Source organism: Arthrobacter sp. Bi83 (assembly GCF_918698095.1).
GTDB lineage: Bacteria > Actinomycetota > Actinomycetes > Actinomycetales > Micrococcaceae > Arthrobacter.
Window position 1 is genome coordinate 1 of the sequence record NZ_CAKKLY010000013.1, and the last position, 91,425, is coordinate 91,425.

At 63.5% G+C, this 91,425-nt stretch carries 92 protein-coding genes, 1 tRNA gene and 1 pseudogene; 64 read left to right on the plus strand and 30 right to left on the minus strand.

Annotated features, from left to right (window positions below):
• Positions 1-187 precede the first annotated feature (187 nt).
• From LQ144_RS08200 to LQ144_RS08215, 4 genes are all read right to left on the minus strand, one after another.
• Entirely contained in the window at positions 188-1,213 is a 1,026-nt protein-coding gene (locus LQ144_RS08200) for an ATP-dependent 6-phosphofructokinase (RefSeq protein ID WP_230118086.1), read from the minus strand.
• A 248-nt stretch (positions 1,214-1,461) separates the two neighbouring features.
• Positions 1,462-1,716, minus strand: a complete 255-nt coding sequence (locus LQ144_RS08205) for a PspC domain-containing protein (protein WP_230118087.1) — start codon at positions 1,714-1,716, stop codon at positions 1,462-1,464.
• Between the two features lie 3 nt (positions 1,717-1,719).
• A complete protein-coding gene (locus LQ144_RS08210; RefSeq protein WP_230118088.1) occupies positions 1,720-2,040 on the minus strand; it encodes a hypothetical protein in 321 nt (106 codons plus the stop codon).
• Position 2,041: 1 nt separating this feature from the next.
• Positions 2,042-3,631 (minus strand): PspC domain-containing protein, encoded by a 1,590-nt coding sequence (locus LQ144_RS08215; RefSeq protein ID WP_230118089.1) that lies wholly within the window; start codon positions 3,629-3,631, stop codon positions 2,042-2,044.
• 125 nt (positions 3,632-3,756) lie between these two features.
• On the opposite strand from LQ144_RS08215, the gene LQ144_RS08220 reads away from it, so the two are divergent.
• Positions 3,757-5,268, plus strand: a complete 1,512-nt coding sequence (locus LQ144_RS08220) for an ATP-binding protein (protein ID WP_230118090.1) — start codon at positions 3,757-3,759, stop codon at positions 5,266-5,268.
• Positions 5,265-5,954 carry a response regulator transcription factor gene (locus LQ144_RS08225; RefSeq protein ID WP_230118091.1) on the plus strand — a complete coding sequence of 230 codons (690 nt, stop codon included), beginning with the start codon at positions 5,265-5,267 and terminating at the stop codon, positions 5,952-5,954. Before LQ144_RS08220 ends, LQ144_RS08225 begins: the two co-directional genes overlap by 4 nt.
• 198 nt (positions 5,955-6,152) lie before the next feature.
• Here LQ144_RS08225 and LQ144_RS08230 read toward each other — a convergent pair whose 3' ends face one another.
• Positions 6,153-7,370: a pyridoxal phosphate-dependent aminotransferase gene (locus LQ144_RS08230; RefSeq protein WP_230118092.1), complete on the minus strand. Its 1,218-nt coding sequence runs from the start codon at positions 7,368-7,370 to the stop codon at positions 6,153-6,155.
• A 294-nt stretch (positions 7,371-7,664) separates the two neighbouring features.
• Here LQ144_RS08230 and LQ144_RS08235 point away from each other — a divergent pair.
• The 9 genes from LQ144_RS08235 (at position 7,665) to rplL (ending at position 14,315) form a co-directional block, all read left to right on the plus strand.
• Positions 7,665-7,737, plus strand: a tRNA-Trp gene (locus tag LQ144_RS08235).
• 81 nt (positions 7,738-7,818) lie between these two features.
• Positions 7,819-8,103 (plus strand): preprotein translocase subunit SecE, encoded by a 285-nt coding sequence (gene secE, locus LQ144_RS08240; protein ID WP_230118093.1) that lies wholly within the window; start codon positions 7,819-7,821, stop codon positions 8,101-8,103.
• Positions 8,104-8,217: 114 nt separating this feature from the next.
• Entirely contained in the window at positions 8,218-9,069 is an 852-nt protein-coding gene (nusG, locus tag LQ144_RS08245) for a transcription termination/antitermination protein NusG (RefSeq protein WP_230118094.1), read from the plus strand.
• 131 nt (positions 9,070-9,200) lie between these two features.
• Complete coding sequence (rplK, locus tag LQ144_RS08250) at positions 9,201-9,632, plus strand: 50S ribosomal protein L11 (protein ID WP_003803853.1); 432 nt, start codon at positions 9,201-9,203, stop codon at positions 9,630-9,632.
• Positions 9,633-9,808: 176 nt separating this feature from the next.
• Entirely contained in the window at positions 9,809-10,516 is a 708-nt protein-coding gene (gene rplA / locus LQ144_RS08255; RefSeq protein ID WP_230118095.1) for a 50S ribosomal protein L1, read from the plus strand.
• Positions 10,517-10,650: 134 nt separating this feature from the next.
• The gene (locus LQ144_RS08260; protein WP_230118096.1) at positions 10,651-11,742 is read left to right on the plus strand and encodes a GNAT family N-acetyltransferase; all 1,092 of its coding nucleotides are present in this window, start codon (positions 10,651-10,653) and stop codon (positions 11,740-11,742) included.
• Positions 11,743-11,831: 89 nt separating this feature from the next.
• A complete protein-coding gene (locus LQ144_RS08265; RefSeq protein ID WP_230118097.1) occupies positions 11,832-12,947 on the plus strand; it encodes a GNAT family N-acetyltransferase in 1,116 nt (371 codons plus the stop codon).
• A gap of 324 nt (positions 12,948-13,271) precedes the next feature.
• Complete coding sequence (gene rplJ / locus LQ144_RS08270) at positions 13,272-13,862, plus strand: 50S ribosomal protein L10 (protein WP_230118098.1); 591 nt, start codon at positions 13,272-13,274, stop codon at positions 13,860-13,862.
• A 78-nt stretch (positions 13,863-13,940) separates the two neighbouring features.
• Positions 13,941-14,315, plus strand: a complete 375-nt coding sequence (rplL, locus tag LQ144_RS08275; RefSeq protein WP_230118099.1) for a 50S ribosomal protein L7/L12 — start codon at positions 13,941-13,943, stop codon at positions 14,313-14,315.
• Between the two features lie 73 nt (positions 14,316-14,388).
• Here the strand turns inward: rplL and LQ144_RS08280 are convergent, their stop codons facing one another.
• Entirely contained in the window at positions 14,389-14,886 is a 498-nt protein-coding gene (locus LQ144_RS08280) for a YbaK/EbsC family protein (RefSeq protein WP_230118100.1), read from the minus strand.
• Positions 14,886-16,085: an acetyl-CoA C-acetyltransferase gene (locus LQ144_RS08285; protein WP_230118101.1), complete on the minus strand. Its 1,200-nt coding sequence runs from the start codon at positions 16,083-16,085 to the stop codon at positions 14,886-14,888. Before LQ144_RS08285 ends, LQ144_RS08280 begins: the two co-directional genes overlap by 1 nt.
• A gap of 409 nt (positions 16,086-16,494) precedes the next feature.
• On the opposite strand from LQ144_RS08285, the gene rpoB reads away from it, so the two are divergent.
• The 8 genes from rpoB to LQ144_RS22955 all read left to right on the plus strand — a co-directional run bounded on the left by rpoB (position 16,495) and on the right by LQ144_RS22955 (position 33,405).
• A complete protein-coding gene (rpoB, locus tag LQ144_RS08290) occupies positions 16,495-20,001 on the plus strand; it encodes a DNA-directed RNA polymerase subunit beta (protein WP_230118102.1) in 3,507 nt (1,168 codons plus the stop codon).
• A gap of 102 nt (positions 20,002-20,103) precedes the next feature.
• Positions 20,104-24,003: a DNA-directed RNA polymerase subunit beta' gene (locus LQ144_RS08295; RefSeq protein ID WP_230118103.1), complete on the plus strand. Its 3,900-nt coding sequence runs from the start codon at positions 20,104-20,106 to the stop codon at positions 24,001-24,003.
• Positions 24,004-24,420: 417 nt separating this feature from the next.
• Positions 24,421-24,795: a 30S ribosomal protein S12 gene (gene rpsL, locus LQ144_RS08300; protein WP_018773658.1), complete on the plus strand. Its 375-nt coding sequence runs from the start codon at positions 24,421-24,423 to the stop codon at positions 24,793-24,795.
• Position 24,796: 1 nt separating this feature from the next.
• Positions 24,797-25,267, plus strand: coding sequence for a 30S ribosomal protein S7 (gene rpsG / locus LQ144_RS08305; RefSeq protein WP_026531948.1), 471 nt, complete (start codon positions 24,797-24,799; stop codon positions 25,265-25,267).
• A 69-nt stretch (positions 25,268-25,336) separates the two neighbouring features.
• The gene (fusA, locus tag LQ144_RS08310; protein WP_230118104.1) at positions 25,337-27,451 is read left to right on the plus strand and encodes an elongation factor G; all 2,115 of its coding nucleotides are present in this window, start codon (positions 25,337-25,339) and stop codon (positions 27,449-27,451) included.
• Between the two features lie 246 nt (positions 27,452-27,697).
• The gene (gene tuf, locus LQ144_RS08315; RefSeq protein WP_108600234.1) at positions 27,698-28,888 is read left to right on the plus strand and encodes an elongation factor Tu; all 1,191 of its coding nucleotides are present in this window, start codon (positions 27,698-27,700) and stop codon (positions 28,886-28,888) included.
• A gap of 163 nt (positions 28,889-29,051) precedes the next feature.
• Entirely contained in the window at positions 29,052-33,215 is a 4,164-nt protein-coding gene (locus tag LQ144_RS08320) for a hypothetical protein (RefSeq protein WP_230118105.1), read from the plus strand.
• A 64-nt stretch (positions 33,216-33,279) separates the two neighbouring features.
• Positions 33,280-33,405 (plus strand): hypothetical protein, encoded by a 126-nt coding sequence (locus LQ144_RS22955; RefSeq protein ID WP_290369732.1) that lies wholly within the window; start codon positions 33,280-33,282, stop codon positions 33,403-33,405.
• Positions 33,406-33,419: 14 nt separating this feature from the next.
• Here the strand turns inward: LQ144_RS22955 and LQ144_RS08325 are convergent, their stop codons facing one another.
• Complete coding sequence (locus LQ144_RS08325) at positions 33,420-34,868, minus strand: GH1 family beta-glucosidase (RefSeq protein ID WP_230118106.1); 1,449 nt, start codon at positions 34,866-34,868, stop codon at positions 33,420-33,422.
• 418 nt (positions 34,869-35,286) lie between these two features.
• On the opposite strand from LQ144_RS08325, the gene rpsJ reads away from it, so the two are divergent.
• The 33 genes from rpsJ to LQ144_RS08490 all read left to right on the plus strand — a co-directional run bounded on the left by rpsJ (position 35,287) and on the right by LQ144_RS08490 (position 55,259).
• Positions 35,287-35,595, plus strand: coding sequence for a 30S ribosomal protein S10 (gene rpsJ / locus LQ144_RS08330; RefSeq protein WP_038464699.1), 309 nt, complete (start codon positions 35,287-35,289; stop codon positions 35,593-35,595).
• Positions 35,596-35,612: 17 nt separating this feature from the next.
• Positions 35,613-36,263, plus strand: a complete 651-nt coding sequence (gene rplC / locus LQ144_RS08335; RefSeq protein WP_056626643.1) for a 50S ribosomal protein L3 — start codon at positions 35,613-35,615, stop codon at positions 36,261-36,263.
• Between the two features lie 4 nt (positions 36,264-36,267).
• A complete protein-coding gene (gene rplD / locus LQ144_RS08340) occupies positions 36,268-36,888 on the plus strand; it encodes a 50S ribosomal protein L4 (protein WP_230118107.1) in 621 nt (206 codons plus the stop codon).
• Positions 36,885-37,190, plus strand: a complete 306-nt coding sequence (gene rplW / locus LQ144_RS08345; RefSeq protein WP_230118108.1) for a 50S ribosomal protein L23 — start codon at positions 36,885-36,887, stop codon at positions 37,188-37,190. Before rplD ends, rplW begins: the two co-directional genes overlap by 4 nt.
• A gap of 29 nt (positions 37,191-37,219) precedes the next feature.
• Positions 37,220-38,059: a 50S ribosomal protein L2 gene (rplB, locus tag LQ144_RS08350; RefSeq protein WP_078027238.1), complete on the plus strand. Its 840-nt coding sequence runs from the start codon at positions 37,220-37,222 to the stop codon at positions 38,057-38,059.
• Between the two features lie 12 nt (positions 38,060-38,071).
• Positions 38,072-38,353 carry a 30S ribosomal protein S19 gene (gene rpsS, locus LQ144_RS08355; protein ID WP_011692805.1) on the plus strand — a complete coding sequence of 94 codons (282 nt, stop codon included), beginning with the start codon at positions 38,072-38,074 and terminating at the stop codon, positions 38,351-38,353.
• A gap of 38 nt (positions 38,354-38,391) precedes the next feature.
• On the plus strand, positions 38,392-38,757 hold the full coding sequence (rplV, locus tag LQ144_RS08360; protein WP_003803798.1) for a 50S ribosomal protein L22: 366 nt from the start codon (positions 38,392-38,394) through the stop codon (positions 38,755-38,757).
• Complete coding sequence (rpsC, locus tag LQ144_RS08365) at positions 38,758-39,603, plus strand: 30S ribosomal protein S3 (protein WP_230118109.1); 846 nt, start codon at positions 38,758-38,760, stop codon at positions 39,601-39,603.
• A complete protein-coding gene (gene rplP, locus LQ144_RS08370; protein WP_013601829.1) occupies positions 39,604-40,020 on the plus strand; it encodes a 50S ribosomal protein L16 in 417 nt (138 codons plus the stop codon).
• 2 nt (positions 40,021-40,022) lie between these two features.
• Positions 40,023-40,352: a 50S ribosomal protein L29 gene (gene rpmC / locus LQ144_RS22960; RefSeq protein ID WP_290369733.1), complete on the plus strand. Its 330-nt coding sequence runs from the start codon at positions 40,023-40,025 to the stop codon at positions 40,350-40,352.
• Positions 40,349-40,657, plus strand: a complete 309-nt coding sequence (rpsQ, locus tag LQ144_RS08380; protein WP_230118110.1) for a 30S ribosomal protein S17 — start codon at positions 40,349-40,351, stop codon at positions 40,655-40,657. The genes rpmC and rpsQ overlap by 4 nt, the downstream gene beginning before the upstream one ends.
• Before the next feature lie 434 nt (positions 40,658-41,091).
• Positions 41,092-41,460: a 50S ribosomal protein L14 gene (gene rplN, locus LQ144_RS08385; protein ID WP_024366126.1), complete on the plus strand. Its 369-nt coding sequence runs from the start codon at positions 41,092-41,094 to the stop codon at positions 41,458-41,460.
• Between the two features lie 3 nt (positions 41,461-41,463).
• A complete protein-coding gene (gene rplX, locus LQ144_RS08390; RefSeq protein WP_230118111.1) occupies positions 41,464-41,823 on the plus strand; it encodes a 50S ribosomal protein L24 in 360 nt (119 codons plus the stop codon).
• Complete coding sequence (gene rplE / locus LQ144_RS08395; protein ID WP_230118112.1) at positions 41,823-42,404, plus strand: 50S ribosomal protein L5; 582 nt, start codon at positions 41,823-41,825, stop codon at positions 42,402-42,404. The genes rplX and rplE overlap by 1 nt, the downstream gene beginning before the upstream one ends.
• Before the next feature lie 82 nt (positions 42,405-42,486).
• A complete protein-coding gene (gene rpsH, locus LQ144_RS08400) occupies positions 42,487-42,885 on the plus strand; it encodes a 30S ribosomal protein S8 (protein ID WP_230118113.1) in 399 nt (132 codons plus the stop codon).
• Positions 42,886-42,903: 18 nt separating this feature from the next.
• Positions 42,904-43,440: a 50S ribosomal protein L6 gene (gene rplF / locus LQ144_RS08405; RefSeq protein ID WP_230118114.1), complete on the plus strand. Its 537-nt coding sequence runs from the start codon at positions 42,904-42,906 to the stop codon at positions 43,438-43,440.
• 2 nt (positions 43,441-43,442) lie between these two features.
• Entirely contained in the window at positions 43,443-43,826 is a 384-nt protein-coding gene (rplR, locus tag LQ144_RS08410; RefSeq protein WP_011692796.1) for a 50S ribosomal protein L18, read from the plus strand.
• Complete coding sequence (gene rpsE / locus LQ144_RS08415; protein WP_214968822.1) at positions 43,823-44,551, plus strand: 30S ribosomal protein S5; 729 nt, start codon at positions 43,823-43,825, stop codon at positions 44,549-44,551. Before rplR ends, rpsE begins: the two co-directional genes overlap by 4 nt.
• 3 nt (positions 44,552-44,554) lie before the next feature.
• Entirely contained in the window at positions 44,555-44,761 is a 207-nt protein-coding gene (gene rpmD, locus LQ144_RS08420) for a 50S ribosomal protein L30 (RefSeq protein WP_056626615.1), read from the plus strand.
• Entirely contained in the window at positions 44,762-45,259 is a 498-nt protein-coding gene (rplO, locus tag LQ144_RS08425) for a 50S ribosomal protein L15 (protein WP_230118115.1), read from the plus strand. It abuts the gene before it with no gap.
• 196 nt (positions 45,260-45,455) lie between these two features.
• Entirely contained in the window at positions 45,456-46,766 is a 1,311-nt protein-coding gene (secY, locus tag LQ144_RS08430; protein ID WP_230118116.1) for a preprotein translocase subunit SecY, read from the plus strand.
• A 5-nt stretch (positions 46,767-46,771) separates the two neighbouring features.
• Positions 46,772-47,341, plus strand: coding sequence for an adenylate kinase (locus LQ144_RS08435; protein ID WP_230118152.1), 570 nt, complete (start codon positions 46,772-46,774; stop codon positions 47,339-47,341).
• Between the two features lie 124 nt (positions 47,342-47,465).
• Positions 47,466-48,293, plus strand: a complete 828-nt coding sequence (map, locus tag LQ144_RS08440) for a type I methionyl aminopeptidase (protein ID WP_230118117.1) — start codon at positions 47,466-47,468, stop codon at positions 48,291-48,293.
• Positions 48,294-48,429: 136 nt separating this feature from the next.
• The gene (locus LQ144_RS08445; RefSeq protein ID WP_230118118.1) at positions 48,430-49,407 is read left to right on the plus strand and encodes a P1 family peptidase; all 978 of its coding nucleotides are present in this window, start codon (positions 48,430-48,432) and stop codon (positions 49,405-49,407) included.
• A 170-nt stretch (positions 49,408-49,577) separates the two neighbouring features.
• Positions 49,578-49,799 carry a translation initiation factor IF-1 gene (infA, locus tag LQ144_RS08450; protein ID WP_011775571.1) on the plus strand — a complete coding sequence of 74 codons (222 nt, stop codon included), beginning with the start codon at positions 49,578-49,580 and terminating at the stop codon, positions 49,797-49,799.
• Positions 49,800-49,869: 70 nt separating this feature from the next.
• Positions 49,870-49,983 carry a 50S ribosomal protein L36 gene (rpmJ, locus tag LQ144_RS08455; protein ID WP_009358722.1) on the plus strand — a complete coding sequence of 38 codons (114 nt, stop codon included), beginning with the start codon at positions 49,870-49,872 and terminating at the stop codon, positions 49,981-49,983.
• Positions 49,984-50,166: 183 nt separating this feature from the next.
• Positions 50,167-50,541, plus strand: a complete 375-nt coding sequence (rpsM, locus tag LQ144_RS08460) for a 30S ribosomal protein S13 (protein ID WP_230118119.1) — start codon at positions 50,167-50,169, stop codon at positions 50,539-50,541.
• 52 nt (positions 50,542-50,593) lie between these two features.
• Positions 50,594-50,995, plus strand: a complete 402-nt coding sequence (rpsK, locus tag LQ144_RS08465) for a 30S ribosomal protein S11 (RefSeq protein ID WP_011692779.1) — start codon at positions 50,594-50,596, stop codon at positions 50,993-50,995.
• A gap of 131 nt (positions 50,996-51,126) precedes the next feature.
• Complete coding sequence (locus tag LQ144_RS08470) at positions 51,127-52,137, plus strand: DNA-directed RNA polymerase subunit alpha (RefSeq protein WP_230118120.1); 1,011 nt, start codon at positions 51,127-51,129, stop codon at positions 52,135-52,137.
• A gap of 77 nt (positions 52,138-52,214) precedes the next feature.
• Positions 52,215-52,820 (plus strand): 50S ribosomal protein L17, encoded by a 606-nt coding sequence (rplQ, locus tag LQ144_RS08475; RefSeq protein WP_230118121.1) that lies wholly within the window; start codon positions 52,215-52,217, stop codon positions 52,818-52,820.
• A gap of 31 nt (positions 52,821-52,851) precedes the next feature.
• Positions 52,852-53,742, plus strand: coding sequence for a tRNA pseudouridine(38-40) synthase TruA (gene truA, locus LQ144_RS08480; RefSeq protein WP_230118122.1), 891 nt, complete (start codon positions 52,852-52,854; stop codon positions 53,740-53,742).
• A 105-nt stretch (positions 53,743-53,847) separates the two neighbouring features.
• The gene (locus tag LQ144_RS08485) at positions 53,848-54,678 is read left to right on the plus strand and encodes a response regulator transcription factor (protein ID WP_230118123.1); all 831 of its coding nucleotides are present in this window, start codon (positions 53,848-53,850) and stop codon (positions 54,676-54,678) included.
• Positions 54,679-54,776: 98 nt separating this feature from the next.
• Positions 54,777-55,259 carry an ATP-binding protein gene (locus LQ144_RS08490; RefSeq protein ID WP_230118124.1) on the plus strand — a complete coding sequence of 161 codons (483 nt, stop codon included), beginning with the start codon at positions 54,777-54,779 and terminating at the stop codon, positions 55,257-55,259.
• Between the two features lie 23 nt (positions 55,260-55,282).
• On the opposite strand, the gene LQ144_RS08495 is transcribed toward LQ144_RS08490, so the two are convergent.
• Positions 55,283-56,938 (minus strand): PAS domain-containing sensor histidine kinase, encoded by a 1,656-nt coding sequence (locus tag LQ144_RS08495; protein ID WP_230118153.1) that lies wholly within the window; start codon positions 56,936-56,938, stop codon positions 55,283-55,285.
• Positions 56,939-57,201: 263 nt separating this feature from the next.
• Here LQ144_RS08495 and LQ144_RS08500 point away from each other — a divergent pair, with 263 nt between their 5' ends.
• A complete protein-coding gene (locus tag LQ144_RS08500) occupies positions 57,202-57,975 on the plus strand; it encodes a response regulator transcription factor (RefSeq protein ID WP_230118125.1) in 774 nt (257 codons plus the stop codon).
• Between the two features lie 48 nt (positions 57,976-58,023).
• Here LQ144_RS08500 and LQ144_RS08505 read toward each other — a convergent pair whose 3' ends face one another.
• The 18 genes from LQ144_RS08505 to LQ144_RS08590 all read right to left on the minus strand — a co-directional run bounded on the left by LQ144_RS08505 (position 58,024) and on the right by LQ144_RS08590 (position 73,967).
• Positions 58,024-58,479, minus strand: a complete 456-nt coding sequence (locus LQ144_RS08505; protein WP_230118126.1) for an Hpt domain-containing protein — start codon at positions 58,477-58,479, stop codon at positions 58,024-58,026.
• Between the two features lie 106 nt (positions 58,480-58,585).
• Positions 58,586-59,473 carry a type II secretion system F family protein gene (locus tag LQ144_RS08510; RefSeq protein WP_230118127.1) on the minus strand — a complete coding sequence of 296 codons (888 nt, stop codon included), beginning with the start codon at positions 59,471-59,473 and terminating at the stop codon, positions 58,586-58,588.
• Between the two features lie 6 nt (positions 59,474-59,479).
• Positions 59,480-60,412, minus strand: coding sequence for a type II secretion system F family protein (locus LQ144_RS08515; protein ID WP_230118128.1), 933 nt, complete (start codon positions 60,410-60,412; stop codon positions 59,480-59,482).
• 9 nt (positions 60,413-60,421) lie between these two features.
• Positions 60,422-61,729 (minus strand): CpaF family protein, encoded by a 1,308-nt coding sequence (locus LQ144_RS08520; RefSeq protein WP_230118154.1) that lies wholly within the window; start codon positions 61,727-61,729, stop codon positions 60,422-60,424.
• A gap of 182 nt (positions 61,730-61,911) precedes the next feature.
• The gene (locus tag LQ144_RS08525) at positions 61,912-63,111 is read right to left on the minus strand and encodes an AAA family ATPase (protein WP_230118129.1); all 1,200 of its coding nucleotides are present in this window, start codon (positions 63,109-63,111) and stop codon (positions 61,912-61,914) included.
• Positions 63,108-63,863, minus strand: a complete 756-nt coding sequence (locus LQ144_RS08530) for an RcpC/CpaB family pilus assembly protein (RefSeq protein ID WP_230118130.1) — start codon at positions 63,861-63,863, stop codon at positions 63,108-63,110. The genes LQ144_RS08525 and LQ144_RS08530 overlap by 4 nt, the downstream gene beginning before the upstream one ends.
• 9 nt (positions 63,864-63,872) lie before the next feature.
• Positions 63,873-64,940 (minus strand): pilus assembly protein TadG-related protein, encoded by a 1,068-nt coding sequence (locus LQ144_RS08535; RefSeq protein WP_230118131.1) that lies wholly within the window; start codon positions 64,938-64,940, stop codon positions 63,873-63,875.
• Positions 64,928-65,317 (minus strand): TadE family protein, encoded by a 390-nt coding sequence (locus tag LQ144_RS08540; RefSeq protein WP_230118132.1) that lies wholly within the window; start codon positions 65,315-65,317, stop codon positions 64,928-64,930. Before LQ144_RS08540 ends, LQ144_RS08535 begins: the two co-directional genes overlap by 13 nt.
• Positions 65,318-65,438: 121 nt before the next feature.
• Positions 65,439-65,660: a Flp family type IVb pilin gene (locus LQ144_RS08545; protein ID WP_230118133.1), complete on the minus strand. Its 222-nt coding sequence runs from the start codon at positions 65,658-65,660 to the stop codon at positions 65,439-65,441.
• Positions 65,661-65,956: 296 nt separating this feature from the next.
• Complete coding sequence (locus LQ144_RS08550; protein WP_230118134.1) at positions 65,957-66,835, minus strand: type II secretion system F family protein; 879 nt, start codon at positions 66,833-66,835, stop codon at positions 65,957-65,959.
• A gap of 15 nt (positions 66,836-66,850) precedes the next feature.
• The gene (locus LQ144_RS08555; RefSeq protein ID WP_230118135.1) at positions 66,851-67,795 is read right to left on the minus strand and encodes a type II secretion system F family protein; all 945 of its coding nucleotides are present in this window, start codon (positions 67,793-67,795) and stop codon (positions 66,851-66,853) included.
• Positions 67,796-67,797: 2 nt separating this feature from the next.
• Positions 67,798-69,141 carry a CpaF family protein gene (locus tag LQ144_RS08560; RefSeq protein ID WP_230118155.1) on the minus strand — a complete coding sequence of 448 codons (1,344 nt, stop codon included), beginning with the start codon at positions 69,139-69,141 and terminating at the stop codon, positions 67,798-67,800.
• Positions 69,142-69,299: 158 nt separating this feature from the next.
• Positions 69,300-70,505, minus strand: coding sequence for an AAA family ATPase (locus LQ144_RS08565; RefSeq protein ID WP_230118136.1), 1,206 nt, complete (start codon positions 70,503-70,505; stop codon positions 69,300-69,302).
• Positions 70,502-71,269 (minus strand): RcpC/CpaB family pilus assembly protein, encoded by a 768-nt coding sequence (locus LQ144_RS08570; protein WP_230118137.1) that lies wholly within the window; start codon positions 71,267-71,269, stop codon positions 70,502-70,504. The genes LQ144_RS08565 and LQ144_RS08570 overlap by 4 nt, the downstream gene beginning before the upstream one ends.
• Positions 71,270-71,314: 45 nt before the next feature.
• On the minus strand, positions 71,315-72,337 hold the full coding sequence (locus LQ144_RS08575) for a TadE/TadG family type IV pilus assembly protein (protein ID WP_230118138.1): 1,023 nt from the start codon (positions 72,335-72,337) through the stop codon (positions 71,315-71,317).
• Complete coding sequence (locus LQ144_RS08580; RefSeq protein WP_230118139.1) at positions 72,325-72,714, minus strand: TadE family protein; 390 nt, start codon at positions 72,712-72,714, stop codon at positions 72,325-72,327. Before LQ144_RS08580 ends, LQ144_RS08575 begins: the two co-directional genes overlap by 13 nt.
• 99 nt (positions 72,715-72,813) lie before the next feature.
• On the minus strand, positions 72,814-73,029 hold the full coding sequence (locus LQ144_RS08585; RefSeq protein ID WP_230118140.1) for a Flp family type IVb pilin: 216 nt from the start codon (positions 73,027-73,029) through the stop codon (positions 72,814-72,816).
• Between the two features lie 272 nt (positions 73,030-73,301).
• Complete coding sequence (locus tag LQ144_RS08590) at positions 73,302-73,967, minus strand: A24 family peptidase (protein ID WP_230118141.1); 666 nt, start codon at positions 73,965-73,967, stop codon at positions 73,302-73,304.
• 306 nt (positions 73,968-74,273) lie between these two features.
• On the opposite strand from LQ144_RS08590, the gene rplM reads away from it, so the two are divergent.
• From rplM to glmM, 3 genes are all read left to right on the plus strand, one after another.
• The gene (rplM, locus tag LQ144_RS08595) at positions 74,274-74,717 is read left to right on the plus strand and encodes a 50S ribosomal protein L13 (protein ID WP_015937805.1); all 444 of its coding nucleotides are present in this window, start codon (positions 74,274-74,276) and stop codon (positions 74,715-74,717) included.
• Positions 74,718-74,755: 38 nt separating this feature from the next.
• Complete coding sequence (rpsI, locus tag LQ144_RS08600; RefSeq protein WP_230118142.1) at positions 74,756-75,262, plus strand: 30S ribosomal protein S9; 507 nt, start codon at positions 74,756-74,758, stop codon at positions 75,260-75,262.
• Positions 75,263-75,454: 192 nt separating this feature from the next.
• Entirely contained in the window at positions 75,455-76,828 is a 1,374-nt protein-coding gene (gene glmM / locus LQ144_RS08605) for a phosphoglucosamine mutase (protein ID WP_230118143.1), read from the plus strand.
• Between the two features lie 94 nt (positions 76,829-76,922).
• Here glmM and mscL read toward each other — a convergent pair whose 3' ends face one another.
• The 3 genes from mscL to coaA form a co-directional block, all read right to left on the minus strand.
• Positions 76,923-77,318, minus strand: a complete 396-nt coding sequence (gene mscL / locus LQ144_RS08610) for a large conductance mechanosensitive channel protein MscL (RefSeq protein WP_230118144.1) — start codon at positions 77,316-77,318, stop codon at positions 76,923-76,925.
• An 85-nt stretch (positions 77,319-77,403) separates the two neighbouring features.
• On the minus strand, positions 77,404-78,306 hold the full coding sequence (locus LQ144_RS08615; protein WP_354962135.1) for a M15 family metallopeptidase: 903 nt from the start codon (positions 78,304-78,306) through the stop codon (positions 77,404-77,406).
• A gap of 101 nt (positions 78,307-78,407) precedes the next feature.
• Complete coding sequence (coaA, locus tag LQ144_RS08620; protein ID WP_230118145.1) at positions 78,408-79,373, minus strand: type I pantothenate kinase; 966 nt, start codon at positions 79,371-79,373, stop codon at positions 78,408-78,410.
• Positions 79,374-79,553: 180 nt separating this feature from the next.
• On the opposite strand from coaA, the gene glmS reads away from it, so the two are divergent.
• The 8 genes and pseudogenes from glmS to LQ144_RS08660 all read left to right on the plus strand — a co-directional run.
• Positions 79,554-81,446 (plus strand): glutamine--fructose-6-phosphate transaminase (isomerizing), encoded by a 1,893-nt coding sequence (gene glmS, locus LQ144_RS08625; RefSeq protein ID WP_230118146.1) that lies wholly within the window; start codon positions 79,554-79,556, stop codon positions 81,444-81,446.
• A gap of 4 nt (positions 81,447-81,450) precedes the next feature.
• Positions 81,451-81,798: a holo-ACP synthase gene (locus LQ144_RS08630; protein WP_018776647.1), complete on the plus strand. Its 348-nt coding sequence runs from the start codon at positions 81,451-81,453 to the stop codon at positions 81,796-81,798.
• Positions 81,799-81,818: 20 nt separating this feature from the next.
• Positions 81,819-83,390, plus strand: a complete 1,572-nt coding sequence (locus LQ144_RS08635; protein WP_230118147.1) for an NAD(P)H-hydrate epimerase — start codon at positions 81,819-81,821, stop codon at positions 83,388-83,390.
• A 72-nt stretch (positions 83,391-83,462) separates the two neighbouring features.
• Positions 83,463-85,865 carry a glycogen debranching protein GlgX gene (gene glgX, locus LQ144_RS08640; protein WP_230118148.1) on the plus strand — a complete coding sequence of 801 codons (2,403 nt, stop codon included), beginning with the start codon at positions 83,463-83,465 and terminating at the stop codon, positions 85,863-85,865.
• Positions 85,862-88,195, plus strand: a complete 2,334-nt coding sequence (gene treY / locus LQ144_RS08645) for a malto-oligosyltrehalose synthase (protein ID WP_230118149.1) — start codon at positions 85,862-85,864, stop codon at positions 88,193-88,195. Before glgX ends, treY begins: the two co-directional genes overlap by 4 nt.
• On the plus strand, positions 88,192-90,000 hold the full coding sequence (gene treZ, locus LQ144_RS08650) for a malto-oligosyltrehalose trehalohydrolase (RefSeq protein WP_230118150.1): 1,809 nt from the start codon (positions 88,192-88,194) through the stop codon (positions 89,998-90,000). The genes treY and treZ overlap by 4 nt, the downstream gene beginning before the upstream one ends.
• Positions 90,001-90,103: 103 nt before the next feature.
• On the plus strand, positions 90,104-91,144 hold the full coding sequence (mgrA, locus tag LQ144_RS08655; protein ID WP_230118151.1) for an L-glyceraldehyde 3-phosphate reductase: 1,041 nt from the start codon (positions 90,104-90,106) through the stop codon (positions 91,142-91,144).
• An 85-nt stretch (positions 91,145-91,229) separates the two neighbouring features.
• Positions 91,230-91,425 (plus strand): annotated as a pseudogene (locus tag LQ144_RS08660) (inositol-3-phosphate synthase); the annotation flags it as partial.

Here is a 91,425-nt window from a genome sequence, read left to right on the forward strand (position 1 = left end):
TGTATAAGAGACAGCCCCAAGCCCGGCGCGAGCGGACAGTTAAGCCCCCGCCGAAAAGCGCGAACGGACACTTACGCCCCGAAAATCGCGAACGGACAGATGAGGCCCTGAATCGCCCAAGGATCCAGGGCCTCAAGTGTTCGTTCGCGTCCGGCTTCCGCAGCGTGAGGGCGGGGCGCCGGGCGGTTTAGCCGAAGAGGACCGCGGCTTCGTCGTAGCGGTGCTGCGGGACGGTCTTGAGCTTGCCGAGGGCCGCTTCGAAGCCCACGTGGTCAATGTCGGTGCCGTTCAGCGACACCATGGTGCCCCATCGGCCTTCGACCACCGAGTCGATGGCGGCCATGCCCAGGCGGGTGGCCAGCACACGGTCGAAGGCCGAGGGCACGCCGCCGCGCTGGATGTGGCCGAGGATGGTGGCGCGGGTCTCGATGCCGGTCCGGGCTTCGATTTCGGGAGCGAGCTGGTCGGCGATGCCGCCGAGCCGGGGCCGGCCGAAGGTGTCCAGGCCGCGCTCGGAGTGCGGGGATTCCATGTGGCCCGGAACGAAGCCTTCGGCGACGACGATGAGGGGAGCGCGGCCGCGGTCGTGGGCTTCGTTCACCCATTCGACGATCTGCTCGATGCTGACCTTCTGTTCCGGAATGAGGATGGCGTGGGCACCGGCGGCCATGCCGGCGTGAAGTGCGATCCAGCCGACATGGCGGCCCATGACTTCGGCGATCATGCAGCGGTGGTGCGACTCGCCGGTGGTGCGCAGTCGGTCGATGGCCTCGGTGGCGATCTGGACGGCGGTATCGAAGCCGAAGGTGTAGTCCGTGGCGTCGAGGTCGTTGTCCACGGTCTTGGGGACGCCGACGATTTTCAGTCCGGCGTCCGTGAGGCGCTTGGCGGCCGCGAGAGTGCCTTCGCCACCGATGGCGATGATGGCGTCAATGCCGAGCCGGTCCATGTGGGCCTTGATAACGTCCGGACCGCCGCCGTTCTCGAACGGGTTGGTGCGGGACGTGCCCAGGATGGTGCCGCCCTGCTTGGCAATGCCTCGGACCAGTGTGCGGGGAATGGGAATGATGTCTCCCTCCACCACTCCGCGCCAGCCATCCAGGAACCCCACGAATTCGTGGCCGTGGATGGCAATGCCCTTCAGGACAGCGCCGCGGATCACGGCATTCAGTCCGGGGCAGTCTCCGCCGCTGGTGAGGATTCCAATTTTCATTATCTAGGCTCAAATCCTGGTTCGAAGGGTATACAGGCAGAGCGCCACGCTGAGCTCACAAGAGAGTCTAGTGGCCAGTGTGGGGAAGGACACAAACGGTTACATGGGGCCCCGGTCCGGCACCGTGCCGGCGTGGGAAAGGCGGCAGCCGGGCGGCTTGAGTGAGCGTCTTGCGCAGGTGTGCCCCTGCTCCGGAGAGCAGGGGCACATGAACCCGTTGGTGCTGCGGGCGGTTATCCGCCGCCCGGTCAGTAGCGGTTGCCGCGCTTCGCGAGGAAGGATTCAAGGGCAATGCCGTTGTTCTGGTCCGGGAGGACCAGCCACGCGGCGAGGTAGAACACCACGGCCGGCCCCGGCAGGAGGCAGAAGAGGAGGAAACCGATCCGGACGAACGCGACATCCACGTTCAGCTTTTCGGCAATCCCACCGCAGACTCCGCCGAGCCAGCGCTGCGGACCACGCTTCAGGCCGAGGCCCCTGACAATGCTGTAGAACTTTTCCATGGTTCAAGACTTCCCGGTTGTGGGGCTGTTGTCACGTCGGCGGGCCGAGAGCAGTCCGCCGATCACCAATGCGGCGCCGGCGCCGATCATGAGGCCGATCAGTACGTAAGTCCCGTTCAGGGCCACGATCCCCAGCTGGGAGATGATGATGAGGACGGCCAGTGCGAGGACCACGAGGCCCCAGACGATGGTGCCGACGCGGGCCGATGCAGGAGCGGGCTCGCCATTATCCGTTACGGGCCGCCGCGGAAACCCGGAGGCTTCCGGCGCCCGGGACGTTTCCGGCCCCCGCGGCGTTTCCGGTGATGGGTCAAAGTTGCTCATGTCAGTTTCCTTCCTGGATGGTGACATTGCTGACGGTTCCGTCGATCTGCAGGATCAGCCGGGCGCCGGGCTTGTCCGTGTTGTAGCTGCTCTGGCGGGACGTGATGCCGCTGCGGCTGGCGGAGCCCTCGTTCAGGTTGCCCAGCGTCATGTCAGCCCTGACGTCCACCGGCACGGTGCTGGGGATGACGACCGTGACGTTGCTGGCAGTCACATCCATGGGGATGACGACGTCGGCGGGCAGCGGTGCGGTCAGGCTCAGCCCGGTCAGGTCAACAGTTCCCTTGCCTCCGGTGATCTGGAAGCCCTCGCGGGCCTGTTGGATGCTGGTGGGGTTCCAGTCCGCGTCCTGGAAGCGGAAGCGGTCACCGTTCGGCACCGCGTTGAAGATGCCGCCAATGATCAGTGCGACCACCGCGAAGAAGCCGAGGATGCCCGAGGTCCGGCCGCGGAAGCCCGCCAGCAGGATGCCTAGGCCCAGGACGGCGGCGCCGCTTGCCCAGACCACAGCGTTGGCGGAATTGCCCAGCTCAATCACGTTGCCGGCGTCGAGCGCCTTGAGGGTGCCACCCACCAGCAGGGCCAGGCCCGCGGTGATGGCCACCGCAGGGGCGCCGGGTCCGCCCGGCTTCGATTTCGGTGCCGGAACGGGGGCGGGCACCGGAGCCGCTCCGCGGGGCGGAGCGCTGCCGTAGCCGCCGCCGTAGGAGGCGGGAATGTGTGCCGGCCCGGCCCCGCCGTACGGCGGGTTGGGTGAGTACGGCAGGTTGGGGTCCGACGTCGGACCGGTCCCGTACGGCGTTGGGTCCGCCTGCGTGCCGGCTGCGAAAGTGGCCGTGGCGCCAGATGCCGGGCCGCCAGTCGGGGCGGCGTATCTGTAAGCGGGCTGGCTGCCCGCCGGAGTGTTGTTCATGGCTGTTCCAATGCGATTTTTGTTGCGCTGGGTGAGGAAGTAGACAAGGTAAATGAAGCCGCCAATCCAGAACAGGGTCCAGAAGAAGCCGAAGCCGTCGTGCCCCCAGCCCCAGAAACCGCCGCCCATTCCCGTGAGGCCGAGGACGGTGGTGATCAACGCGCCTGTCATGCCGCTGGTCCAGCGGCCGGCACCTGCCTCCTGGGTATGGATCCGTCCGTCCGGCTCCGGGAGGAGCGCCCAGCCGATGCCGTAGAGCAAGACGCCGATGCCGGCGAACAGGGTGAGGACGATGAAGATGCCGCGGACGATAAGCGGATCGATGCCCATCCGCTCGGCGATGCCGCTCGAAACGCCGCCGATCCAGCGGTCGCGGCCGCGGTGGATGCCGTGGCCGCGGATCCAATCGAAGAAGTTCTGTTGCTGCGGCGGCCGGCCGTAGCCGGTTCCGAAGGCAGGGGCGCCTGGCGCGCCGTGGCCGCCCGGCAGATCATGGGAGTTATGGAGCGGCGGAGGGAGCAGCGGCTCGGTCTGTGGCTCGGGAGTGGCCGCGGTCGGCGGCTCCTCCGGACGGTCTGCCTGGGGCTGCGGCTGCTGTTCTTCCCGCGAGCTGGGCTGGTCGTCGGACGTGTTGGCGGGCTGTTGCCCTTCAGAGGGATTGGGGTTCTGCGAGTTCATACTTCGATACTGCCGTTCGGAGGGTCTCCGGCTCTATTGGGGAGTACCCTGAGTGGTCCCTGACTTACCCCTGGTCCAGGCCTGAAAGCGGTCTCCGAAACCCTGATCCGTGTTTGGATTGATGCATGACCACCGCTCCTGTCCGCCCGCCGCTGGTCCGCAGCAGCGACCGCATGATCGCCGGAGTCTGTGCGGGCCTCGCTGCGCACCTGGGCTGGCCGGTGCGCATGGTGCGGATCGGCATGGCAGTGGCCGCCCTTGCCGGCGGTGCGGGCTTCGCGTTCTATGCCTGGCTCTGGATCATGGTTCCCACCGCGGACGAAGCCGCCCGGCGGAACGCCAGGCGGCCGGCGTCGCCCATCGCCCCCGCGGTGAGCACCCCGCCCGCGGGCTCCCTGCACGAGCCGGGGTCCGCCGTCGACCCGCCGTTTTCCGCTGGAACGTACCCTCCCGCCTACCCGCTCAGGGGCTACGGGCCGGGCTCCATTTCGCCGGGAGCTTACGCCCCCGCTGCCGGCCCCGCTCCGTCCGCAATGTACGACGCCGGGACCCCCTTCCAGACTCCGGCAGCTGGCGCCGTTCCCGGCACCGTCGGCGCGGGCACCGCTGTTCCGGTCAGCGGTGTCCCGGGGACCGGAGCCTGGTTCCGCGTCCGCAGCATGCGCTACGGCAAAGAGATCCTGCTCGGTTCCGGGCTGCTGCTCGTGGCCGGGATCCTGATCGCCCGGCTGCTCGGCGCCGAGGTCCCGCTGGGTACCCTGATCCCGGCCGCTGCCATCCTGGGCGGTGCCGCCATTGCCTGGATGCAGCTCGATGAAACGCGCCGCGCCGGCTTGGTGGACAAAACCAAGGCGGACCAGGCGGGCGGGTGGGCACGACTTGCCGCCGGGCTGGCGCTCGTGGTGGCCGGTGTGCTCGTGATGGTGTCCGGTTCCGGCTCCTGGGAGCAGACGTGGCTGGCGCTGCTGGCGTCGGTGGCGGTGCTCGGCGGCGTGGCGCTGGTGCTCCTTCCCTGGGGCCTGAAGTTCTGGCGTGACCTCGAGACCGAGCGGGCCGGCCGCGTACGCGAGACCGAGAGGGCGGAGATCGCCGCCCATCTCCATGACTCGGTGCTGCAGACCCTTGCCCTGATCCAGCGGCGCGCAGCCAGCGAGAACGATGTGGTGCGGCTGGCCCGGGCGCAGGAGCGCGAACTGCGCGGCTGGCTCTTCAAGGACCCGGCCAAGGACGCGGGCCAGCTCTCGGGCCGGATCAAGGCGGCCGCGGCCGAAGTCGAGGACGGACTCGGCAACGCGGTCGACGTCGTGAGCGTGGGAGACACGGCCATGACCGACCGGCACGAGGCGCTGGTCCAGGCCAGCCGCGAGGCCATGCTGAACGCTTCCCGCCACGGCGGCGGGCCCGTCTCCGTGTACCTTGAGGTGTCCGACGGCGGAGTGGACGTCTTCGTCAAGGACCGCGGCTCCGGATTCGATCTTCGCGGCGTTCCGGAGGACAGGCTCGGCGTCCGGGAATCCATCATCGGCCGCATGAAGCGCCACGGCGGAACCGCCGAGATTATCAGCAGTCCGGACGGCACGGAGGTTCGGCTCAAGCTGCCTGCCGCCGTCGCGGAGAACGGGGAAGGGAAGCCATGAGCACTCCGGCATTGGACGGAACAGCAGCAGGAAACCAGCGGGAAACGGTCAGGGTGGTGATCGTTGACGACCACGCCATCTTCCGTTCGGGCCTCAAGGCTGACCTCGATCCGAGGGTAACGGTCGTGGGGGAGGCCGGCACGGTGGAGCAGGCCATCGAGGTGATTGCCCGGACCAGGCCCGGCGTGGTGCTGCTCGATGTGCACCTGCCCGGCGGTCTGGGCGGAGGAGGGCGGGAGGTCATCGCCGGCTCGGCTGCGTTGCTGGGCACAACCAAGTTCCTGGCACTCAGCGTGTCGGACGCCGCCGAAGATGTGGTGGCCGTGATCCGCGCCGGGGCCCGAGGCTACGTGACCAAGACGATTTCCGGGGCCGAGATCACTGACGCGGTCTTCCGTGTTGCGGGCGGCGACGCCGTGTTTTCGCCGCGGCTCGCAGGGTTCGTTCTGGACGCTTTCGGCACGGCCCCCGCCGACATCGCCGACGACGAACTGGACAGGCTCTCAGCCCGGGAACTCGAGGTCATGAGGCTTATTGCGCGCGGCTACAGCTACAAGGAAGTGGCCAAAGAGCTGTTCATCTCCATCAAGACCGTGGAAACGCACGTGTCGGCGGTCCTGCGGAAGCTGCAGCTCTCCAGCCGCCACGAGCTGACCAAATGGGCCGCGGAACGCCGGCTCCTCTAGCCAACCCAAACGCTCTCTCACTTCCTGTCGCTTAAACCGGGACGCTCTCTCACTTCCTGTCGCTTAAACCGGGACGCTCTCTCATCAGGTGAGAGAACGTCCCGGTTTTTCCTGCGGGAGGTGAGAGAGCGTTGGGGGTTTTCCTGCGGGAGGTGAGAGAGCGTTGGGGGTTTTCCTGCGGGAGGTGAGAGAGCGCGCCTACTTCGCCTTGCCCAGGAAATCCTGCAGCCGTCCCACGCCGGTGGCGAGGTCGTCATCGCCCAGGGCGTAGGACAGCCGCAGGTAGCCCGACGGGCCGAAAGCCTCGCCCGGAACCACGGCAACTTCCACCTCGTCCAGGATCATCGCCGCCAGTTCGGCGGACGTTCCGGGACGAACCGGACCGTTCGCCGTCGGGAATTCCTTCCCGAGCAGACCGCGGACGTCGGCGTAGACGTAAAAGGCGCCCTTCGGCGTCGGGCATTCAACGCCCTCAATGGCATTGAGCCCGGCGACGATAGCCTTGCGGCGGCGGTCGAAGGCCACCTTCATCTCGTCGACGGCGGTCAGCGGGCCGGAGACGGCGGCAAGGGCTGCCACCTGCGGGATGTTGGACACGTTGGACGTGGCATGGGACTGGAGGTTCGTGGCGGCCTTGATGACATCGGCCGGCCCGATCATCCAGCCCACACGCCAGCCGGTCATCGCGTAAGTCTTGGCCACGCCGTTGAGGATCACCACTTTGTCGCCGAGCTCCGGAACGGCCGTGGCGATCGAGGTGAACGGGACGTCGTCGTACGTCAGGTGCTCGTAGATCTCATCGGTGACCACCCACAAGCCCTTGGCCGCGGCCCACTGCCCGATTTCCGCGACCTGTTCGGCGGAGTAGACGGAGCCTGTCGGGTTGGACGGCGACACGAAGAGCAGGATCTTGGTGCGGTCAGTGACGGCCGCCTCCAGCTGCTCCACAGTCACCAGGTAGTCCTGCTCGGGTCCGGCGAAGACCTCGACGGGCACGCCGCCGGCCAGCCGGATCGCTTCCGGGTAGGTGGTCCAGAACGGGGTGGGCACAATCACTTCGTCGCCCGGGTCAACCAGTGTGGCGAACGTGTTGTAGACGGCCTGCTTGCCGCCGTTGGTAACCAGCACCTGGGAAGGGTCCGCTTTGTAGCCGGAGTCGCGGAACGTCTTCTCGGCGATGGCCTTCTTCAGCTCCGGCAGGCCTCCGGCGGGGGAGTAGCGGTGGTACTTCGGCTGGCTGGCGGCCTCGATGGCCGCCTTGACGATGTAGTCCGGGGTGGGGAAGTCCGGCTCGCCCGCACCGAAACCGATCACTGGCCGGCCGGCTGCTTTCAGCGCCTTGGCCTTGGCGTCGACAGCCAGGGTGGCAGATTCGGCAATGGCGGAAATGCGTTTGGAAACGCGGGCGGCAGACATGGCGGGTCCGTTCTTCGCTTGCAGCTGGGTAGCTGAATGGTGGAATTCGACGGAATCTACTCTATGCTGTTCACCGGATCGTTCGAGGTGGGACGCGGCAATGTGACTGCAGCCTGGTCAGGTTTTGCACAGCCACCAAGACGGTCCGAAATGAGGCTGGTTCGACGTACGCGAAGTTGTTGCGTAGACTAGTTCTCCGGTGTTGAAAACACGATGATGACGTGCGCCTCAGGGAAGTCTGGGTCAAGCATGGCCTCGATCAGTTTTCAACCCACAGGATCAGTTTTGATCCATAGGGTAGTGGCGCAATTGGTAGCGCAGCGGTCTCCAAAACCGCAGGTTGCAGGTTCGAGTCCTGTCTGCCCTGCGCAAGCTGTCCCGGTGAAAAACCGGGGCAAGCGCAGCAACCATGGTTCAGTTCAGAGCCGGGTAATCCGACATTGCGAGGATGAGTGAGGACCAGGTGACCGAAACAGCTGCAAGCAGCTCCAAGGGCCGCCCCGCAAAGAAAGCCGCCAAGGCAGGCTTCTTCGCTCGAATTGCACTCTTCGTCCGCCAGGTCATCGGCGAGCTGAAGAAGGTCGTCGCACCCACCCGCAAGGAACTGATCAACTACACGCTCGTGGTGCTGGTATTCGTGGTCATCATGATGGTCATCGTCACCGTGCTGGACCTGGGCTTCGGGACCGCGGTGGGCTGGGTCTTCGGCGGTACAGGCGCCAAGGACCGCTAAGGCGATAGGTCCGCAGACTGCGCGGGCTCCTACGATTATCGGAGGGAGCTGCGGAGTGTGCGGAATTGAGCCATTTAAATAGGCATGTTAAGCAATGAGGAAGCAGGAGACCAAGTGTCTGAGCAGGAGCTCGAGGTAACTGAGGCTGAGCTGGATGGCCCCGCGGACAGCACGGCCGACGCCGCGGCTGAAGCCGTTGAAGGGTCTGAGGCTGATTCTGCTGCACCCGATTCCGAAGGCGACGCCGATGAGGCAGAGGCCGAAACTGACGTAGTCGACGAAGCAGACGCTGAAGACGACGCCGACGCATCCGAAGGCGATGACGAAGACGCAGACGCCCTGGCAGCTGCGGCAGCCAAGGCCGACGTCGACCCCGCAGAAGAGTTCAAGGGCAAACTGCGCCGCCAGGAGGGTGACTGGTACGTCATCCACTCCTACGCAGGTTACGAAAACCGCGTCAAGGCCAACCTTGAGACCCGCATCCAGACCTTGGACATGGAAGATTACATCTTCGAAATCCAGGTTCCCATGGAAGAAGTCGTTGAGATCAAGAACGCTCAGCGCAAGGTCATCAACCGCGTCCGGATCCCCGGCTACGTTCTCGTCCGCATGGACCTGACGGATGCCTCGTGGGGCGCCGTCCGCCACACCCCGGGCGTCACCGGCTTCGTGGGCAACGCCCACAACCCAGTGCCGCTGCGCCTCGACGAGGTCTTCTCCATGCTCGCTCCGGTCTTCGAGGAAGAGCAAGCCGAGAAGGGCAAGCCCGTCAAGCACGCCGCCGCCCCGGTGGACGTCGACTTCGAGGTTGGCGAATCGGTCATCGTCAAGGAAGGTCCCTTCGAGACCCTCCCCGCCACGATCTCCGAGATCAAGATTGATTCCCAGACCCTCGTGGTGCTGGTTTCCATCTTCGAGCGCGAAACGCCGGTCACCCTGGCATTCAACCAGGTCACCAAGATCTAGCAATACCCACAGAATTCGCTCCGGGGCTGCCCGCTTAGCAGCCACGAAGCGGCCGACCGCCTCGCCATGGCGGTCAACCACCTGAGGCACGCTCCTGTGTCCCAGGACGCATTTGAGAGAAGGACCCTACATTGGCTCCCAAGAAGAAGGTCACCGGCCTCATCAAGCTGCAGATCCAGGCAGGTGCCGCTAACCCGGCTCCGCCGATCGGTCCTGCGCTTGGCCAGCACGGTGTCAACATCATGGAATTCTGCAAGGCGTACAACGCTGCGACGGAAGCCCAGCGCGGCAACGTTATTCCTGTTGAAATCACGGTCTACGAGGACCGCTCGTTCACGTTCATCACCAAGACCCCGCCGGCTGCAGAGCTCATCAAAAAGGCTGCAGGCGTCGCCAAGGGTTCCGCTACCCCGCACACCGTCAAGGTTGCCAAGCTGACCCAGGCCCAGGTCAACGAGATCGCTTCCACCAAGATGGAAGACCTCAACGCCACGAGCCTCGAAGGCGCAGCGAAGATCATCGCCGGCACCGCCCGCTCCATGGGTATCACCGTCGAGGGTTAATTCCCTCACCGCTGAAGCGGCGCGGCTTCGGGAAACCGACGACGACGCCGGACAGCACCGCCGGGAAACCGGCACCACTGAAACATTGAAATGTTGGAGATCCACGCCGGATCCGCCAACTGTGGCAGGGCCCAGCGCGGTCCGCAGACCACAACTGCACAAGGAGAATAAGCAGCATGGCAAAGCGCAGCAAAGCATATGAGGCAGCCGCCGCCAAGATCGACGCGGAGAAGTTCTACGCGCCGTTCGAGGCAGTGACGCTCGCCAAGGACACCAACCCGTCCAAGTTCGACGCCACCGTTGAGGTCGCTTTCCGCCTGGGCGTTGACCCCCGTAAGGCTGACCAGATGGTCCGCGGCACCGTCAACCTGCCCCACGGCACCGGTAAGACTGCCCGCGTTCTCGTCTTCGCCACGGGCGACAAGGCCGAAGCAGCCATCGCTGCAGGCGCCGACTTCGTTGGTTCCGATGACCTGATCGAAAAGATCGCCGGCGGCTGGACCGACTTCGACGCAGCCGTTGCCACCCCTGACCTCATGGGCAAGGTTGGCCGCCTCGGTAAGGTCCTGGGTCCGCGTAACCTGATGCCGAACCCGAAGACCGGCACCGTGACCGCTGACGTCACCAAGGCTGTCAACGACATCAAGGGCGGCAAGATCGACTTCCGCGTCGACAAGCACTCCAACCTGCACTTCATCATCGGTAAGGTTTCGTTCGACGTCATCAAGCTGGCCGAGAACTACGCAGCCGCTCTCGAAGAGGTACTTCGTCTGAAGCCGTCCGCTTCAAAGGGCCGCTACATCCAGAAGGCTACGGTTGCCACGACCTTCGGTCCCGGCATCTCCGTAGACCCGAACGTCACCAAGGTGCTGACCGAGGTCTAATCCTCGCGAACCACCCGCCGGTCATCCGGCGGGCAACAAGGGCCGCCCGGCATTGCGCCGGGCGGTCCTTTGTTCTTGCTGCCGGCCTCTGCCGGCCCCTGGAGCGCGCAAGGCTGTGCGGCTAGGCTGATGCCGTGACGACGCCGGCTTACCCCATAGAACCTCTGGTCCTGCCTTCCTCCATCGATTCCCCGGATGCCTCAGACTTTCTGGAGTTCAGCGATCTCAGTGACGCGCTGGTGCTGGAAACGTGGGGGAACCTTGACCGTGCCACCCCGAGGGAGGCCCGCCTCGAGGCTTGGCGCGACGATGACTATAAGCAGCTCCGGATCTTCTTCGTCCGTCTGGACGGGCGCATGGTCGCCAAATCCTGGATCAGATTGCCGCTGCAGGAGAACCTCCAGGACGCGATGGTGAGGGTGGACGTCCTGAACGAATTCACCGGAAGGGGAATCGGGCAGGCGCTGCTGCGGCATGGCGAGGAGCTGGCCGCCAGCCACGGCCGCAGCACCCTGCAGAGCTTCACGGAACACGCGGCGGTCTTTGATCCGGACGGGCCCGGCGTCCTGAAGCCGGGAACAGGCACGGGAGGGGTCCCCGCAGACTCGCGAGCGGCCAGGTTCGCCGCAGCCGGCGGCTACACTCTGGAGCAGGTCACCCGGTTCAGCGCACTGGACATGCCGGTAGCGGATGGCACTCTCGACGCCCTGGACAGGGAGGCAAGCTCCATTGCCGGGGACAGCTACGAACTCCTCAGTTGGACCGACCGCTGCCCTGACGAATATATTGACCAGCTGGCTGTGCTCATGTCCCGAATGAGCACTGACAGCCCGGCCGGCGCCCTCCACTACGATGCCGAAGTGTGGGACGCCAAACGCGTCCGGCACGTTGAGGATGAGTGGCAGCAGACCGGCCAGGAGGCTCTGTTTGCTGTGGCGCGGCACAAGGCGAGCGGTGAGCTGGCCGCCTACTCGGTCCTGCAGTATTCCGGGTCAAAACCCTGGGTCGCGGAGCAGGACGACACCCTTGTCATCAAGGCACACCGTGGAAACCGCCTGGGCATGCTCGTGAAAATTCTGAATCTTCGGCGGATGGTGGCGGAGCATCCCTCGGTTGAACGGATCCTCACGTTTAACGCCGCGGAGAACGACCACATGCTCGCGATCAACATCGCCCTGGGCTTCCGCCCGGCGGGGTACGACGGCGAGTGGCAGCGACGCCGCTAACCGTCATATGCTGGCGACGGATACTCCGCGTGGACTCAAGCCCGTAGCCTGACAGGGTGAGCGGCAGAACGGCTGGGAAGATGCCCCCTATGGCAAGTGAAGTGCGGATCGAGCAGTTGTTCATCCCGGAGTCCGTCGACGCGCCCGACGCAGCGGACTTCCTGGCCGCAGTGGAAGTGGGCCGTAAGGTCCGGATGCAGACGTGGGGGAGCGATGACCTCGCATACGCCCCGCTTGAGAAGCTCCTCGAACTGGACGATCCCTATGAGCGCCAGGTCATCCTGGTGGCCAAGGTGGACGGCAGGATCGTGGGTACCGTGGACATCGCACTGCCCCTCACCGACAATCTTGACCTGGCGGAGTTCACGCTGGACATCCTGCCCGAATACCAGCGTCAGGGGGTGGGCCGGCAGCTGTTGGATGCCGCGGAACGGTTCGCCCGCGACGAGGGTAGGTCCATGATCCTGATCGACACCAACCATCCCGGGTCTTCGCTCCATGAGTTCGAATCCGAGCAGCTGGTGCCCGGATCCGGGCAGGGCTTCGTGCCGCTGGGCAGCCGGGAAGTGGAGTTCGCCCGGCGCACCGGCTACACGCTGCAGCACATCGAGCAGTTCAGCTCCTGCGCCCTGCCGCTCGACACCAAGCTCGTGGCGGAGCTCGAGGCCGAGGCGGAAGAAGCAAACAACGGCCGCTACCGGCTGCACCATTGGACCGACCGGTGCCCGGAGCGGTGGCTGGAATCCGTGGCCGCCCTAGAGAACCAGGCCGGCGGGGATACCATGCCCGCCGGCGGAAGCGAGGAGGACGGCATGGTGTTCGATGCCCGCATCCTGCGGGAAGCCGAGGACGTGACCATAGCGCAGGGGCGGCGCACGGTGGTGACCGCCGTCGAGCACGTTGCCTCTGAAACCCTGGTGGGACTGACCACCATCAGCGTCCTGGCGCAGCGCCAGGATGTCGTCTTCCAGGACGACACGGTGGTGCTGCAGGAGCACCGCGGCAACAAGCTGGGGCTGCTGATCAAGGTGGCCAACATGGAGCGGCTGACGGAGCAGTTCCCCGATGCACGCGTGATCTACACCTGGAACGCCCCGGAAAACCGGTACCTTCTGACCGTAAACCGCCAGTTGGGATTTACGACGGCGGGTGTCACCGGCATCTGGCAGAAGGAACTGCCGGATATGGGGCCCAGTACCAGTTGACCTGTGCCGGCTGGATGCCATCAGCTGGACGCCGATTTGGCGGTCCGGCGCGGCGTCCCGTAAGCTTGGAGGACCAAAGACCGTCGGTTGTTGGAAATCCACTCTTTCGAGCTCAGCTCAACTCTGTAGTTGTGCGCGGAGGAGCCAGTGGGTTTCCGGACGAAGGACCCTGAACATAGGGCGGCCAGCGCAGGTGAACGAAGCAAAGCTCCGCGGTTCTGAACTGCGTTGAGCCAAGCCCCGTGCATCTGCGCGGGGCGTTTTTAGTTTTAGCTCACCTGAGCGGGGACCCGGAATACCGGCACTATCCCCGGAAGGAGGGTTATGGCAACGCCTACCAAGGTTTCAGCAGTAGCTGAGATCACTAACGATTTCAAGGAATCGAACGCCGCTGTCCTGACCGAATACCGTGGGCTCACCGTTGCACAGCTCAAGCAGCTGCGTGTTTCTCTCGGCCAGGACACCAAGTTCTCGGTCGTCAAGAACACCCTGACCGCCATTGCAGCCAAGGAAGCTGGTGTCGAAGCATTCGACGGCCAGCTCGCCGGCCCCACTGCAATCGCGTTCATCAAGGGTGACGCAGTTGCAGCTGCCAAGAGCCTGACGGATTTTGCCAAGACCAACAAGCAGCTGGTTATCAAGACCGGTTACTTCGAGGGTAAGGCACTGAACGCCAGCGAAGTTGCTGCCCTGGCAGCACTCGAGTCCCGCGAGCTGCAGCTCGCCAAGGTTGCAGGCATCCTCAAGGCTCCTGCTGCCGCTGCTGCACGCATCATTGACGCCCTGCGCCTCAAGCTTGAAGAAGAGAACGGTGCTCCGGCTGAAGCCGAAGCGCCCGCCGCTGAAGAAGCCCCGGCCGCAGAAGCAGCAGAGACCGAAGCTCCGGCCGAAGCCGCAGCCCCCGAAGAGAACTAACTCTCTTTCAAACCAGACTCCGGTGTGAAGGCAACGGCTCAGGCCGCCAAGCACCACCTATAGGAAGGACGCCACACCATGGCGAAGCTCAGCAACGAAGAGCTCATTGAAGCTTTCAAGGAACTGACCATCATCGAGCTCTCCGAGTTCGTCAAGCTCTTCGAAGAGACCTTCGAAGTTACGGCTGCTGCTGTCGCCGTTGCTGGCCCCGCTGCCGGCGCTGCTGAAGAAGCCGAAGAGAAGACCGAATTCGACGTCGTTCTCGAAGCTGCTGGCGACAAGAAGATCGCAGTGATCAAGGAAGTCCGCGCCATCACCTCCCTCGGCCTCAAGGAAGCCAAGGACTTGGTTGACAGCGCTCCGAAGGCTGTTCTCGAAGGCGTTACGAAGGAAGCTGCAGAGAAGGCTATTGCTCAGCTCGAAGAAGCCGGCGCACGCGTTACCCTCAAGTAACACACGCTTTGCTCTTGGAAGCCCCGTCCACTCCGGTGGGCGGGGTTTCCTGCGTTTTAAACCACAGCTGCGTCTAATTGGGGTCGCTGATATCAGCCACCACCGCACCGAGCGCCGCTGTCAGGGCGTCGGCGTCCACGAAGGCGCTGTAGCCGTGCTGGCCCGCGCCCATGGAGATGCGGCGGCCGGCAATGGTCTGGTCTGCATATACGGGCCAGGCCGTGGTGCTGCCCAGCGGGGTGATGGTCCCGCGTTCGTAGCCAGTGGCCTCCAGGGCCACGTCCGCCGCGGGCATCGAGAGTTTGTTGACGCCCACCAGGCTCCGAAGCTTGGGCCAGGAGATCTGGCGGTCGCCCGGAATGAGGGCGAACAGGAAGCTGCCGTCCTTGTGCTTCACGACGAGGGACTTCACAATATCGGCCGGCGTGATGCCGAGGATCTGCGCAGCCTCCTCGAGGCTGTGCGCCGCAAGCCGCTCCACGAGTTCGACGTCGAGGCCGCGGGCGGCGGCGTCGGCAAGGAAGCGCTCCCTGCCAGAGCCGTCCGCGCCTCCGGCCGATAGGGCTTTCATCAGTCCCGGTACAGCAGGAGGGCTTCGCCCTGCCCGCCGCCGCCGCACAGGGAGACCGCAGCCTTGCCTTGGCCGCGCCGTTTCAGTTCATGTGCCGCGTGCAGCGCCAGCCGGGCGCCGGAGGCGCCAATCGGATGGCCGACGGCGATGGCGCCGCCGTGGATGTTGCACTGCTCCAGCGGGTAGTCCAGGTCCTTGAGCGACTGCACGGCCACAGAACCGAAAGCCTCATTAATTTCAATGAAGTCCAGATCGGCAGTGGTCCAGCCCGCCCGGTCCAGGGCATTCCGGATCGCGTTGGAGGGCTGGGAGTGGAGTGAGTTGTCCGGCCCGGCCACCTGGCCGGGCCTGCCGACAACCGCCAGGAATTCCAGCCCGTTGTCCTCGGCAAACTTGCGGGACGTCAGCACCAGGGCCGAGGCGCCGTCGGACAGGGGAGAGGAGTTGCCGGCGGTGATGGTCCCGTCCGTGACGAACGCGGCGCGAAGCCCTGCCAGCGATTCGACGGACGTGTCCGGACGGATCCCTTCGTCCGTGGCCACGACCACCGGATCGCCCTTGCGCTGCTTGACGCTGATCGGTGCGATTTCGCCGTCGAAGACCCCGTTCTTGGCGGCGATGGCCGCGCGCTGGTGAGACTGGGCCGCCACGTTGTCCTGCGACGCCCGGTCGATGCCCAGGACCAGGTTCTTGGTCTCGGTGGAGAGTCCCATGGACTGCCCGTCGAAGGCGTCCGTCAGGCCGTCGTGCGCGGCCACGTCGAGCGCCTGGACAGCGCCGTACGCCCAGCCCTGGCGCGAGCCCGGAAGAACATGCGGTGCCCGGGTCATGGATTCCTGGCCACCCGCGACAACGACGGCGGCATCGCCGCTGCGGATCATCCTCGCCGCGTCGATCACGGCGGTCAGCCCTGAAAGGCAGACCTTGTTGATGGTCACCGTAGGCACGTTCCAGCCGATGCCGGCGCCGATCGCGCTCTGCCGGGCCGGGTTCTGGCCGGCCCCGGCCTGAAGCACCTGGCCCATGATGACCGCGTCCACCTGGTCGGCGCGAAGCCCGCTGGCGGCGATGGCCGCCTTGATGGCGTGCGCGCCGAGTTCGACGGCGGTGAAGCTCGCCAGCTGTCCGTTGAGACGGCCCTGCGGCGTCCGGGCGCCGGACAGGATGACAACGTCATTGTTGTCTGCGGAGTTGGTCATGGTTATCTCTTCCGATCTGAATGAATGTAGGCCTAGGCTACCGTGAGCCCCGTCACCTATCCATTCAAACGCTGCGGCGGGTGCCGGAATTCCACTGCGGCACTGTGCCGCGCCAACTAGGTGCCTACGGCAACGGTGCTTGCAATAAGCTTCGAAGTGGGGTAGACACGCGTTAAGTTTTGCCGTATCGTAGATATTTGCGTCTTCCCTGTTTACCTTCAGCCTTCATATAGCGGTGGGCTTCTCCTGGCAGCTGCTCCATCAATGTGCCGTATACAACGTCACCAGCATGGGCAGACCAGGTCCCGGGTCATATAGCGGAACCGGATGGTAGCACTGCGGAGTCACTCTGCAGGGTACATAGCGGGGGAGATCTGAAAACGCCTGAAGGTCTGTGGAAGGATCCCTCTTGGTCGCCTCGAGCACCTCTAATAACGAAACCGCTAATACGGCAAGCACCGATGGTGCCACTCGCCGGCTCTCATTCGCAAAGATTCACGAACCTCTTGACGTTCCGAATCTCCTTGCCCTGCAGACGGACAGCTTCGACTGGCTGGTCGGAAACGAACGCTGGCAGGCGCGCGTAGCGAAGGCCGTCGAAGAAGGCGACCTCAGCGTCGCCACCACCTCCGGTCTTTCCGACATCTTCGAAGAGATCTCCCCGATTGAGGATTTCCAGGGCACCATGTCCCTGAGCTTCTCCGATCCGGAGTTCGCTGATCCGAAGTACACCATGGCTGAATGCAAGGACCGGGACGCAACGTACTCGGCACCGCTGTACGTCAAGGCCGAATTCATGAACAACAACACGGGCGAAATCAAGCAGCAGACCGTGTTCATGGGTGACTTCCCGCTGATGACCGAGAAGGGCACCTTCGTCGTCAACGGCACCGAACGTGTCGTCGTCTCCCAGCTGGTCCGCTCACCGGGCGCCTACTTCGAGCGCACCGCTGACAAGACCAGCGACAAGGACATCTTCACCGCAAAGATCATCCCGTCCCGCGGTGCATGGTTCGAGCTTGAGATCGACAAGCGCGACCAGGTCGGCGTGCGCCTCGACCGCAAGCGCAAGCAGTCCGTCACCGTGCTGCTGAAGGCCCTCGGCTGGACCGAAGGCCAGATCCTCGAGGAGTTCGGCCAGTACGACTCCATGCGCGCCACGCTGGAGAAGGACGCCACCGAAACCCGCGAAGACGCCCTGCTGGACATCTACCGCAAGCTGCGACCGGGCGAGCCGCCCACCGTCGAGGCTGCCCAGTCCCTGCTGGACAACCTGTACTTCAACTCCAAGCGCTACGATCTGGCCAAGGTTGGCCGTTACAAGATCAACCGCAAGCTTGGCATCGACCGCTCCCTTGGCGACAAGGAAGCTTCGGTCCTGCACGTTGAAGACATCGTCGCCATGATCAAGTTCCTGGTTGCGCTGCACGCCGGTGAGAAGACCCTCACGGGCAAGCGCGATGGCCAGGACCACGAGCTGCGCGTCGAGATCGACGACATCGACCACTTCGGCAACCGCCGCATCCGCGCCGTTGGCGAGCTCATCGAGAACCAGGTCCGCACCGGCCTGTCCCGCATGGAGCGCGTCGTCCGCGAGCGTATGACCACCCAGGACGTCGAAGCGATCACGCCGCAGACCCTGATCAACATCCGCCCGGTTGTGGCAGCGATCAAGGAGTTCTTCGGAACGTCCCAGCTGTCGCAGTTCATGGACCAGAACAACCCGCTCTCGGGTCTCACCCACAAGCGCCGTCTGTCTGCGCTTGGCCCCGGTGGTCTGTCCCGTGACCGTGCAGGCATGGAAGTCCGAGACGTTCACCCGTCCCACTACGGACGTATGTGCCCCATCGAAACCCCTGAAGGCCCGAACATTGGTCTGATCGGTTCGCTGGCTTCCTACGGCCGCATCAACCCGTTCGGTTTCATCGAGACTCCTTACCGTCTCGTCGCCGAAGGCGTCGTGTCCGACGAGGTCCAGTACCTGACGGCCGACGACGAAGCAGAGGTCCTGATCGCTCAGGCCAACGCTCCGCTGGACGAGAACAAGAAGTTCGCCGAAGAGACCGTCCTGGTCCGCGCCCGTGGTGGTGGAGGCGAGCCTGTGCTGGTTCCCGCCGGCGAGGTCGAGTTCATGGACGTTTCCCCGCGCCAGATGGTGTCCGTGGCTACTGCCTTGATCCCGTTCCTCGAGCATGACGATGCTAACCGCGCACTCATGGGTGCCAACATGCAGCGCCAGGCCGTGCCGCTGGTCCGTTCCGAGGCGCCGTTCGTCGGTACCGGCATGGAGCGCGCCGCTGCAGTCGACGCCGGCGACGTCACCATCGCGAAAAAGGCCGGTGTGGTCACCGAGGTGTCCGCCGAGCTCGTCATCATGCTCAACGACGACGGTACGGAAACCAACTACCGCATCAACAAGTTCGCCCGCTCCAACCAGGGCAACTGCTACAACAACCGCGTTCTGGTGAGCGAAGGCCAGCGCCTGGAGGTCGGCGGCATCATCGCTGACGGCCCGGCAACGGACCAGGGCGAACTGGCCCTCGGTAAGAACCTGCTCGTGGCATTCATGTCATGGGAAGGCCACAACTTCGAGGACGCCATCATCCTCTCGCAGCGCATTGTTGCCGAGGACGTTCTTTCCTCCATCCACATCGAGGAGCACGAGATCGATGCCCGCGACACCAAGCTTGGTGCCGAGGAAATCACCCGTGACATCCCCAACGTGTCCGAGGAAGTCCTGGCGGGCCTGGACGAGCGCGGCATCATCCACATCGGTGCAGAGGTTGAAGCCGGCGACATCCTGGTCGGAAAGGTCACCCCGAAGGGTGAAACCGAGCTGACCCCGGAGGAGCGCCTGCTGCGCGCCATCTTCGGCGAGAAATCCCGCGAAGTCCGCGATACTTCCCTGAAGGTGCCCCACGGCGAGTCCGGCACCGTCATCGGCGTCCGCGTCTTCGACCGCGACAACGACGACGAGCTGCCCCCGGGCGTGAACCAGCTGGTCCGCGTCTACGTGGCCGCCAAGCGCAAGATCACCGACGGCGACAAGCTCGCCGGCCGCCACGGCAACAAGGGTGTTATCTCCAAGATCCTCCCGATCGAGGACATGCCCTTCCTTGCCGACGGTACCCCCGTTGATATCGTCCTGAACCCGCTGGGTGTCCCGGGCCGTATGAACGTCGGTCAGGTGCTGGAAACGCACCTCGGCTGGGTTGCCAAGACCGGCTGGAAGATCGAAGGCGAGCCCGAGTGGGCCAAGCAGCTGCCGAACCTGCCGCGCGAGAGTGGCCAGACCACTGTTGCAACGCCGGTCTTCGACGGTGCCCGCGAAGAGGAAATCACGGGCCTGCTGGACTCCACCAACGTGACCCGCGATGGTGAGCGCCTGATCAACTCCTCGGGCAAGACCCGCCTGTTTGACGGCCGCTCCGGCGAGCCGTTCCCGGATCCGATCTCGGTCGGCTACATGTACATCCTGAAGCTCCACCACCTGGTGGACGACAAGATCCACGCGCGCTCCACCGGCCCGTACTCCATGATCACGCAGCAGCCGCTGGGTGGTAAGGCACAGTTCGGTGGCCAGCGCTTCGGTGAAATGGAAGTGTGGGCGCTCGAAGCTTACGGCGCCGCCTACACGCTCCAGGAGCTCCTCACGATCAAGTCGGATGATATCCACGGTCGTGTGAAGGTCTACGAAGCCATCGTCAAGGGCGAGAACATCCCGGAGCCGGGCGTTCCTGAGTCCTTCAAGGTCTTGATCAAGGAAATGCAGTCGCTGTGCCTGAACGTGGAAGTGCTTTCCACAGACGGAACCACGATTGAAATGCGTGACTCTGATGACGCAGTCTTCACGGCTGCGGAAGAACTGGGCATCGATCTGTCTCGTGCAGAGCCCAGTTCCGTAGAAGAGGTTTAGGTGAGGTCCGACGGCGGGTGACCACCCGCCGTCGGCTCCTCCCTCCCTTTTCCCGTAACCCAAGACTTCAGAATTTAGAGAACAAGAGAGAACAGGGACCATATGTCCAGCGAATCCTCCTTCGGCCTCATGCAGATCGGCCTCGCCACCGCGGAAGACATCCGTGGCTGGTCGTACGGCGAGGTTAAGAAGCCGGAAACCATCAACTACCGCACGCTCAAGCCCGAGAAGGACGGCCTCTTCTGCGAGAAGATCTTCGGCCCCTCCCGTGACTGGGAATGCTACTGCGGCAAGTACAAGCGCGTGCGCTTCAAGGGCATCATCTGTGAGCGGTGTGGCGTTGAGGTCACCCGTGCCAAGGTGCGCCGTGAGCGCATGGGCCACATCGAACTGGCTGCGCCCGTAACCCACATCTGGTACTTCAAGGGCGTTCCCTCCCGTCTGGGCTACCTCCTTGACCTGGCACCGAAGGACCTCGAAAAGGTCATCTACTTCGCTGCCTACATGATCACGAGCGTCGACGCCGACAGCCGCCACGAAGAACTGCCCAACCTGCAGGTTGAGCACGACATCGAGAAGAAGCAGCTGATCGACAACCGCGACTCCGACATCGCCACGATCGCCCGCGACCTCGAGAACGAGCTTGCCCGCCTCGAAGGCGAAGGCGCCAAGGCTGCCGACAAGAAGAAGGCCCGCGACTCCGCCGACCGCCAGATGGCGAACGTGCGCAAGCGTGCCGACGCCGAGATCGAGCGCCTCGAGCAGGTCTGGGACCGCTTCAAGAACCTGAAGGTCGCTGACCTCGAAGGCGACGAAGGCCTCTACCGCGAGCTGCGCGACCGCTACGGCATGTACTTCGAAGGCTCCATGGGTGCCGAAGCCATCAAGAAGCGTCTTGAGAACTTCGACATGCAGGCCGAGTCTGACCAGCTGCGCGACATCATCGCCAACGGCAAGGGCCAGCGCAAGACCCGTGCCCTCAAGCGCCTGAAGGTTGTCAACGCGTTCCTGACCACCAACAACAGCCCCCTGGGCATGGTGCTGGACGCCGTCCCGGTGATCCCGCCGGAACTGCGCCCGATGGTCCAGCTGGACGGTGGCCGCTTCGCGACCTCCGACCTCAACGACCTCTACCGCCGCGTGATCAACCGCAACAACCGTCTCAAGCGACTGCTTGACCTGGGTGCCCCGGAGATCATCGTCAACAACGAGAAGCGCATGCTTCAGGAAGCCGTTGACAGCCTCTTCGACAACGGCCGCCGTGGCCGTCCGGTCACCGGACCGGGCAACCGTCCGCTGAAGTCCCTGAGCGACATGCTCAAGGGCAAGCAGGGACGTTTCCGCCAGAACCTCCTCGGCAAGCGCGTTGACTACTCCGGCCGTTCGGTCATCGTCGTCGGCCCGCAGCTGAAGCTGCACCAGTGTGGCCTGCCCAAGCAGATGGCCCTGGAGCTCTTCAAGCCGTTCGTGATGAAGCGCCTGGTTGACCTCAACCACGCGCAGAATATCAAGTCAGCCAAGCGCATGGTTGAGCGTTACCGTCCGCAGGTCTGGGACGTCCTCGAAGAGATCATCACCGAACACCCGGTGCTGCTGAACCGTGCACCTACCCTGCACCGCCTCGGCATCCAGGCGTTCGAGCCGCAGCTCGTTGAAGGCAAGGCCATCCAGCTTCACCCGCTGGTCTGTGGCGCCTTCAACGCCGACTTCGACGGCGACCAGATGGCAGTCCACCTGCCGCTGAGCCCCGAAGCGCAGGCTGAGGCACGCATCCTGATGCTCTCCTCGAACAACATCCTGAAGCCGTCCGACGGCCGTCCGGTCACCCTGCCTTCGCAGGATATGATCATCGGCCTCTACCACCTGACCACCAAGCGTGTCGGTTCAGCTGGCGAAGGCCGGATCTTCGCTTCGGTGTCGGAAGCCATCATGGCCTACGACCTGCACGAGCTGCACCTGAACTCCAAGGTCAAAATCCGGCTTGAGGGCTTTGTCCCTTACGCCGGCTGGGAAGCTCCGGAAGACTGGGAGCAGGGTCAGACCGCGCTGGTTGAGACTTCGCTCGGCCAGGTTCTCTTCAACGAGACCCTGCCCGAGGACTACCCGTGGGTTGAGGATGTTGCAGACAAGGGCGAACTGTCCCGGATCGTCAACGACCTTGCCGAGCGCTACCCGAAGGTGGTCACAGCCGCAACGCTGGACAACCTGAAGGATGCCGGATTCTACTGGGCAACCCGTTCAGGCGTGACCGTGGCTATCTCCGACATTGAGGTACCCAAGGACAAACCGGTGATCCTCGCCGGATACGAGACCATGGCTGCCAAGATCCAGGGCCAGTACGACAAGGGCCTGATCGACGACGACGAGCGTCGCCAGGAACTGATCGAGATCTGGAACAAGGCGACCAACGAGATTGCCCAGGCAATGCGCGACAGCCTGTCGCCGATGAACACCATCAACCGCATGGTGTCCTCCGGTGCACGTGGTAACTGGATGCAGGTCCGTCAGATCGCGGGTATCCGTGGCCTGGTGGCCAACCCGAAGGGTGAAATCATCCCGCGTCCGATCAAGTCCTCGTACCGCGAGGGCCTGTCGGTGCTGGAATACTTCATCGCCACGCACGGTGCCCGTAAGGGTCTGGCTGACACCGCCCTGCGTACCGCCAACTCGGGTTACCTGACCCGTCGTCTGGTGGACGTTTCGCAGGACGTCATCGTCCGCGAAGAGGACTGCGGGACCGAGCGCGGCCTCGTGACCCCGATCGCCGTCGTCGATGCCAACGGTGAACTCGTCCTGGACGAGAACGTCGAGAACAGCGCCTACGCCCGTACGCTGGCCGTGGACGTCGTTGACTCCAAGGGCAACATCCTGGCAGCCGGCGGCACCGACTGCGGTGACGTCGTGATCGCCGAGCTGTTCGCAGCCGGCATCACCGAGGTCAAGGTCCGCTCTGTACTCACCTGTGAGTCCAGCGTCGGCACCTGCGCGCTGTGCTACGGCCGTTCGCTGGCCACGGGCAAGACCGTCGACATCGGCGAGGCTGTTGGCATCATCGCCGCGCAGTCCATCGGTGAGCCGGGCACCCAGCTGACCATGCGTACGTTCCACACCGGTGGTGCTGTTTCCGCCAGCGGTGGAGACGACATCACCCAGGGTCTGCCCCGTATCCAGGAGCTCTTCGAAGCCCGTACTCCGAAGGGTGTGGCACCGATTGCGGAAGCAGCCGGACGCATCACCATCGAAGAGTCCGAGCGCCAGATGCGTCTGGTCATCACTCCGGACGACGGTTCCGAAGAGATCGCGTACCCGGTACTGCGCCGTTCACGTCTCCTGATCGAAGACGGCCAGCACGTCACGGTGGGCCAGAAGCTCATCAACGGTCCGGTCGACCCGAAGCAGGTCCTGCGCATCATGGGCCCGCGTGCCGCACAGAAGTTCCTCGTGGACGAAGTGCAGGGCGTGTACCGCAGCCAGGGCATCGGCATCCACGACAAGCACGTGGAGGTCATCGTCCGCCAGATGCTGCGCCGCGTCACGGTCATCGAATCCGGCGAATCGGACCTGCTCCCCGGTGAGCTGGCCGAGCGCAGCCGCTTCGAGGATGCCAACCGCCGCGTTGTGTCCGAGGGCAAGACTCCGGCTTCCGGACGTCCTGAGCTCATGGGCATCACCAAGGCCTCCCTGGCCACCGAGTCCTGGCTGTCCGCAGCTTCCTTCCAGGAGACCACCCGCGTCCTGACGCAGGCGGCCATGGAAGGCAAGAGCGATCCGCTGCTCGGCCTCAAGGAGAACGTCATCATCGGTAAGCTGATCCCGGCCGGCACGGGTCTCCCGCGCTACACCGAGGTCACGGTGGAACCGACTGAAGAAGCAAAGGCCAACCTGTTCACCGGCCCCAGCGCGTTCAGCGACTTCTCCTACGACACCCTGGGCGGCGACGGAGCTCCCGAGTTCCACGCCATCCCGCTGGATGACTACGACCTCGGCAACGACTTCCGGTAGCCGTTCTTGACAACGCGGGGTCACTTACGGCCCAATCCGCACCGTGGATTGGGCTCAGAGTGACCCCGCGTTGTTGTTTAAGGGCAGGGATCCCCTCCGATTAAGGCCTGGTGGGAGTCCGTGTTAGACTTGTGACCAATTGTTATTGTGGCAGTGGATGAGTGCGCCGGTACAGCCGAAAGGCTGAACCAGAGCGACGTTTCCGGTTTGCAGGGTTCTTGTGCAACGTATGCCACATTTTTGCATGCCTAGGGGACTTTTGAAGACGAAAGTCACGTCATTCCCCATGTGTGCGATCCGACTATTAAAGGCTTCGCCTCAGCTGCTCTGGAGACTTCTTCAAAGCTCGGGCGGCGGGGCAAAGCAACAGGAGAGCGGCTGTCAGAGGCCGCTCCGGATAAAACGGAGAACACGAAAGTGCCTACGATTAACCAGCTGGTCCGCAAGGGCCGCACGCCGAAGGTCAAAAAGACCAAGGCTCCCGCGCTTAACGGCAGCCCGATGCGCCGCGGTGTCTGCACCCGCGTGTACACCACGACCCCGAAGAAGCCGAACTCGGCTCTGCGTAAGGTTGCACGTGTGCGCCTTAACGGTGGCATTGAAGTAACCGCCTACATCCCCGGTGTGGGCCACAACCTCCAGGAGCACTCCATTGTGCTCGTTCGTGGTGGTCGTGTGAAGGACCTTCCCGGTGTCCGCTACAAGATCGTCCGCGGCGCCCTCGATACCCAGGGTGTCAAGAACCGTAAGCAGGCCCGCAGCCGCTACGGCGCAAAGATGGAGAAGAAGTAATATGCCTCGCAAGGGTCCGGCCCCCAAGCGGCCGCTCGTACTAGATCCCGTTTACGGCTCCCCGCTGGTCACTCAGCTGATCAACAAGGTCCTGGTTGACGGCAAGAAGTCCACCGCAGAGCGCATCGTCTACGGCGCCCTCGAAGGTGCACGCGCCAAGTCCGGTGGCGACCCCGTTGCCGCCCTCAAGAAGGCCATGGACAACGTCAAGCCTTCCCTCGAGGTCCGCTCCCGCCGTGTCGGTGGCGCAACCTACCAGGTTCCGGTTGAGGTCAAGCCGGGCCGCTCCACCGCCCTCGCCCTCCGCTGGCTGGTCGGCTACTCGAAGGCCCGCCGCGAAAAGACGATGACCGAGCGTCTCCAGAACGAAATCCTGGATGCCTCCAATGGTCTCGGTGCCGCTGTGAAGCGTCGCGAAGACACCCACAAGATGGCCGAGTCGAACAAGGCCTTCGCACACTACCGCTGGTAAAACTTCCCGTACGCCGCCGGCTCAGATGAGCCGGCGGCGAACGCGTAGTCCATCCGAAAGGGAGACACCGTGGCACAGGACGTGCTTACAGACCTTAGTAAGGTCCGCAACATCGGCATCATGGCCCACATTGATGCCGGCAAGACCACCACCACCGAGCGCATTCTGTTCTACACAGGTGTGAACCACAAGATCGGCGAAACGCACGACGGCGCGTCGACCACCGACTGGATGGAACAGGAAAAGGAACGCGGCATCACCATCACGTCTGCCGCCGTGACCTGCTTCTGGGAAAACAACCAGATCAACATCATTGACACCCCGGGCCACGTGGACTTCACGGTTGAGGTTGAGCGCTCCCTGCGCGTCCTCGACGGTGCAGTTGCCGTGTTCGACGGCAAGGAAGGCGTTGAGCCGCAGTCCGAGACCGTTTGGCGTCAGGCTGACAAGTACAACGTTCCGCGTATCTGCTTCGTCAACAAGATGGACAAGCTCGGTGCTGACTTCTACTTCACCGTAGACACGATCATCAGCCGTCTTGGCGCCAAGCCGCTGGTCATGCAGCTGCCCATCGGTGCAGAGAACGACTTCGTTGGCGTCGTCGACCTGCTCTACATGCGCGCACTCGTATGGCCCGGCGATGCCAAGGGCGATGTGACCATGGGCGCCAAGTACGAGGTCCAGGAGATCCCGGCTGACCTCAAGGAAAAGGCCGAGGAGTACCGCGCAGCGCTTGTCGAGGCCGTCGCCGAGTCCTCTGAAGAACTCATGGAAAAGTACCTCGAAGGTGAAGAAATCACCGTCGATGAGCTCAAGGCCGGCATCCGCAAGATGACGATCAACTCTGAGCTGTACCCGGTCTTCTGTGGTTCCGCCTTCAAGAACCGCGGCGTCCAGCCGATGCTTGATGCAGTGGTGGACTACCTGCCGAACCCGCTCGACGTCCCGCCGATGATCGGTCACGATCCTCGCGACGAAGAGAAGGAACTGACGCGCGCGCCGTCTTCCGAGGAGCCGTTCTCGGCTCTGGCCTTCAAGATTGCTGCCCACCCGTTCTTCGGTCAGCTCACCTTCATCCGCGTGTACTCCGGTCACGTCGAGGCAGGTGCCCAGGTGGTCAACTCCACCAAGGGCAAGAAGGAGCGCATCGGCAAGCTGTTCCAGATGCACGCCAACAAGGAAATGCCCGTCGAGGGCGCTACCGCCGGCCACATCTACGCAGCGATCGGGCTGAAGGACACCACCACGGGCGACACCCTGTGCGACTCCAGCAACCAGATCGTCCTCGAGTCCATGAGCTTCCCGGAGCCCGTGATCTCTGTGGCGATCGAGCCGAACACCAAGGGTGACCAGGAGAAGCTCTCCACGGCCATCCAGAAGCTCTCCGCTGAGGACCCGACCTTCCAGGTCTCCCTCAACGAAGACACCGGCCAGACCATCATCGCCGGCATGGGCGAGCTCCACCTGGACATCCTGGTGGACCGCATGCGCCGCGAGTTCAAGGTCGAGGCGAACGTTGGCAAGCCGCAGGTTGCTTACCGCGAAACCATCAAGCGTGGTGTAGAGCGTCACGACTACACGCACAAGAAGCAGACCGGTGGTTCGGGCCAGTTCGCGAAGATCCAGATCGCGATCGCGCCGTTGGACACGTCCGAAGGCGAGCTGTACGAGTTCGAGAACAAGGTCACTGGTGGCCGTATCCCGCGCGAGTACATCCCGTCCGTTGACGCCGGTATCCAGGATGCACTGAACGACGGCGTCCTGGCCGGCTACCCGGTTGTTGGCATCAAGGCGACGCTGATTGACGGCGCGTACCACGATGTTGACTCCTCGGAAATGGCGTTCAAGATCGCCGGCCGTATGGCTTTCAAGGAAGCCGCACGCAAGGCGAACCCCATCCTGCTCGAACCGCTGATGGATGTCGAGGTCCGCACCCCTGAGGAATACATGGGTGAAGTTATTGGTGACCTCAACTCCCGCCGTGGCCAGATGCAGTCCATGGAGGATGCCCAGGGCGTCAAGGTTATCCGTGCGCACGTCCCGCTGTCCGGCATGTTCGGCTACATCGGCGACCTGCGTTCAAAGACCCAGGGCCGCGCTGTGTACTCCATGACGTTCCACAGCTACGCGGAGGTCCCGAAGGCATTTGCCGACGAGATCATCCAGAAGAACCGCGGCGAATAGTCTTCCGACTGTCCTCGCGAGCAACTTGGGTGTGATTCCGGAAACGGAACCTCGCCCGGCGCAGACGGCCGGCCCCGGTCCTGATCGGATCCTGCCGTCTGCGCAAACAGGCTCTAGGCACTAGTATTAGTTCCTGAATCTGCAAATTTCACCAATCCAAAGCCCCCCAAGTAGACTTGCTGAAGTTTCTGCCGCGACAAGCGCGGTCGAAGGGTAAGTCATTTGAAAACGTTCTAGGAGGAACCTGTGGCAAAGGCAAAGTTCGAGCGGACTAAGCCGCACGTTAACATCGGTACCATTGGTCACGTTGACCACGGTAAGACGACGTTGACGGCCGCCATTTCCAAGGTGCTGTACGACAAGTACCCGACTCTCAACGAGCAGCGCGACTTCGCGTCTATTGACTCTGCTCCCGAAGAGCGTCAGCGCGGCATTACCATCAACATTTCCCACGTTGAGTACCAGACCGAGAAGCGCCACTACGCACACGTAGACGCTCCGGGTCACGCTGACTACATCAAGAACATGATCACCGGTGCTGCACAGATGGACGGTGCAATCCTCGTGGTTGCCGCCACTGACGGCCCGATGGCTCAGACCCGCGAGCACGTTCTGCTCGCCCGCCAGGTTGGTGTTCCCTACCTGCTGGTCGCGCTGAACAAGTCCGACATGGTCGATGACGAAGAGCTCCTCGACCTCGTCGAAATGGAAGTTCGTGAGCTGCTTTCGGCTCAGGGCTTCGATGGCGATGAGGCTCCGGTTGTTCGCGTTTCCGGCCTTAAGGCACTCGAAGGCGACCCGGTTTGGGTTAAGTCCGTCGAGGACCTCATGGAAGCTGTCGACAACTCCGTTCCGGACCCGGTACGTGACCGTGACAAGCCGTTCCTGATGCCGATCGAAGACGTCTTCACCATCACCGGCCGTGGCACCGTTGTAACGGGCCGCGCCGAGCGTGGAACCCTCGCCATCAACTCCGAGGTCGAGATCGTCGGTATCCGCCCGGTCCAGAAGACCACGGTTACCGGTATCGAGATGTTCCACAAGCAGCTCGACGAAGCATGGGCGGGCGAGAACTGTGGCCTCCTGCTCCGCGGTCTGAAGCGCGATGACGTAGAGCGTGGCCAGGTTGTCGTCAAGCCGGGTTCCATCACCCCGCACACCGACTTCGAGGCTAACGTCTACATCCTCTCCAAGGACGAAGGCGGACGTCACAACCCGTTCTACTCCAACTACCGCCCGCAGTTCTACTTCCGCACCACGGACGTAACCGGCGTTATCACCCTGCCGGAAGGCACGGAAATGGTTATGCCTGGCGACAACACTGAGATGACCGTTGCGCTCATCCAGCCCATCGCCATGGAAGAGGGCCTCGGCTTCGCTATCCGCGAAGGCGGCCGCACCGTTGGTTCGGGACGCGTCACCAAGATCATCAAGTAGTCCTTGCTGATCATGGATCAGAGGGCCCGGTAACGGCCTGACGGATCTTCTAAACAGCCCCGCTGCTAGTGCAGCGGGGCTGTTTTTTGCTATCCTTTATCCATTCATTGGATTAATTGCTGCCGGGGCGTTGCGCCGCCAGCAGTGGTCGGAAGGCGGCGGCATGTGGACCTCTACTGATGAGGCGTACAGCGCCGGCTTTAGGGCCGGCCATCTCCAAGGATGGCTGGACGCTTTGGCCAATACCGAGGCAGCGACTGAACCGGCAGCGGGTGAACCGGACCGGCCGGCCTCGCTCGCTGCGCCTCCCTCGCCCGCCAGCCAGCCGCGGCCGCCGGCAGCCGGGCCGGTGAGGCGGCCGGCTCCGTTGGGACCGGCAACCGCTCCGGTGTACGCTTCCGTCCCTCCGCATGTGGAGGCAGAACTCCGTGCGGAGCGGGACATGGCGCGGGCCAAACGTGAGCGGCAGAATATCAATGTCACGCTCTACGTCGCCAGTTTGCTCCTGGTCGCCGCCGGTGCGCTCTTTGTTGGCACGGGGCTTCCCGTGCCACTTCGGTTTGCCGGCGTGTGCGCCATCACCGCGCTGTTTTATGCTGCGGGACTGATGCTCCATGCGAGGGCGCCGCGGCTGAGGCCTGCCGCCGTTGCCTTCTCGGGCACCGGGCTGGCATTGATTCCCGTGACAGGCCTCGCGATGTACAGCCTTGCCCTCCACAATGCTCCGCTTGCCTGGCTGGTTACATCGGCCGTCGGCACCGCGGCATACGTCATGGCGGCCGTCCGGCTCGAGAGCCGGGTCCTCGTCTATCTCTCACTGAGCTTCGTTGCGTCCACCGCCTGGTCCGGGGTGTCCGTCCTGGGTGGGGCGCTGATCTGGTACTTCACTGCACTGATCGGGGTGGCGGTTTTCTTCACTGTCCTGGCCATACTGAAGCCGCGGTGGCTGCCGCCCCTGTACGTCAGGCCGCTTGCCCAGTTGCATCCGTTCATCGTTCCCGCCGTGGCGGTGGCTGCCACCTTGGTTCCGCTGATGCTCGGACGCGGTGACTACGCCCGGATCATGGCGATGTGCGGATGCTATTTCGCGGTGACGTCCGTGGCCCCCGGGGCGCAGTTCCGGACGCTCCAGTTTCTGGCTGCCCGGGCAAGCCTGACGGTGGCGGCGTCAGTGGCCGTCTGGAACCTGAGCGGGCGGGGGAGTGCCGCCCTTGCCGCGGCGGCCGTGCTGCTGGCCATCCAGGCCCTTGTGTCGGTCGTGGGTAATGGGCCTCCGGACCAGGAACGCACAGCGGGCCGGCTGGGAGCCTGGCGCCTCCCGTCCCTGCTCCTTGGCGTCCTGCACCACCGCCGGTGGAGGCTGGACGTCCTCGTCACCTTTGCCCTGGAGCTGCTGCTGACGGTGGCCTACGCCGTGGCGGAGCGGCTCGACTTCCTGGCCGGGCCGCCGGTGGGTGCGGACGGCAGCCCGCTGTGGGCCCTCGCGCTGCTGGCGCTGCTGACGGGCGCGGTGCTTGCGGCCAGGCACCGCGAGAGGGCCGAGTGGGCCCCGGTTGCTGCGCTCGGCATGGCCATACTGCTGGCGGACTGGCTCGGGGCGTGGACGCTGGTGGGACTGCTCGTCGCCGGAGCCGCCTTCTGGGCCGTGTGCTCCCGCCCCCGCACGGAGCCGCTGCGCCTGCATTTTGTCCTCGCAGCGCGCATCACCCTCACGGTGGCGGTGCCTGTCCTGACGGCGGCAGTCGTCGGCGAGAACGACGCACGCTTCCGGGCCGCAGCCCTGGCGCTCTGCCTTGTCCTGGTCATTCAGCAGCTGGCAACAGCTGCGATGATCCGCCTCCACGTGCCAGCGCTGACGCCGCAGATCAGCCTGGCCGTGTTCACCGTCGCGGGCGTGGGAACCATGGCTGCGCTGGTGCTCGGCGAACCCGAGCCGTTCCTCTATCCGGCGTCAGAACACTTTGGCGGCATCGCCATCGGTGCCCAGCTCATGGCATCGCTGGCCGCCGGCCTGCACCTGTTTCGCCGATACGGGGAGGAGCCCTGGCGGCCGTCCATCGCGGAAGCCGTTCCGTTGGCCGTCTCGCTTGTTGCCGTGCCGCTTGCCTTCGGCGCAGTATCGCTCACGCTGGGAAACTCCGCGTTGCTGACCGTTACGGGCTACCTGGCAGTGACTGCCATCCGCGCCGGCAGGACAGGCTCCAGCATGGCATCCGCGGGAACGCCAACCCAGGGACGGTACTACTCGTGGTTCAGCCGCGCCGCCGCGACCTCTCTGGTGCTGACAGTGTTCCATCAGATTCTGCGGGACAACGGCCCCATCCTCGTGGGCGGCGAGGCGCTGGCCCCGGCCACTGTCCTCGCCGTCGCACTATCCCTCCAGCTCGCAATACCCCTGCGGGCTGCAGCCCGCGGCAGGGTACAAGACAGCCAGTTGGCAGACGCTGCCGTGCTTCTGGCGCTGCAGTCGGCCGCGATCGTATTAGCGGCGGCCACGGTCTTCGCGTCGGAAACCCCGTCGTGGCAGGCCACGTTCGCACCGCTGCTCCTGGCCGGGGGAGCCGCAGCCGCCGGCTACGTGCTGCGGACGCACCGGTGGTCTGCGGTGTTCGCTCCGGCAGCGTTGGCCCTGCTGCTGGTGCTGCGCGGGGCAAGTCTTCCCGACGTCGAAATCCTGCTGGGTGTCTTCGCGGTCTTCAGCGCAGCCATGGTGGCTGCCGTGGAGGACCGCACATCAAAGGGCGCGTACTTCGCTGCCGCCCGCATCCTTGCGGCAGCGCTGGCAGTGGTGCTCAGTCATGACGTTTCGGCCTCACCCACCGTTGTTGCTGTGACCTTCGCGCTCGTGCTCGCGGCGCAGCACGTGATCCGCTGGCTCATGCGGCACCGCCTTACGGAGGTTCCCTTCCAGCAGGCAGCCGTCTGGATCACGCTGGCCAGCCAGGCGATTCTTCCGATCGCGTACGTAGCGCAACCATTCCGGGCGGGATTGATTGCGGACGACGGCGGCCGCTGGGTAGTGCTGTTGTCCCTGCTTCTGCTGCTGGTCTCCGCTGTCGCTGCCGGCCGGTTGTTTGCCGCCCGGGGGGCTGCCTACCTGGCTGTGTATGCGGCGCTGTTCGCGGTGGTTGCGATGGGGCCGCTTCTGCCCTTCGGGCAACTTTTTGCGGCCACTGCTTTCCTGGCAGCCCCCTTGCTGGGTCATGCAGGCGTCGCGCTGGCGCTGCTGGGGCTGTCCCTGGCCGCCACGGTAGGCGGAACACTCTTCCGGCACAGGAACGGCGGCGGCGTTGACCACTGGCTGTGGCTGGCGGCAGCCGTCTCCTTCGGCACCGCGTCAGCCATGCTGGCACCTCCGTCCGGGGACTGGATTGCCGGTGCGGCGGTGCTGGGTCTTTCGGCGGCGTGCTTTGCGGCGTCGCATGTGGAGTGCATGCCCGGGTTCTACCCGCCGGCAGTCCTGGCTGCGCTGACAGGGGCCACGATGACGGCGGACGGAATCCTCGGGGATGTTCCGGGGCTTTGGGGCTTCTACCTTCCGTGGCTGGCAGGGTGCGGAACCGCGGCCGCAGCACTCTACGTTGCCGGAAAGATTCGCGGCCACCGGCCGCACGGCCGGGAGCCGCTGGCCGAAGGATCGCCCGCCGCGGCCAGTCAGGGCGGCGACGTTCGCTTTCTTGCACTGGTCGGGGCTGCCGTCCTGGGCCTCGCCGTGGCGGGAATTGTGGGGCTGCTGTACAGCGAGACGTCGTGGGCGGGAGCAGCGCTGGTGACCATGACCGCCGTCGTGATTTGGCTGGAGGTCCCGGCTGCGGTGCGACGCCCGGCAGCAGAACTCGGGTCCTTGGCCGTGACGGCCGCCGTCCAGCGTGCGGCGCTCTTCGCCGCTCCCTCCCAGCAGCACGCGGGCTGGCTGGACGGGATCTTGCCTGGCTCCTCCTGGCCGGATACATTCTGGACGGTCCAGTGGTACGTGGTCCTCGCCTCGGTGCTTGGCGTGCTGCGGTATAGGTCGGGCCAGCCCGGCGCCGGCAGGCTGTATCTTGGCCTCGCCGCCGCTCTGGTCTCGTTGTGCGGCCTCCTGGTGATCTTCGGCGGCAATGGTGCCCAGCAACTCTGGGTGCTGGCGTTCTTTGCAGCGGTGCTGGTGGTGGGGCTGGGGTACAGCGAACGTATGCTCGTCTGGTGGGGTGCAGCGGGGGTTGGGCTGTGCATCATGTGGGCGATACGCCAGTACACCTACGTGCTGCTGGCGCTGATCGCCGTCGGCCTCATCGCGCTCGCCCTCCGGAAGCTCAGCCGCAGCAAGCCTGCCGGGACCGACTGACGGACGGACTGGCTGACTGCGTGATGTGCCCTGCTATCGTTGCTGAAAAGAGAGGTGGCACATCATGGGATGGCTTATCTTCCTGATCGTGGCTGTAATCGTTGTTGCCGGTGTGTTCTGGGCCAAGAAGCATTTCCGCAACGAGATTGAACGCGCAAAGCGCATCAACCGCGCCAACAAGAACCAGTAACCCGCGGCGGTTCCTCAGGCGAGCGCCTTCCGCGCCCGGCTGAGCGCCTGAAGCCAGTAGAAGGACTTCTTGGGGGTGCGCTTGAGCGTGTCAAAGTCTACGTGGACCAGGCCGAAACGCTGGGAGTACCCGGCCGCCCACTCGAAGTTGTCCATCAGGGTCCAGACGTAATAGCCCAGCAGTTCCACATCGTGTGCAATACCGCCGGGGGCGGTGGAAACCATGGCCTGGTGCAGATGGTGGGCCAGATAGTCGATGCGCCTGGTATCCGCGATGGGACCAGTGACGTGCTCCGGCTCCGGGAAGCTTGCACCGCTTTCTGTGATGTACAGCGGCGGCAGCGCAGCCCCGTACCGGTCTTTGAGTTCACGCAGCAGGATTCCCAGATGCTCGGGCGCAACCGGCCAGCCGAAGCCCGTGGTGTCGTATTCCGGGAAGGCCGCCAGATGGAACGGCATGCGGGCCATGGCGTCCGCGGTTCCGGCCGGGGTGTCTGCGGAACCCTGCCCGGTGGCAACCTTCACGGGGTAGTAGTAGTTCACCCCATAGAAGTCGAGAGGCTGGCTGATGAGGCGGAGGTCGTCGTCGGACGCTTTGGTCAGGGATCTGAACCAGGGCTTGGCTGCGGCCGGAGGTTTCGGGTAGCGGCCCAGGAGGATGGGGTCGGCGTAAACCCTGTTGAGGACCAGGTCAAACACCCTCGCCAGCAGCCGGTCGGTCAGTTTCCGCGACGCCGGGCGCACGGGCGAATGCAGGTTGGTGACACCGATGCCACCGGCGACACCCGCCGCCCGGAGCGCCTGGACGGCAAGCCCGTGGCCCAGCAGTTGGTTGTGAACGGAGGGCAAGGCGTCCAACAGCAGATCCCGGCCGGGCGCGTGAACGCCCAGGGCATAGCCGTTCAGGGTCACGGACACAGGCTCGTTCAGTGTGACCCACTGCGCCACGCGGTCGCCGAGCCGTCCGCCGGCGGCCGCGGCATATTCCGCGAAGTGCTCCGCCGTGGCACGGTTCATCCAGCCGCCGCTGTGTTCGAGGGGGAGCGGAGTATCCCAGTGGTAGAGGGTGGCCATGGGGGAGATGCCGGCGGCCAGCAGCTGGTCGATCAGCCTGTCGTAAAAATCCAGGCCGTGCGAATTGATGGCGCCCCGCCCGTCGGGCTGGATCCGCGGCCAGGAAAGGGAGAAGCGGTAGGAGTCGATGCCCAGTTCCCGCATGAGGGCCACGTCTTCGGGCGCGCGGTTGTAATGGTCGCAGGCCACTGCAGGGGAGTGCCCGTCAACGATGTTCCCGGGTTTTTCGGCGAAAGCGTCCCAGCCGGACGGTCCTCGGCCGTCGGCGGCCAGGGAGCCCTCGATCTGAAACGCTGCTGCAGCCACCCCCAGGGTGAAACCGGGTCTGAGCCGCCCCGCGAGATCCTGAACCGAAGCGGTGTTTACGGCGTCAGCATTCTGCACGGCCATTCACCTATCATCCATTCGAAGATTGCCGAAGGCAATGACCGCCTGGGGAGGCCGTCACCCGCACCGAGGATGTCCGCACGCGGGCCTGACAAGGCCTGATTCGCATCCGGCAGCAAAATCCGGCATACTAGATGAGTTGTTCAAGCGCTTCTTCGCGTCCCGATCCGGATAATGCCGGGTGACAGGGTCCAGGTCGAAGTCCAAACATAACCCACTCCCCATGGAACTGCGGGCTCGCACGCTTCGAAGGTGCGACACGCCCGACCGCGGGGGTCGGTTACGTCGGCAGGTTGAGGAACCCGGATTTATCCGGATTCAGTTTGTGCGGCGGGTGGTAGTTCAGACTTCAAATGCTTCGGCAGCCACATACAACAGGTAAGTAAACAGAGCAGCATTTACTGAAAGAGAGTCAGGCGACATGGCGGGACAAAAAATCCGCATCCGGCTGAAGTCATACGACCACGAGGTCATTGACGTTTCAGCACGGAAGATCGTTGAGACGGTCACGCGCGCAGGCGCAACGGTAGTGGGCCCCGTGCCGCTGCCGACGGAGAAGAACATTTACTGCGTAATCCGCTCTCCCCACAAGTACAAGGACAGCCGCGAGCACTTTGAAATGCGCACGCACAAGCGTCTGATCGACATCATCGACCCCACGCCCAAGGCTGTTGACTCGCTTATGCGTCTCGACCTGCCGGCCGACGTGAACATCGAAATCAAGCTGTAGGGAGGTGCTGAGAGACTATGACCGCAACCCGTAACGTAAAGGGCCTGCTGGGCACGAAGCTCGGCATGACCCAGGTCTGGGACGAGAACAACAAGCTCATCCCCGTCACTGTTGTCCAGGCTGACTCGAACGTCATCACCCAGCTGCGTAACGCAGAGACTGATGGCTACGTCGCCGTTCAGATCGGCTACGGCCAGATCGATCCCCGCAAGGTCACCAAGCCGCTGGCTGGTCACTTTGAAAAGGCAGGCGTCACGCCTCGCCGCCACGTCGTCGAACTGCGCACTGCAGATGCTGACTCTTACGAGCTGGGCCAGGAGCTCTCTGTAGAGCTCTTCGAAGCCGGCCAGAAGATCGACGTTATCGGCACCACCAAGGGTAAGGGCTTCGCCGGTGTTATGAAGCGTCACGGCTTCCACGGCGTTGGAGCTTCCCACGGTGCCCACAAGAACCACCGTAAGCCCGGTTCAATCGGTGGCGCATCCACCCCGAGCCGCGTCTTCAAGGGCATGAAAATGGCCGGCCGCATGGGCGCCGTTCGTCACACCACGCTGAACCTCACTGTTCACGCGGTTGACGTCGAGAAGTCGCTGCTCCTGATCAAGGGTGCCGTCCCCGGCGCCCGCGGCCAGGTCGTACTCGTACGCACCGCCGTGAAGGGAGCCTAGTTCAATGACTAGCACTGTCAAGGTTGACCTGCCCGCAGAGATCTTCGACGTACAGACCAACGTGCCGCTGCTGCACCAGGTCGTCGTTGCACAGCTCGCTGCTGCTCGCCAGGGTACCCACAAGACCAAGACCCGCGCCGAAGTTTCCGGTGCAGGCCGCAAGCCGTTCAAGCAGAAGGGTACCGGCCGCGCCCGTCAGGGTTCCATCCGTGCTCCTCACATGACCGGCGGTGGCGTTGTCCACGGTCCGACTCCTCGCGACTACAGCCAGCGCACCCCCAAGAAGATGATTGCTGCTGCACTTCGCGGCGCACTGTCTGACCGCGCCCGTAACGGACGCATCCACGTCATTGCTGACCTGGTCGCCGGCTCCACGCCGTCCTCCAAGGAAGCACTGGCAACGCTGCGCGGCGTCTCCGAGCGCAAGAACCTGCTCGTTGTCATTGAGCGCGCCAACGATGTTGCTGCACTGTCCGTGCGCAACCTCGAGGAAGTTCACGTTCTGTACGCAGACCAGCTGAACACCTACGACGTTCTCGTTTCCGACGACGTAGTCTTCACCAAGGCTGCCTATGAAGCATTCGTTGCTGACAAGGCTGCAAAGAACGAGGAGGATGCCAAGTGAGCGCAGCCACCATCAAAGACCCGCGCGACGTCGTGCTTGCACCCGTTGTTTCGGAAAAGAGCTACGGCCTGATCGATGAGGGCAAGTACACCTTCCTGGTGGACCCCCGCTCGAACAAGACCGAGATCAAGCTGGCCGTGGAGAAAATTTTCTCCGTCAAGGTCGAATCGATCAACACCATCAACCGTGCCGGTAAGCGCAAGCGCACCAAATTCGGATGGGGTATCCGCAAGAACACCAAGCGTGCGATTGTCACCCTCAAAGAAGGCACTATCGACATCTTCGGCGGTCCGCTCGCGTAGCGGAGACCACTTTAACGAGGAAATAAATTATGGGAATCCGTAAATACAAGCCGACTACCCCGGGCCGTCGCGGCTCGAGCGTAGCTGACTTCACCGAAATCACGCGGTCGACGCCGGAAAAGTCGTTGGTACGTCCGCTGCCCAAAAAGGGTGGCCGTAACAACTCCGGCAAGATCACAACCCGTCACAAGGGTGGTGGACACAAGCGCCAGTACCGTCTGATCGACTTCCGTCGCCACGACAAGGACGGCGTCAACGCCCGCGTTGCCGAAATCGAGTACGATCCGAACCGCACGGCTCGCATCGCCCTCCTGCACTACGTTGATGGCACCAAGCGTTACATCATCGCCCCGAACAAGCTCTCCCAGGGTGACTTCGTAGAGGCCGGTGCCGACGCTGATATCAAGCCCGGCAACAACCTGCCCCTGCGCAACATCCCTGTGGGTACCGTTATCCACGCAGTTGAACTGCGCCCGGGTGGCGGCGCCAAGATGGCACGTTCCGCTGGAGCTTCTGTTCAGCTCGTCGCCAAGGAAGGCCGTTTCGCCCAGCTGCGTCTGCCTTCCGGTGAAATCCGCAACGTTGATGTGCGCTGCCGCGCAACCATCGGCGAGGTCGGCAACGCCGAACAGTCGAACATCAACTGGGGCAAGGCCGGCCGTATGCGCTGGAAGGGCGTCCGCCCGACCGTCCGTGGTGTCGCCATGAACCCGGTTGACCACCCGCACGGTGGTGGCGAGGGTAAGACGTCCGGTGGACGTCACCCCGTCAACCCGAACGGTAAGCGTGAGGGCCGCACCCGCCGCCCGAACAAAGAGAGCGACAAGCTTATTGTGCGTCGTCGTCGTACTGGCAAGAACAAGCGATAGGAGCCTGGACACATGCCACGCAGCCTGAAAAAAGGTCCTTTCGTTGACCAGCACCTCTTTGTGAAGGTGGACAGGGAAAACGAAAAGGGCACCAAGAACGTCATCAAGACCTGGTCCCGCCGCTCGATGATCATCCCCGACATGCTCGGGCACACGATCGCCGTGCACGACGGACGCAAGCACATTCCGGTGTTTGTCACCGAGTCGATGGTCGGGCACAAGCTCGGCGAATTCGCTCCCACGCGGACATTCCGCGGCCATGTCAAGGACGACCGTAAGGGCAAGCGCCGCTAGGCGCCTGCACTTACGTCAAAGACGAGAGAAGGAAAGCAATGGAAGCCAAGGCAATTGCGCGTCACATCCGCGTAACGCCTATGAAGGCCCGGCGCGTCGTCAACCTTGTTCGTGGTAAGCAAGCGAACGAGGCTCTGGCAATTCTGAAGTTTGCCCCCCAGGCAGCTTCAGAGCCGGTATTCAAGGTAGTTCAGTCGGCAATCTCGAACGCCCGGGTCCTCGCGGACCGCGACGGTGTTGCGTTTGACGAAGGTGACCTCATCATCAGCGAAGCGTTTGTTGATGAAGGCCCGACCATGAAGCGGTTCCAGCCGCGTGCTCAGGGTCGTGCATTTCAGATCAAGAAGCGCACGAGCCACATCACCGTGGTAGTCGCTACCCCGGAGAAAGAGGAGGCTCGCTAAGTGGGACAGAAAGTTAACCCGCACGGGTTCCGACTCGGCATCACCACCGATCACGTATCGCACTGGTTTGCTGACAGCACCAAGGCTGGCCAGCGGTACAAGGACTTCGTTCGCGAAGACATCCGTATCCGCCAGCTCATGTCCACGGGCATGGAGCGCGCCGGTATCGCCAAGGTCGAAATCGAACGCACCCGCGACCGTGTCCGCGTGGATATCCACACGGCACGTCCGGGCATCGTTATCGGCCGCCGCGGCGCAGAAGCAGACCGCATCCGCGGCGAGCTCGAAAAGCTCACCGGCAAGCAGGTCCAGCTGAACATCCTCGAGGTCAAGAACCCCGAGATGGAAGCCCAGCTTGTTGCCCAGGGCGTTGCTGAGCAGCTGACTTCCCGTGTGGCTTTCCGCCGTGCGATGAAGAAGGCCATGCAGTCCGCACAGCGTGCCGGTGCCAAGGGTATCCGTATCGCTTGCTCCGGCCGTCTGGGTGGCGCAGAAATGTCCCGCTCGGAGTTCTACCGCGAAGGCCGTGTGCCCCTGCACACCCTCCGCGCGAACATCGACTACGGCTTCTACGAAGCCAAGACCACCTTCGGCCGCATCGGCGTGAAGGTCTGGATCTACAAGGGTGACGTCACGTCCAAGGAACTGGCTCAGCAGGCAGCTGCTGCTCCGTCCCGTGGACGCGGTGCCAGCGACCGTCCGGGCCGCCCGGGTGGCGCTGACCGTGGTGACCGCCGCCGTCGTACCGACCGTCCGGCAGCCGAAGCAGCTCCTGCTGCTGCAGCTCCGGCAGCCGATGCCGCTTCTGCCGCACCGGCACAGGCAGCAGAAGGAGGACAGGCTTAAATGCTTATCCCACGTCGAGTCAAGCACCGTAAGCAGCACCACCCGGGTCGTTCCGGCGCTGCTACGGGCGGCACCAAGGTCTCCTTCGGTGAGTACGGCATCCAGGCCCTGAGCCCGGCTTACGTAACGAACCGTCAGATCGAGTCTGCCCGTATTGCGATGACCCGCCACATCAAGCGTGGCGGTAAGGTCTGGATCAACATCTACCCGGACCGTCCCCTGACGAAGAAGCCGGCCGAAACCCGCATGGGTTCCGGTAAGGGTTCTCCGGAATGGTGGGTCGCAAACGTCAAGCCGGGCCGGGTTCTCTTTGAGATCTCCGGTGTCGAAGAATCGGTTGCTCGCGAGGCACTGCGCCTGGCAATCCACAAGCTCCCGTTGAAGGCACGCATTCTGCGTCGCGAAGGTGGTGAATAGAAATGGCAGTAGGATCCAAGGAACTTGCATCCGCACAGCTGGACGGTTTCGACAACGAGCGTCTCGTTGAAGAACTCCGTAAGGCTAAGGAAGAGCTGTTCAACCTGCGTTTCCAGTCCGCCACCGGTCAGCTGGAGAACCACGGTCGTCTGCGCGCGGTAAAGAAGGACATCGCACGCATCTACACCGTTCTCCGTGAACGCGAGCTGGGCATTCGTGCCGAGGTTGCCGCGCCTGTTGCGGAAGCCAAGGAAGAAAAGAAGTCCAAGAAGTCCGCAGCGAAGAAGGCCGAAACGCCGGCCGAAGCTGAGACTGAGGAGGACGCCAAGTGAGTGAAAAGGACGAGAACGTGACGGAAACTGTTTCCGCTGCAGCTACGGCTGCTGAGCGCGGTGACCGTAAGACGAAGCGCGGCTACGTGGTCTCGGACAAGATGGAAAAGACCATCGTTGTCCAGGTTGAAGACCGCGTGAAGCACGCCCTTTACGGCAAGGTCATCCGCCGCACCTCGAAGATCAAGGCTCACGACGAAGAGAACACCGCCGGCATCGGCGACCTCGTTCTCCTCGCCGAGACCCGCCCGCTGTCCGCTAGCAAGCGGTGGCGCCTGGTTGAGATCCTCGAAAAGGCCAAGTAACACCTGCAGCTCTCGCCGTAACCGGTGAGGTTTGTCCGGAAACCCCCGTTCCCTTTGGGAGCGGGGGTTTTCCGCGTTTTGGCTGGCGGCAGGCACCGGCCGCCGCCGTCGTCGGTTTAACGGAACCGGCTTAACGGGAGGGCAGCTGCTGTGATATGGGGCTGGGCCCGAAATGTGCTAAGATTTTGAGTTTGTATGGCGCCTTCTGTGCGCCGTCATCAAACCTCGTAAACAATCGTGCCACGGCATAGTGCCCCCTTGCGCTTGGACTGCGTCCGAATCCGCTTGGGAAGCAAATGTTTTTGGCACGGGCGTTTAGGCCTGGTCTGGCAAAATCCAGGCAGGTCAAGAGACACCCCGATCAACCGTTCCGCAAGGCTCATTCCGTAGGAAGATTTTCGGTCTGAGAACCGGCGCGACGCAAGGAGTAAATAGTGATTCAGCAGGAGTCGCGACTCAAGGTCGCCGACAACACGGGTGCTAAGGAAATCCTTACCATTCGCGTTCTCGGTGGATCTGGCCGTCGCTACGCAGGCATTGGCGACGTTATCGTCGCTACCGTCAAGGACGCAATTCCGGGCGGCAACGTAAAGAAGGGCGACGTCGTCAAGGCTGTCATCGTCCGTACCAAGAAGGAACGCCGCCGTGCGGATGGTTCCTATATCAAGTTTGACGAGAACGCGGCCGTGATTCTGAAGGCTGACGGTGACCCTCGCGGTACCCGCATCTTCGGACCGGTTGGTCGTGAACTTCGCGACAAGAAGTTCATGAAGATCGTTTCTCTGGCTCCGGAGGTGCTCTAGTCCATGGCTAAGATCAAAAAGGGTGACCTGGTTCAGGTCATCACTGGCGCCAAGGCTGAGCGCGGCGGCGACCGTGGCAAGCAGGGCAAGGTTCTGCGCGTATTCCCGGAGACCAACCGCGTGTTGGTTGAAGGCATTAACCGCGTAACCAAGCACACCAAGGTCGGTCAGTCGCAGCGCGGCACCAAGACCGGTGGCATCGAGGTCGTAGAAGCTTCGGTCCACATCTCCAACGTGGCTCTGGTTGACCCGTCCACCAAGAAGCCCACTCGCGTAGGTTTCCGCACCGAGACCGTTGAGCGCAATGGCGTGAAGCGTGAAGTGCGCGTACGCGTGGCAAAGAGCTCAGGGAAGGACATCTAATGACTGAGACTCTCGAGACTCCGGCAAGCAAGATCGTTCCTCGTCTGAAGACCAAGTACGCCGATTCCATCAAGAGCACGCTTCTTGAGGAATTCAAGTACGAGAACGTTAACCAGGTTCCCCGTCTGGTCAAGGTTGTTGTGAACATGGGTGTTGGAGATGCCGCCAAGGACTCCAAGCTGATCGACGGCGCTGTCCGCGACCTCACCCTGATCACCGGCCAGAAGCCGCAGGTAACCAAGGCCCGCAAGTCGATCGCACAGTTCAAGCTGCGCGAAGGCATGCCCATCGGTGCACACGCAACCCTGCGTGGCGACCGCATGTGGGAATTCGTGGATCGTCTGGTCACGCTGGCTCTGCCGCGTATCCGTGACTTCCGCGGCCTCAGCGGCAAGCAGTTTGATGGCAACGGCAACTACACCTTCGGTCTGACCGAACAGGTTATGTTCCACGAGATCGACCAGGATTCCATCGACCGCGTTCGCGGTATGGACATCACGGTTGTGACCACTGCCAAGACCGACGACGAAGGCCGCGCGCTGCTCAAGGCGCTTGGTTTCCCGTTCAAAACCGAAGCTTAATTAGCTACGTAAAAGGTCCGGCTGCACTGATCCTGAGGGATCAGCGCGAAGGAAACCGTTACGAGGAAGGGCAAGAGCCCAAATGACAATGACAGATCCTGTCGCAGACATGCTTACGCGTCTGCGCAATGCAAACTCGGCGTACCACGAATCCGTGACTATGCCGTACAGCAAGCTCAAGGCACGCGTTGCCGACATCCTGAAGGCCGAAGGTTACATCGCCTCCTGGAAAGAAGAAGACGCTGAAGTCGGCAAGAAGCTGACCATCGAGCTCAAGTTCGGTCCGAACCGCGAGCGTTCAATCGCCGGTGTTCGTCGTATTTCCAAGCCGGGACTGCGCGTTTACGCAAAGTCCACCAACCTGCCGCACGTGCTCGGTGGCCTGGGTGTCGCAATCCTGTCCACCTCTTCCGGCCTCTTGACTGACAAGCAGGCCGGCAAGAAGGGCGTGGGCGGCGAAGTCCTCGCTTACGTCTGGTAACGGGAAAGGAAGAGAATAATGTCACGTATTGGACGTCTCCCCATCACCGTTCCTGCCGGCGTTGAGGTCAAGGTTGACGGCTCTGTCGTCAGCGTCAAGGGTTCCAAAGGCGAGCTGAGCCACACTGTGGCCAGCCCGATCGAGGTCTCCCTGGTCGAAAGCACCCTGACTGTCGCCCGCCCGAACGACGAGCGCGCCTCCCGTTCACTGCACGGCCTGACCCGCACCCTGATCGCCAACATGATCCAGGGTGTCACCGCAGGCTACGAGAAGAAGCTTGAGATTGTCGGTACCGGTTACCGCGTCCAGGCAAAGGGTTCTGACCTGGAGTTCGCTCTGGGCTACAGCCACCCGGTTAACGTCTCGGCACCGAACGGCATCACCTTTGCAGTTGAGACCCCGACCAAGCTCTCTGTTTCAGGTATCAACAAGCAGCAGGTCGGCGAGGTTGCTGCCAACATTCGCAAGCTGCGGAAGCCGGACCCCTATAAGGGCAAGGGCATTCGCTACGCCGGCGAAGTCATCCGCCGCAAGGTCGGAAAGGCTGGTAAGTAACCATGGCCATCGCAATTAATAAGAAGCGTACGAACAAGAGCAAGTCTGCTTCACGCAGCCGCCGCCAGCTTCGTATCCGCAAGCGCATCTCCGGAACGGCTGTGCGTCCTCGCCTGGTCGTCAACCGCTCCGCACGCCACGTATTCGTCCAGGTTGTCGATGACACCAAGGGCCTGACCGTAGCGAGCGCGTCCACACTTGAAGCCGACCTTCGTGCATTCGACGGTGACAAGACTGCCAAGGCCAAGCGCGTTGGCGAGCTCGTAGCCGAGCGTGCCAAGGCTGCCGGAATCGAAGCTGTTGTCTTCGACCGCGGTGGTAACAAGTACCACGGCCGGATCGCCGCCGTCGCTGACGGTGCACGTGAAGGTGGGCTGTCACTGTGACGGAAGCAAACAAGGAAAAGGACACTGTGTCTGCAGATCAGAAGGCACCTGTTGCCGTAGCTGCTGAGGCCACTGAGACCACTGCCCCCGCAGCTGCCGATGACCGCCGTGGTGGCGCTCGTCGTGGCGAGCGTGGCGACCGTGGCCAGGGCCGCGGCGACCGTGGTGGCCGTGGCGGTCGCGACGGTGGCCGCGAAGCCGAGAAGAGCCAGTTCGTAGAGCGCGTTGTTACCATCAACCGTGTTTCCAAGGTCGTCAAGGGTGGTCGTCGCTTCAGCTTCACCGCACTGGTCGTCGTCGGTGACGGTAACGGTATGGTCGGCGTTGGCTACGGCAAGGCGAAGGAAGTTCCTGCCGCAATCGCGAAGGGCGTAGAAGAGGCCAAGAAGTCCTTCTTCCGCGTTCCCCGCATCGGCAGCACCATCCCGCACCGCGTTCAGGGTGAGGCCGCCGCAGGCGTCGTCATGCTGCGTCCGGCTTCCGCCGGTACCGGTGTTATCGCCGGTGGCCCGGTCCGTGCAGTACTGGAGTGCGTGGGCATCCACGACATCCTCTCCAAGTCGCTCGGTTCCTCCAACGCCATCAACATCGTTCACGCGACCGTTGATGCCCTGAAGCGCCTCGAAGAGCCGGCAGCAGTGGCAGCACGCCGCGGCCTCCCGCTCGATGAGATCGCTCCGCCGGCAATGGTGAAGGCGCTCATGAACCAGAAGGCAGGTGTCTGAGTCATGGCTAAGAACCTGATTCCGTCCGACGCCCAGTTGGAGATCACTCAGATCAAGTCCGCCATTGGCGGCAAGCAGAACCAGCGCGACACCCTGCGGTCCCTCGGCCTGAAGCGGATCGGACACACTGTTGTCCGCACCGCCGACGCCGTGACCGTTGGAATGCTCAACACGGTTCCGCACCTGGTAAAGGTAGAGGAGGCGAAATAAATGGCCGAGAAGAACACTGCCGAGAAGGCACAAAGCGACGCATCTGCTGACAAGCAGAACGCGCTGAAGGTTCACCACCTGCGTCCCGCTCCGGGTGCCAAGACCGCCAAGACCCGTGTTGGTCGTGGTGAAGGTTCCAAGGGTAAGACCGCCGGTCGCGGTACCAAGGGTACGAAGGCCCGCTACCAGATCAAGGCTGGCTTTGCCGGCGGCCAGCTGCCGCTGCACATGCGCCTGCCGAAGCTGCGCGGCTTCAAGAACCCGTTCCGGGTTGAGTTCCAGGTTGTAAACCTGGACAAGCTCAACGAGCTGTTCCCGGAAGGTGGCGCTGTCACCGTGGAGAACCTGGTTGCAAAGGGTGCCGTTCGCAAGAACCAGCCCGTGAAGGTGCTTGGCACCGGCGACATCACCGTCAAGGTCGACGTCACCGTCCACGCCTTCTCAGCCAGTGCCGCTGAAAAGATCGCCGCAGCAGGCGGAAGCACCACCGCTCTCTAGGAGAATTTTCTCCAGGAGCAGTGGGCTGATGCCCGTTGCGCAAACTCCCGGTACGCGGGGCCGAGGCCCCCGTGCCGGGAGTTTTTTCATATCTGCAGGTCTTCCGGATTGTTCGCATAGCGCAAACAACCGTTAGACTCGGTTGTTGGGTTTATTGACCTGCATCACAAGACTTATTAACTACTGAGGAGGACGCTTGCTTAGCGCATTCGGCCGGGCTTTTCGAACGCCTGATCTGCGTCGCAAGTTGTTGTTCACGCTGGGAATCATCACAATCTTCCGCTTGGGAGCCTTCATCCCCTCGCCTGGTGTGAGCTACCAGAATGTCCAGCAATGCTTGTCGAACGGGCAGACCCAGGGCGGGATCTACCAGCTCGTCAATCTTTTCAGCGGCGGTGCATTGCTGCAGGTCTCCATCTTCGCTTTGGGAATCATGCCGTACATTACGGCCAGCATCATTGTGCAGCTGCTTCGGGTGGTCATTCCCCGTTTCCAGCAGCTGTACGAAGAGGGCGCCTCGGGGCAGTCAAAGCTGACGCAGTACACGCGTTATCTGACCATCGCCCTTGGCCTGCTGAACGCAACCACCTTGGTGTCCCTGGCGCGTTCCGGTCAGTTGCTGCCCGGTTGCGCGCTGCCCATCATCCCGGACAGCAGGGTCATCACCACGATCCTGATCATCATCACGCTGACCGCCGGCACCGGCCTCATCATGTGGATGGGCGAGCTCGTGACCGAAAAGGGCGTGGGCAACGGTATGTCCCTGTTGATCTTCACCGCCATCGCTGCCGGCTTCCCCACGTCGCTGGGTGCCATCTGGACGGCACAGGGCCCGGGGACGTTCTTCCTGGTCCTCGTCATCGGTCTGCTGACGGTTGCGCTCGTAGTGTTCGTTGAGCAGTCCCAGCGCCGCATCCCGGTGCAGTACGCCAAGCGGATGATCGGACGCCGGACTGTGGGCGGCACCAGCACCTACATTCCCATCAAGGTCAATATGGCCGGCGTTATCCCGGTGATCTTTGCCTCGTCCATGCTCTACCTGCCGGCGTTGATTTCACAGTTCAACCAGCCCAAGGCCGGGGAGCAGTTGCAGCCGTGGGTTGAGTGGATCAACAACAACCTGACCCGTGGGGACCACCCCATCTACATGGCGCTCTACTTCGCCATGATTGTTTTCTTTACATACTTCTATGTCGCGATCACCTTCAACCCTGAAGAGGTCTCGGACAACATGAAGAAATACGGCGGCTTCATTCCGGGTATCCGTGCCGGCAAGCCGACCGCGGATTACCTGCAGTACGTCCTGTCGCGGATCACGCTGCCCGGCGCCTTTTACCTTGGCTTCGTGGCACTGATCCCGCTGGTGGCGCTCGTGCTGATCAACGCAAGCCAGAACTTCCCGTTCGGTGGCACCTCGATCCTGATCATGGTGGGCGTTGGCTTGGAAACCGTCAAGCAAATTGACGCGCAGCTACAGCAGCGTCACTACGAAGGGCTATTGCGATGACCAGAATGTTGATTATCGGACCACCGGGTTCCGGCAAGGGTACTCAGGCGGAACGCATCTCGGAGCGCCTCGGCGTCGTTGCGATCTCCACCGGCGACATCTTCCGGGCGAACGTCAAGGGTGAGACGCCGCTCGGCGTCGAGGCCAAGAAGTACATGGACGCGGGTGACTTCGTACCGGACAGCGTGACCAACAAAATGGTCCGTGACCGCCTCAGCGAATCCGACGTCGAAGACGGCTTCCTGCTGGACGGCTACCCGCGCACCACGGCCCAGGTTGACTACCTGGACGAGATCCTGGCCAATGGTGACCAGAAGCTCGACGTCGTCCTGCAGCTGACCGCTGACGACGAGGAACTCGTTGCACGCCTCCTCGGCCGTGCCAAGGAAACCGGCCGCAGCGACGACAACGAAGCCGTCATCCGCCACCGCCTGGATCTCTACCACGAGCAGACCGAGGCCGTTGTGGCCAAGTACGCCGAGCGCGCCATCCTCACCCAGGTGGACGGCATCGGCGGCATTGACGAAGTCACCGACCGCGTCATGCAGGCCATCAAAGAGGCTCAGACAGCCTGATTCAGTAACAACCCTACGAGGCTCCTCCCGGTTTATTGGGAGGGGCCTCCGGCATTTAGCCCGTACACGGCTAGCGCGCCCGGCATTTCGGCCGGGGGCGGCACCATTGAGAGGAAAATCGCAGATGGCATTCGGCCAGCCCCGGATTGAGTACAAGACCAACGCCCAGATGCGCACCATGCACGAGGCCGGGCTCGTCCTGAGCCGCGCCCTGGACGCTGCCGTGGCCGCGGCCGCACCGGGAGTCACCACGAAGCAGCTCGACGAGGTGTTCGCCGCCGTGCTCCTCGAGGCAGGGGCGAAGTCCAACTTCCTGGGCTACCATGGCTTCCCCGCCACGATCTGCACCTCGGTGAACGAGGAAGTCGTCCACGGCATCCCGGGGTCCAGGGTCCTGCAGGACGGCGACATCATCTCGATCGACGGCGGCGCAATCGTGGACGGCTGGCATTCGGATTCCGCCCGCACGGTCATTGTCGGCACGGTTGACCCCGAGGACCAGCGGCTCTCGGACGTCACCCAGGCCGCCATGTGGCGGGGGATTGCCGCGCTGGCCACCGGCAAGTTCGTCGGCGACGTCGGCTGCGCCGTGGACGACTACGTCTCCTCCGTGCCGGGCAAGCCGCTGGGCATCCTCGAGGACTACGTGGGGCACGGCATCGGCTCCGAGATGCACATGGCCCCGGACGTGCTCAACTACCGCACCAGCCACCGCGGCCCGAAGATCCGGCCCGGGCTGTGCCTCGCCATTGAACCCATGCTGGTGCGGGGCAGCATCGAAACGGCCGTCCTGGACGATGACTGGACAGTTGTAACCACGGATGGCAAACGTTCCTGCCAGTGGGAGCACTCCGTGGCCGTCCATGAGAAGGGCATCTGGGTGCTTTCGGCGCCCGACGGCGGCGCGGCCCAGCTGGCGCCGCTCGGCGTGGTCCCCGTTCCGATCCCCTGACGACTCGCCTTTAGCTTCACGATGCGCTAAGTCCTTGTCACCGGAATTCCAGTGTCGACAGGGATTTTGCGTGTCACGGGGAATTCCGGCGTCGGCGCGTCAGGTCCGGGGAGTGTCAGGGGGCAGAATGGTGCCCATGGGAGCGATCACCGATGTGCCTGGCCTGCGGGTCGGGCACCAGCAGAAGTCCGACGGCGGCTGGCTGAGTGGCGTCACGGTGGTCCTGCCGCCGCCGGGAACCGTGGGGTCTGTGGATGTCCGCGGGGGAGGCCCCGGCACCCACGAGACCGATGCGCTGGACCCCACCACCCTGGTCTCCACAGTTGATGCGGTGGTTCTGACCGGCGGAAGCGCCTATGGACTGGTCACCGCCCACGGCGCCCAGCGCTGGTGCGAGGAACAGGGCCGCGGTTTCCACGTAACCGGGGGAGTGGTCCCGATCGTCCCCGCGGCGGCCATCTTCGACCTCGGCCGCGGCGGCGACTTCTCCGCCCGCCCCGACGCGGACATGGGTTACGCGGCAGCTGCCGCAGCCGGCGCCCAAAAGGACGGGCACGACGTCGAACGCGGCAACGTGGGAGCCGGCACCGGAGCCGTCATAGGGCGGGGCAAGTTCAAAGGCGGAGTAGGGACAGCCTCAGTCACGTTGGAGAACGGCGCAGTAGTAGGAGCCCTGGCAGTAGTCAACGCGCTGGGCATACCGTTCACCACGCAAGTTGAGCTTGCCGAAACCGAGGCCGGTGATTTCGACAAGCTCAATCAGCGGCAGCAGTTGAACACCACGCTCGTCGTCGTCGCCACGAACGCCGCCCTCGATGTGGCCGAGTGCAAGCGCACCGCATCGGCTGCTCACGCTGGACTCGCCCGGGCGCTGAACCCGAGCCACACCCTGGCGGACGGGGACTCCGTGTTCTGCCTGGCGACCGGCGAGGCCACCCTGGACCGGAGTACGGAAGCTGCCCGGCAGGTGAGTCTCATTACCCTGCAGAGCGCGGCAGCCGACGTCGTGCGCTTGGCGATCCTGGACGGGATCAGCAGCGCGGAGGCCGTGACAACCGCTGCCGGCTCTTTTGAGGTGTACAGATTTGATGCGTCCGGCGGCGATGTGCGCTAACATGGCTGGATTTAACATTCCGGACCAAATGCCGTAATGTTGCTTGTTGGTTGTCTGCCCTGCCACGCCCATTTGCGGCCGGAGGGTGACGATCAATCACATCAAAAAACGTCCGCAGTCATGCCCGGTGCAATCCGGAGGGCTGAGGCAAACAACAGTTAGCGGAGGATATGGCCAAGAAGGACGGGGTCATAGAGATCGAGGGCGTAGTGACTGAGGCGCTGCCCAACGCGATGTTTCGTGTTGAGCTCACCAACAAGCACGTCGTTCTGGCACACATCTCTGGAAAAATGCGTCAGCACTACATCAGGATTCTCCCTGAGGACCGGGTAGTGGTGGAGCTGAGCCCTTACGACCTGACACGTGGTCGTATCGTCTACCGCTACAAGTAAACGCTGGGCGGCCAGAGCAACTGCCGAAGGCCGGTCCATCGGACCAACTGCTATCACGCAAAGGAACGCCATGAAGGTCAAGCCGAGCGTCAAGCAGATCTGCGAAAAGTGCAAAGTGATCCGCCGTAATGGCCGGGTCATGGTGATCTGCGAGAACCCGCGCCACAAGCAGCGCCAGGGCTAATTCCCTTTTCGGGAATCCCTGGGTTGCTAACCCACGCAAGTAAATAAAAGGCAGCACAAGCTGATCTGGAACATTTAGCTCGAAAGAGTCCGGACAGCTAACCCCCGGTCGGAGGCTGGGGCCGCACTGAAAGTGCGGGTGTACTGCCTACGACCTCCGGTTTATTCAAGGAGCACTGCCACTATGGCTCGTCTCGCTGGCGTAGACATTCCCCGCGAAAAGCGGCTGGAAATTGCGCTTACTTACATCTACGGCGTGGGCAAGACCCGTGCACACGAAACCCTGGCTGCCACCGGCATCAGCGCTGACGTCCGCGTAAAGGACCTCAGCGACGCCGACCTGGTCCAGCTGCGTGACTACATTGAAGGCAACTACAAGGTTGAGGGTGACCTTCGCCGCGAAGTGGCCGCAGATATCCGCCGCAAGGTGGAAATCGGCAGCTACGAAGGTATTCGCCACCGTAAGGGCCTGCCAGTGCGCGGACAGCGTACGAAGACGAACGCACGTACCCGTAAGGGTCCGAAGCGCACCGTTGCAGGCAAGAAGAAGGCTCGTTAATCCCTGAGGGATTAGCGGATCTTTCCCCCGATAACTTTCTGTAGGAGAAAAAATGCCCCCGAAGACTCGTGGCGCGGTTCGCAAGCCGCGTAAGAAGGACAAGAAGAATATCGCGCTTGGCCAGGCGCACATCAAGAGCACCTTTAACAACACCATCGTTTCCATCACGGATCCGAACGGTGCTGTCATCTCCTGGGCTTCCGCCGGTGAGGTTGGATTCAAGGGTTCACGTAAGTCCACCCCGTTCGCTGCACAGATGGCTGCCGAAGCTGCTGCCAAGCGTGCACAGGAGCACGGCCTGAAGAAGGTTGACGTGTTCGTCAAGGGACCGGGATCCGGACGCGAGACCGCCATCCGTTCGCTGCAGGCCGCTGGCCTCGAGGTTGGCTCCATCCAGGACGTCACCCCCGCCGCGCACAACGGCTGCCGTCCGCCGAAGCGCCGCCGCGTCTAAGGCCTTTCCGCCGCAAAAGCTTGCCCGGACCCTTGCCGGGTCCGGGCAAGCCCAGCGCGTTAAGTCTTCAGACCGATTTTCCACCACCTGTGTTGCGTCATATAGCGGATGCTCGCCGAAAGGAAACCTAAGTGCTCATTGCACAGCGCCCCACCCTCTCCGAAGAGGTCGTCACCGATAACCGCTCCCGTTTCATCATTGAACCGCTGGAGCCGGGCTTCGGTTACACTCTCGGAAACTCCCTCCGCCGTACCCTGCTCTCGTCCATCCCCGGTGCCTCTGTAACGAGCATCCGGATCGATGGCGTGCTGCACGAGTTCACCACGGTTCCGGGTGTCAAGGAAGATGTCACCGAGATCATCCTGAACATCAAGAACCTGTCTGTGTCCTCCGAGCACGACGAGCCGGTTGTTGCTTACCTGCGCAAGCAGGGCCCCGGAGTCGTCACCGCCGCGGACATCGCTCCGCCGGCCGGCGTCGAATTCCACAACCCGGATCTGCACATCGCCACGCTGAACTCGAAGGGCAAGTTCGAACTCGAACTGACCATCGAGCGCGGCCGCGGCTACGTTTCGGCAGCTCAGAACAAGTCCGGCGACGCAGAGATCGGCCGTATCCCGGTCGACTCCATCTACTCGCCGGTGCTGAAGGTTACTTTCCGCGTGGAAGCCACCCGTGTTGAGCAGCGCACCGACTTCGACAAGCTCATTGTCGACGTCGAGACCAAGCAGGCCATCGCTCCCCGCGATGCGGTTGCTTCGGCAGGTACCACCCTGGTGGAACTGTTCGGTCTGGCCCGCGAGCTGAACACCGCAGCTGAAGGTATCGAGATTGGCCCGTCGCCGACGGATGCTGCCCTGGCAGCAGACATGGCTCTGCCGATCGAGGACCTGGACCTCACGGTCCGTTCCTACAACTGCCTCAAGCGTGAGGGCATCCACACCGTGGGTGAACTCGTTGCCCGCTCCGAGGCTGACCTGATGGACATCCGTAACTTCGGTGCGAAGTCCATTGATGAGGTCAAGGCAAAGCTGGTTGAACTGGGACTGTCCCTCAAGGACTCGCCTCCCGGCTTCGACCTCGCCGCCCGCGCCGCAGCCATCGAAGAGGACGACGCCGCGTTCAGCGACGACGAGCTCTAACAAGCAGATCTTGGCCGGCGGGCTGGATGCACCACGTTGTGCGCAGCCCACCGGCTTCCATATGAGGAGAAACAACTATGCCTACCCCCACTAAGGGTCCGCGCCTCGGAGGCGGCCCGGCTCACGAGCGTCTCATGCTCGCGAACCTGGCAGCAGCACTGTTCGAGCACAAGCGGATCACCACCACGGTGACCAAGGCCAAGCGCCTGAAGCCGTACGCAGAGCGCCTGGTCACCTTCGCCAAGCGCGGCGACCTCGCTTCCCGACGTCGTGTACTCGGCCTGATCAGCAACAAGGGCGTCGTCCACGAGCTGTTCACCGACATTGCACAGGCAGTGGAGAACCGCGATGGCGGCTACACCCGCATCACCAAGATCGGCAACCGCAAGGGCGACAACGCCCCCATGGCTGTCATCGAGCTGGTCCTTGAGCCGGTTTCCGCCAAGCAGGCCGTTGTAGCCGAGGCTACTTCCGCTGCCCAGCGCGACGCCGACAAGAAGGAAGCCGCTGCTGCCGCCCCGGCTGCCGAGGAAGCTCCCGAGGCCGAGGTCGTTGAGACCGAAGCTGCAGAGGCTCCCGAAGCTGAGGTCGTCGAGACCGAAGCCGCTGCCGAAGAGGCTCCGGCCGCTGAGGAAGCTCCGGCTGAGGAAGCTGCTGACGAGTCCGCAAAGGACGCGAAGTAATTCGCTGATGCCTTCGCATAGACTTAAGTCTATGAACGACCAAAAACCCGCTGCCCCCGTTTTGGGGGGCGGCGGGTTTTTGCGTGTCCGGCTTGATTTGGCGTACGACGGCGGCCCGTTCAGCGGGTGGGCACTGCAGCCCGGTCTCCGCACAGTTCAGGGGACCTTGGAAGAGGCCCTGGAACTGCTCATCCGCCGTCCCATCCGGGTCACCGTTGCGGGCCGTACGGATGCCGGCGTCCACGCCCGTGACCAGGTGGTGCACCTCGACCTGACGGAAACCGAGTGGCTCGGACTGAACCGCGGCGCGGAACTGGATCCCGCCGTCGCACTTTTGCGCCGGCTGCGGGGCGCCCTCAGCCACGGGCTCGGGGACCTGACCGGCGCCATCGTGGTGCATCAGGTATCCATCGCTCCGGAGGGCTTCGACGCCCGCTTCTCGGCGCTGTGGCGCCGCTACAGCTACCGCATCGCGGACGGGCAGGCGCTGTGGGATCCGCTGGGACGGTATGACACGCTGTGGCACAAATCCCCGCTGGATGTCGACCTCCTGAACGAGGGCTCATCGAAGCTGCTGGGCCTGCAGAACTTCCTTTCCTACTGCAAGCCGCGCGAGGGATCCACCACCATCCGCGAACTGCAGCGCTTTGAGTTTGCCCGCGGCGAGGACGGCGTCATTGTCGCCACTGTCCAGGCCGACGCGTTCTGCCACAACATGGTGCGTGCGCTGGTGGGGTCGGCGCTGTACGTGGGCGAGGGGCTGGAACCGCCGGGATGGCTGCATGAGCGGCTGCTGGCCAGGAAGCGCGATGCCCGTTCGGTGCTGGCGGCACCGCATCCGCTCGTGCTGGAGGAAGTGGCCTACCCGTCTGACGACGAGTTGCTGGCCCGGGCCGAGCTGACGCGGGCACTGCGGGAGTAAGTCCCAACGTTAACGCCGTTCTGAGGGTGGCGCATCACTTTCATCCACGCAGCTAGTAGGCTGAACCGCAGTCTTTAGTCATGCGGTCCTTACAGGGGGTAAGGGATGAATGATCGTCGCGTTGTTGTCGTTATCGAACAGGATGAGGAAGTCCGGGCCCTGTTGCGGTCCACCCTTGGTGATGCCGGTTTCGAGGTGCACTGCGCCGAAAGCGGAGAGTCCGGGCTTGAGCTGGTGCGGGCCAAGCAGCCCGACACCGTCACTCTGGATGTGGTCCTGCCGGACATGGACGGCTACGAGGTGGCGCGGCGCATCCGCGAATTCAGCCACACGTACCTTCTGATAGTCAGCGGCCGCAGCGACCTTGCGGCTACGGTGATGGGTTTCGATGCCGGGGCGGATGACTACATGGTGAAGCCGATCCGCCCGCGGGAACTCCGGGTCCGGGTGGACGGCATGCTGCGGCGGCCGCGCCGTTTGGTGCCTGTTCCTCCGGTGTTGGCGGGGGCCGCATTGACGGGGCCGGAGACGGCGGTGCCCGCGGCGGCGGGGCCGGCAGCAGTTGCCGCGCACGGGCCGGCCGCAGAGTCAGCGGCTGCCGCCTCACGCTTTGAACACAACGGCCTGCAGATAGACAGCGCCACGCGCGCCGCCAGCATCCGCGGCAGGTCTCTGGAGCTCACCCGGACCGAGTTCGACCTGCTCCGAATTTTGCTGGAGCGCGGCACGGGAGTGGTGAGCAAGGCCGAGCTGGCCGGTCTCCTGGGTCTTGTTCAGCAGGACATGGCACACCAGGAAGTTGGGCCGTCCGGGGCCTACGACGCTGGCCGCATCATCGAAGCGCACATCGGCAACCTGCGGCGGAAGCTGGGGGACGATGCCAGGTCACCGAAGTGGCTCAGGACCGTGCGAGGCGCCGGCTACACGCTGGCCTGACCGGCCCGGGATCTACCCGCAGAGTTGGCCCCTGCAAACGGGGGAGTAGCTGGGAGAAGCCTAAGAAAATGCCAAGGGTGCAGGCGCACGGTAGAGGCATGAAATCACTATCAAGCGACGAGGTTGTCGCCGTCCGAGGCGTTCTAACTGATACGCATCCGGTCGATTTCTATGCGCTTGGCGTCGCGGGGGCGATTGACCGATTGACCCTTCCGTTGCGCGAACGTGGAGTCGTGGTGCACCTGGAAACACCGCACCACGGCATGGAAGTCGATCGGAAGTCCGCGACGCTGCTGTACCGGGCGGCGCAGGAGCTCTTGAGCAATGTCCACAAATTTGCGGGAGCATCAGCTGTTACCGTTCGGTTGGGGTGCGTGAGCCATCCAGCGGCCGGCCACGAGGTTCAGCTCAAAGTGTCCGACAACGGGGCTGGTTTCGATATTGAAGCAGCCACCCACGGCAGGCATTCGGGGATGGGGCTTCGGCTCATGCGCCTCGTCCTGGAAACGGTGGGCGGTCACGTGACCATCGACTCGTCCACCGCGGGAACGTGTGTGACTGTCACCCTGCCGCTGGATTAACAGATTAAACCTTCGCGCCTGACCTAAAGGACCGGTGCGTCTTCGGCCGGGAGCGTCATGGTGAACGTGGTCCCTGCGCCGGGCTTGCTGACGCAGGAGATGTCCCCGCCGTGCCGCTCCACGATGGTCTTGGTGATCGACAGGCCAAGGCCAACTCCGGGGATCGCCGCCTTCCTGGCTGCCTGGGTCCGGAAGAACCGGGTGAAAATCCGTGACGATTCCTCTTCGCTGATGCCCATCCCCGTGTCCTGCACCTTGAGCTGCACCCATGAGTCACTGCTCCGGGCACTCACGGTGACGGCTCCGCCGTCGGGCGAGTATTTGATGGCGTTGGACACCAGGTTGTCCAGGGCCTGCGAAATGCGCAGCGGATCCGCGTAGGCCCATAGAGGCACCGGGACATCGGCGCTGAGGGAGACATTTGAGGCGTCCGCCTGTGCCTGCGCGGAGCCGATGCTGGTCTCGACGAGGCCTGCCAGGTCCGTCCGCCGGGGATGGACCGCGAGCACTGTTGAGGCCGAGACAAGCAGTTCCGACACGAGCGAAAGGAGCCGCTCGGCATTGCGCTGCACCACTTCCAGCTTTTGCACCGCGGCGGGCGACAAGCCGTCCGCGTCGCCCAGCACCAGGTCCACGTTGCCAAGGACGGACATCAGCGGGCTGCGGAATTCGTGGGAAACGTTGGAGATCAGCTCCTCCTTGGCTGAGAGCGCCTCCACGAGCCCGGTGACATCGCTGTAAACGATGACCGCCCCGCTGAACCCGCCGTCGTCGTTCTTGATGATCCTGGCCGCGGTGGAAACCGCACGCTGTGCCGTTCCCTCGCCGAGCCACACCAGGTAGTTCGCGAACGTCTCGCCGGCCGCCGCCCGGCGGATGGGCCGCTTGTCCACCGCGAGTGGGGTGACCCTGTCCTGGCCGAACATGACCTGCTGCGCTTCCAGCGGCACCTCCACGGCGCCGGCGGGAGCGGCAGCCTGTCGGAACGCTTTCTGCTGGTCGTTGACCAGCACTTTCTGGCCGTCGGCATCGATGGCCACAATGCCGACGTCGATCGTGTCCAGAACCGTTTTGAGCAGCCGCTCGCGGTTTCTGCTTTCTACGAGCAGTTCGCGCAGTTCGGCGTCCTTCTTTTCCAGACGCTGGCGCTGGACCCGGACATTGGCGCTGGCAAACCGGATGGCCAGGGATACGGCCAGCATCATGAGCGGCAACAGAATGGCGCCGGCGATTTCCGAAGGTGAAATGTTGGGAAACTTTTGAATCAGCGAGGGCAGGCTGATGAGCAGGGGCCCAAAGAAACTGATGAAAATCGTGGTGCGCGCGAAGGATCCCGACGCTGATAACCAGATCACGGGGAATATGGCCAGCACACCAAGGCCAGCCACCGCCGGAACTGCACCGTTGCGGGCAAGGCCGATGACCACGAGGTCAAGAATGGGAATGACGAGGTAGGCATTGGCCGGAAGCCGTTCCCAGGGAATCAGGAAACAGGAAACGAAGAGGAGCCCCATCATCACGATGGACGCAATGAAGACGGCATTCGCTATCAGCGTTGGCCAGACGGCCGGGGCAGCAACGGCGAGCGCGGCGAGAATGAGTGTTACCGGGAGCTGGCAGAGGGCCACCCGGACCCGCGGCCCGAGGCGCCTGAAGAATCGGTCCGTGTCACGGACCATCACGTGCTCACCCAACGCGGCCGTACCCCCTGTTCAGCTTTTTGGCGTTCCGGAACGGCGCCTGCATAAACCATGACATGAAGCCAATTATGCACGGCGGTTCTTCTGTAATTGGAGGGCGGGCCCTCGCTTCGTGGTTTCGATCAAAACATATCGCGAATTTCGGGTGTGTGGGCCTAATCACGGGGTAGCGTGGGTAATCTGGTAATGCTTCCCGCATTGCGCTGGGCGTTGCGGTGGTTATATCGGATATGGGGATAGTCGTGGGCGATTTAGGTGTGGCCGTGGTGATCGAAGATGATGACGACGTCCGCAATCTTCTTGACGCGGTCCTGCAGCAGGCGGGTTTCGAGGTGCATTCTGCAGCAACTGGCCGCGACGGCGTGGACGTTGCCAGACATCGTCAGGCGAATGTGATCACCCTCGACGTCGGTCTCCCGGACATCGACGGTTTCGAGGTGCTGCGCAGGATCCGCCAGTTCAGTGACGCCTACGTGGTGATGCTGACCGGCCGGAATGAGGAGCTGGACACCATTAGCGCCCTCCAGGGCGGCGCGGACGATTACATCGTCAAGCCCTTCCGGCCCCGTGAGCTGCGTGCACGCATCTCGGCAATGATGCGCCGGCCCCGGCAGGGTGTAGTTGGGGAGGTTGTGGCGGAACCTTCGGAGCAGATGGCCGCCGCCGTGAATGCTCGCCGCGGCAAGGTGCTTCAGCACAACGGCCTGGCGCTCGATACGGAAACCCGGACGGTCGCCCTTCGCGGCACGCCTTTGGGACTGACCCGCAGCGAGTTTGATCTTCTCCAGGAGCTACTGAAGGGGACCGGGGCTGTCCGGACTCGCGCAGATCTGGTCCGGGTGGTCCGCGGCGAGTACTACGGCGAGGACACTTACATCAGCGAGGCCGATGAACGGGCTGTTGAAGTCCATATCGGAAATTTGCGCCGCAAGCTTCATGAGGATCCGCAGGACCCCCGGTGGCTCGTCACCGTACGCGGAGTGGGGTACCGGCTGGCGCCGACGAAGGCTGAGTAGATCTATTGGAAGGTGCTGGTGGCGCCGCCGGAGCCGACTGCCTGGGAGCTACTGTTCTGGCCGAAGGTAGCCGACCTTCAGCGCGCTGACCGTGTCTTCGCCCGTTTTCGTGACGATCGGCAAAAGCCGCCGCACCGCTGAGAGGTCGCCACTCCTGATGAGGCGCTCCAGTTCAACGGCCAGACAGGCGAGCCGCGAGCCGCCCACCATGAAGGCGGAATTCTTAACGCTGAGAACCGCGTCCATTGCCAGTTCAGGATCGTTGTCCCCGACCGATCGCGTCAGGTAGCCAATCCGCTTGTCCCAGATACTGACGTAATCTCTGGCGAAACTACGGGCTACACCGGTGCCGCCGAGTTCCTCCTCCAGCTCGTGAAGGACGGTCAGATCCAAGAGCGGGACGCCGGCAGAGCCGTCCGCGGCGCCTTCCACAGGGTCACCGGACGCGGGCAGGCAGACGCCGTTGGCGCCGCCGTCGCCTGTGCTGGACCCTGAACTGGACATACGTTAAGGCTACTTTCTGACCTTGTGAAAAACCTGATCAACCTTGGATCCTGTGGAAACCCTGCGGGTTCCTTGTGGTGGGCGAAAAGCCTGCAAAATCTCGAGGCTACTGGCCGCTGAAAGTGTTGATGCTGTTGATGACGGCGGGACCCAGGATGGCAATGAAAAGAACAGGGAAGATGAAGAAAAGCAACGGGAAAAGCACGCTCACCGGAAGCTTCATGGCCTTTTCTTCGGCCCGCTGGCGCCTCTTGACTCGCATGACTTTCGCCTGCACCCGAAGAACGCCGCTAATGGCGATGCCATAGGCATCAGCCTGAACAACAGCCTGGACGAAGCTGCGGAGCTCCGGAACGTTTGTGCGTTCTGTTAAGGCCAAGTAGGACTCGCGGCGGCTGCGACCTACCTGCATATCCTGCAATGTGCGAACCAATTCTTCGGCCAATGGGCCTTTGCCCGTTTCCCCTGCCCTCGCCATGGCGCCCTCAAATCCCAGACCAGCGTCTACAGCGATGAGCATCTGGTCGAGCGTGTTCGGCAGTTCAAGCTGAATGGCCTTCTGACGTTCCTGACCTTTACTGATCAAAAGTAAGTCAGGAATGAAGTAGCCCATGCCCAAGATGAACAGGCCTAGAAGTTTCATGACTGGAGATGGACTGGTTGAACTCAGAAATATACCCAATGCGAATCCGACGGCAGCCAAGGCAGGCTTCGCCGCAAGTACCCGCCCGAGCGGAATGCTTGGCGGACGTCCCGCCATCGAAAGTAACTTGTCCAACCGACGGACATAGCCGGCCGGCGTGATCTTCCTGCCCAGGCGCAGGAAGAGGCCGTCCTCAGGCGCTCCCTCAACCGTCAGGCCAGAAGCGCCGCGCCTGAGATTCTCCTGGATGGCTTCGTTCGATTTCTTATCCACGGACAGGAAGGTCCACGCCAAGTAAGCCAAGGGCAGAGCCACCAAAACTGCGGCGAGGGGCACAACGAGACCTGACATGGTTGCCTAAAACTTCAAATCGATGATTTTGCGGAGCCACAGGCCGCCCACCGTCATGAGAACCACGGACACGGCCATCATTCCCCAGCCCAGCGGATGCCCGAACATGGGGTTCATGTAGCCCGGACTCACCACCAAAAGGATCAGGATAATTCCGATAGGGAGGCCCATCAGGATGTAGGCCGAAAACTTGCCTTCCGCTGCCAGTGCCTTTATTTGGCCTTTGATCTCGCTTCGCTCGCGAATAGTGTCGCCGACCTGGTCAAGTACTTCCGCCAAGTTTCCTCCGACTTCGCGGTTTATCTGAATAGCTTGAGCAATCCAGACGAAGTCCTCGTTGGCCATCCGGGCCGCGGTATCATTCAAGGCCGACAGGAGGTCTTTGCCCAGTCTTGTTTCCGCAACAACCCTTCGCATTTCTTCCGCGGTGGGACTGGCAGACTCTATGGCAGCCGCCTCAATGGCACGGAGAATGCTGTGCCCGGCCCGGAGGCTCCCCGTAAGCAGTTGCAGCGTGTCGCTCAATTGCTGGTCAAAACCGGCGCGTCTCTTACTGGTCCGATAGCTCAGAAAGAGGATGCCTGCAGGCGGGGCGAGGAGAAAGAACAGCAAGGCCAGCACCGGTCCTCCGGCAATGAGACCCATGAGCGCGCTGACGCAGCCGCCGGCGAGAACGAGCAGGATGTAATCTGCTTGGCTCAAGCGCAACCCTGACAGTTCGAGTGCCTCCCTGCTGTACAACTTCAAGTCCCGGGAGGACAGATACCGCTCGAGTGCGGCAGTGGCGAAGCCCGCAAAACGAGATATTTTCGACGTCGAATCGTTGTCTGCTGGCCTCCGCCTCTCCAATGGAATGCGCGGCCGACCAGGTATGAGGATCAGTACTAGCGTGAGGATGACCGCGGTCAGCAACAGAACCAAGCCTGAAACTAGGAACATGCCGCAGTTTCACCTCCGCCCGGTCGAGGATTTGCCGCTGAATACACTGGGCGAGACGTGGATGCCCATGTCTTCAAAGCGGTCGATGAAGTGGGGGCGGATGCCGGTGGCGATAGGCTTACCCCGGAACCGGCCCCGTTCATCAACGCCTGCCGCAAAGTCGAAGACGAAGGCGTCTTGCAGAGTGACGATTTCCCCTTCCATGCCTTGGACCTCCGTCACATGCGTTATTCTCCGACTGCCGTCGCGGAGCCGAGAAATCTGGACGATCAGGTGGACAGCAGACGCTATTTGCTCGCGTATGGCGCGGAGCGGCAGATCCATACCGGCCATCAGGACCAGCGTCTCCAGCCGTGCCACGGCGTCCCGCGGAGAGTTCGAGTGGACAGTGGACAGCGAACCGTCATGCCCGGTGTTCATTGCCTGAAGCATGTCCAGCGCTTCGCCACCGCGGACTTCGCCGACGACGATGCGGTCCGGACGCATGCGAAGTGAGTTTCGCAGCAGTTCCCTGATGGTAACTTCGCCCTTGCCTTCGGTATTGGGTGGCCTGCTCTCAAGGCGCACGACATGTTCCTGCTGAATTTGGAGCTCGACCGCGTCTTCAATCGTCACAATGCGTTGATTGTCCTGGATGAACGACGAAAGAACGTTCAGCAGCGTGGTCTTTCCGGTTCCTGTACCGCCCGAAACGATGATGTTCAGTTTCGCTTTGACGCACGCATTCAGGAGCTCCGCCATTTCCGGGGTTAAGGTCCCGAAATCGATGAGGTTCCGAACCGTCAGCGGAACCTTGCTGAACTTTCGGATGGTCAGTGAGGAACCGCCCACGGCCAACGGGGGTATGACCGCGTTCACACGGGAGCCGTCCTCGAGGCGTGCGTCAACCAACGGCGAAGATTCGTCGATCCGGCGCCCTACCTTGGACACGATCCTCTCAATGACGCGCCTGAGATGGTCCTCCGAGGTGAATTGTGCATCAGCGAGGGTTAGCTTTCCTTTCCTCTCAACGTAGATCTGGTCCATCCTATTGACCATGATCTCCGTGACGTCGGCGTCATCGAGGAGGCGCTGCAGAGGCCCGAAGCCCAGCACATCGTCGGCAACATCCTGAACTAACCGCATCCGCTCCTCAGGCGTCAAAGGAACCCGCTCAGCATCAATGATCTGGGAAAGCTCCTCGCGGGCGCTGGAGCGGAGCTCATTCTCGCTGAGTCCTGAGTCACTGAAGCGGGCACCCATGCGCTCGAAAAGTGCGTTCGCCGCACGCTGTTTCAAACCCGCCAGCGCGTCCGCGGGCCGTTGTGTCTTTGGCATCGTTGGCGGCTTGTCGGCGCTGCGGGCGAAAGGGGAGGCAAAGGAATCTTCCAGGGTAAGATCCGTCTCGCCAACTTCTGCTACCTCAGGTTGCTCGGGCACAGGGCGCGTTGCCCTGTTTTCCGGTGGAGCCGCAGCCGGACGTGCCTTGAGCTGAGCTGCCGACAGCCGATCGGAAAGCTTCACTTCACCACCACCCGCCGATGCTGCTTCCGCTGGTCGCTGGTCCGCCAAGCCGGATCAAACCGTTGGACCAGTTGTTTGAAGCCTTTGACCGCCGGATCCCGGCGGGAATCCTGCAAAATTGGGATACCCCGATTGGTCGAAAAAGCAACCGCCTTGGAACGGCGGATGCTCACGTCCACCGGGGCGCCTATGGTTGCTTCGACGTCCCGCACCGTAAGCCCAGCCTTGGAGTCGGCCATGTTGAGGACCACATGGCGTGTCTCGGGCAGGATTTCCAACTGCCGGAGAATGTCGAGTCCGGAACGCAGTCCGCGTACGCTCGGAATATCCATGCCGCTGACCCATACCACGTCGGTGCATTGCTCCATGGCCGCCAGCCCAACTTCGCCGAGGCCGGGGGCAGTATCAACCACGACGTAGTCGAACTCACTGGCCAGCTGTTCCAATAGCCGCGTGACTTGATCTGGTGTGATGTGGTCCGCATCAGCAGGGCTCTTGGGAGCACAGAGTGCGTAAATGCTGGCAGGGTGGACCGCCAGGAAGGCCTTTAAGACCAGTGAGTCCTGACTCGCCGAAGTGGTCACAGCATCTGTAATCGTGTGCTCGGGCTCCAAGTAGAGTCCTGAGGCCACGTCCCCGAACTGCAGATCCAGGTCAACGATGACTACCTTCATGGGGGCCACCTTTCCAAGGCCGATGGCGACGTTGGTGGCAACGGTCGTCTTGCCGACTCCGCCCTTCGGGGAGAACACCCCGATGACCAAGCCGCTGTTCGAGACTGCCTGTGGCGAGGGATCATGGCTGCGATACCTACTGGCAAAAGCCTGGCAAGCCCGTTCGAGGATTATTCGAATATGCGCAGGGTCAGCGGCCGGGTCCATGATGTCGCGGATCCCTGCGCGCATTGCATGAAGCACCAAGTCGGCGTCGCTTTCCCTGACTAGGATCAGGCTGATCTCTGGCAGCTGGACGTCAAAAATGGTGGCGAGACGCAAGGCATCTTCCAGCGGGACGTCGGGTCCCAGTACCAGCACCTCTAGGGGTTCCCCGGTAAGTTGCGCGAACAGGTCGTCCGGCTGAGTGGGCATGGCCGACGTAAAAAACGTCTGCACGCTTCCCTGCAGGCCGCCGATCACGGCCTGGCGCAGGCGGTGGTCAAAGTCAGTGTTGGGGCTTATGAGGACGAAGCGGCTCACGGGTAAACGTCACCCCTACGGATCTCAGTGGGCGGATCCTCTTTGGCTGCCGCTGGCTCCTTCGTTAACCAGATTTTGCCGAACTCCGCGGAATAGATAATTTTCGCTGCGGCTACGTCCGCAACGGCGACTGTGACGAGCATGCCTCCGGCGGGAAGTACCTGGGGATTTGGGTCCGGCGACGGCGACGCTGGGGTTGTCTGTTGCGTCGCTTCCGCACGCTGAAGGCTTGTCACCAGAACCTTGTGCAGCACACGGCCCGACGTTGACTGGAACGCTGTATCTTTCGTATCGCTACCTGCAAAGGTGGCGAATAGCCCGACGGTGTCGCCCGCAACAATCCTGCCGCCCACCAGGCGTTGCGGTTCGAGGGCGAAGGTCACTTCCTGCAAGCCCTTCGGCACGGGAACTGAACCGGGGACTTCCAATGCGGCGGGTTCAATGAGCCGTTCGGCGACAAGCTGCTCGCCAGCCACCAGATCGGTCGCTGTCACTTTTCCCGACTGCGACTCGAGGCTGGCGAGAGCCGACGCAGGAACGCCTGTGCGGGGTACTTCTTTCACTGTCACCAACTTGGCCAAGGCATCAGCGGAAGTGCCGGCAGGAACGGGTTTTTGGACAACGAGAACCTTTACGGGCTCGAGTTTCTGCATGGCGCGATTGTCGGCGGACTGGGCGTAGGAGAAGATGAGCAACATTCCGACGATCGCAACCACGACCGCCGCAATACCAGCCAATAAGCGCGACTTCACGTGCTACTCCTAACCGCTCATGCGGACGACCGCAGACCCGAAGGCGTCCAGGGGCCCCAGTCGATAACTATCGTCCAAGGAAACGTATTTTACGAACCTACCAATAATTCCGCGGCAATTGCCGGTACATGCGAGTGTTCCGGCATTAGCTGAGGTGTTTCTGAAAGTCTTGGGAGCGAAATCGTTCCCTGCGAATTTCCATCCTTTGACGCTGAAGGCAGCAAATGCGATCAGCTTGTAGGTTGCCCCTGAACCTGTGCCGGTAACTTGGTTGAATACTGGCAGGAGGACGATGACGTTGCGTCCCGCAGTAAGTTCATCAACCCAGCGTTGCATGGTGGGTCCGCAGTTGGATGGTCCGTCGTTGCCCGTATCACTCCCGCCTTCCATAACGAGGATGTCCACACTTCCGCCGCAGGCGCCGGGGTCCTGCACGAGCCACCCATAGCCGCCGGCCACTGGAGCACCGTTTGGTCCGTAGTTGCAGCCGTCGTTCCCGCCCTTGGTGCCGTGACTCTGCAGCAACTGCAGCCCGGCCTCGACGTATCCTTGGACCTGGCAAACCGAGAAGGCCAGGGGGAACGGTGTGCGGCCTGCTTGGGGGCTGCCCCAGACGGCCGAGGCCTTGGCACCGACCTCTGCTGTCGGTATACCTAGCGCACGGGCGAAAAATAGCGAAACCTTGTTGGGGTCGCCGCCCGATTCCTGGGCTCCGGTGACCACTGTGACGGCACCGCCGGCACGGTTCAAAGCGACGGACTGTACGTTGCTCAGCCCGTCCGAGGCATTGCCGTCCGCGAACGTTTTAGCCACAGGCGAGGGAGATATGCAGGCCGGACCGTTGAGGTCCCGGGCGCAAGTCTGGGCCACGGCCAGCGCGGCCGCGTCCGCACCGTTTTGAAGTTGGGCGCGTTCGGCGTACAACATTCCAACATCGACTGCGATTGCCGTGAAGCCGAGCAGCGCGACCATGAGGACGGCGACGATGACGGCTACTGCACCGCGCTCGCCGTTCTCACCTCCGCTCTCGACGGCACGTCCGCTCTCGACGGCACGGCTATCGCCTAGCCCCCACATTGCATGACGCCTTTGGCTGTCAAGGAGAAGGGCCCTGCGATACCTGTCATCGTGCTGAGGGAGTAGTTGATGGTGACCGTGGCATTGGCGCCAACCGCGCAGAGCGCGGGAGAAGCAGCCGTGGTGGTTATCCCCACATCGGTAGTCCGGAGCGCTGGGTGCAAGGACCCGGCGGCATTTACCGCGGCTGCTTTGGCTGAGGTGGGATTGTTCGAAATGGCCATGACGCGGACGCTCTCACGGGCGGCGCTGGTGAGGGAAATTTGGGCGTTATAGGCCCGGCCGAATTCGATGATTCCCATCAGGAGCATCACGAGGAGGGGAAGTAGAATTGCAAATTCGACCGCGGCGGCACCGCGCTCCGATGATTTATCCACTGCCGCTGGCCCTCCCGCTTGTTTTGTTATTGCCTGTTTTGGCTTCGTCGGCCACCTTAGGCACGGAAGTGGCCGGGCGGCCAGGCCTTAGCCCTGCCACCCGGCCGCTGGAGCGAAGTAGTTACGGAGCAGACGTAGTGGCGGGAGCGGCGGGGAGCTGGTCGCTGACGCCCTGGAACATGGCTGCCAGCTGCGGGCCGAGGACGACGACAACTGCGATGATGACGACAGCGATAAGGCCAACCATGATGCCGTATTCAACAGCAGTTGCGCCCTTTTCTTCCTGGAGGCGGTTCTTCATGGTGAAACCGAGGGTCTGGAACTTTGCGATGAGAGAAAGCATTTTGAACTCCTGAGCGAGTGAAGGGAAGCTGGTCTGTCACCAGCTCTGAAATAAAATTAGCAGTCCAAATGACATCCAAGTTCGGACTTTGGAGCATCCTGTGCTAAGGCTTGCCGACCTGCGTGAATTCTGCGGAGTTTCTGCGCTTCGCATGCGTTTAGGCCCTTTTGTCGCCTGCAAAAAAATGCAAAAGGACCCCCTCGGTGCTGGGGTCCGAGGGGGTCCGCTCTTGGTGACCAACTGCCGACGGGCTGTGGTCAGGGTTCCGACGGCACGCCGTCGGTCTTTCAGCGAAACTAGCTGGTGAAGATGGCCATAATGCTCATCACCGTGGGTCCGAGCACCACAATGAACAGCGTCGGCAGGATGAAGAAGATCAGGGGGAAGAGCATCTTGACCGGCATCTTCATGGCGTGTTCCTCCGCCCGCTGCTTCCGCTTGATGCGCATGTCCTTGGCCTGTGCCTTGAGGACACCCGCAATAGCAACGCCGTAGGCATCTGCCTGGACCACCGCCCGGATGAAGCTGCGTACGTCAGGGACATCCACTCTGTCGGCGAGGGCAAGATAGGCATCCTTGCGGGAACGGCCAACCTGGATGTCTTGCAGGGTGCGGATGAGCTCATCGGCGAAGGGACCTTTGCCGTTTGTCCCTGCCCTCCCCATCGCCGCTTCGAACCCGAGGCCGGCCTGGACCGAGATCAGCATCTGATCCAGCGACTTGGGGAGCTCAAGCCGGACTGCCTCCCGGCGCTTCTGTGCGCGGTTCCGTACCAGCAGATCCGGCGTTAAATAACTCAGGGCAGTCACCCCCAGCAGGATCAGAAACCGTTGAGCCGATGGACCGCCGGCAAAGTACAGGTACCCCGAGACTGCACCGGCGAAGGCCAGTAGCGGCTTCACCATGATGAGCCGGGCCAGCGGCCATTCCTTCGGACGTCCGGCACCCGCCAGCTGCTTGTCGAGCCAGCCCGCGTAGCCCTTGGGCATGACCCGCTGGCTCATCAGCGTCAGTTTTTCGTTGACGGTGAGCGCGGGCCCCTTGGACTTTGACGTGAGTCCCAGGTTGGCTTGGATGTTCCGTAGCCCTGCCCGGTCGCCGGTGAAGACGAACCAGGTCATGACGGTTATGGGAGCGATCACTGCCAGGATCGCGGCATAAGCAAGTGGTTGCATGACGAGCACTCTTTTCTAGAACTTTGGTTTGACAATCCGGCTGAGCCAGAAACCGCCCGCGGTCAGGAGCACTAGCGCTGCGGCGATCATGAGGTAGCCGGGCAACGTGCTGGTAAAGACGCGCGAGTACATTTCGTTGAACAGCGTGAGGCCGATGAACATGACGATGGGAAGCGCCATGAGGACAATGGCTGACATCCGGCCCTCCGCGCTTAAGGCGCGAATCTGGCCCCGCACCTGGTTCCGGTCCCGGACGGTATCGCCAAGATGGTCGAGCACCTCGGCAAGGTCGCCACCCACTTCGCGGTGGATCTCGATGGCCTGCGAGATGGAGAGGAGGTCCTCGCTCCGTGTCCGCCTGGCCACGTCCGCGAGTGACTCACCAAGATCCCGCCCAATCCGCGTTTCGTTGACGATCCGGCTCAGCTCCTCGGACATCGGCGCTTGGCTTTCCTGAGCAGCTGCGTCGACAGCACGGAGAAGGCTGTGGCCGGCACGCAGGCCACCGGAGAACATCTGGAGCGTGTCCGGCACCTGCTGGTCGAACTGCGCTCGCCGGCGGCCGGCCAGGAAGTTGAGGAACAGGTGGAGACCTAGAGGTGTCAGCAGCGTCAGCAGGACCGCTGCGAAGACACCGCCCAGGAAGAAACCGAAGACGGCCAGCATCAGCGTGGTGACGCCTGCCATGAGGAGATAGTCGCCCGGCTCTTTCTTGAGTCCGCATTCGTCCAGCCGGTCTCGGGCCAACAGCCCTGGGCCGCCCTTCTTCATCCGCTTGTTGAGCGAGCCGACTGCCTGGCCCGTGAGCCGCGTGAGAATTGATGGCTGCGCCGGCGCATCAGGCCGCCGCCGGGACAACGGCAGAGCCGACTTGGATCTGAGCGCCACGCCGAAGATGAGGAATATGGCAAGGTACAGCATGAACAACGCGACCACGAAGACCCCGGTATCGCCAGGCATGTTCACCGCCCCCTTGCCTGGGAGACGCTGGGCACCGGGATGCCAGGCACTGCGGCGCCGAACACCGCCGGCGAAATTCCGATGCCGAGTTCGGCGAAGCGGTCTGTGAATCGGGGCCGGACCCCGGTGGGCACCGGCTTACCCAGGAAACGCCCGTTCGCGTCGATCCCCGCCCCGTAGTCGAAGACGAAAGCGTCCTGGAGCGTCACGACGTCACCCTCCATGCCCTGCACCTCAGTGATGTGCGTGACCCGCCGGGAACCATCGCGCAACCTCGAAATATGCACGATCAGGTTGACCGCCGAGGCAACCTGTTCGCGCACGGCCCTCAGCGGGATATCCATTCCCGCCATGAGAACCAGCGTTTCGAGCCGGGCGATGGCGTCCCGGGGGGAGTTTGCATGGACCGTGGAGATGGAGCCGTCGTGGCCGGTGTTCATGGCCTGCAGCATGTCCAGGCACTCACCGCCGCGGACCTCACCCACCACAATCCGGTCCGGCCGCATTCGCAGGGCATTCCGCACAAGGTCCCGGATGGACACCGCACCTTTGCCCTCGATGTTCTGGGGGCGGCTCTCAAGGCGGACCACGTGGTCCTGCTGCAACTGAAGCTCGACGGCGTCCTCGATCGTCACGATCCTGTCGTCCACCGGGATAAAGGAGGAGAGCACGTTGAGGAGAGTCGTTTTACCGGTTCCGGTACCGCCTGAAACGATGATGTTCATCCTGGCCAGCACGCATGCCTGCAGGAGTTCCGCCATCTCCGGCGAGAGGCTTCCGAGGGAGATCAGGTTGTGGACCGTAAGGGGATCCCTGCCGAATTTGCGGATGGTGAGCGCGGGACCGTTGACGGCCAGCGGAGGGATGATGGCATTGACGCGCGAACCGTCAGCGAGGCGGGCATCAACTAGCGGCGAGGATTCGTCAATGCGCCGGCCCACCTTGGACACGATGCGGTCGATCACCCTTCGCAGCGCGTCGTCCGAGCTGAACTTTGTGTCGGTGACGAAGAGCCGGCCCTGGCGCTCCACGTAGACCTGGTCGAAGCGGTTCACCATGATCTCCGTGATGGAGGGATCATCCAGGAAACGCTGGATGGGACCGTGCCCCAGAACGTCATCGATAATCTCCCGGATAAGCCGCTGGCGCTCCGCCGTGGAGAGCGGTACCTGTTCCTCGTCCACGACGATCTTCAGTTCGTCGCGGACGAACTGGTGCAGCTCTTCGTCTTCCAAGGACGAATCGGTGATCCGCGAACCCAGCCGCTCAAAGAGCGTCTGGGTTGCCCGTTCCTTGAGGGCGTTCAGGGCTTCGCTGGCAACTGAAGCGGCCTGCGGCTGCTCCAGGGCCGCCGTCGCACTCGCCGCAGCGACCGCGGTTTGCGCCTCGTGCTTCCGTCCGAGCGTTGCGGGTGATTTCAGTTGAAAAACATCCTTGGGGGGTTCGGGTATCCCGGGGTCGGCCTTGGCCTCACCACGCAGGAGCTGGAACCGGTCTGAGAGGCTCACTGTACTACCGCCCTTCTGTGCAGCTTTTTATGAGGTCTTTCTTCCCAATCCGGCTTGAAGCGCTCCACCAGCTGGCGGAGCCCTTTGGCTGCCGGGTCGCGGCTCCCGTCCTGAAGGATCGGGACGCCTTTGTTGGTGGAAAACGGCATGTTCTTGGAGCGGGGGAGCGCAACGTCTACGGGCGCGCCGATCGTGGTTTCAATGTCCTGCAGGGTCAGGCCGGCCCGCCGGTCCGTCATATTGAGGACCACGTGGCGCTGGTCGGGAACCAGATTGAGTTCGGTGAGGATCTGGAAGCCGGTCCGCAGACCCCGGATGCTGGGGATGTCCATGCCACAGATCCAGACGGCGTCCGTTGCCTGTTCGAGCGTCGCCAGCACATGCTCGCCGAGGCCGGGGGCTGTGTCCACGACTATGTAGTGGAACTCCTCCCGCAGCTGGGTGAGGAGCCGAGTGACATGTTCACCGGAGATCCGGTCCATCTCCACCGGGTTCCGCGGTGCGCACAGGGCGTAGATGCCGGCGGGATGAACGGTGAGGTAGGTCTTAAGGACCATGGCATCCTGGCTTGCGGCACCCACCACAGCATCCGTAATCGTGTGCTCGGGGTCCAGCATCAGCCCGCTTGCAACATCGCCGAACTGGAGGTCCAGGTCCACGATCACGACGCTCATCGGGGCAGTCTTTCCGAGACCGACGGCCAGGTTGGTGGCCACGGTGGTCTTGCCGACCCCGCCTTTGGGGGACATGACGGCGATGATCCTGCTGCCTGCACCGTGGTCGGCGTGCTCGGAGGTGCCCGGCCCCAACCCCCGACGGCGGCCCGCGGCCGCGAGGCTAGCACGCTCCAGCATGACGCGGATGGAGTCTGGATCCGCCGCCGGATCCAGGAGGTCCCGCACACCGGAGCGCATGGCCTGCAACACCACCTCTTTGGTTTCCGGAACCACCAAGACAACGCTTATCTCCGGGTACTGGAGGTCCATAACTGATGCCAGTTTCAAGGAACCGTCCACGGGCAGTCCGGGACCCAGGATCAGGACCTCTGGCGGTTCGCCGACGAGCTGCCGCAGGAAGTCATAGGGGCCCTCTGGAAGGTAATCTGCTTGGAACACCTGCAGCGAGCCGTGCATTCCGGCGACGGCCAACTGGATTCTTCGTTCGAAATCGGCGTTGGGGGTGATGAGGACGAAGCGGCTCATCGGAACAGCCTGGCGCTGCTCACGACGCCGGACGTCGCCTCGACGGCATTGACCGGCTCCTTCGAAAGGTATACGTTGCCGAACTCCGTGGCGAAAACTATGCGCTCGGCGTCTGAGGAGTTGCGGGCCAAGGTGATCAGGTACGTGTCATCGGGCGCTGGTGCTTTCTTCGCTGTCAAGGCTCCTGCGGTCTTGTCTCCTTCCGCCTGGGCATCCTGTGACTTTGCGGCGCTACCGTTGCTGAACTGGGCCGCGGTCACGAGAACCTTGTGGAAGGTCAGCTGAGTTCCAGCGGATTTCCCGCCCGTGTCGTCAACGGACAGGAAGACACCTACGGTGTCTCCCGCGGCAACTTTGCCGCCAACTACCCGCTCAATGGGCAGCTTCAGGGTAATCTCCTGCATTCCCGCAGGTACCTGCACTCGAGATGGCCCAAGGAAGGCACCGGCATCCACCAAGCGAGTGGAGAGCAGTTGCTCTCCCGGCATCAGGGCCACCGCTGTGACTTTTTGGTCCACGGCGCTGAGATCGGTGATGGCGCCAGCAGCGATTGCCAGCTTGGGAACTTCCTTCTTGACGACAGCGCCGGCCATCTTATCCACCCCAGTGCCGGCTGCGATGTTCTTCTCGACGACATACACTGTTTCCGTTTCGGTGTCGGCCAGGGCGCGTTTGTCGGCGTTTTGAACGTAGGTGACCAACAATACGGTTCCTATAATTGCCACAATCAATGCGGCAATGCCTCCCAGTAGGCGAGTTTTCACTGTGTTCCCCTTAGAATTATTCGAAGTATTTGACGAAGCAAGCCCTCACTTGATGAGGAATATTTCTGCGGTTCCCAAATTTGCTCCTCCGCCCCCGCCCGTGCTTCCACCGAAAGTGTCAATCGACTCGTACTTAACAAATTGTCCAATGATGCCGAGGCAGGACTTGGTAGTACATTCATCTGCGGGATCGGCGACGTATGGTGCTGCATTGTGAAATACTCTTGGCGCCTTGCTGCCGCCACCGAATTTCCATCCCTGAATGTCAAAAGTGGCGTATCCGCGGATGTGGAACCAGCCGCCGGTGCCGGTGCCGCCGGCATTGTCATACACGGGGAAGGTCGCCAAGGCCCGGTTGCCGCGCTTGATTGCACCGATCCAGCCTTCGAGGACGGCGTCGCATTCGGCGGCGTAGTCAGCACCGGTGTCAGAAGAAACAGTGTCGTCGGCCTCGGTGGCGGCCTCACACGGGCTGCTTTGGTCCAGCCAGCCGAATCCGCCGGGGATCACATGGCCGGAGGTCGAAGTGCAGGTGCCCATGCCTGGCTTGTACCGGATGAGCTGGACTTCGCCTTCAGTCTCGGCACCCGAGAGGTCATATTGGCAGTCGGATAAAGCGAGGGGGAAGCCCTTGCCGGACGACGGCGGTTCGGCCGCGGCTACGGCATAGGCTCCCACCGTCACGGGTGGAGCGTTCAAGGCGCTGGCAAACATCTTGGTAAGGAAGCTGTTACTCCCGTTCTGAGTCGTGGTCCGGACCGTTGCCTGGTTCGCCACGGACAGGTCAACTTCAGCGACATTCGATTGGGCGTCGTTGGAGTTGGCGTTTGCCAAGCTTTCCGCGACTGCCTCGGCGTCGTCTTGGCTGCAGCCTGACTTGTAGCAGGCTTGAACGACGGCTAAGGCGCCGGAATCGGCAGCGTTTTGCAGCTGTGCCCGCTCTGCGTAGATCTGGCCGACGTCAACCGCCAGAGCGCCGGCGCCGATGAGCACCAGCATCATCACGGCCACCAGGACACCGGCCGCGCCCTGCTCGCGATTCGTTTTCGGACGTCTCAACCACCGCATCGCATGGCTCCTATTCCGGTGAATGTGAGCGTGCTCCCGAAGAGTCCCGTCAGGGTTGCCGCAGGGTACGTGATGGTTACAGTCATGTTCTCGTCTGCGGCGCAGGCGCCAGGGCTGAAGGAATACTGAAAATCGCCCGCGGTCAGTCCAGGCGCGCCGGCTGCGGCAGCCAAGGCGGCTTCGCCCTGATCATCATGGATGGCCATGTTGCGGGCCGCCTCCCGGGCGGCCTGGGTTACGGAGATCTGGAGGTTGTACGCATGGGAAAACTCGACTATGCCGGCCACCAGCGAGAGGAGTATCGGCGCAACAAGGGCGAATTCGACGGCTACTGCGCCGCGAGATTTATCACCGCTGGGCCATGGCTTGGTTTTCATCGGTCCCCCGAAATAGTTGGAGCCAGGTTAGGAGGAGGAGTGTGCCGCGTCCCTGGAACAGGAGTTGGCACACTCCTTCGTGTCGTCCCGGGAACGGTGCTAGGGGCCAGGTACGGTCCACCCGGTCACAGTGGTGCCGAGTGTCGTGAACCATCCGCTGAGGGCGCCGCCGAATGCAGAGACGCCGCCGATGATGAGGAAGGCGATAAAAGCAATGAGCAGCGAATACTCGGTTGCGGTGGCGCCCTTTTCTGATGACAGTCGGTCCTTGACTCCCGAAACGAAAGCAAGCACCGAGACCATGAGTGTAGTCATTGTGATTTCCTTAAATTCGATGGAATAATTCACCGAATTCCAGCGTCCCCCATATGCCGCGAAGGGCTGGTTCTTCGATAGCTAAAGAATTCCACCGGGGCAGAAATGCAACAATGCGTAGCCATACCCGACTTTTGAGGGGGGACACTTAGTGGCCCCCTCAAATAGGTACTCACACAGAAAATTCCAAGGTCCGGTAATCACTTGGATTCATAAGCCTGGCTTGGCTTTGTTCTCGGAAAACTACTAAGAGGGGCACTGTCCGAAATGCGTCAGGAGGCGAACAGGACCATCCCCAGGGCGGCCGCCAGCATGGAGGGCCCAAAGGCCACCTCGGATGATTTTTCGGTGCGCTTAAGCGAAATCAAGACGACGGAGAAAATCCCGCCCAGCACGAAGCCCAGGGCTCCGCCGTAGAACAGCTGGCTCCAGCCCAAGTAGCCCAGGTAGAGGCCCACCGGAGCAGCAAGCTTCACGTCGCCCATTCCTATGCCGTTGGGCGAGATAATCGCCAGAATCAGGAAGACTACGAACAGGATGGCGGCGCCGGCGGCCGCACGAAGCAGCTCGACCCAGCCTGAAGTGGCCGTGCTGCTGAGAGTGAGCAGTGCCAGGCCGGCAAAGAGCAGGGACAAAACCAGGGGATTGGGCAGTAGATGGTGGGCCAGATCAATCCGGGCCAGTTGCACGGCGAGTACACCGAGCGCCAGGAAGGCGGGTAGTGACCAGTCCACACCGAACCGCAGCGCGAAGGCGGCGCAGAGAACGCCGGTGAGCGCCGCCGTCGTAATTCTTGTCCTTATGCCCGGGAGCACGCCAAGGCGGGGGAGCAGGCGCGCGATCAGCAGCTCAGCCAGTATGCAAAGGAGAATTCCAAGCAGGCCGGCGGCAAGCGCAAACAGCGGACTGGCGCTGGCGGTTACACCCACAATGGACACAGAGACTCCCTGGCTGGAACGGATCGGCGCAGACCAAGGCGCGTTGCACCCTGAGACCGGATACCCCATTTTGACCCTGACGCCCGGTTCACGCTATTCTTGGTAGTCGTTGTGCGTGTCCTTTTCCGATGATGCGTGCCCGCTGAGAATCCGGTTGCAGGATAACTACTCCTCGGGCATATTCGGGACTTCTGGACCACTGGATTCATAGAGCCCTCACCTCTGTTCCGGTAGCGCATAGATAGTAGGTGCACCTTAGAGTGACGCCTAAAACAAGAACGCCAGAACAAGAACGAGGCAAACACCGTGCGTACGTACACCCCGAAGCCCGGCGATATCAACCGCCAGTGGCACGTCATTGACGCCACCGACGTTGTCCTTGGTCGTCTCGCCAGCCAGACCGCAATCCTGCTGCGCGGCAAGCACAAGGCCACCTTTGCGTCCCACATGGACATGGGCGATTTCGTCATCATCATCAACGCTGAAAAGGTAGCCCTCACCGGCGCCAAGCTGGAGCAGAAGCGCGCATACCGCCACTCCGGCTACCCGGGCGGCCTGACCTCCGTCAACTACGCGGAACTGCTGGAATCCAACCCGGTCCGCGCCGTGGAGAAGGCCATCAAGGGCATGCTCCCGAAGAACTCCCTCGCTGCACAGCAGCTGGGCAAGCTGAAGGTGTACCGCGGTGCTGAGCACCCGCACGCCGCCCAGCAGCCTAAGACTTTCGAAATCACCCAGGTCGCCCAGTAGTCCTGGCCACCAACCAACTTATCTATACAAGGAGAACCGTGGCTCAGAACGAAGAGACCACCGAAGCCGTTGTGGCAGAGGAAAACCCGACCAGCTACACCTCGGAAAGCGGTCCTGCAGAAGCAGAAGCGCCGAAGAAGGAACGCCCGGCACTGACCGTCGCCGGCGCAGCAGTTGGCCGTCGCAAGGAAGCCGTGGCACGCGTTCGCATCGTGCCCGGCACCGGCAAGTGGATCATCAACGGCCGTGAACTGGCCAACTACTTCCCGAACAAGCTGCACCAGCAGGACGTCAACGAGCCCTTCAAGATCCTCGATCTTGACGGCGCCTACGACGTCATTGCCCGCATCCACGGTGGCGGCATTTCCGGCCAGGCCGGCGCCCTGCGCCTCGGCATCGCCCGTTCACTGAACGAGATCGACACCGAGAACAACCGCGCCACCCTGAAGAAGGCCGGTTACCTGCGCCGTGACGCCCGCGTCATCGAGCGTAAGAAGGCCGGTCTCAAGAAGGCCCGCAAGGCTCAGCAGTACTCGAAGCGTTAATTCGCTTCCGAAGCCCGCCGCTTCACAGAAGCCCGTCCCGCCGTTCGGCGGGACGGGCTTCTGCCGTTAAGCCTTTGTGACCTGGCGGGATGCCCCCTTGAGCAGGCCAAACGTCCCCGGACGCCAGGCGGTCCCCTTGCCGGGGGCCGCCCGAGGCAGGGGCGGGGACCTGCATCGTCTAAACTTGACCCGATGTCTACATTATTTGGAACAGACGGTGTCCGTGGCCTGGCGAACGGCCTGCTGACTGCCGAGCTCGCACTGCAGCTGGCCCAGGCCGCCGCCGTCGTGCTTGGCCATGAACGCACCAGCGAGGGTGCGCGGCCGCGCGCCGTGGTGGCAAGGGACCCCCGCGCCAGCGGTGAGTTCATCGCCGCGGCCGTGGAGGCAGGGCTTTCCAGCTCCGGAATCGACGTCTATGACGCCGGCGTGCTTCCCACCCCCGCGGCCGCCTACCTAGTGGCGGACCTTAACGCGGACTTCGGCGTGATGATTTCCGCCTCGCACAACCCAGCGCCTGACAACGGGATCAAGTTCTTCGCCCGCGGCGGCCAGAAACTCCCCGACGAGGTGGAGGACGCCATCGAGGAACAGATGGGCAAGGAGCCCGTCCGGCCTGTCGGCGGTGAAGTGGGCCGCATCCAGCGCTTCTCCGACGCCGAGGACCGCTACATCGTCCACCTGCTGGGCACCCTCCCGCACAACCTTGACGGACTGAAGGTGGTCTTGGACTGCGCCCACGGAGCCGCCAGCGGCTGTTCCCCGCAGGTCTTTAAGGATGCCGGAGCCGAGGTTGTGGTCATCGGAGCCGAGCCGGACGGCCTGAACATCAATGAGGGCGTGGGCTCCACGCACCTGGGACCGCTCAAGGCCGCGGTGGTGGCGCACGGAGCAGACCTCGGCATCGCCCATGACGGCGACGCCGACCGCTGCCTCGCCGTGGACCACGAGGGCAACGAGGTGGACGGTGACCAGATCATGGCCATCATCGCCATCGCGCTCAAGGACGCCGGCAAGCTTACGGACAATGTCCTGGTTGCCACCGTGATGAGCAACCTCGGACTGAAGATCGCCCTGCGCAATGCCGGCATCGAGGTCCGCGAGACCGGGGTGGGTGACCGTTACGTCCTTGAGGAAATGCGCGACGGCGGTTTCAACCTCGGCGGCGAACAGTCCGGCCACGTGATCCTCGCCGACTACGCCACCACCGGCGACGGCGTCCTGACCGGCCTGCAGCTCGCAGCGCAGGTGGCCCTCACCGGCCGCCCGCTGAAAGAGCTCGCCACCGTCATGACCAAGCTCCCGCAGGTCCTCATCAACGTGAAGGGCGTGGACCGCAGCCGGGTCAGCGGCGACGAAGCCCTCGCAGCGGCCGTCAAGCTGGCCGAAGCCGAGCTCGGCGACACCGGCCGTGTGCTGCTCCGCCCTTCCGGCACCGAACCCGTGGTCCGCGTCATGGTGGAAGCCGGCACCCAGGAGACCGCCCAGGTCATCGCCGAGCGACTGGCCCAGGTGGTCAAGCGCGAGCTGGCGCTGGATCCCGTCCCGACTGAGCTCGTCCGCTAGGGCAGCTCCCGCAGCACCGAGAATTAAGAAAGCGGTCCGCCTCCCTCTCGGAAGGCGGACCGCTTTTGTCTCATTGGATTGCTCGCCGGGGCGATTACCGGGTGGGCTGTTTGCGCAGCTCGTCCCGGATTTCCTTCAGCAGAGCGATCTGGGGATCCTCGGCTGCTTCCTTCTTCACTTCCTGTCCAATGCCCAGCTTGCGGTTCCGGTGCTCGATCAGCCGGTTCATCGGCAGGATGATGACGAAGTAGATCGCGGCCGAAACCAGCAGGAAGTTGACCACAGCGGTAAGCAGGACGCCGATCCGTACGTCGCCGAAGGCCAGGAAATCATCAAAGTTGGGCTGTCCGACGAGCAGCGAGATCAGGGGCATCATGACACTCTTGACCAGCGCGTCCACCACTGAGCTGAACGCTGCGCCGATGACCACGGCCACGGCCAGGTCAATGACATTGCCTTTGAGAATGAATTTTTTGAATCCGGTAAGCATGGGTCCAAGCTATCGCACCGGTCCTCGCCGGCGGGCAGCGGTTACGCGCGCCAAGGGCAGCGGTTACAGGTAAGCAGGGCAGCGGTTACGGGTAACCGGGCGCCGCTTCGAGCCCGAAATACTCCTCGAGGGTGGCGATTCCGCGCTTCCGCATGTCGCTGGCCGCCTCGACGCCGACATATCTCAGGTGCCACGACTCGTAGTAATACCCCGTAATCGGATGCAGCATCCACGGGTACCGCACCACGAAGCCGAACCGGTACGCGTTGGCCTTGGCCCACACAGCGGCCGGCTGCTCGGCGAAGCAGGGCTGGAAACTGCACGCGCCGCCGCCGTCGCCGATGTCGAACGCCCAGCCTGTCTGGTGCTCGGAATGCCCGGGCCGCGCCGAGGCGGTGTCGGCAGCGGCCTGCCCCCGCGCGCTGACGTAGCCGTTGTAGGTGGCTGTCTGCGTGGCGTAGGACCGGTAGCCGCTGGCCAGCGTCATGGTCACGCCGTCCGCCGCCGCTGCCGCGAACATCTTTTCCGCGGCGGCCGCCGTGGTGCGGTTCAGCAGCGCTGCCTCGCCGGAAACGGCAAGGGCAACGCCCGGCTGGACAAGATCCCGCGGAACAAAGTTGGCCGGCTTCAGCGGGCGCCGCTTGTTGACCACAACCCAGGGGCTGGTTGGGTTGGTCAGTGAGTACTGCTTGGGCAGCCGGGAGGCGGCCGACGGCGGCGCTGGTGCTGCCGTCGGGGCGGCGGCTGCCGACGGCGGTGCTGCCGCGGACGCCGCGGCAGAACCGGAGGGAGGCGCGGTGGCAGAGGGCGACGCGGTGGCGGAAGCCCGCGCCGACGCGCTGCCGGCAGATGCGCCGGGTGACCCGGACGCCGACGGGGGTGCCGGCGTCGTACTTCCCGTGGCGGAAGGTGCCGCGGCAGGACCTGCGGGTGTGCAGGCCGCCAGCGCGGACAGGCTGGCGCCGGCGAGGAGGAATCGGGTGACTATACGGCGGCCGGGCGCAGCCGCTTTAGGGGCCGCGGCTTCCTGTGCTGACGCTGTCTGTGCCGCCCGGTCCGCGGCGGGGGAGCAGTCGTAGCACACCTGTGCTAGACCTTCCTTAGCAGCATGCGGCGGATGGAGTGGTCGGCTTCCTTGGTGAGCACCAGCTGGGCCCGTCCCCTCGTGGGCAGCACATTCTCTTCAAGGTTCGGCTCGTTGATCCGCTTCCAGATTTCGCGGGCCGTGGTCTCGGCCTCGGAATCGGAGAGGGTGGCGTAGCGGTGGAAGTATGACTCTGGCTGGGCGAACGCGGTGGAGCGCAGCTTCCGGAACCGGTCCACATACCATTCCTCGATGTAGGAGGTCTTGGCATCCACGTAGATGGAGAAGTCAAAGAAGTCGCTCAGTGCCAGTCCCTGCCGGCCGTCATGCCGGGGACGAGCGGGCGCCAGGACGTTCAGGCCTTCAACGATGAGGACGTCCGGGCGGCGGACCACCACTTCCTTGCCGGGCACGATGTCGTAGGTGACGTGTGAGTACCAGGGCGCCCGGACTTCCTCCGCGCCGCCCTTGATCTCACTCACGAAACGCAGCAGCGCCCTGCGGTCGTAGGACTCCGGAAAGCCCTTGCGCTCGAGCAGCTGGCGGCGCTTGAGTTCGGCGAGCGGGTACAGGAACCCGTCGGTGGTGATCAGCTCAACGTTGGGGGTGCCCGGCCAGCGCCGCAGCATTTCCCGGAGCACACGGGCGATGGTGGACTTGCCCACGGCCACCGAACCGGCGACACCAATGACGAACGGGGTGCGCTGGGTCTGCTCACCCAGGAACGTCGTGGTGGCCGCGTGCAGCTGGCCTGCCGCCTCCACATACAGGTGCAGCAGCCGGGACAGCGGCAGGTAGACCTCCCGGACCTCCTTCATGTCCAGGGGGTCACCGAGCCCACGAAGGCGCAGCACATCCTCTTCGTTAAGGGGCTGTTCCATCTGGGCTGCGAGCCGGGACCAGGTCTGCCGGTCCAGCTCCACGAACGGCGAGACACCCTCCCCGTTCGCTTCATTGCGTTGCGAAGTCACCCTAGAGATTCTGCCCTCCGCGACGCCGAGAGCGAAATGCGTGCGGACGTAAACTGCCTGATGACGGGCCGGTTGGGGCCTCACGCGTGCTTTGCCGGCGGCCGTTTGGCGGCCTTCCGGCATGCTGCGGCGGAGGTTGTCCGACGTCCGGTCTCCCCAAAGCCGGTTAGGCTTATACCCATGTGTGGAATCGTGGGTTATGTAGGGCGTACGTCGGGCCGGGCTGATGCCGGGCACACTGCGCTGGATGTTGTTCTTGAGGGTCTGCGCCGCCTGGAGTACCGGGGCTATGACTCGGCGGGTGTCGCCGTGGTTGCCGGCGGGGAGATTTTCTCGCGGAAGAAGTCCGGGAAGCTGAGCAATCTGCTCGCTGAACTGGAGGCGCGGCCTCTGCCGGAGTCGTTGACCGGTATCGGCCACACGCGCTGGGCCACGCACGGCGGGCCTACGGATCAGAACGCCCACCCGCACCTGTCTGATGGCGGGAAGCTGGCGCTGATCCACAACGGCATCATTGAAAACTTCGCCGAGCTCAAGCTTGAGCTCGTGGCCAAGGGTGTGGAGTTCGCTTCCGAGACCGACACCGAGGTGGCCGCGGCGCTGCTGGGCGACATCTTCCGCAACAAGCTCGGCGGCGACGTCTCCGACGGCGGCCTGACCAAGGCCATGGAGCTGGCCTGCCAGCGCCTTGATGGTGCGTTCACGCTGCTGGCGGTGCACGCGGACCAGCCCGATGTGGTGGTCGCGGCCCGCCGCAACTCACCGCTCGTGGTTGGCCTGGGCGAGGGCGAGAACTTCCTGGGCTCGGACGTGTCCGGGTTCATCGACTACACCCGCCGCGCGGTGGAGCTCGGCCAGGACCAGATCGTGACGATCACCGCGGATTCCGTGGTGATCACCGACTTCTTCGGCGCCCCCGCGGAGGGCAAGGAATACCACGTGGACTGGGACCCGGAATCGGCGGAAAAGGGCGGCTTCCCGTCCTTCATGGAGAAGGAAATCCATGACCAGCCCGACGCCGTGGCCCAGACCCTGCTGGGACGGTCGGACATTCACGGGAAGCTGACGCTGGATGAGCTGCGGATCGACCCGGCGCTGCTCAAGAGCGTGGACAAGATCATCGTCCTGGCCTGCGGCACGTCCGCGTACGCCGGGCAGGTCGCGAAGTACGCGATCGAGCACTGGTGCCGGATCCCCACCGAGGTGGAGCTCTCCCATGAGTTCCGCTACCGCGACCCGATCGTGGACGCGAACACCCTGATCGTGTCGATCTCCCAGTCCGGGGAGACCATGGACACGCTGATGGCGGTCCGGTACGCGAAGGAACAGGGCGCGAAGACCCTGTCGATCTGCAACACCAACGGTTCCACGATCCCGCGTGAGTCCGACGCCGTGCTGTACACGCACGCCGGGCCGGAGATCGCGGTGGCGTCCACGAAGGCGTTCCTGGCCCAGATCACAGCCGCCTACCTGCTGGGCCTGTATTTGGCACAGCTGCGCGGGAACAAGTTCCAGGGCGAGATCAAGGACATCCTGGCGGACCTGGGCAAGATCCCGGCCAAGATCCAGCGGATCCTGGACAACGAGGGCCAGATCAAGGAACTCGGGCGGTCCATGGCGGATGCGAAGTCCGTGCTGTTCCTGGGCCGGCACGTCGGGTTCCCGGTGGCCATGGAAGGCGCGCTCAAGCTCAAGGAGCTCGCCTACATCCACGCCGAGGGTTTCGCCGCCGGCGAGCTCAAGCACGGCCCGATCGCGCTGATCGAGGAAGGCCAGCCGGTGTTCGTGGTGGTCCCGTCCCCGCGCGGGCGCGACTCGCTGCACTCCAAGGTGGTCTCGAACATCCAGGAAGTCCGGGCCCGCGGCGCGAAGACCATCGTCATCGCCGAGGAAGGCGACGAGGCTGTGAAGGCTTACGCCGAGCACGTCTTCTACATCCCGGAGACCCCCACCCTCCTGGCGCCCCTGCTGGCCACCGTGCCGCTGCAGATCTTCGCCCTCGAACTCGCCACGGCCAAGGGATACGACGTGGACCAGCCACGCAACCTGGCCAAGAGCGTCACCGTAGAGTAAGCCCATGATTGTTGGCATCGGCGTAGACGTCGTGGACATTGAGCGCTTCGGCCGTCAGCTGGAGCGCACCCCCGGGCTGCGCGACCGGCTGTTCGTTCCGGCCGAGCGCGAGCTGAACACCCGCTCCCTGGCTGCGAGGTTTGCCGCCAAGGAAGCCGTGGCCAAGGTCCTTGGGGCCCCGGCCGGCATGAACTGGCAGGACTGCTGGATCGGGCTGGACCAGAACGGCCCAACGATCCAGGTCAAGGGCACCGTGCTGGCCGTGGCGGAGGCCAAGGGCGTCAAGCGCTGGCACCTGTCCATGAGCCACGACGGCGGCATCGCCACCGCCACCGTCCTGGCCGAGGGCTGATACCGAACGGATCGGACTGAATGATCAGCGCCTATACCGGAACCCAGATACGAGAGGCTGAAAAGCCTTTACTGGATTCAGGTATGGGCGCTGTTCTCATGCAGCGGGCAGCCCACGGCCTTGCCAATGCGGTCATTGGGGAGCTTCGCTCCGGGGGCCGTCGGCTCTACGGTTCCAGCGTTGTGGTGTTGGCCGGCAAGGGGAACAACGGCGGCGACGGCCTGTTCGCGGCCGCGCGCCTTGCCGGACGGGGCATGCGGACGACGGCGGTCCTCGCCTCGGGCAGCGCCCATCCCGAAGCGCTCGCGGCCTTTGAGCGGGCCGGTGGCCGGGTCCGGCACCTGACCGACGCCAACCTCGGCGAGCTGGCAGCGGAAACCGGCAGGGCCGACGTCGTGATTGACGCCCTGCTGGGAACCGGCGCGCAGGGCGGGCTCCGCGGAGCCGCCGCCGGGCTCGTAGCTCTGCTTGCCGCCGGTCCGCATGGCCTGGTGGTGGCCTGCGACGTGCCGAGCGGCGTGAACCCCGATACCGGGGAAGCGGCGGAACCGGTGCTCCCGGCCGATCTCACCGTCACGTTCGGCGGGGCCAAGGCCGGCCTGCTGGCGGACCCGGGCGCCGACTTTGCCGGGACTGTCCGTGTGATTCCGATCGGGATCGAGGAAGGGCTTCCCTGGCCGGCGCTGCGGCGCCTGGAAGCTTCCGATCTGGCCGCGCTCCTGCCCAAACCCGGTCGCCGCTCACACAAGTATTCCCGGGGCGTCCTCGGGGTGGTTGCCGGGTCCCCGGCGTATCCGGGCGCCGCCGTGCTCGCCTGCCGCGGGGCCCTCGCTGCCGGGGCCGGCATGGTGCGGTATGTCGGCCCGCCCGACGTTGCCGACCTCATCCGGCACACCTGCCCCGAGGTGGTGTGCAGCTCCGGGACCGTGGCCGAAACCCACGTCCAGGCGTGGCTCGTGGGTTCAGGCATGGACGGCTCGGATGACGAGCAGATGCAGCGGGTCCGTGACGCCGCGGATTCAGGCCTGCCTACCGTGGCGGACGCCGGCGCGCTGCCGGCACTGCCTGATGTCCTCGCGCCGCAGGTGGTGCTCACCCCGCACGCCGGCGAGCTGGCAACGCTGCTGACGCGCCTCGGAGCCGGCCTGGACCGCGCCGCCGTGGAGGCCTCGACCCTCGCAGCGGCCCGCCAGGCTGCAGGTCTCACCGAGGCCACCGTGCTGCTCAAAGGCGCCACGACGCTGGTGGCATCGCCGTACCAGGACTTCTACAGCCAGGCCGACGGTACGCCGTGGCTGGCAACGGCCGGCAGCGGCGACGTGCTGGCCGGGGTTATCGGTGCGCTGCTCGCCCAGGTGGGGTCCGACGTCGGCCGTTTCAGGGAACTTGGCATCGACCCGGACGAGCGGTGGGCGGCGATCGCCGCCATGGGGGCCAGCCTGCACGGCCGCGCCGGAAACGCCGCATCGGACGGCGCGCCACTGACCGCGGGACGTATTGCCGACGCCCTACCCGAAATCTGGGATAAAGTAAGCACGCTTAGTAATCAGCCGGCCGGTAATCGTAATAGTCACACCTACCGGCTACGGTAAGACCTAGTTCCCGGCGGTGACGCACGACATACCGGCCGGACACAAGTGTTGGACAACGTAATAGGAGCACGAATGGAAATCTGGCCCGGAACGGCGTACCCCCTTGGCGCCACCTTCGACGGAACCGGAACCAACTTCGCATTGTTCAGCGAAAGGGCAGAGAAAGTCGAGCTGTGCCTCTTCGAGGAGGACGGCACTGAAACCCGCGTAGAGGTCGGGGAAGTGGACGGGTATGTGTGGCACTGCTACCTGCCCCAGGTCCAGCCCGGCCAGAAGTACGGCTTCCGCGTCCACGGCCCTTATGACCCGGACTCAGGCAACCGCTTCAACCCGAACAAGCTCCTCCTGGACCCGTACGCCAAGGCAGTGCACGGCCAGATCGATTGGGATCCCGCCCTGTTCTCGTACAACATGGGCGACCCCGACTCCCGCAATGACAAGGACTCGGCGCCCCACATGATGATGGGCGTGGTCATCAACCCGTTCTTCGACTGGGACGGCGACCACCTCCCGCGGATCCCGTACCACCAGTCCGTGATCTACGAAGCCCATGTCAAGGGCCTCACGCAGCTCCACCCCGAGATCCCCGAGGAGCAGCGCGGCACCTACGCCGGCGTGGCCCACCCCTCGGTCATCTCCCACCTGCAGAAGCTCGGCATCACCGCCATCGAGCTCATGCCGGTGCACCAGTTCGTCAACGACGGCATCCTTGAGGACAAGGGGCTGAACAACTACTGGGGCTACAACACCATCGGGTTCTTCGCCCCGCACAACAGCTACAGCTCCACCGGCGACACCGGCCAGCAGGTTCAGGACTTCAAGGCCATGGTCCGCTCGCTCCACCGCGCCGGCATCGAAGTCATCCTCGACGTGGTGTACAACCACACGGCAGAGGGCAACCACCTCGGGCCCACGCTGTCCTTCAAGGGCATCGACAACGCCGCTTATTACCGTCTGATGGACGGCGATGAAAAGCACTACATGGACTACACCGGCACCGGCAACTCGCTGAACGTCCGCCAGCCGCACTCCCTGCAGCTGCTCATGGACTCCCTGCGTTACTGGGTGACCGAGATGCACGTGGACGGGTTCCGCTTCGACCTCGCGTCCACGCTGGCCCGCGAGTTCTACGACGTCGACAAGCTGTCCACCTTCTTCGAACTCATCCAGCAGGACCCCGTTGTCTCGCAGGTGAAGCTCATCGCGGAACCGTGGGACGTTGGCCCCGGCGGCTACCAGGTGGGCAACTTCCCGCCGCAGTGGACGGAATGGAACGGAAAGTACCGCGACACCGTCCGTGACTTCTGGCGCGGCGAGCCAGCCACCTTGGGCGAATTCGCCTCGCGCATCACCGGATCCGCAGACCTCTACGAGCACTCCGGCCGCCGCCCGGTTGCGTCCATCAACTTCGTCACCGCCCACGACGGCTTCACCCTCGCGGACCTGGTCTCCTACAACGAGAAGCACAACGACGCCAACGGCGAAGGCAACAACGACGGCGAATCGCACAACCGGTCCTGGAACTGCGGAGCCGAAGGGCCCACGGAGGACGCGAAGGTGCTGGGACTGCGCGCCCGGCAGCAGCGGAACTTCATCGCCTCGCTGCTGCTCTCGCAGGGCGTGCCCATGCTCCTGCACGGCGACGAACTGGGCCGCACCCAGCGCGGAAACAACAACGGCTACTGCCAGGACTCCGAACTGACCTGGATCAACTGGGACAACGTGGACCAGCCGCTGATCGAGTTCACGGCCGCCGTAAACTCGCTGAGGGCCAAGCACCCCACGTTCAGGCGCAGCCGGTTCTTCGATGGCCGGCCCGTCCGGCGCGGTGAAGGCGAACGTCTGCCGGACATCGAATGGCTGGACCCGGACGGCAACACCATGCAGCCGGAGGACTGGGACAGCGGGTTCGGCCGGTCCGTAGGCGTATTCCTCAACGGTGACGGCATCCAGGGCAAGGACAACCGCGGGCGCCGCATCACGGATGTCAACTTCGTGCTGTACTTCAACGCGCACGATGGCGACGTCGTGTTCAAGCTCCCGTCGGATGAATACGCCCCGGCCTGGGACGTCATCATCGACACCGCCGGCGCGGGTGCCGATTCCGAACCCGTGCAGGCTGGCGGCAAGCTCAACGTCGCAGCGAAATCGCTCGTGGTGCTGCGTGCCCACAGTGCGCCGGAGGAGGAACCGGACCACTCGGTGGCCGCCTCCCTTGCGGCGCTGACGCAGACGGCGACGACCGAGACTGCGGCGCTCACGGCACCTACCTTTCCGGAGCCGAAGAAGACGAAGAAAGCCTGGGCCGAGCCGGAAGAGACTCCTGTTGAGGAGCCGGAAGAGACCCCTGTTGAGGAGACTCCTGAACAGAAGCCGGCAGATCCTGAACAGAAGCCGGCGGAGGCTCCTGTACAGAAGCCGGCAACCAAGCGGAGCCGCAAGCCGGCGGGCAAGCAGGGCGGGACGCGCTCATGAGGACGCCCGTCTCCACCTACCGGCTGCAGATCCGGGAGGGGTTCACGCTGTTTGATGCCGCCGAAACGGTGCCTTACCTGAAGTCGCTCGGCGTGGACTGGGTCTACCTGTCGCCCATCCTGAAGGCGGAGAGCGGTTCCGACCACGGCTATGACGTCACGGATCCCTCCGTGGTGGATCCGGAGCGCGGCGGCCCGGAGGGGCTAGCGGCGGTTTCGAAGGCAGCCCGCGCTGCGGGAATGGGTGTACTGATCGACATCGTGCCCAACCATGTGGGCGTGGCCTCGCCGGTGCAGAACCCCTGGTGGTGGTCGCTGCTCAAGGAGGGCCGCGGGTCCCGCTATGCCGAGGCGTTCGACGTCGACTGGGACCTGGCCGGGGGCCGAATCCGTATCCCCGTCTTGGGCAGCGATGACGATCTGGACCAGCTCGAGATCAAGGACGGCGAGCTGCGGTACTACGACCACCGCTTCCCGCTGGCCGAGGGCAGCTATGCCGAGGGCGACTCGCCGAGGGACGTCCATGGCCGGCAGCACTACGAACTCATCGGCTGGCGCCGTGCAGACAATGAGCTGAACTACCGTCGGTTTTTCGCGGTAAACACGCTGGCCGGCATTCGCGTCGAGGTGCCGTCCGTCTTTGACGAGGCACATGAAGAAGTGGTGCGCTGGTTCAATGAGGGTCTTGCGGACGGACTGCGGATCGACCACCCGGACGGCCTCGCCGATCCGGAGGGATACCTCGAACGGCTCCGCGGAGCCACCGGGGGAGCGTACCTGCTCATCGAAAAGATCCTGGAGCCGGGAGAGCAGCTGCCTGCCGGTTTCGAGTGCGAAGGCACCACCGGCTACGACGCCCTCGCCGACGTCGACCGGATCTTCGTCGATCCGCAGGGACGCGAAGCGCTGGACCGGCTCGACGCACAGCTCCGCGGCGGCGAAGCTGCGGATTACCAGGCCATGATCCGCGGCACCAAGCGGCGGATCACCGACGGCATCCTCCACTCGGAGATCCTGCGGCTCGCCAGGCTGGTGCCTGGCGACGCCGGAATCCCGCAGGAGGCGGCAGCGGATGCCATCGCGGAAATCATCGCCGCCTTCCCGGTTTACCGCACGTACCTGCCCGAGGGTGCGGAAGTCCTGAAGGAAGCCTGCGAACTGGCAGCCCGGTGGCGCCCGGAGCTGGACCAGGCCATTGAGGTTCTGCATCCGCTGCTGCTGGAAACCGACCTGGAGCTCTCGCGCCGCTTCCAGCAGACCTCCGGAATGGTGATGGCCAAGGGCGTGGAGGACACCGCGTTCTTCCGGTACAACCGCTTGGGAACCCTCACGGAGGTGGGCGCCGACCCCACCGAGTTCGCGCTCGAACCGGAGGAGTTCCATGCCCGGATGGCCCGCCGCCAGGCGGAGCTTCCGCTGTCCATGACCACGCTCAGCACCCACGACACCAAACGGAGCGAGGACACCCGGGCCCGGATCTCGGTCATCTCCGAGGTGGCGCCTGAATGGGAAAAGGCACTCGACAGGCTGAGCGCCCTGGCGCCGCTGCCTGACGGGCCGCTCTCCGTCCTGCTCTGGCAGGCCGTCGCCGGCGCGTGGCCCGCCGACCGGGAACGCCTCCAGTCGTACGCCCTCAAGGCCGCACGCGAAGCCGGGAACTCGACCAACTGGACTGATCCCGATCCGGCGTTCGAGAAGAAACTGGCGGCCGCCGTAGACTCCGCCTTCGACAACCCGGAGGTCCGCACGGAACTGGAAGCCCTCGTGGCGCTGCTGGAACCGCACGGGGCATCGAACTCACTCTCGGCAAAGCTCGTGCAGCTGACCATGCCGGGGGTACCCGACGTGTATCAGGGAACCGAGTTCTGGGACCGTTCACTGACGGACCCCGATAACCGCCGCCCGTTCAGTTTCGAGGACCGCAAGCAGGCCCTGGAACAGCTGGATGCCGGATCCCGTCCGGAATCATTCCTCGACGAGCGGGCCAAGCTGCTGGTGACGTCCCGTGCCCTGCGGCTGCGCCGCGAACGGCCGGAGCTCTTCGCCGGTTACCGTCCGTTGCAGGCCAGCGGTCCAGCTACCTCCCACCTGCTGGCGTTCGGCCGCGGAGCCGGCGGGGCTGCAGGCCCGGGAGCACTCACCCTGGCAACCCGGCTTCCCTACGGACTGGAACAGTCGGGCGGCTGGCGGGACACCGCCGTCGAACTTGAAACGGCTATGAAGGACGAACTGACCGGTACCAGCTACGGACCGGGCCCGGCGGCGCTTTCGGAGGTCTTCCGGACCTACCCGGTGGCATTGCTGGTTCCCGAGACAGGAGCAAAGCCATGACACAGACCAACGTTGCAGCACAGCCCCACCAAGCCGCCAAACCCGTGCGGGGAGCAGAAAGGTTCGACGTCTGGGCGCCGGAGGCGGGCGCCGTCACGCTGCTGGCCGGAGGGGAGCGCTACCCGATGAGCCGCCGGCCCGGCAACGCGCCGGCGGACCAGGGCTGGTGGACGGCCCCGGACGCACCGACCGGCGCCGACGTGGACTACGGGTACCTGCTCGACGGCGACGAAACGCCGCTGCCCGACCCCCGGACCCGCCGCCAGCCCGACGGCGTCCACGCCCTTTCCCGCACTTTCGACCCCAGTGCCCACAGCTGGCAGGAAGCCGCGTGGCAGGGCCGGGAGCTCCAGGGTGCCGTGATCTACGAACTGCACCTGGGAACGTTCACGCCGGAAGGGACGCTCGACGCCGCCGCCGGGAATCTGGACTACCTCGCCGGGCTGGGCATCGACTTTGTGGAACTGCTGCCGGTGAATGCCTTCAATGGCACCCACAACTGGGGTTACGACGGCGTGCAGTGGTTCGCCGTCCACGAGGGCTACGGTGGACCGGCCGCCTACCAGCGGTTCGTGGACGCCGCCCACGCCGCGGGCATCGGCGTCATCCAGGACGTGGTCTACAACCACCTCGGCCCGAGCGGGAACTACCTGCCCAGATTCGGGCCGTACCTCAAGCACGGCGAGGGCAACACATGGGGTGACTCGGTCAATCTTGACGGTCCGGGATCGGACCACGTGCGCAAGTACATCCTGGACAACCTCACCATGTGGCTGCGCGACTACCGGGTGGATGGCCTCCGCCTGGACGCCGTGCACGCCCTCAAGGATGAGCGGGCCGTCCACATCCTGGAGGACTTCGGTGCACTGGCCGACGAACTGTCGGCCGAGGCCGGGCGTCCGCTGACCCTCATCGCCGAATCCGACCTCAACAACCCGCGCCTGCTGTACCCCCGGGACGCCAACGGCTACGGGCTGGCCGGCCAGTGGAGCGATGACTTCCACCACGCCGTCCACGTCAACGTCAGCGGGGAAACCACCGGCTACTACAGCGACTTCGATTCGCTCGGGGCGCTGGCCAAGGTGCTGCAGGACGGGTTCTTCCACGACGGCAGCTACTCCAGCTTCCGGGAACGCCACCACGGCAGGCCCATCGACTTCAGCGCCGTCCTTCCGTCCGCACTGGTGGTTTGCTCACAGAACCATGACCAGATCGGCAACAGGGCCACCGGCGACCGGCTGTCCCAGACACTCCCGTACGGCAGCCTTGCCCTGGCCGCGGTGCTGACCCTGACCGGGCCGTTCACGCCCATGCTGTTCATGGGCGAGGAGTACGGGGCAACCACGCCCTGGCAGTTCTTCACCTCCCATCCGGAGCCGGAGCTTGGCAAAGCCACGGCCGAGGGCCGGATCAAGGAGTTCGAGCGCATGGGGTGGGACCCCGCCGTCGTGCCCGATCCGCAGGATCCGGAAACCTTCACCCGCTCCAAACTGAACTGGGCGGAAGCGTCAGACGGGGAGCACGCCAGGCTGCTAGAGCTGTACCGCTCCCTGATTGCGGTGCGGCGCTCGAGTCCGGATCTCACCAAGTTGGGCTTCGAAGACACAGCAGTGGAGTTCGACGACGACGCCCGCTGGCTGCGGTACCGGCGCGGAGCGGTTCAGGTCCTGCTGAACTTCGGCGATCAGGCCGTCACCCTGGACCGGCCGGGAGCGAGCGTACTGCTGGCCACCGATGATGCCGTCCGCGTCGACGGGGGCAAGGTGGAGCTGCCGGCGCTGAGCGCCGTCGTCCTTAGCGACTGACACAGGCGGCCTTATCGTGCGCCGCGGGCTGATTCTGTCAGCCCGCGGCGTAACAACGGACTTGCGGGCTGTAGCCTGCGTCACAACTGGCAGGATGGATCGTATGACTTATTTGGCAGCGGACAACCGCTACGAAACCATGCCGTACCGCCGCGTCGGACGCAGCGGCCTGAAGCTTCCCGCCGTCTCGCTGGGGCTCTGGCACAACTTCGGTGACGACAAGCGCTTTGACGAGCAGCGCGCCATCCTGCGCCGTGCCTTCGACCTCGGCGTGAACCACTTCGACCTCGCCAACAACTACGGCCCGCCGGACGGATCGGCGGAAACCAACTTCGGCAGGCACCTGCAGGACGACTTCAAGCCCTACCGCGACGAGCTGGTCATCTCCACCAAGGCCGGCTACTACATGTGGCCCGGCCCCTACGGTGAGTGGGGCTCACGCAAGTACCTGCTCTCCAGCCTGGACCAGTCGCTCCAGCGCATGGGCCTGGACTATGTGGACATTTTCTACAGCCACCGCCCGGATCCCGAGACGCCGATGGAGGAAACCATGGGCGCCCTGGACCACGCCGTGCGCTCCGGCAAGGCCCTCTACGCGGGCATCTCCTCCTACACCCCGGAACAGACGCTGGAGGCCGCGCGCATCCTCAAAGAACTCGGCACTCCGCTGCTCATCCACCAGCCCAGCTACTCCATGCTGAACCGGTGGACCGAGGACGGCAGCCCCAACCTGTACGAGGCACTTGAGCAGGTGGGCGCCGGCTCCATCGCCTTCTCGCCGCTCGCCCAGGGCATGCTGACCGACCGCTACCTCCACGGCATACCGGCGGATTCCCGTGCGGCCAAGGACCGGTTCCTGTCCGAATCGGCCATTACCGAGGACAAGCTGGACCGGGTCCGCGGGCTGAACCGGATTGCTTCGGGCCGCGGCCAGACCCTGGCCCAGATGGCCATCGCCTGGATTCTCCGCGACCAGCAGAGGGGCACGCCGGTCACCTCGGCACTGGTCGGAGCGTCCAGCGTCAAACAGCTTGAAGACAGCCTCTCGGCGATCAGCAACCTGGAGTTCAGCTCGGAGGAGCTCACCGCGATCGACGAGTTCGCCGTCGAGTCTGACATCAATCTCTGGGCGCAGAAGGTGTGACGCTCACGCAAATGTAATGAACTGCCCGGGGCCGGCGGGAACAAAGCCGGCCCCGGCGCAGTTGGTTAGACTGTTAGGGCGCCGCGTGGCGCTGTGTCCGTCAGCCGCCGTCGTACAACAGGGTACCGACGCGCAGGGCACTGAAGTTTGTTCTCAAAGGAGTTCCGTGTCTTCAAATCCGATTCGTGTTGCCATTGTCGGCGTGGGTAACTGCGCTGCTTCCCTGGTGCAGGGTGTCCACTACTACCGGGATGCCGACCCCCAGGCAACGATCCCGGGTC

Excerpts from the sequence above, each read along its gene's own strand:
- LQ144_RS08200 (WP_230118086.1), bottom strand. The coding sequence starts at position 1,213 with ATGAAAATTGGAATCCTCACCAGCGGCGGAGACTGCCCCGGACTGAAT.
- LQ144_RS08205 (WP_230118087.1), bottom strand. The coding sequence starts at position 1,716 with ATGGAAAAGTTCTACAGCATTGTCAGGGGCCTCGGCCTGAAGCGTGGT.
- LQ144_RS08210 (WP_230118088.1), bottom strand. The coding sequence starts at position 2,040 with ATGAGCAACTTTGACCCATCACCGGAAACGCCGCGGGGGCCGGAAACG.
- LQ144_RS08215 (WP_230118089.1), bottom strand. The coding sequence starts at position 3,631 with ATGAACTCGCAGAACCCCAATCCCTCTGAAGGGCAACAGCCCGCCAAC.
- LQ144_RS08220 (WP_230118090.1), top strand. The coding sequence starts at position 3,757 with ATGACCACCGCTCCTGTCCGCCCGCCGCTGGTCCGCAGCAGCGACCGC.
- LQ144_RS08225 (WP_230118091.1), top strand. The coding sequence starts at position 5,265 with ATGAGCACTCCGGCATTGGACGGAACAGCAGCAGGAAACCAGCGGGAA.
- LQ144_RS08230 (WP_230118092.1), bottom strand. The coding sequence starts at position 7,370 with ATGTCTGCCGCCCGCGTTTCCAAACGCATTTCCGCCATTGCCGAATCT.
- secE (WP_230118093.1), top strand. The coding sequence starts at position 7,819 with ATGAGTGAGGACCAGGTGACCGAAACAGCTGCAAGCAGCTCCAAGGGC.
- rplA (WP_230118095.1), top strand. The coding sequence starts at position 9,809 with ATGGCAAAGCGCAGCAAAGCATATGAGGCAGCCGCCGCCAAGATCGAC.
- LQ144_RS08265 (WP_230118097.1), top strand. The coding sequence starts at position 11,832 with ATGGCAAGTGAAGTGCGGATCGAGCAGTTGTTCATCCCGGAGTCCGTC.
- rplJ (WP_230118098.1), top strand. The coding sequence starts at position 13,272 with ATGGCAACGCCTACCAAGGTTTCAGCAGTAGCTGAGATCACTAACGAT.
- rplL (WP_230118099.1), top strand. The coding sequence starts at position 13,941 with ATGGCGAAGCTCAGCAACGAAGAGCTCATTGAAGCTTTCAAGGAACTG.
- LQ144_RS08280 (WP_230118100.1), bottom strand. The coding sequence starts at position 14,886 with ATGAAAGCCCTATCGGCCGGAGGCGCGGACGGCTCTGGCAGGGAGCGC.
- LQ144_RS08285 (WP_230118101.1), bottom strand. The coding sequence starts at position 16,085 with ATGACCAACTCCGCAGACAACAATGACGTTGTCATCCTGTCCGGCGCC.
- LQ144_RS08295 (WP_230118103.1), top strand. The coding sequence starts at position 20,104 with ATGTCCAGCGAATCCTCCTTCGGCCTCATGCAGATCGGCCTCGCCACC.
- rpsG (WP_026531948.1), top strand. The coding sequence starts at position 24,797 with ATGCCTCGCAAGGGTCCGGCCCCCAAGCGGCCGCTCGTACTAGATCCC.
- LQ144_RS08320 (WP_230118105.1), top strand. The coding sequence starts at position 29,052 with ATGTGGACCTCTACTGATGAGGCGTACAGCGCCGGCTTTAGGGCCGGC.
- LQ144_RS22955 (WP_290369732.1), top strand. The coding sequence starts at position 33,280 with ATGGGATGGCTTATCTTCCTGATCGTGGCTGTAATCGTTGTTGCCGGT.
- LQ144_RS08325 (WP_230118106.1), bottom strand. The coding sequence starts at position 34,868 with ATGGCCGTGCAGAATGCTGACGCCGTAAACACCGCTTCGGTTCAGGAT.
- rpsJ (WP_038464699.1), top strand. The coding sequence starts at position 35,287 with ATGGCGGGACAAAAAATCCGCATCCGGCTGAAGTCATACGACCACGAG.
- rplC (WP_056626643.1), top strand. The coding sequence starts at position 35,613 with ATGACCGCAACCCGTAACGTAAAGGGCCTGCTGGGCACGAAGCTCGGC.
- rplD (WP_230118107.1), top strand. The coding sequence starts at position 36,268 with ATGACTAGCACTGTCAAGGTTGACCTGCCCGCAGAGATCTTCGACGTA.
- rplB (WP_078027238.1), top strand. The coding sequence starts at position 37,220 with ATGGGAATCCGTAAATACAAGCCGACTACCCCGGGCCGTCGCGGCTCG.
- rpsS (WP_011692805.1), top strand. The coding sequence starts at position 38,072 with ATGCCACGCAGCCTGAAAAAAGGTCCTTTCGTTGACCAGCACCTCTTT.
- rplV (WP_003803798.1), top strand. The coding sequence starts at position 38,392 with ATGGAAGCCAAGGCAATTGCGCGTCACATCCGCGTAACGCCTATGAAG.
- rplP (WP_013601829.1), top strand. The coding sequence starts at position 39,604 with ATGCTTATCCCACGTCGAGTCAAGCACCGTAAGCAGCACCACCCGGGT.
- rpmC (WP_290369733.1), top strand. The coding sequence starts at position 40,023 with ATGGCAGTAGGATCCAAGGAACTTGCATCCGCACAGCTGGACGGTTTC.
- rplX (WP_230118111.1), top strand. The coding sequence starts at position 41,464 with ATGGCTAAGATCAAAAAGGGTGACCTGGTTCAGGTCATCACTGGCGCC.
- rplE (WP_230118112.1), top strand. The coding sequence starts at position 41,823 with ATGACTGAGACTCTCGAGACTCCGGCAAGCAAGATCGTTCCTCGTCTG.
- rpsH (WP_230118113.1), top strand. The coding sequence starts at position 42,487 with ATGACAATGACAGATCCTGTCGCAGACATGCTTACGCGTCTGCGCAAT.
- rplF (WP_230118114.1), top strand. The coding sequence starts at position 42,904 with ATGTCACGTATTGGACGTCTCCCCATCACCGTTCCTGCCGGCGTTGAG.
- rplR (WP_011692796.1), top strand. The coding sequence starts at position 43,443 with ATGGCCATCGCAATTAATAAGAAGCGTACGAACAAGAGCAAGTCTGCT.
- rpmD (WP_056626615.1), top strand. The coding sequence starts at position 44,555 with ATGGCTAAGAACCTGATTCCGTCCGACGCCCAGTTGGAGATCACTCAG.
- rplO (WP_230118115.1), top strand. The coding sequence starts at position 44,762 with ATGGCCGAGAAGAACACTGCCGAGAAGGCACAAAGCGACGCATCTGCT.
- LQ144_RS08435 (WP_230118152.1), top strand. The coding sequence starts at position 46,772 with ATGTTGATTATCGGACCACCGGGTTCCGGCAAGGGTACTCAGGCGGAA.
- map (WP_230118117.1), top strand. The coding sequence starts at position 47,466 with ATGGCATTCGGCCAGCCCCGGATTGAGTACAAGACCAACGCCCAGATG.
- LQ144_RS08445 (WP_230118118.1), top strand. The coding sequence starts at position 48,430 with ATGGGAGCGATCACCGATGTGCCTGGCCTGCGGGTCGGGCACCAGCAG.
- infA (WP_011775571.1), top strand. The coding sequence starts at position 49,578 with ATGGCCAAGAAGGACGGGGTCATAGAGATCGAGGGCGTAGTGACTGAG.
- rpmJ (WP_009358722.1), top strand. The coding sequence starts at position 49,870 with ATGAAGGTCAAGCCGAGCGTCAAGCAGATCTGCGAAAAGTGCAAAGTG.
- rpsM (WP_230118119.1), top strand. The coding sequence starts at position 50,167 with ATGGCTCGTCTCGCTGGCGTAGACATTCCCCGCGAAAAGCGGCTGGAA.
- rpsK (WP_011692779.1), top strand. The coding sequence starts at position 50,594 with ATGCCCCCGAAGACTCGTGGCGCGGTTCGCAAGCCGCGTAAGAAGGAC.
- rplQ (WP_230118121.1), top strand. The coding sequence starts at position 52,215 with ATGCCTACCCCCACTAAGGGTCCGCGCCTCGGAGGCGGCCCGGCTCAC.
- truA (WP_230118122.1), top strand. The coding sequence starts at position 52,852 with ATGAACGACCAAAAACCCGCTGCCCCCGTTTTGGGGGGCGGCGGGTTT.
- LQ144_RS08485 (WP_230118123.1), top strand. The coding sequence starts at position 53,848 with ATGAATGATCGTCGCGTTGTTGTCGTTATCGAACAGGATGAGGAAGTC.
- LQ144_RS08490 (WP_230118124.1), top strand. The coding sequence starts at position 54,777 with ATGAAATCACTATCAAGCGACGAGGTTGTCGCCGTCCGAGGCGTTCTA.
- LQ144_RS08495 (WP_230118153.1), bottom strand. The coding sequence starts at position 56,938 with ATGGTCCGTGACACGGACCGATTCTTCAGGCGCCTCGGGCCGCGGGTC.
- LQ144_RS08505 (WP_230118126.1), bottom strand. The coding sequence starts at position 58,479 with ATGTCCAGTTCAGGGTCCAGCACAGGCGACGGCGGCGCCAACGGCGTC.
- LQ144_RS08510 (WP_230118127.1), bottom strand. The coding sequence starts at position 59,473 with ATGTCAGGTCTCGTTGTGCCCCTCGCCGCAGTTTTGGTGGCTCTGCCC.
- LQ144_RS08515 (WP_230118128.1), bottom strand. The coding sequence starts at position 60,412 with ATGTTCCTAGTTTCAGGCTTGGTTCTGTTGCTGACCGCGGTCATCCTC.
- LQ144_RS08520 (WP_230118154.1), bottom strand. The coding sequence starts at position 61,729 with ATGCCAAAGACACAACGGCCCGCGGACGCGCTGGCGGGTTTGAAACAG.
- LQ144_RS08535 (WP_230118131.1), bottom strand. The coding sequence starts at position 64,940 with ATGTGGGGGCTAGGCGATAGCCGTGCCGTCGAGAGCGGACGTGCCGTC.
- LQ144_RS08545 (WP_230118133.1), bottom strand. The coding sequence starts at position 65,660 with ATGCTTTCTCTCATCGCAAAGTTCCAGACCCTCGGTTTCACCATGAAG.
- LQ144_RS08550 (WP_230118134.1), bottom strand. The coding sequence starts at position 66,835 with ATGCAACCACTTGCTTATGCCGCGATCCTGGCAGTGATCGCTCCCATA.
- LQ144_RS08555 (WP_230118135.1), bottom strand. The coding sequence starts at position 67,795 with ATGCCTGGCGATACCGGGGTCTTCGTGGTCGCGTTGTTCATGCTGTAC.
- LQ144_RS08565 (WP_230118136.1), bottom strand. The coding sequence starts at position 70,505 with ATGAGCCGCTTCGTCCTCATCACCCCCAACGCCGATTTCGAACGAAGA.
- LQ144_RS08575 (WP_230118138.1), bottom strand. The coding sequence starts at position 72,337 with ATGCGGTGGTTGAGACGTCCGAAAACGAATCGCGAGCAGGGCGCGGCC.
- LQ144_RS08580 (WP_230118139.1), bottom strand. The coding sequence starts at position 72,714 with ATGAAAACCAAGCCATGGCCCAGCGGTGATAAATCTCGCGGCGCAGTA.
- LQ144_RS08585 (WP_230118140.1), bottom strand. The coding sequence starts at position 73,029 with ATGACTACACTCATGGTCTCGGTGCTTGCTTTCGTTTCGGGAGTCAAG.
- glmM (WP_230118143.1), top strand. The coding sequence starts at position 75,455 with ATGTCTACATTATTTGGAACAGACGGTGTCCGTGGCCTGGCGAACGGC.
- mscL (WP_230118144.1), bottom strand. The coding sequence starts at position 77,318 with ATGCTTACCGGATTCAAAAAATTCATTCTCAAAGGCAATGTCATTGAC.
- glmS (WP_230118146.1), top strand. The coding sequence starts at position 79,554 with ATGTGTGGAATCGTGGGTTATGTAGGGCGTACGTCGGGCCGGGCTGAT.
- LQ144_RS08630 (WP_018776647.1), top strand. The coding sequence starts at position 81,451 with ATGATTGTTGGCATCGGCGTAGACGTCGTGGACATTGAGCGCTTCGGC.
- LQ144_RS08635 (WP_230118147.1), top strand. The coding sequence starts at position 81,819 with ATGATCAGCGCCTATACCGGAACCCAGATACGAGAGGCTGAAAAGCCT.
- glgX (WP_230118148.1), top strand. The coding sequence starts at position 83,463 with ATGGAAATCTGGCCCGGAACGGCGTACCCCCTTGGCGCCACCTTCGAC.
- treY (WP_230118149.1), top strand. The coding sequence starts at position 85,862 with ATGAGGACGCCCGTCTCCACCTACCGGCTGCAGATCCGGGAGGGGTTC.
- treZ (WP_230118150.1), top strand. The coding sequence starts at position 88,192 with ATGACACAGACCAACGTTGCAGCACAGCCCCACCAAGCCGCCAAACCC.
- mgrA (WP_230118151.1), top strand. The coding sequence starts at position 90,104 with ATGACTTATTTGGCAGCGGACAACCGCTACGAAACCATGCCGTACCGC.